Annotated in this window: 106 protein-coding genes and 1 pseudogene (2 of these 107 running past the window's edge); 64 read left to right on the top strand and 43 right to left on the bottom strand. The window is 37.1% G+C overall.

All coding sequences use genetic code 11. The features are described from left to right. From BW964_RS06800 to BW964_RS06780, 5 genes are all read left to right on the top strand, one after another. Nucleotides 1-759, top strand: the 3' portion of a protein-coding gene (locus BW964_RS06800; protein WP_076505931.1) for an undecaprenyl-diphosphate phosphatase. Its footprint begins 60 nt before the window's first position; only the last 759 of its 819 coding nucleotides appear in the window; the start codon falls outside the window, past its left edge; the stop codon is at nucleotides 757-759. Between the two features lie 5 nt (nucleotides 760-764). Continuing rightward, a complete protein-coding gene (locus tag BW964_RS06795; protein ID WP_123911944.1) occupies nucleotides 765-1,214 on the top strand; it encodes a hypothetical protein in 450 nt (149 codons plus the stop codon). After that, nucleotides 1,214-1,915, top strand: a complete 702-nt coding sequence (gene truB, locus BW964_RS06790; protein ID WP_076505927.1) for a tRNA pseudouridine(55) synthase TruB — start codon at nucleotides 1,214-1,216, stop codon at nucleotides 1,913-1,915. The genes BW964_RS06795 and truB overlap by 1 nt, the downstream gene beginning before the upstream one ends. 60 nt (nucleotides 1,916-1,975) lie before the next feature. After that, nucleotides 1,976-2,698, top strand: coding sequence for a 23S rRNA pseudouridine(2604) synthase RluF (gene rluF / locus BW964_RS06785; RefSeq protein ID WP_076505925.1), 723 nt, complete (start codon nucleotides 1,976-1,978; stop codon nucleotides 2,696-2,698). Nucleotides 2,699-2,934: 236 nt separating this feature from the next. Then, nucleotides 2,935-4,155 carry a YncE family protein gene (locus BW964_RS06780; protein WP_076505924.1) on the top strand — a complete coding sequence of 407 codons (1,221 nt, stop codon included), beginning with the start codon at nucleotides 2,935-2,937 and terminating at the stop codon, nucleotides 4,153-4,155. A 250-nt stretch (nucleotides 4,156-4,405) separates the two neighbouring features. Here the strand turns inward: BW964_RS06780 and BW964_RS06775 are convergent, their stop codons facing one another. Beyond that, nucleotides 4,406-5,671: a helix-hairpin-helix domain-containing protein gene (locus tag BW964_RS06775; RefSeq protein ID WP_076505922.1), complete on the bottom strand. Its 1,266-nt coding sequence runs from the start codon at nucleotides 5,669-5,671 to the stop codon at nucleotides 4,406-4,408. 204 nt (nucleotides 5,672-5,875) lie between these two features. Beyond that, nucleotides 5,876-6,220, bottom strand: a complete 345-nt coding sequence (locus BW964_RS06770; protein WP_073335058.1) for a MerR family transcriptional regulator — start codon at nucleotides 6,218-6,220, stop codon at nucleotides 5,876-5,878. Nucleotides 6,221-6,368: 148 nt separating this feature from the next. Here BW964_RS06770 and BW964_RS06765 point away from each other — a divergent pair, with 148 nt between their 5' ends. After that, nucleotides 6,369-7,250: an AraC family transcriptional regulator gene (locus BW964_RS06765; protein WP_076505920.1), complete on the top strand. Its 882-nt coding sequence runs from the start codon at nucleotides 6,369-6,371 to the stop codon at nucleotides 7,248-7,250. An 87-nt stretch (nucleotides 7,251-7,337) separates the two neighbouring features. Here the strand turns inward: BW964_RS06765 and ccoG are convergent, their stop codons facing one another. After that, nucleotides 7,338-8,780 (bottom strand): cytochrome c oxidase accessory protein CcoG, encoded by a 1,443-nt coding sequence (gene ccoG, locus BW964_RS06760; RefSeq protein ID WP_076505918.1) that lies wholly within the window; start codon nucleotides 8,778-8,780, stop codon nucleotides 7,338-7,340. Between the two features lie 268 nt (nucleotides 8,781-9,048). Between ccoG and BW964_RS06755 the strand changes: the two genes are divergently transcribed. Continuing rightward, nucleotides 9,049-9,942 carry an SMP-30/gluconolactonase/LRE family protein gene (locus BW964_RS06755; RefSeq protein WP_076505916.1) on the top strand — a complete coding sequence of 298 codons (894 nt, stop codon included), beginning with the start codon at nucleotides 9,049-9,051 and terminating at the stop codon, nucleotides 9,940-9,942. Nucleotides 9,943-10,095: 153 nt separating this feature from the next. Here BW964_RS06755 and BW964_RS06750 read toward each other — a convergent pair whose 3' ends face one another. Beyond that, entirely contained in the window at nucleotides 10,096-11,403 is a 1,308-nt protein-coding gene (locus BW964_RS06750; protein WP_076505914.1) for a DEAD/DEAH box helicase, read from the bottom strand. Between the two features lie 130 nt (nucleotides 11,404-11,533). Here BW964_RS06750 and BW964_RS06745 point away from each other — a divergent pair, with 130 nt between their 5' ends. The 4 genes from BW964_RS06745 (at nucleotide 11,534) to BW964_RS06730 (ending at nucleotide 18,522) form a co-directional block, all read left to right on the top strand. Further along, entirely contained in the window at nucleotides 11,534-13,531 is a 1,998-nt protein-coding gene (locus BW964_RS06745; RefSeq protein ID WP_076505912.1) for a DNA methyltransferase, read from the top strand. 3 nt (nucleotides 13,532-13,534) lie between these two features. After that, nucleotides 13,535-16,108 (top strand): DEAD/DEAH box helicase family protein, encoded by a 2,574-nt coding sequence (locus tag BW964_RS06740; RefSeq protein ID WP_076505910.1) that lies wholly within the window; start codon nucleotides 13,535-13,537, stop codon nucleotides 16,106-16,108. Between the two features lie 159 nt (nucleotides 16,109-16,267). Further along, complete coding sequence (rpsA, locus tag BW964_RS06735; protein ID WP_076505908.1) at nucleotides 16,268-18,058, top strand: 30S ribosomal protein S1; 1,791 nt, start codon at nucleotides 16,268-16,270, stop codon at nucleotides 18,056-18,058. Nucleotides 18,059-18,324: 266 nt separating this feature from the next. Then, nucleotides 18,325-18,522: a hypothetical protein gene (locus tag BW964_RS06730; protein WP_076505906.1), complete on the top strand. Its 198-nt coding sequence runs from the start codon at nucleotides 18,325-18,327 to the stop codon at nucleotides 18,520-18,522. Here the strand turns inward: BW964_RS06730 and BW964_RS06725 are convergent. Beyond that, nucleotides 18,519-18,812 (bottom strand): hypothetical protein, encoded by a 294-nt coding sequence (locus BW964_RS06725; RefSeq protein ID WP_076505904.1) that lies wholly within the window; start codon nucleotides 18,810-18,812, stop codon nucleotides 18,519-18,521. The two genes, BW964_RS06730 and BW964_RS06725, sit on opposite strands and share 4 nt — an antisense overlap. Nucleotides 18,813-19,129: 317 nt before the next feature. Between BW964_RS06725 and BW964_RS06720 the strand changes: the two genes are divergently transcribed. From BW964_RS06720 to BW964_RS06680, 10 genes are all read left to right on the top strand, one after another. Continuing rightward, complete coding sequence (locus BW964_RS06720; RefSeq protein WP_076505902.1) at nucleotides 19,130-19,567, top strand: hypothetical protein; 438 nt, start codon at nucleotides 19,130-19,132, stop codon at nucleotides 19,565-19,567. Nucleotides 19,568-19,645: 78 nt separating this feature from the next. Continuing rightward, nucleotides 19,646-20,572: an IS1595 family transposase gene (locus BW964_RS06715; protein ID WP_076505900.1), complete on the top strand. Its 927-nt coding sequence runs from the start codon at nucleotides 19,646-19,648 to the stop codon at nucleotides 20,570-20,572. Next, nucleotides 20,563-20,808, top strand: coding sequence for a hypothetical protein (locus BW964_RS06710; RefSeq protein ID WP_076505898.1), 246 nt, complete (start codon nucleotides 20,563-20,565; stop codon nucleotides 20,806-20,808). The genes BW964_RS06715 and BW964_RS06710 overlap by 10 nt, the downstream gene beginning before the upstream one ends. A gap of 63 nt (nucleotides 20,809-20,871) precedes the next feature. Continuing rightward, nucleotides 20,872-21,045 (top strand): hypothetical protein, encoded by a 174-nt coding sequence (locus BW964_RS22485; RefSeq protein ID WP_162149621.1) that lies wholly within the window; start codon nucleotides 20,872-20,874, stop codon nucleotides 21,043-21,045. After that, nucleotides 21,020-21,499, top strand: coding sequence for a DUF6169 family protein (locus tag BW964_RS06705; RefSeq protein WP_076505896.1), 480 nt, complete (start codon nucleotides 21,020-21,022; stop codon nucleotides 21,497-21,499). The genes BW964_RS22485 and BW964_RS06705 overlap by 26 nt, the downstream gene beginning before the upstream one ends. Before the next feature lie 68 nt (nucleotides 21,500-21,567). Then, nucleotides 21,568-22,992, top strand: coding sequence for a T9SS type A sorting domain-containing protein (locus BW964_RS06700; RefSeq protein WP_076505883.1), 1,425 nt, complete (start codon nucleotides 21,568-21,570; stop codon nucleotides 22,990-22,992). 183 nt (nucleotides 22,993-23,175) lie between these two features. Continuing rightward, nucleotides 23,176-25,773, top strand: a complete 2,598-nt coding sequence (locus BW964_RS06695) for a T9SS-dependent M36 family metallopeptidase (RefSeq protein ID WP_076505881.1) — start codon at nucleotides 23,176-23,178, stop codon at nucleotides 25,771-25,773. 126 nt (nucleotides 25,774-25,899) lie between these two features. Next, nucleotides 25,900-26,880 carry an EamA family transporter gene (locus BW964_RS06690; protein ID WP_076505879.1) on the top strand — a complete coding sequence of 327 codons (981 nt, stop codon included), beginning with the start codon at nucleotides 25,900-25,902 and terminating at the stop codon, nucleotides 26,878-26,880. Nucleotides 26,881-26,961: 81 nt separating this feature from the next. After that, a complete protein-coding gene (locus BW964_RS06685; protein ID WP_076505877.1) occupies nucleotides 26,962-27,951 on the top strand; it encodes an alpha/beta fold hydrolase in 990 nt (329 codons plus the stop codon). Nucleotides 27,952-28,081: 130 nt separating this feature from the next. Further along, the gene (locus BW964_RS06680) at nucleotides 28,082-28,396 is read left to right on the top strand and encodes a hypothetical protein (protein ID WP_076505875.1); all 315 of its coding nucleotides are present in this window, start codon (nucleotides 28,082-28,084) and stop codon (nucleotides 28,394-28,396) included. Between the two features lie 32 nt (nucleotides 28,397-28,428). On the opposite strand, the gene rplS is transcribed toward BW964_RS06680, so the two are convergent. Next, complete coding sequence (rplS, locus tag BW964_RS06675) at nucleotides 28,429-28,785, bottom strand: 50S ribosomal protein L19 (RefSeq protein ID WP_076505873.1); 357 nt, start codon at nucleotides 28,783-28,785, stop codon at nucleotides 28,429-28,431. Nucleotides 28,786-29,074: 289 nt separating this feature from the next. Between rplS and BW964_RS06670 the strand changes: the two genes are divergently transcribed. Then, complete coding sequence (locus BW964_RS06670; RefSeq protein ID WP_076505871.1) at nucleotides 29,075-31,813, top strand: fibronectin type III domain-containing protein; 2,739 nt, start codon at nucleotides 29,075-29,077, stop codon at nucleotides 31,811-31,813. Nucleotides 31,814-31,922: 109 nt separating this feature from the next. Here the strand turns inward: BW964_RS06670 and BW964_RS06665 are convergent, their stop codons facing one another. Both BW964_RS06665 and BW964_RS06660 read right to left on the bottom strand, forming a co-directional pair. After that, on the bottom strand, nucleotides 31,923-32,609 hold the full coding sequence (locus tag BW964_RS06665; RefSeq protein ID WP_076505869.1) for a DUF3667 domain-containing protein: 687 nt from the start codon (nucleotides 32,607-32,609) through the stop codon (nucleotides 31,923-31,925). 341 nt (nucleotides 32,610-32,950) lie between these two features. After that, a complete protein-coding gene (locus BW964_RS06660) occupies nucleotides 32,951-34,474 on the bottom strand; it encodes a toxin-antitoxin system YwqK family antitoxin (RefSeq protein WP_076505867.1) in 1,524 nt (507 codons plus the stop codon). 274 nt (nucleotides 34,475-34,748) lie between these two features. Here BW964_RS06660 and BW964_RS06655 point away from each other — a divergent pair, with 274 nt between their 5' ends. Beyond that, nucleotides 34,749-35,450 (top strand): CoA transferase subunit A, encoded by a 702-nt coding sequence (locus BW964_RS06655; RefSeq protein WP_076505865.1) that lies wholly within the window; start codon nucleotides 34,749-34,751, stop codon nucleotides 35,448-35,450. A gap of 78 nt (nucleotides 35,451-35,528) precedes the next feature. Here the strand turns inward: BW964_RS06655 and BW964_RS06650 are convergent, their stop codons facing one another. Then, entirely contained in the window at nucleotides 35,529-37,334 is a 1,806-nt protein-coding gene (locus BW964_RS06650; protein ID WP_076505863.1) for an ABC transporter ATP-binding protein, read from the bottom strand. Between the two features lie 354 nt (nucleotides 37,335-37,688). On the opposite strand from BW964_RS06650, the gene BW964_RS06645 reads away from it, so the two are divergent. After that, nucleotides 37,689-38,342, top strand: a complete 654-nt coding sequence (locus BW964_RS06645; RefSeq protein WP_076505861.1) for a CoA transferase subunit B — start codon at nucleotides 37,689-37,691, stop codon at nucleotides 38,340-38,342. Between the two features lie 258 nt (nucleotides 38,343-38,600). Here the strand turns inward: BW964_RS06645 and BW964_RS06640 are convergent, their stop codons facing one another. Further along, on the bottom strand, nucleotides 38,601-39,416 hold the full coding sequence (locus BW964_RS06640) for a DUF4197 domain-containing protein (RefSeq protein WP_076505860.1): 816 nt from the start codon (nucleotides 39,414-39,416) through the stop codon (nucleotides 38,601-38,603). Between the two features lie 103 nt (nucleotides 39,417-39,519). Between BW964_RS06640 and BW964_RS06635 the strand changes: the two genes are divergently transcribed. The 7 genes from BW964_RS06635 (at nucleotide 39,520) to BW964_RS06605 (ending at nucleotide 48,356) form a co-directional block, all read left to right on the top strand. After that, entirely contained in the window at nucleotides 39,520-41,772 is a 2,253-nt protein-coding gene (locus BW964_RS06635; RefSeq protein WP_076505858.1) for a glycoside hydrolase family 20 protein, read from the top strand. Between the two features lie 22 nt (nucleotides 41,773-41,794). After that, nucleotides 41,795-42,418: a Crp/Fnr family transcriptional regulator gene (locus BW964_RS06630; protein WP_076505856.1), complete on the top strand. Its 624-nt coding sequence runs from the start codon at nucleotides 41,795-41,797 to the stop codon at nucleotides 42,416-42,418. A 433-nt stretch (nucleotides 42,419-42,851) separates the two neighbouring features. Beyond that, the gene (locus BW964_RS06625; protein ID WP_076505854.1) at nucleotides 42,852-43,415 is read left to right on the top strand and encodes a YeeE/YedE family protein; all 564 of its coding nucleotides are present in this window, start codon (nucleotides 42,852-42,854) and stop codon (nucleotides 43,413-43,415) included. 25 nt (nucleotides 43,416-43,440) lie between these two features. After that, complete coding sequence (locus BW964_RS06620) at nucleotides 43,441-43,929, top strand: DUF6691 family protein (RefSeq protein ID WP_076505852.1); 489 nt, start codon at nucleotides 43,441-43,443, stop codon at nucleotides 43,927-43,929. A 100-nt stretch (nucleotides 43,930-44,029) separates the two neighbouring features. Next, on the top strand, nucleotides 44,030-45,022 hold the full coding sequence (locus BW964_RS06615) for an isoaspartyl peptidase/L-asparaginase family protein (RefSeq protein WP_076505850.1): 993 nt from the start codon (nucleotides 44,030-44,032) through the stop codon (nucleotides 45,020-45,022). Between the two features lie 33 nt (nucleotides 45,023-45,055). Further along, a complete protein-coding gene (locus tag BW964_RS06610) occupies nucleotides 45,056-45,718 on the top strand; it encodes a copper homeostasis protein CutC (protein WP_076505848.1) in 663 nt (220 codons plus the stop codon). 193 nt (nucleotides 45,719-45,911) lie between these two features. Further along, nucleotides 45,912-48,356 carry a beta-mannosidase gene (locus BW964_RS06605; protein WP_228431990.1) on the top strand — a complete coding sequence of 815 codons (2,445 nt, stop codon included), beginning with the start codon at nucleotides 45,912-45,914 and terminating at the stop codon, nucleotides 48,354-48,356. 73 nt (nucleotides 48,357-48,429) lie between these two features. Here the strand turns inward: BW964_RS06605 and BW964_RS06600 are convergent, their stop codons facing one another. Continuing rightward, nucleotides 48,430-49,305: a C1 family peptidase gene (locus BW964_RS06600; RefSeq protein ID WP_076505844.1), complete on the bottom strand. Its 876-nt coding sequence runs from the start codon at nucleotides 49,303-49,305 to the stop codon at nucleotides 48,430-48,432. Nucleotides 49,306-49,560: 255 nt separating this feature from the next. Here BW964_RS06600 and BW964_RS06595 point away from each other — a divergent pair, with 255 nt between their 5' ends. From BW964_RS06595 to BW964_RS06570, 6 genes are all read left to right on the top strand, one after another. Then, nucleotides 49,561-50,469 (top strand): AEC family transporter, encoded by a 909-nt coding sequence (locus BW964_RS06595; RefSeq protein ID WP_076505842.1) that lies wholly within the window; start codon nucleotides 49,561-49,563, stop codon nucleotides 50,467-50,469. A gap of 502 nt (nucleotides 50,470-50,971) precedes the next feature. After that, nucleotides 50,972-53,419: a replication restart helicase PriA gene (gene priA / locus BW964_RS06590; RefSeq protein ID WP_076505840.1), complete on the top strand. Its 2,448-nt coding sequence runs from the start codon at nucleotides 50,972-50,974 to the stop codon at nucleotides 53,417-53,419. A 161-nt stretch (nucleotides 53,420-53,580) separates the two neighbouring features. After that, entirely contained in the window at nucleotides 53,581-55,050 is a 1,470-nt protein-coding gene (gene dacB, locus BW964_RS06585; RefSeq protein ID WP_084175671.1) for a D-alanyl-D-alanine carboxypeptidase/D-alanyl-D-alanine endopeptidase, read from the top strand. Nucleotides 55,051-55,136: 86 nt separating this feature from the next. Then, entirely contained in the window at nucleotides 55,137-57,059 is a 1,923-nt protein-coding gene (locus BW964_RS06580; protein ID WP_104669437.1) for a M1 family metallopeptidase, read from the top strand. 252 nt (nucleotides 57,060-57,311) lie between these two features. Then, nucleotides 57,312-59,243, top strand: a complete 1,932-nt coding sequence (locus BW964_RS06575; protein ID WP_076505838.1) for a M1 family metallopeptidase — start codon at nucleotides 57,312-57,314, stop codon at nucleotides 59,241-59,243. 235 nt (nucleotides 59,244-59,478) lie between these two features. After that, complete coding sequence (locus BW964_RS06570) at nucleotides 59,479-60,396, top strand: T9SS-dependent choice-of-anchor J family protein (RefSeq protein ID WP_076505836.1); 918 nt, start codon at nucleotides 59,479-59,481, stop codon at nucleotides 60,394-60,396. Nucleotides 60,397-60,566: 170 nt separating this feature from the next. On the opposite strand, the gene BW964_RS06565 is transcribed toward BW964_RS06570, so the two are convergent. Continuing rightward, the gene (locus BW964_RS06565; protein ID WP_076505834.1) at nucleotides 60,567-61,445 is read right to left on the bottom strand and encodes a cupin-like domain-containing protein; all 879 of its coding nucleotides are present in this window, start codon (nucleotides 61,443-61,445) and stop codon (nucleotides 60,567-60,569) included. A 161-nt stretch (nucleotides 61,446-61,606) separates the two neighbouring features. Here BW964_RS06565 and kbl point away from each other — a divergent pair, with 161 nt between their 5' ends. The 5 genes from kbl to gldG all read left to right on the top strand — a co-directional run bounded on the left by kbl (nucleotide 61,607) and on the right by gldG (nucleotide 66,409). Then, complete coding sequence (gene kbl / locus BW964_RS06560) at nucleotides 61,607-62,803, top strand: glycine C-acetyltransferase (RefSeq protein WP_076505833.1); 1,197 nt, start codon at nucleotides 61,607-61,609, stop codon at nucleotides 62,801-62,803. Between the two features lie 31 nt (nucleotides 62,804-62,834). Then, nucleotides 62,835-63,356: a hypothetical protein gene (locus BW964_RS06555; RefSeq protein ID WP_076505832.1), complete on the top strand. Its 522-nt coding sequence runs from the start codon at nucleotides 62,835-62,837 to the stop codon at nucleotides 63,354-63,356. A 15-nt stretch (nucleotides 63,357-63,371) separates the two neighbouring features. Continuing rightward, entirely contained in the window at nucleotides 63,372-63,920 is a 549-nt protein-coding gene (locus BW964_RS06550) for a CopD family protein (protein WP_076505831.1), read from the top strand. Nucleotides 63,921-64,005: 85 nt separating this feature from the next. Further along, entirely contained in the window at nucleotides 64,006-64,734 is a 729-nt protein-coding gene (locus tag BW964_RS06545) for an ABC transporter permease subunit (RefSeq protein ID WP_076505830.1), read from the top strand. A 4-nt stretch (nucleotides 64,735-64,738) separates the two neighbouring features. After that, complete coding sequence (gene gldG, locus BW964_RS06540; protein WP_076505828.1) at nucleotides 64,739-66,409, top strand: gliding motility-associated ABC transporter substrate-binding protein GldG; 1,671 nt, start codon at nucleotides 64,739-64,741, stop codon at nucleotides 66,407-66,409. 78 nt (nucleotides 66,410-66,487) lie between these two features. Here the strand turns inward: gldG and BW964_RS06535 are convergent, their stop codons facing one another. The 6 genes and pseudogenes from BW964_RS06535 to BW964_RS06505 form a co-directional block, all read right to left on the bottom strand. After that, nucleotides 66,488-66,931, bottom strand: a complete 444-nt coding sequence (locus BW964_RS06535) for a hypothetical protein (protein ID WP_076505827.1) — start codon at nucleotides 66,929-66,931, stop codon at nucleotides 66,488-66,490. 102 nt (nucleotides 66,932-67,033) lie between these two features. Further along, nucleotides 67,034-67,234, bottom strand: coding sequence for a bacteriocin-like protein (locus tag BW964_RS06530; RefSeq protein WP_073335020.1), 201 nt, complete (start codon nucleotides 67,232-67,234; stop codon nucleotides 67,034-67,036). Between the two features lie 474 nt (nucleotides 67,235-67,708). Beyond that, nucleotides 67,709-67,843 (bottom strand): annotated as a pseudogene (locus BW964_RS06525) (helix-turn-helix domain-containing protein); the annotation flags it as partial. A 92-nt stretch (nucleotides 67,844-67,935) separates the two neighbouring features. Then, on the bottom strand, nucleotides 67,936-68,754 hold the full coding sequence (locus BW964_RS06520; RefSeq protein WP_076505825.1) for a DUF2314 domain-containing protein: 819 nt from the start codon (nucleotides 68,752-68,754) through the stop codon (nucleotides 67,936-67,938). 156 nt (nucleotides 68,755-68,910) lie between these two features. Then, nucleotides 68,911-69,549 carry a hypothetical protein gene (locus BW964_RS06515; protein WP_076505824.1) on the bottom strand — a complete coding sequence of 213 codons (639 nt, stop codon included), beginning with the start codon at nucleotides 69,547-69,549 and terminating at the stop codon, nucleotides 68,911-68,913. A gap of 853 nt (nucleotides 69,550-70,402) precedes the next feature. Further along, complete coding sequence (locus tag BW964_RS06505; protein WP_076505820.1) at nucleotides 70,403-70,831, bottom strand: DUF4268 domain-containing protein; 429 nt, start codon at nucleotides 70,829-70,831, stop codon at nucleotides 70,403-70,405. 142 nt (nucleotides 70,832-70,973) lie between these two features. Here BW964_RS06505 and BW964_RS06500 point away from each other — a divergent pair, with 142 nt between their 5' ends. The 3 genes from BW964_RS06500 to BW964_RS06490 all read left to right on the top strand — a co-directional run bounded on the left by BW964_RS06500 (nucleotide 70,974) and on the right by BW964_RS06490 (nucleotide 72,850). After that, complete coding sequence (locus BW964_RS06500; protein ID WP_076505819.1) at nucleotides 70,974-71,381, top strand: RrF2 family transcriptional regulator; 408 nt, start codon at nucleotides 70,974-70,976, stop codon at nucleotides 71,379-71,381. A 202-nt stretch (nucleotides 71,382-71,583) separates the two neighbouring features. Then, the gene (locus BW964_RS06495; RefSeq protein WP_076505817.1) at nucleotides 71,584-72,471 is read left to right on the top strand and encodes a sulfite exporter TauE/SafE family protein; all 888 of its coding nucleotides are present in this window, start codon (nucleotides 71,584-71,586) and stop codon (nucleotides 72,469-72,471) included. An 88-nt stretch (nucleotides 72,472-72,559) separates the two neighbouring features. Then, nucleotides 72,560-72,850 carry a putative quinol monooxygenase gene (locus BW964_RS06490; RefSeq protein ID WP_076505812.1) on the top strand — a complete coding sequence of 97 codons (291 nt, stop codon included), beginning with the start codon at nucleotides 72,560-72,562 and terminating at the stop codon, nucleotides 72,848-72,850. A 186-nt stretch (nucleotides 72,851-73,036) separates the two neighbouring features. Here the strand turns inward: BW964_RS06490 and BW964_RS06485 are convergent, their stop codons facing one another. Both BW964_RS06485 and BW964_RS06480 read right to left on the bottom strand, forming a co-directional pair. Further along, nucleotides 73,037-74,326 (bottom strand): T9SS type A sorting domain-containing protein, encoded by a 1,290-nt coding sequence (locus tag BW964_RS06485; protein ID WP_076505811.1) that lies wholly within the window; start codon nucleotides 74,324-74,326, stop codon nucleotides 73,037-73,039. 195 nt (nucleotides 74,327-74,521) lie between these two features. Next, complete coding sequence (locus BW964_RS06480; RefSeq protein ID WP_076505809.1) at nucleotides 74,522-75,340, bottom strand: T9SS-dependent choice-of-anchor J family protein; 819 nt, start codon at nucleotides 75,338-75,340, stop codon at nucleotides 74,522-74,524. A 93-nt stretch (nucleotides 75,341-75,433) separates the two neighbouring features. On the opposite strand from BW964_RS06480, the gene BW964_RS06475 reads away from it, so the two are divergent. The 9 genes from BW964_RS06475 (at nucleotide 75,434) to BW964_RS06435 (ending at nucleotide 85,082) form a co-directional block, all read left to right on the top strand. Beyond that, nucleotides 75,434-77,548: a TonB-dependent receptor plug domain-containing protein gene (locus BW964_RS06475; RefSeq protein ID WP_076505807.1), complete on the top strand. Its 2,115-nt coding sequence runs from the start codon at nucleotides 75,434-75,436 to the stop codon at nucleotides 77,546-77,548. Nucleotides 77,549-77,564: 16 nt separating this feature from the next. Next, nucleotides 77,565-78,671 (top strand): HmuY family protein, encoded by a 1,107-nt coding sequence (locus tag BW964_RS06470; RefSeq protein ID WP_165789179.1) that lies wholly within the window; start codon nucleotides 77,565-77,567, stop codon nucleotides 78,669-78,671. Nucleotides 78,672-78,692: 21 nt separating this feature from the next. Continuing rightward, nucleotides 78,693-79,571 carry a heme/hemin ABC transporter substrate-binding protein gene (locus tag BW964_RS06465; protein WP_076505804.1) on the top strand — a complete coding sequence of 293 codons (879 nt, stop codon included), beginning with the start codon at nucleotides 78,693-78,695 and terminating at the stop codon, nucleotides 79,569-79,571. Next, on the top strand, nucleotides 79,555-80,595 hold the full coding sequence (locus BW964_RS06460; RefSeq protein WP_076505802.1) for a FecCD family ABC transporter permease: 1,041 nt from the start codon (nucleotides 79,555-79,557) through the stop codon (nucleotides 80,593-80,595). Before BW964_RS06465 ends, BW964_RS06460 begins: the two co-directional genes overlap by 17 nt. Then, nucleotides 80,595-81,368 (top strand): heme ABC transporter ATP-binding protein, encoded by a 774-nt coding sequence (locus BW964_RS06455; RefSeq protein WP_076505801.1) that lies wholly within the window; start codon nucleotides 80,595-80,597, stop codon nucleotides 81,366-81,368. Before BW964_RS06460 ends, BW964_RS06455 begins: the two co-directional genes overlap by 1 nt. Before the next feature lie 2 nt (nucleotides 81,369-81,370). Then, nucleotides 81,371-82,021 carry a class I SAM-dependent methyltransferase gene (locus tag BW964_RS06450; RefSeq protein WP_076505799.1) on the top strand — a complete coding sequence of 217 codons (651 nt, stop codon included), beginning with the start codon at nucleotides 81,371-81,373 and terminating at the stop codon, nucleotides 82,019-82,021. Between the two features lie 4 nt (nucleotides 82,022-82,025). After that, nucleotides 82,026-83,054: a hemin-degrading factor gene (locus BW964_RS06445; RefSeq protein ID WP_076505798.1), complete on the top strand. Its 1,029-nt coding sequence runs from the start codon at nucleotides 82,026-82,028 to the stop codon at nucleotides 83,052-83,054. A gap of 400 nt (nucleotides 83,055-83,454) precedes the next feature. Next, a complete protein-coding gene (locus BW964_RS06440; protein WP_076505796.1) occupies nucleotides 83,455-84,327 on the top strand; it encodes a ChaN family lipoprotein in 873 nt (290 codons plus the stop codon). Between the two features lie 125 nt (nucleotides 84,328-84,452). Next, nucleotides 84,453-85,082: a peptide deformylase gene (locus BW964_RS06435; protein WP_076505795.1), complete on the top strand. Its 630-nt coding sequence runs from the start codon at nucleotides 84,453-84,455 to the stop codon at nucleotides 85,080-85,082. 18 nt (nucleotides 85,083-85,100) lie between these two features. Here the strand turns inward: BW964_RS06435 and BW964_RS06430 are convergent, their stop codons facing one another. From BW964_RS06430 to BW964_RS06335, 20 genes are all read right to left on the bottom strand, one after another. Continuing rightward, nucleotides 85,101-85,661: a YdcF family protein gene (locus BW964_RS06430; RefSeq protein ID WP_076505793.1), complete on the bottom strand. Its 561-nt coding sequence runs from the start codon at nucleotides 85,659-85,661 to the stop codon at nucleotides 85,101-85,103. 437 nt (nucleotides 85,662-86,098) lie between these two features. Continuing rightward, nucleotides 86,099-86,830 (bottom strand): NERD domain-containing protein, encoded by a 732-nt coding sequence (locus BW964_RS06425; RefSeq protein ID WP_228431988.1) that lies wholly within the window; start codon nucleotides 86,828-86,830, stop codon nucleotides 86,099-86,101. A gap of 92 nt (nucleotides 86,831-86,922) precedes the next feature. Beyond that, a complete protein-coding gene (locus tag BW964_RS06420; protein ID WP_076505791.1) occupies nucleotides 86,923-87,345 on the bottom strand; it encodes an organic hydroperoxide resistance protein in 423 nt (140 codons plus the stop codon). Continuing rightward, nucleotides 87,346-87,780: a MarR family winged helix-turn-helix transcriptional regulator gene (locus BW964_RS06415; RefSeq protein WP_076505790.1), complete on the bottom strand. Its 435-nt coding sequence runs from the start codon at nucleotides 87,778-87,780 to the stop codon at nucleotides 87,346-87,348. A gap of 32 nt (nucleotides 87,781-87,812) precedes the next feature. Further along, a complete protein-coding gene (locus BW964_RS06410; protein WP_076505788.1) occupies nucleotides 87,813-88,445 on the bottom strand; it encodes an NAD(P)H-dependent oxidoreductase in 633 nt (210 codons plus the stop codon). Between the two features lie 315 nt (nucleotides 88,446-88,760). After that, the gene (locus BW964_RS06405) at nucleotides 88,761-89,045 is read right to left on the bottom strand and encodes a hypothetical protein (RefSeq protein ID WP_123911943.1); all 285 of its coding nucleotides are present in this window, start codon (nucleotides 89,043-89,045) and stop codon (nucleotides 88,761-88,763) included. Between the two features lie 107 nt (nucleotides 89,046-89,152). Continuing rightward, nucleotides 89,153-90,106, bottom strand: a complete 954-nt coding sequence (locus BW964_RS06400) for a protein-glutamine glutaminase (protein WP_123911942.1) — start codon at nucleotides 90,104-90,106, stop codon at nucleotides 89,153-89,155. Between the two features lie 302 nt (nucleotides 90,107-90,408). Then, nucleotides 90,409-91,458 carry a serine hydrolase domain-containing protein gene (locus BW964_RS06395; protein WP_076505783.1) on the bottom strand — a complete coding sequence of 350 codons (1,050 nt, stop codon included), beginning with the start codon at nucleotides 91,456-91,458 and terminating at the stop codon, nucleotides 90,409-90,411. Nucleotides 91,459-91,627: 169 nt separating this feature from the next. Continuing rightward, nucleotides 91,628-92,356 (bottom strand): lipoyl(octanoyl) transferase LipB, encoded by a 729-nt coding sequence (lipB, locus tag BW964_RS06390; protein ID WP_076505781.1) that lies wholly within the window; start codon nucleotides 92,354-92,356, stop codon nucleotides 91,628-91,630. Nucleotides 92,357-92,435: 79 nt separating this feature from the next. Next, nucleotides 92,436-93,170 (bottom strand): tryptophan synthase subunit alpha, encoded by a 735-nt coding sequence (gene trpA / locus BW964_RS06385; RefSeq protein WP_076505779.1) that lies wholly within the window; start codon nucleotides 93,168-93,170, stop codon nucleotides 92,436-92,438. Between the two features lie 92 nt (nucleotides 93,171-93,262). Next, nucleotides 93,263-94,441: a tryptophan synthase subunit beta gene (gene trpB, locus BW964_RS06380; protein WP_076505778.1), complete on the bottom strand. Its 1,179-nt coding sequence runs from the start codon at nucleotides 94,439-94,441 to the stop codon at nucleotides 93,263-93,265. A 4-nt stretch (nucleotides 94,442-94,445) separates the two neighbouring features. Then, nucleotides 94,446-94,991, bottom strand: a complete 546-nt coding sequence (locus BW964_RS06375) for an N-acetyltransferase (RefSeq protein ID WP_076505776.1) — start codon at nucleotides 94,989-94,991, stop codon at nucleotides 94,446-94,448. Continuing rightward, on the bottom strand, nucleotides 94,975-95,499 hold the full coding sequence (locus BW964_RS06370) for a hypothetical protein (protein WP_076505775.1): 525 nt from the start codon (nucleotides 95,497-95,499) through the stop codon (nucleotides 94,975-94,977). The genes BW964_RS06375 and BW964_RS06370 overlap by 17 nt, the downstream gene beginning before the upstream one ends. Nucleotides 95,500-95,583: 84 nt before the next feature. Further along, nucleotides 95,584-96,036 carry an IS200/IS605 family transposase gene (gene tnpA, locus BW964_RS06365; protein WP_076505773.1) on the bottom strand — a complete coding sequence of 151 codons (453 nt, stop codon included), beginning with the start codon at nucleotides 96,034-96,036 and terminating at the stop codon, nucleotides 95,584-95,586. A gap of 45 nt (nucleotides 96,037-96,081) precedes the next feature. Next, entirely contained in the window at nucleotides 96,082-96,768 is a 687-nt protein-coding gene (locus BW964_RS06360) for a phosphoribosylanthranilate isomerase (protein WP_104669436.1), read from the bottom strand. Between the two features lie 72 nt (nucleotides 96,769-96,840). Beyond that, nucleotides 96,841-97,620, bottom strand: coding sequence for an indole-3-glycerol phosphate synthase TrpC (trpC, locus tag BW964_RS06355; protein WP_076505771.1), 780 nt, complete (start codon nucleotides 97,618-97,620; stop codon nucleotides 96,841-96,843). Between the two features lie 58 nt (nucleotides 97,621-97,678). Then, complete coding sequence (gene trpD / locus BW964_RS06350; protein ID WP_076506687.1) at nucleotides 97,679-98,668, bottom strand: anthranilate phosphoribosyltransferase; 990 nt, start codon at nucleotides 98,666-98,668, stop codon at nucleotides 97,679-97,681. Nucleotides 98,669-98,802: 134 nt separating this feature from the next. Beyond that, complete coding sequence (locus BW964_RS06345) at nucleotides 98,803-99,411, bottom strand: anthranilate synthase component II (RefSeq protein WP_076505769.1); 609 nt, start codon at nucleotides 99,409-99,411, stop codon at nucleotides 98,803-98,805. Between the two features lie 105 nt (nucleotides 99,412-99,516). Beyond that, nucleotides 99,517-100,941: an anthranilate synthase component I family protein gene (locus BW964_RS06340; RefSeq protein WP_076505768.1), complete on the bottom strand. Its 1,425-nt coding sequence runs from the start codon at nucleotides 100,939-100,941 to the stop codon at nucleotides 99,517-99,519. 253 nt (nucleotides 100,942-101,194) lie between these two features. Continuing rightward, nucleotides 101,195-101,839: a hypothetical protein gene (locus BW964_RS06335; protein ID WP_076505766.1), complete on the bottom strand. Its 645-nt coding sequence runs from the start codon at nucleotides 101,837-101,839 to the stop codon at nucleotides 101,195-101,197. 139 nt (nucleotides 101,840-101,978) lie between these two features. Between BW964_RS06335 and BW964_RS06330 the strand changes: the two genes are divergently transcribed. The 5 genes from BW964_RS06330 (at nucleotide 101,979) to BW964_RS06310 (ending at nucleotide 106,959) form a co-directional block, all read left to right on the top strand. Further along, nucleotides 101,979-102,203 (top strand): hypothetical protein, encoded by a 225-nt coding sequence (locus tag BW964_RS06330; protein ID WP_076505764.1) that lies wholly within the window; start codon nucleotides 101,979-101,981, stop codon nucleotides 102,201-102,203. Beyond that, nucleotides 102,203-102,577 carry a c-type cytochrome gene (locus tag BW964_RS06325; RefSeq protein ID WP_076505762.1) on the top strand — a complete coding sequence of 125 codons (375 nt, stop codon included), beginning with the start codon at nucleotides 102,203-102,205 and terminating at the stop codon, nucleotides 102,575-102,577. Before BW964_RS06330 ends, BW964_RS06325 begins: the two co-directional genes overlap by 1 nt. A gap of 2 nt (nucleotides 102,578-102,579) precedes the next feature. Beyond that, nucleotides 102,580-103,506: a 23S rRNA (adenine(1618)-N(6))-methyltransferase RlmF gene (gene rlmF, locus BW964_RS06320; RefSeq protein WP_076505760.1), complete on the top strand. Its 927-nt coding sequence runs from the start codon at nucleotides 102,580-102,582 to the stop codon at nucleotides 103,504-103,506. A gap of 318 nt (nucleotides 103,507-103,824) precedes the next feature. After that, the gene (gene lysS, locus BW964_RS06315) at nucleotides 103,825-105,525 is read left to right on the top strand and encodes a lysine--tRNA ligase (RefSeq protein ID WP_076505758.1); all 1,701 of its coding nucleotides are present in this window, start codon (nucleotides 103,825-103,827) and stop codon (nucleotides 105,523-105,525) included. 198 nt (nucleotides 105,526-105,723) lie between these two features. Continuing rightward, nucleotides 105,724-106,959 carry a T9SS type A sorting domain-containing protein gene (locus BW964_RS06310; RefSeq protein WP_076505756.1) on the top strand — a complete coding sequence of 412 codons (1,236 nt, stop codon included), beginning with the start codon at nucleotides 105,724-105,726 and terminating at the stop codon, nucleotides 106,957-106,959. Between the two features lie 136 nt (nucleotides 106,960-107,095). Here the strand turns inward: BW964_RS06310 and BW964_RS06305 are convergent, their stop codons facing one another. From BW964_RS06305 to BW964_RS06295, 3 genes are read right to left on the bottom strand one after another with little or no spacing between them, the layout of a single operon-like run. Next, nucleotides 107,096-107,611 carry a ClbS/DfsB family four-helix bundle protein gene (locus BW964_RS06305; protein WP_076505754.1) on the bottom strand — a complete coding sequence of 172 codons (516 nt, stop codon included), beginning with the start codon at nucleotides 107,609-107,611 and terminating at the stop codon, nucleotides 107,096-107,098. Between the two features lie 3 nt (nucleotides 107,612-107,614). Continuing rightward, on the bottom strand, nucleotides 107,615-108,619 hold the full coding sequence (locus tag BW964_RS06300) for a cytochrome d ubiquinol oxidase subunit II (protein WP_076505752.1): 1,005 nt from the start codon (nucleotides 108,617-108,619) through the stop codon (nucleotides 107,615-107,617). After that, on the bottom strand, nucleotides 108,616-109,959 hold the full coding sequence (locus tag BW964_RS06295; RefSeq protein ID WP_076505750.1) for a cytochrome ubiquinol oxidase subunit I: 1,344 nt from the start codon (nucleotides 109,957-109,959) through the stop codon (nucleotides 108,616-108,618). The genes BW964_RS06300 and BW964_RS06295 overlap by 4 nt, the downstream gene beginning before the upstream one ends. A gap of 258 nt (nucleotides 109,960-110,217) precedes the next feature. Between BW964_RS06295 and BW964_RS06290 the strand changes: the two genes are divergently transcribed. The 5 genes from BW964_RS06290 to BW964_RS06270 all read left to right on the top strand — a co-directional run. After that, complete coding sequence (locus BW964_RS06290) at nucleotides 110,218-110,649, top strand: helix-turn-helix transcriptional regulator (RefSeq protein WP_076505748.1); 432 nt, start codon at nucleotides 110,218-110,220, stop codon at nucleotides 110,647-110,649. A gap of 207 nt (nucleotides 110,650-110,856) precedes the next feature. Then, a complete protein-coding gene (gene gyrB / locus BW964_RS06285) occupies nucleotides 110,857-112,791 on the top strand; it encodes a DNA topoisomerase (ATP-hydrolyzing) subunit B (RefSeq protein WP_076505745.1) in 1,935 nt (644 codons plus the stop codon). Nucleotides 112,792-112,875: 84 nt separating this feature from the next. Beyond that, a complete protein-coding gene (locus BW964_RS06280) occupies nucleotides 112,876-113,301 on the top strand; it encodes a DUF5684 domain-containing protein (protein ID WP_076505736.1) in 426 nt (141 codons plus the stop codon). 266 nt (nucleotides 113,302-113,567) lie between these two features. Then, the gene (locus BW964_RS06275; protein ID WP_076505735.1) at nucleotides 113,568-114,440 is read left to right on the top strand and encodes a DUF3857 domain-containing protein; all 873 of its coding nucleotides are present in this window, start codon (nucleotides 113,568-113,570) and stop codon (nucleotides 114,438-114,440) included. Between the two features lie 78 nt (nucleotides 114,441-114,518). Further along, on the top strand, nucleotides 114,519-115,343 hold the 5' portion of the coding sequence (locus BW964_RS06270; RefSeq protein ID WP_076506685.1) for an RsiV family protein. The gene runs 3 nt beyond the window's last position; 825 of the gene's 828 nt are visible here — the first part of the coding sequence; its start codon is at nucleotides 114,519-114,521; its stop codon lies off the right edge, out of view.

Genomic DNA, 115,343 nt, shown 5'->3' with positions numbered 1-115,343 from the left:
ATTTCTTCCACGGCACACATGGGGTTTGCCGCCAATCTTATGGGACTTCAGGAGGATGAATTTCTAAAAATGTTTCAGGTATCTATCCAGTTCGGTGCTATTTTATCCGTTGTGGTGGCTTATTGGAAAAAGTTCTTTGACCTCAAAAATATCCGGTTTTATTATAAACTTGCTTTTGCGGTAATTCCTGCCTTGGTTTTAGGGTATCTCTTTGATGATAAAATTGAAGCTATTCTCGGAAACCAGATTGCGATCTCTTCTGTATTGGTACTGGGAGGTGTGGTACTGCTTTTCGCAGACCAATGGTTTAAAAATCCGAGAATCGATGATGAAAAAGGAGTTTCTATAAAAAGCGCTGTTACCATAGGCTTCTGGCAATGTCTGGCGATGATGCCGGGAACCAGCCGTAGTGCTGCCTCTATTATCGGAGGAATGTCACAGGGCCTTACCAGAAAAGCTGCTGCAGAGTTTTCATTCTTTTTAGCTGTTCCTACCATGCTGGCAGTGACGGTCTATTCTGTTTTCCTTAAAACATGGGGAAAAGAAACCGGAAATCCTCAGAAAGGATATGAAATGATCATGGCATCCAATGATCACATTATGATCTTTATCATCGGGAATGTGGTCGCATTTATTGTAGCCCTAATTGCCATTAAGGCATTCATCGGTGTTTTGAATAAGTATGGTTTCAGACCTTGGGGATGGTACCGTATTTTTGTGGGGATTGCCCTTTTGATTTATTTCTATTTCTTTAAGTAAGAATGATGAAGAATAATATTTTAAAGATACTGGCTTTTGCAGGCTCCATTGTTTCCTGTGCACCGGCTCATACATTGTTTGTGAAAAATAATACTGAAGAAAGAATAGAGTTTTTCGTGGAGCTTAAAGAAAAAAATCTGGCAAAAGATTTATTAATTTGTAAAGAACTTGTACCGGACGAAAAACTGGATCATAAACCTTTTATGGAGTATGCCAAAGAAGGAAAATGCTACAGTCAGAAAATTACAGCAATTAATAAGATGAGTTATAAGTTTAATTTACCGGAAAATTATACCGTAAATATTGCCCCGAATAATTCTGTATATCCATTTCGAAATATCTATTACTTCATCGGAGATAAAAAATGTTTTGTCAATGTTGAAAATGGCCCTGAATGCAAGCAAAAGGTCAATAAATTGCCCAGCTTCGTAAGTATCACCGAAATTTTAAAATAATGACAGCTGAAGAACTGCAATCAGGATACGTATTTTTGTTGGACAAACCTTTGGACTGGACTTCTTTTCAGGCTGTCAATAAAATGAAATATAAGCTTAAAAGAGAGTTTGATCTTCCAAAAAAATTTAAAATTGGACACGCCGGAACCTTAGATCCGAGAGCAACAGGTCTTCTTATTGTTTGCTGTGGAAAGTTTACTAAAAAAATTCCTGAAATTCAGGATGCTCCTAAAGAATACTGGACAGAGATTAAAATAGGAGTGCAGACGGAATCCTATGATACGGAAAAACCGGAAATTCTTCAGCAGGAGATTATTCACATCACAGAAGAGCAGATCAATGAAGTGCTGGAGAAATTTGTTGGAGAAATAGAGCAGACCCCTCCCGTGTATTCTGCAATAAAAATAGATGGGCAGAGAGCATATAATCTGGCCAGAGCAGGAGAAGAAGTAGAAATGAAATCCAGAAAAACAACGATTCTCTATATTAAAGGTATTAAAATTGATCTTCCTCTGGTAAGCTTTACAGTAGGATGTTCGAAAGGAACTTATATCAGAAGTCTGGCTCATGATATCGGGCAGAACCTTGGAGTAGGTGCTTATCTGACTCAGCTGAGACGTACAAAAATAGGGGATTATACCATCGAAAATGCTACGACTGACTTTCTGGAAAATGAATACAGGTTTGAAAATTTACAATAAAGAAACGTATTTTTACTCACAACAGGCAACAAAAAATTATACAGGTTACGGAGAAGACTAATGGAAAAAACGCGTATTAATAAATATTTATCAGAAGTAGGATACTGTTCAAGAAGAGCAGCCGATAAACTTTTGGAAGAAGGAAGGATCACAATTAATGGGAAGATCCCTGAAATGGGGACTAAAGTTTCAGACGAAGATGTTGTAGAGGTGGATGGGAAACCTATCCGTGAGCCACAGGATAAGCCTGTTTATATCGCTTTTAATAAACCTATGGGGATTGTCTGCACTACAGACACCAAACGCGAAAAAAACAATATCGTTGACTATATCAATTATCCGAAAAGAATCTTTCCGATCGGAAGGCTTGACAAACCGAGCGAAGGTTTAATCCTGCTAACCAGTGACGGCGATATTGTCAACAAAATTCTCCGCGCCAGAAACAACCACGAAAAAGAATATATCGTCCGTGTAGACAAGCCTCTTTCACCCAGATTTCTTGAAAAAATGAGGAATGGGGTTCCTATTCTGGATACAGTCACCAAAAAATGTGAAGTAGAAAGAATTGATGATATGACCTTCCGTATTGTCCTTACCCAGGGACTGAACAGGCAGATCCGTAGAATGTGTGAATATTTGGGCTATGAAGTGAAAAAACTGAAACGTATCCGTATCATGAACATTAAGCTGGATCTTCCGGTAGGAAAATGGCGTGACCTTACAGAAGCGGAACTTAGTTCGCTTAACAACCTTCTTTCTGATTCTATCAAAACAATCGATTAAGATTTTATCATAAATAATAAGATGGTAAGCAGGGATATTTCCCTGCTTACTTTTTTTTCTCTTTTCGGTCAGGAAAATTAGAGTTTCTGTCTTCCGGTAATTTATCTGAAGAAGAACAATGAAAAAGGTATTTAATGTGTGTTTTTAAATAAAATTCACATATTGGTGTAATATTTTCAATTTGTTGGTGGATATGTGTTATATTTATAACAGTAACTACTAAAAACCTGAAAACCATGAAATTAAAGTTTAATCCACTTTCCCTTGTTATTTTATTAGCATTTTCAAATTGCCAGAATGATAACCATAATTCGGATCTTCCACACGACTCTTCATTTTATATTGATTATAGAAGCTTGAAAGGATTACCAGACGGAGTGGCTGTCATTGAGCTCGATCCGGAAGCTCCCAATTTTGGAAATATTAGCAACAAACTTGAATTAGGCGTGGGTGTCCTGCCTCATCATCTTTATTATAATCAGAGTGCGAACAAACTATTCACTACTGCATTAGGAGGAAGCTATCTTTACGAGATAAAAACGGAAAAAGACAAAAATGGGCAGCCAAAATTAGTGAATGCAACCCCTATTAACACAGGGGAGAATACAGTAGGAGAAAATTTGTTTTTTACTAATGACGGACGATATTTTATGACTTTTATGGGAGGGGCAGGAGGAGCAAAGGATGGGAGTATAGGTGTTTTTAATGCCAATAATAACCAGCTTATCAAAACGATTAAAGCTCCGATTCAAAACAATCCCAATCAATTTATCATGTACCCGCATGGCATTTCTGTTAATGAGGAAAAAGGAATAATGATGGTCACCTCAACCATTCACCCGGACCTTACGACGGGAATGGGAAACACCTGTACTTTATTAGATCTGAATACCTATGAGTTAAAAGAAACCTATCTGATAGCAGACTCACCAACGGATATGTCCAGTCCTGTCGAGGTTTTATTACTACGGGGGAAATTTCCGCAATATGCCCTTGCCACCACAATGCTAGGCGGTGATATCTGGATTGCTCCATACAATGCTGTAACCAAGAAATATGATGCTTTTACCAAATTGTTTGATGGAAGCACACTAGGATTAGGCTGGGCACTTGAAATGTACATCGATGATAACAGCAAGCTCTATGTAAGTTTTGCAGATCCTGGAAAAGTTTTGGTCTTTGATATAAGTAATCTTCCTCAGCTCAAGCTTGTAAAAACACTTACCGCAGATAAAGGAGCCCATCATATGGTTTTCTTTAAAACCAAAAAAGGAAAAGAAGTGGTAGCAGTACAAAATAACCTGCTGGATATTCCGAACTTAAATTCCGGCACCATAAGTATCATTGAAATCGCGACGGGGAAAACATTAGGAACAGTCGATTTACGAAACAAATATGGAATATTACCTGAATCGATTGAAGGAACCAATGGCCCCGGCAGCTACATGCATCACTAAAATATAAAATAAGCTGAGGTTCGGCATAACAATTTTTTTAGACATCAGGCATCAAACTTTCAACTGGGAGAAAAAATGTCAATGGTAAATTTTGCTTCGCAAGTGAATTGTAAATGCTCGAATCAAGATTTTAGACGATAATTTACCAGCTTAATTACCAGCATTACCAACAGCAACTACCAACCAAAACTCACCCTAAAACTCACCATCATAATTCAAAACTCATCACTCTCTAAAACCTTCTCCCAGATTATTTTAAATATAATTTCATTCTTTCCTCATATTCGGGCTTTAATTTTAAAAGCTTCAGAATTTTTTTATCCTCATGGTAGGTGGTCCGGTAGAATATGATTTTGTCAGCAGAATATTTGAAGTACGGATGATCTTTCAGCCATTCTTCAGGAGCTTCTGTTAAAGTATATTTGGGAACATTTGAAACATCCAGCGGAGCAATAGAAATTAATTTTTGAACCAAATCTTTATCAATATTATAGGTATCTAAAATTTGCTGTTTATTGACAAAACCTCTCAGTTTTTTTCTAAAGCCAATCATCGATCCAGCACTTTTTTCATCCAAACCAAATTCCAGCAACTGCTTAAAGGTAATCATGTTTAAATCAATTTTTGAAAAATCAGTTTCCTGTTTTTTATCCACCGTTGGGGTGAATTTAATATAGGGTTTTAATTCCTGGAATTTCTCAGGAGAGATCACAAAACATTTCTGCAGATCTTCCAGTGTTTTAAAGGTTCCCTGGAGATTTCTATCACGGTAGTTAACAATCGTTTGAGCCTGTCTTTCTGAAAATCCTAAAAACTTCCAGTCTTCCAAGCCTGCCATATTCGGATCAAAACTTCGGTATTTGATTTTTGATTTTACAGCATAATTTATCGTTGAATTCTTAAAATTGTCCGGTGTTTTTGCAGGGAGCAGTAGATAAGGTTCCAGTTTGCTGTAATTGTCCGAAGCAATGATAAAACACTCTTTGAATTTTTCCTTGCTCACAAAGCTTCCTCCCAAATAGTTTTTATACTTTAAAATAGCTTCAGCTTGTTTTTCACTGAAACCCATTTTCATCCAGTCAGCAATAGAAAGCCCATCCGGATTGAACTTTCGGGAAACAGTGATCTCTGTCTTTTTGTATCCTTTAAACTTCCCGGAAGAAGGGTCTTTGCCCGTTTCAGGAAGCAACAGATAAGATTCCAGCTCTGCGAATTTTTCAGGGGAAACGGCATAGCATTTTTTTAACTGTTCTTTGGAAATAAACCGGCCTCCTACCATTTTTTTATAGTTGAGAATAGTAGAAATCTGTTTTTCAGAGAAGCCTAAATGCTCCCATTGCTTTGCATCCAGGTCATTGGGATCAAAATCTGTGAGATTCAAAGGAAGGGAATTTTCTGTAATAAATCTAACCTCAGGAAATGTCACTTTTTCCCTGCCGGTGTAGTTCTGAAAGGCAAGAAGGACGATCATCAGCATCCCCATCAATGCCAGTTTTTGGTAATGTTTTTTTCTCATCATGAAGTAAACTTATCAATAAAAACAAATCGAAGCAATGATGAAAAGCCAAAGGAATTGTTTTGTGCAACAAATTCTTTCAAATGATTTTTAAATTACATTTGAATACTTTTTTTATAGAATGATTTGAAGAAATAGAGATGAAAATTTCAGGCAAAAGAGAAAAGCACCTTTAAAAGATGCTTTTTTATCGTATAATAAATTTTATTCTGAATCTTTATCAGCCAGAGAAGCTTTCAGTTTTTGGAGTTCCGCTTTGATAAATTCAAGGCGGTCGATGATGGTAACGGTTTCAGAAATTTTACTGTTGGTGGTCAAAGCAATCCTTGCTCCATCAAGGGTATATCCTTTTTCTTTTACCAGATGGTAGATCATCTGCAGGTTCTTGATGTCTTCAGGCGTAAAGTAACGATTACCCTTTTTGTTTTTTTTAGGCTTAATGATGGGGAACTCCTGCTCCCAGTAACGTATTAATGAGGTGTTTACATCAAAAGCTTTGGCAACTTCTCCTATTGAATAATACAGTTTGTCAGCTAAGTTTATCTTCATTCTATAAATCCTAAAAGCCAAAGATAAAAATTTTTTAACCCTTGTTACATATACGTAACATAAAATGTTTGTTTTTCTTGAATAAATCATGGGTAAAGTCATTTATGACCTTCCGTTTTTTCTTTACTTTTGAGGTAAATAAAAAAGGATGAATTCTATCTCAGTCTTACATATCGATCTTTTTCAGTCTGGGAAGAATACCTCAGATTTTTATTTCAATAATATGAAAGAACATCTGGTGGTAGGACACCGTCATATTGAAAAGCCACATCGGCATGATTTCTATGCAGCGGTTCTTTTTACAAAAGGAATGGGAACCCATGAAATAGACTTTCAGAAATATGATGTTTCAGAGGGGAGTCTTTTCTTTCTATCTCCCGGACAGATTCATAGCTGGGAACTTTCTGAGGATATTGACGGATATATTTTTTTCTGCTCACAGGAGTTTTACGAGATGCATTATGTGAGCCAGAAACTGCGGAATTTTCCTTTTTTCGGTTCAGTCTCTTTTCCCAGGAAATTGCAGCTTGATGCTGATGAGCTGGAAAAAAACAACAGTATATTTCAGGAACTGGGAAAAGAACATCAGTCTCAGAATATGATGAAAGAAGGATTAATACTTTCTTTCATGTCTCAGATTTTCATTAATGCTACCAGACTGTTTTCAAAAGATATTGATTTGCGTTCTTCTTCTGCGAGTCTCTCTTATTTTAAACATTATCAGGAGTTTGAAAATCTGATAGAACAATATTTTACAGATCAGAAATCCATTTCTCATTACGCATCTTTACTCGGTATTACTCCAAAGCATCTGAACAGAATTGCCCGGACAGTCGTTCAAAAGACAGCGACAGATGTCATGACCGAGAGAGTCGTATTAGAAGCCAAAAGAATGCTGATGTATCTGGACGAAAGTCTCGTGGAAATTGCTTTCAGACTTGGATACGAAGAATATTCCTACTTTGTAAGAGTATTCCGGAAAAGTTCCGGAATGACTCCTACTCAGTTTATGAGAAAATACAAGGTTTAAAGTTATTACATATGGAAGAGGAAGATGGATGTTACCGAAGTCTCTTATCTCATGTCTCCAATCTGACATCTCAAATCTTATCTCTACCTACAACATCAATTTAAACGGTCCCTCAAATGTGGTATCAAATGAGTCCAGCATTTCACCCTTCTCATCAAAAACGCCAATCACCATATTTTGCTTGGAAAACTTAATATCTTCTTCAGGGAAACTGATATTGATGTTTCCTTTCAGAATTTCATCCCCTTTTAATATGATTTTTTCTGAACCAAAATAAGTGATTTCTGCATTGGTTGGGGTCATTACTTTAATCGTCAATATCTTTTTCTCGTTGGATTTGTTTAAAAGGGTATAGATAAAGGTATTCGTTATTTTACCATCTTTAATAAAGAAGGTAGAGCCTGCCGGTTTGATGAATTTGGCTTCCATCGATCCGCGGTCATACATTAAGAATCCTAAAAACCCGATCAGCAGAGCAAGAAATACAGTGGTAGCTTTCATTCTGGAGGTAAATTTGAAAGTTTCCTGATTTTCAATTTCTGCTTCCGTAGCATAGCGCACCAATCCTTTTGGAAGTCCCACTTTTTCCATTACCTCGTCACAGGCATCGATACAGGCTGTACAGTTGACACATTCCAGCTGCTGTCCGTTTCTGATATCAATACCGGTAGGGCAGACTACAACACACTGATGACAGTCGATGCAGTCTCCTTTTCCTGCTGCTTTACGGTCTTCATTATTTCTCCATTTCGAACGGCCTTCTCCTCTTTTGAAATCATAATATACATTAATAGTCTGTTTATCGATCAATACCCCCTGAAGTCTTCCATAGGGACATACCAATGTGCAGACCTGTTCGCGGAGCCATGCGAAAACAAAGTAGAAGGTCATTGTGAAAAAGAGCATCACTAAAAATTTCATGGAGTGATTTTGTGGACCTTCACTCATGATCCGGAATACTTCCTGATAACCTACAATGTACATGAACATGAAGTGGGCGATAGTGAATGAAACGAGTGCAAAAACAGACCATTTTAACAGCCTTTTTCTGATTTTTTCAGCATCCCATTGCTGCTTGTCCAGTTTCATCTGTTTGTTTCGGTCACCTTCAATCCAGTATTCGATTTTCCGGAATACCATTTCCATAAAAAGAGTCTGCGGACAAAGCCATCCACAGAATATTCTTCCGAAAACCACTGTGAACAGCATCACAAAGATTACAGACGTTACTGCTCCCAGCGCCAGGATAAAGAAATCCTGAAGATAAAAAGGTTGTCCAAGAATAAAAAATCTCCTGTCGATCACATTGATCAGAAGAAAAGGATTGCCGTTGATTTTTACAAAAGGCAGCCCGAAAAATATAGCAAGCATAAGATAACTCGCATAATTTCTGTAGTTGGTGTATTTTCCTTTAGGTTTTCGCGGAAAGACCCATTTTCTTTTCCCCGTTTCATCCATGGTTCCCACTGAATTCCTAAACGTATCATTTTCTATTTCTACAAATTGGCTGTTGCCTGATTCTGCACTCATTGCGGTACTTTTGTTAAGTTAAAAAAGTATTAAGGTGATATCTGAGGCTGGATCAAACTGTTTTTTCAGTCAGTTTTAATAAGGAAAAAGACGTATTGATCTTACCATGGCAAAGGTCAGGATAAAACTGTTTTTTAACTAATACCATCTGCTTCAAAAATAGGACAATTGAGACATTGGTTCTATTCGTTTTTAATAGATCAAAATGAGTAAATATATTTGATTCTTAAAAGTGATGTCGTAACTTGCCATCATTAAAAGGGGAGTAATGAAAAATATATGCAGAATAAGCATGGTTGGTTTGGTTTTCGCATTGCTTAACTGTCAATCAGTAAATTACAACACAATGTTTTATGAAGATGCACAGCCGAAGAAGATTTCGGACCAATTCACTTTTACAGAAGGACCGTCTTCGGATAAGCAGGGGAATGTTTATTTTACTGACCAGCCTAACGATAAGATCTATTACTGGGATTGGAAAACCAATAAGGTCATAGAGTTTTTAGGAAAAACAGGCAGGGCAAACGGTACCCACTTCGATAAAGATGGAAATCTGATTACGTGTTCCGATGATCAGGGCGAGATCTGGAAAATTTCGAAAGATAAAAAAGTAGAAGTTATTCTGAAAGGTTTTGAAGGGAAAAGACTCAACGGACCCAATGATGTATGGAATGATTCATCCGGCGGAATGTATTTTACAGATCCTTTGTACAAAAGAGATTATTGGGTAGATTTTAAACAGGAAATTGCCCATAAAAGCCTTTATTACAGAACCAAAGAAGGGAAGACCGTTAAACTGGAAACCTTTACACAGCCGAACGGGATTGTAGGAAGCGAAATATTTAAGAAACTCTATATTTCAGATATTGATGCGGGAAAAACCTACGTTTATGATATTCTTGGTGATGGTAAACTTTCTGAAAGAAGACTGTTTTGTGAAATGGGTTCAGACGGGATGACACTGGATAAACACGGAAATCTTTATTTAACAGGTAAGGGGGTGCATATTTTCAATCGTAAAGGAAAAAAAATGTATCATATTCCGATAGAGGAAGAATGGACATCCAATGTAACTTTCGGAGGTGAAAATAATGATGTATTGTTTATTACAGCCTCAAAATCTGTTTATACTTTAAGGACCAAAGTAAGAGGCGTGAAATGAGGTTATTGAAAGCATTGTTGGCTTGAAGCAACATTTATCATGGATTTGTTTTCAATAATTTAATAGATTGCTTCACTCGCGGTTGTGAGTAATTTGAGATAAAAAAATAAGCCCAAACCGGGCTTATTTGTATTTTTAACGGGTTGTTTATGATTAATAGGCAACTTCCATTTTTACTTTTTTACCTTTCAGTTTTTCAGTGCTTAATTTCTTCAAAACAAAACTCACTTTATTTCTGGAAACCGCAACGTAAGAAGTCGTGTCTTTCACCTCAATAATTCCGATATCTTCTTTCTGTAGTTCTCCTTTCTTGATAAGATAGCCTACAATATCCACTTTATTCACTTTGTCCTTTTTCCCTGCACTGATATAAATAGTCTGGAAAGGGGTTTTCTCAGGAACTGTATTAAAGTCGACAACGCTTTCTTCAGGTGTATTGCTTTTAATGAACGGGAAATTTTCGTCCTCAGTCATGATCAGGTAAGCAAAACCTTTAGCGTTCATTCTTGCTGTACGGCCATTTCTGTGAATGAAGGCATCTTCTTTTGAAGGAAGTTGATAATGGACGATAGATTCCACTTCAGGAACGTCAAGCCCACGTGAAGCTAAATCGGTAGTAATCAAAATTCTTGCAGAGTCATTTCTGAATTTCAGTAATGCGCGCTCTCTTTCATCCTGTTCCATTCCGCCGTGGAAAGTTTCTCTGTCGATTCCTTTGTCAGCCAGAAGGTCGGAAATACGGTCTACCGCTTCACGGTGGTTACAGAAAATCAGGGTTCTTTTATTTCCTATTTTACAGATCAAATGAAACAAAGTATCTAATTTTTCCTCAGAAATCGTCATTACTTTTCGCAATTGAATATCTGGTTTTGCGTCTCCTAACTTTAAGAAATCAATGATCTTCTCATTTTTCAATCCTGTGAACTTTGGAATTTCGTCCATAGCAGTTGCAGAAGTCAGGATTCTTTGGGAAAGGCCTCTTAACGAACCGGTTATGAATTCCATGTCTTCATGAAAACCTAATTCCAATGCCTTGTCAAATTCATCCAAAATCAGCGTCTTAATTGTTTTGGGATCAAAATTGTCATTTCTTAAATGATAGGCAACTCTTCCGGGAGTTCCGATAAGAACCGCCGGAGCCTCAATTAAATTATTGACTTCAATTTTTTTATCGTGTCCGCCATAACAAACAGAAACTTTAAAATCTGTCCCCATAGATTTGAAAACCTGCTCAATCTGTAATGCCAACTCTCTTGCAGGAACTAAAATAAGTGCCTGAATCCCTGAACTCTCTTTTTTCAGATTTCTAAGAACCGGAAATAAAAAAGCAAGGGTCTTCCCAGAACCCGTAGGAGACAGCAAAACAACATCGGTATTGTTCTCCGTAGTTTTATATGTAGATTTCTGCATCTGATTCATGTCCTGAATCTGCAGTTTTTGGTATATTGATTCTAATTCCATGGTGCAAAGGTAAGAGATTTTGTTTTTTATTAAAATTTCAATCGATAATTATTTAAACTACGGTTTCCCATAATTTTTCATTACTGATTGATACTATTTTTGAAGCATAATTTTTTTAAAATATTATGCCATGAAGCTATATCAAACACTTGAAAATCAAATAAAAAAAGAGCCCAATTATGTTTCCGATAATGGAGAAGTTAAAAAATGGGTGGTACTCAACAAAGCACAAAATTTTGATGAAGAATTGATTGGATTGTTACTAGACGATTCAGATTTGAAAGAAAAATTTTTCATTAAGGTAAAAGATGTTTTAGTATTTAAGCAAAATCTTTTCATCCAGTTTCTTGAACAGAAAAATTATCTCAACGACAGCTATACACAGTTTAAGAATAAAGTTGGGTTATCGATTGATGGTCAATATCTGAAACAGCGCAACGAAGTAGCGTTGGTTTGGCCATTTAAAGATTGTGTTCTGGAAGGGGGGCAAAGCCGTGAAGAGGATAAAAGAGAAGAAATTTTTTTTAATGAAACTTTAGCGCAGGACGAGATTACCGAATTACTTGATCCGAAAGTTTTTACCAATGCCAAGGTATTTGATAAAGATGGCGAAAAGAGTTTTGATCAATTGAATAGAAATGAAAAAGGAACCATTACGGATAACCTTATTATCAAAGGAAATAATCTTTTGGCATTACATTCTCTAAAGAAAGAATTTGCAGGAAAAGTGAAGCTTATTTATATTGATCCGCCTTATAATACAGATGGAGATTCTTTCCAATATAATGACAGTTTTAATCATTCAACTTGGTTGACATTTATGAAAAACCGTTTAATTGTTGCTAAAGAATTATTACACAAATCAGGCTGTTTATTCATTCATATTGACTACATAGAGTTTGCATATTTGAAAGTGCTATGTGATGAAGTGTTTGGAGTTGAAAACTTTGTGCAAATTATCAGTGTAAAAACTGCAACCCCAGCAGGATTTAAAGTTGTAAATCCAGGTCCTGTAAATGTGACAGAATTTATTTTGATGTATACAAAGAATAAAAAGGACTACAAATTTAAAAAGGGATACGTCGAAGCACCTTATCAAAAGGATTATAAATATTACATAGTTAATCGAGAAGATGAATATTCAAGTTGGATAATTTCAGATGTAAAGTCTAAAGCACTGGAATTATTAAATGTTGAAAATGAAAAGAAACTAAAAGACGAATACGGAAATGAGATTGCTTCAATTATATTAGAGAAAAAAATTGAACAGTTTGTAATGGATAATCCCTCAATTGTTTTTGCAACTTATGGACCTCACAAACCTGCAGGAATTCTTAAAGAATTAATACAAGAATCTAAATCTCGTCCAGATGATATTATTTATCATGAAAGAGAAGGTGCTTCTCCCTTTATCCTTAAAGCAGGAAGACTGTTGGCTTTCTATGATAAGAAATTGCAAGAAATAGATGGGAAATTAGTTTCAACACAGTTACTTACTGATTTTTGGAGTGACCTTTCGTGGGATACTCTTTCATTTGAAGGTGGTGTTGATTTTAAAAATGGGAAAAAACCAGAAAAATTCTTAAAAAGAATTATTGAAGTGTATTCAAATGAAGGCGATCTAATTTTAGATTATCATTTAGGCAGTGGTTCTACTTGTGCAGTTGCACATAAGTTAGGAAGAAAATATATTGGTATAGAACAACTTGATTATGGTAAAAACGATAGTGTTGTCAGACTTAAAAACGTTGTAAATGGCGAACAAGGCGGCATTTCCAAATCCATCAACTGGCAAGGCGGTGGCTCATTTGTTTACCTTGAGCTCAAAAAATACAACCAGATCTTTGTCGAGAAAATAGAAGACGCCCAGGATGCTGAAAGTCTCTTGAAAATTTGGGAAGAAATGAAAACCAAATCCTTCCTGAATTACAATATTGATATCAAAAAACAAGAGCAATACCTCGAAGATTTTAAAGCATTACATCTGAAAGAGCAAAAACAGCATCTTTGCGAGCTGCTCAATAAAAACCAACTGTATGTCAATCTCTCTTCACTTAATGATGGAAATTTTGAGTGTACACCGGAAGAAAAGAAAGTAACAAAAGATTTTTACCAAATAAAACACTAGCAAATGGCATTTCTATACGATACACTTTTACAGGAATTCGGAAAAAGAGCCATATCTCAGGTGACTGTTCCAACGCACCTTTCAGATAACTTGAAATTTGGCCAAAGACCTTATCAGCAAGAAGCATTTCAACGTTTTATTCTCTGTCATTCAGAAAATTTTGCTGGAAAACCCAATAAACCGCTTCATTTACTGTACAATATGGCAACAGGAAGCGGAAAAACTTTGGTAATGGCAGGTTTGATGCTCCAGTTGTATGAAAAAGGATACCGGAATTTTTTGTTTTTTGTGAACAGCAACAATATCATTCAAAAAACGAAAGATAATTTTCTCAATCCTCAAACCTCTAAATATCTGTTTAATGATAAAGTTGTCATCAATGGGAAAGAAGTCTTTCTGAAACAGATTGATAATTTTGATGAAGCCGATTATGAGAATATCAACATCAAATTTACGACCATCCAACAGTTGCATATTGATTTGAACAATACCAAAGAAAACAGCATTACTTACGAAGATTTTACAGATAAAAAAATAGTAATGATTGCCGATGAGGCACATCATTTAAGCAGTGGTACAAAAGCTGGAAATCTTTTTGGAAGCTGGGAAGAAACCGTTTTAAAAATCCTTCATCAGAATTTTGATAATATTCTGTTGGAGTTTACGGCAACGCTTGATTATGAAAGTCGGGAAATCATTAATAAGTATAAAGATAAAGTAATTTATAAATACGATCTTTCGCAGTTCAGAACAGACAAATTTTCTAAAGAAATCAATCTTGTCCGATCCTTGTATGACGAAAAGGAACGCATCATTCAGGCATTGATTCTTAATTTATACCGTCAGGAATTGGCAACGACTAATAATATTAATTTAAAACCCGTTATTCTTTTTAAAGCGAAGAAAACGATTAAAGAATCGGAACAAAATAAAGATAATTTCCACAAACTGATTGATGATTTATCGGAGCAGATGATCGAAAAGATAAGGAAAACTTCTACGGTTCCCATTGTACATAAGGCTTTTCAGTTTTTTGAAACTAAAAATATTTCATTGAATGAGGTAGCACAACGAATTCATATCAATTTTCGGGAAGAAAATTGCCTGAGTGCGAATAACGATTCTGAGGCAGAGAAAAATCAGATTTTACTCAATACTTTAGAAGATGAAAATAACCCGATTCGTGCTGTATTTGCGGTCCAAAAACTGAATGAAGGCTGGGATGTTCTTAATTTATTTGATATTGTAAGGTTATATGAAGACCGTGACGGAAAGGATGGGAATCCAGGCAAAACAACGCTTTCGGAAGCTCAATTGATTGGTCGTGGAGCCAGATATTTTCCTTTTGCACTGGAACAAGGCGACGATAAGTTTGTCAGGAAATATGATGATGATGTTTCAAACGATTTGAAAATTTTAGAAGAATTATATTACCATACCAAAGAAGACAGCCGTTATATTTCAGAATTAAAAAAAGCATTGGTAGAAACAGGAATTTATGAAGACGATGTCAATCTTGAAACCAAGAAACTTACCCTAAAGCCAATATTTAAAAATTCTGAATTATATAAAAAAGGGTATGTTTTTTCTAATAAAAAGCTACCTAAAAATTTTGATAAAGTAAAATCGTTTATGGATTTGGGAGTTACCAAAACCAATTATCGGCATCAGCTCTCTTCTGGAGGCGGAAGAGTTTCAAATGCGTTTTTTGAATTAGAAAGTCCCGTTTCTTTTGATGAAGTAATAAAGCCTCAGGATATTCAACTTAAAGATATTCCAAAACATGTTATCGGATACGCATTAAGCAGGAATCCGTTTTATTATTTCGATAACCTTTCTCGGTACTTTCCTAATATCCGGTCCCATTCAGATTTTATTGAGGATAAAAATTATTTGGGTAACTTGGAAATTACATTTCTCGGAAGTTATAACCGTCTTCGGGAGATTTCGCATTTTGATTACCTTCAGGCATTGAATGGACTTCTGCAAAGTATAGAAGTTGAAATTAAAAATAACTCTACGGATTATGAAGGTTCAGAATATTATCCGCAACCTATTCATCAGGTTTTCAGGGATAAGGAAATCAGGGTAAATAAATATAGCGAAAGAGCAAAAAGTCAATCAGAAACTAGCGATAGGTTTAGAGTCAATTTAGATAAAGAAGATTGGTTTTCTTTCAACGATAATTTTGGAACGATTGAAGAAAAAGCTTTTGTTTCATTATTTTCAAGACGTTTTGAAGGTTTCAGCCATAAGTTTGAAAATATTCATCTCATTCGCAATGAAAGAGAAATTAAAATTTTTGATAAATACGGCCGTGCATTTGAACCGGATTTTTTACTGTTTTGTAGTGAGCGAGCCAACACACAGCTCACTTTTCAAGTATTTATAGAACCAAAAGGAGCTCACCTGATAGGATATGACAAATGGAAAGAAGATTTTTTGAAGGTCATAGGAAACGAGCAGAAATCGATCAAAATGTATACAGATACCTACAAAATTACCGCCGTTCCTTTCTATAATTACGGTAATGAAAATGAATTTAAGAAGGTTTTAGAAAGTACATTTGAAAAATAAATTTATTACACTTATTGTAAATAAATTTCATATCTTTGCACCCACTTTTGTGTGAAAGGTTTGATAAGGTAAATTATTAAAAATTAATTACTTCCGTATTTTTTAGATCCACATTCATTCAAGCCATTAAAAAAGAAGGAATACAAATTTTATTAGAAAATGTCAAAAGAGACAAATTCAGCAGAGGTTTTATTAAACCAAAACGTAGCACCAGAACAATTTGATTGGGATTCTTTCGAATCAGGTCTTGATGCAGACGCAAGAAAAGAAAAAAGCGATTTAGAAGAAATCTACAACGGATCTCTTAGCAGTTTAAATGATAACGACGTTATCACTGGTAAAGTTGTAAGATTAACGGATAAAGAAGCTATCGTTGACATCGACTTCAAGTCAGAAGGTGTTATTTCTCTTAACGAATTCCGTTACAACCCAGGCCTTAAAGTAGGTGACGATGTGGAAGTAATGGTAGACAGAAGAGAAGACAAAACCGGACAATTACAGTTATCTCACAGAAAAGCTAGAACGCTTAAAGCTTGGGATAGAGTAAACGAACTTCACGAAACTGGAGAAATCGTTAACGGTTTTGTTAAGTCTAGAACTAAAGGAGGTATGATCGTTGACGTTCACGGAATCGAAGCATTCTTACCAGGTTCTCAAATTGACGTTAAGCCAATTAAAGATTACGATCAGTTCGTAGGTAAAACTATGGAATTCAAAGTTGTGAAAATCAACCCTGAGTTCAAAAACGTAGTAGTATCTCACAAAGCATTGATCGAAGCAGATATCGAAGGTCAGAAAAAAGAAATCATCGCTCAGCTTGAAAAAGGTCAGGTTCTTGAAGGGACTGTTAAGAATATTACTTCTTACGGTGTATTCATTGACTTAGGAGGTGTTGATGGATTGATCCACATTACAGACCTTTCTTGGTCTAGAGTGAACCACCCATCTGAAATCCTTGAAGACGGACAGACTGTAAAAGTTGTTATCCTTGATTTTGATGACGAGAAAACAAGAATCCAGTTAGGTATGAAGCAATTAGAAGCTCATCCTTGGGATGCTCTTTCTGCTGACATGAAAGTTGGAGATAAAGTAAAAGGAAAAGTGGTAGTTCTTGCTGACTATGGTGCATTTGTAGAAATCGCTCCAGGGGTAGAAGGATTAATCCACGTTTCTGAAATGTCTTGGTCTACTCACTTAAGATCTGCAGGTGATTTCGTAAAAGTAGGTGATGAAGTTGAAGCTGAAGTACTTACTTTAGACAGAGAAGACAGAAAAATCTCTTTAGGTATGAAACAATTATCTAAAGATCCATGGGAAAATATTGAAACGAAGTATCCGGTAGGATCTCAGCATGTAGGAACGGTAAGAAACTTCACTAACTTTGGTGTATTCGTAGAGTTAGAAGAAGGTATCGACGGTCTGATCTACATCTCTGACCTTTCTTGGACTAAGAAAATCAAGCACCCATCTGAATTCTGTGCAGTAGGTGATAAATTAGATGTTGTTGTACTTGAATTAGATATTCAGGCTAGAAGATTATCTTTAGGTCACAAGCAGTTAACTGAAAACCCTTGGGATAAATTCGAAACTAAATATGCTGAAGGTACAATCCACGCTGGTAAAGCTGTAGAAGTTCACGATAAAGGAGCTTCTGTACAGTTTGAAGACGTTGAAGTGGAAGCTTTCTGCCCATCAAGATTATTAGAGAAAGAAGATGGATCTAAAATCAAGAAAGGGGAAGATGCTCAGTTCAAAGTAATCGAATTCAACAAAGAGTTCAAAAGAGTAGTAGTTTCTCATACTGGAATCTTCAGAGACGAAGAGAAGAAAAATATGAAAGACTCTTCTTCTAGAAACGTATCTTCTTCTTCAAACAACGAAGAAAGATCAACTCTTGGAGATATCGATGCATTAGCAGAATTGAAAAGAAAAATGGAAGAAGGTAAATAATCTTCAACCCATTTGAATATAGGAAGCCGCTCGTAAGAGCGGCTTTTTTTGTGGTTTGTCATTTAGAGTTTTTAATTAGTAAATAGGAATTTATGTTAATTATTCACGGATTAATGAAAATTATACTATTTTTAGCCTAACTAATGAATAAATTTTAGGTAATTATACGCCTGTTAACACCAAAGGTATAAATTGAAAACAAAACAACAAAGACCAACTATTAAATTAGTAGGTCTTTTTTTATTAACAAATTTAAATTTCACATTATGAAAAATAAAAAAATTACAAACAAAGAATTGCTTGAAGAATTAAGAAATAGAGGATTCTTTATTATTCCAACTGATCTCCATGAAAGAGAAGAAATAGACTCAATTACAGTTTCTGTTGAAGAACCTAAAAAAGATGTTTATACAACCTGGCAAAAAGATTGGGATAAGAAAAAAAGAGGTAATGGTAAAAATTAAATGATTATTTTTTCTAGCTCAACCCAAGCAGATCCATCATCTCCAGTTACTACAATTTGATAATTTTGACTAATCTGTTGGACAGTATCTCTTACTAAATTCAACATTATTTCTTTATCTTGAATTATACCAACATAGTGATATTGTGATCGAGGTAGTTTAAACCACTCTCCAGTAAAAAGATCTTGAATGCTACGAGGAGCATTAATATTAGCCATAGCTTTGTGAAGGGATTGGTAATCTTCAAAGGTTGCGTATTGTAACTCAATACAAATCATATATCTACCCATAAGTTAAAAGTTTTGCCATAAATATAAGCAATAAAAGGTACAATTTTTGTATTTTTGTAGGAATATTTATCGAACAAGAAAGCGTTAAGCTATTTTAATCTGGGTTCTGAAATCTGACAGTTTCTACACTTTGCCCCTAACGATTAAAGTAACTGATGCTCACTCCATATGGTGTGGGTTATATGTTGCTATTTATCATTGGGGCAGGTTTTGTCAGAACCTCAGAACAGGATTAGTAGTCTACAAAACCCACACTTTCTATTTTAAACAACAAAATATTTCTACTTTGGGTTTTGAGTGGATTAGCAAATTCACTTATGAAAAAGACTTTATTAACATTGGCTTTTACATCTTTATTATTTATTGGATGTAGTAACAACAACGATGATGAAAGTACAAATGCACCAGGACAAACAAATCCTGAAAATGCTCAATACTTTCATCCTCCTGCATGGATTAAAGGAACATGGGCAAGTACAAGTTCTGATCCAATAAAGTACAAATTTACAGACAATGATTTTATTCAAATAAATTCAGGTTCTGAAATGAGTAATGTAGCATATCTAAAACAGATTAAAAGTTTAGGAGGTACAGTTTCAGTAGATGAAACAGGAAATGAAAATCAGTATTACTTTACAATGAAAATGAATGGTAGTAATATGACCTATCAATTCAAAAAAGTTACTGCTACTAAATTGTTGTGGGTTAATCATCCGTCAAGTGGTGTAATAGATATATATCTATATAAGCAATAGTAAACTTTAAAACGGTGGGACGGTATGGTGTCGTTTCGACTTTCCGACCGTCCATTTTTATAATTAAAATTACGAATTATGTTTAACACCAACATTAAATCAGTTTTTGAGCTTACCCAAACCTTTTCAACAGAACAGGATTGCATTGATTATTTGGAGATGTTGAAATGGAACAAACTGCCTATAAGTCCTTTTGATGAAAATTCAAAAGTGTATAAATGTAAGAACAACCTTTATCGTTGTAAAAGTACAGGCAAATATTTTAACGTTAAGACAGGAACAATGTTTGAGAATTCTAAAGTTAGTCTTCGTAAATGGTTCCTATCGATTTGGCTTGTCACTTCCCACAAAAAAGGGATTAGTTCTATACAGTTAGGAAAAGATATTGGAGTAAGACAGGCAACAGCCTGGTTTATCTTACAAAGAATTAGAGCATGTTTTGGTATTGAAAATAATAATGAGCTTGAAGGTATTGTCGAATATGATGAAACTTTTATTGGTGGTAAAAACAAAAACCGTCACAAAGATAAGAAGGTTCCACACTCACAAGGACGAAGTTTTAAAGACAAAGTTCCTGTAATGGGTATGCTACAAAGAGATGGTAAGATGAATGCTTTTGTTGTACCTGATACGAAGAGAAAAAGTATTCAACCTCTGATTTGTAGATATGTAAATCCTGAGAAAACAATATTAATTAGTGATGAATGGTGGGCTTATAAAGGCTTAGATAAATATTATACTCATAATGTAATAGACCATTCTAAAAAAGAGTATGTAAGTTTGCAGGACAATAATATACACACAAATAACATAGAAGGAAGTTGGAACATACTGAAAAGAAGTGTTTCAGGAATGTACAATCACGTTTCAAAAAAGCATCTTCAAAAATATGTTGATGAATTTGTGTATAGATTTAACTTGAGAAAGGTCTCAGACCAAGAAAAATTCAGATATTTGTTGTTAAATTCAAATGTCAGAACTAAGTATAAAGAATTATGTCATTAGGTGAAGCACTTAAAGAAAAAAATGTGAGATACATTACAAAAGATGGTGTAGATTATTTTTATGTTGAAGATATAAAGAAAAATTATGAATACTTTGCATTCGATGGAACTGAAATAATTTACATAGACGATATTCCTTTAGTTGATGGTAAACATGTGCTTAAATTAGTGGAATTCGATTTGAATATGAAAAAGGTTTTAAACTTTAAACCTAAAAAGAAAGATAAAGAATCTTAATTTAAAAATCAAGGTTTTTGGTAATATAAAAGAATGGTTCTATATTTGTATTTAATTGTAAATATGAAATATAAGGATAAAAAAGTCCTTGAATGGACTATAATAGATGGAATAAAATACCCTAAAAAAGTAGTGTATTTGGTTGATAAATTACCTAATAGAGATAAAGGTAATGGTAAAATGATAGATACTGTTTTTCAAAATAAAGCAAATGTACGATTGGATAGAAAAAGGTAACTATGTATTTGAATTTTTCACGGATAACCATGATGTTTATTATCTCTACCTAAAACCAAAAGAAGATCATTTTGCTGATTTTTGCTCGGAATGTAAAGATATTTATGAGGTAGATTTAAAATGTGTTTCTGGAAAACCTTCACCTGATGAAAGAGTCAAAGAAACTGTCATTGCTATTTTAAAACAAGTTTTAACTGAACGATGCCAGAGCTTAGTGTTTTTTTGTGATAACGAAGGAGGAAAAGCGGAATGTAGGGAAATACTTTTTAATAGATGGTATGAAGCAGAAGATGAGGCTGACGAGAAAGTACAAAGATTTGTAAGGAGTCATTGTGAAGATTTTGAAGGAAGTGATTGTTTCAATATGTATTTTATAGCAGATAAGGATTGTTATAATTTTAAGGACAATGTTGATGATTTCTTTTCATGTGACCATATAGAACAAGAGGACTAATTAATTTTAGTCCTCTTTTATTTTTAACAAGTTAGTGTAAACTGGCGTATAATTACCAAATTTTAACCATGAAAAAAACATTTTTATTTTTTCTTATGACATTTCTGTTGTCATGGAGTACTTCAAAAGCACAAGTTGGCGGTAATGATTATATTATCATGCTGGACAATGGAGCTTCTACTACGGATCAGGGTTTCATTGATATGAAACGTGGCGCTGTAAAATTGATAGAACAGCTGATTGCATGCAATCGAAGAAACAGAGTAGCTGTTGTGCATTATGGTGCCGGAAAATATAATGATACCAGTGGAATATATACTCCCATAATTTATATTGAATCAGATTTTATCGGTGATCAGTTTATCGCACAAAATTTTGACAGACGTTTGGATTTTGGAGACCATCTTAATGAGGCTTTGGGATTGGTTTCAAATGCTTTGGATGGTACATGGAATGGTGATATTATCAGTACCCAAACAACATTAAGCAATTCTCAGCCGTTAAAAGTAGTGGTATTTACGGATGCTGAAAGAAATACCGGAGCTCTTGACGGGTCTTATCTTGTCAATTATTTAAATACTACACTGAATGCACCTGCGGCATTTAAAAATGTACTGGCTTTTAAAATCGACAGGCAGGCACAATTCACGATGATTCATGCCAATACAAACACTTCTGCAGTACAGGCTGCTGCATCTATTGCAAGTTCCGGAGGTTCCTACATGGGATCTTTGGAAACAAATGTGGATGATCCTGATTATGGAATTTGGCCGAGACAGTATTATAACAGACCTATTGGATTTGGAATGCTGTCTTCCGAAATGGAATATTGGAAAGATATGGCAGGAACGATATGCAATTCTTCAGGCTGGGGAACTGTGAATTTCAGATATGAACCCGGAGAATGTATTTCACACGCCTCGGGAATTGGGGGTACTTACAATCTTCCGCCAGGGGCTACTTTAGTCCATTTAAGATTGGAAATAGGAAATATTGCAACAGGTGATATTCATCCGATCCCATTTAATCCGACAATTGTGGGTAATAGTTTTAATACTGGTTTGCAACCTTCGGATTTTGATTATGCTGTGAATGCAGGAGCAACAGGGAAATATAAATTTAGGATAATTATGGTGTATAATTATGGAGGGGTTACTTATAATACATATAGCTGGAATAATTATCCTTATTTTGATTATGATATTGATATGGACTGTACCTTGAAAACGGCTCCCAAAGAAATAACAAAAGAAACCATTGTAAAACTTACACCCAATCCTACAGAAGGCGTATTTAAGGTGATGCTGGATAGTGAAATTCAATCTGGTCAAATGGAAATAAAAGATTTGAATGGCAATACTGTATTTTCAAAAGCAATAAGAAAGACAAAAGAGATTGAGGCAGATATCATCAGGCAGCTTCAAGGGGTATATCTGATCAGGATAACATCTGGAAATAATGAAATATACTCGGGGAAAATAATAAAAAAATAAAAAATTTAAGCTGTCTTTCGAGGCAGCTTTTTTTTGTATGCCCCACTATCGCTTAATTGTAGAATTAATAAAATTCCCAAGGGTGAGATTATTTTTATTAAAACATTTTATTTTTTAAAATAATTTATTAAAAAATGGCTTTAATTGTGAATTATTTGTAAATTAGCGCCTTTATTAGTAAAAATGAAAAAGATAACTCTACCTCTTTTATTTGCTGCATTCGCAGTATTTCCTTCTACTTTATTTTCACAAGATAATGAGAAGCTAGTTAAAGATTATATTTCTCAAAACAAGATCAGGGAATATAAAAAGAATGATCTTACCAATTTCGTCATTGAAAATGTTGATGTATCAAAGTCAATGAACGGAAATGTTGTAAAGTTCCAGCAAACCTACAACGGAATACCTGTTTACGGTTCTGCAGGAACGGTGTTAGTTAAGGATAATAAAGTCGTTTATTATTCAGATAACTTTCTGAAAGATTATAAGGTATCTACTTCTGCTGCCGCTACGATCACAAAAGAAGCTGCGTTACAGAAAATAGCTGCCGATTTAGGGGCTGAGAATGTTTCTGATCTGCCGATTATGGCTTTATTCGAAAAAGGAGCTAATAAACTTACAGCAGCGAAACAGAGACTGGTTTATACAACAGATGAGAGCCAGAACCTCAGACTTGCGTATGAATACATTTTACATGAGCCAAAAACGACAAACCACTGGAATATTCTAGTTGATGCCAATACAGGAAAAATTTTAAGCAAGCTTAATTTAAACCTTTCATGTAATTTTCATGACGGAGCCTATGCTCATGATGAAAATACGATGGCATCATTACCACAGGTTGAGAGCGCTTATCGCTTCAATACCGGTAACCTGGTTACTTTGGCGCCGGACAATGCTTCTTATAACGTTTTTCCTTTGCCTGTAGAATCACCTACTTTCGGATCCAGAGCCATAGTAAACAATCCATGGATTCTTTCTTCTTCGCCAGAGGGTTGGCATTCCAATGTGACAACCCATTATACTACCACAAGAGGGAATAATGTATATGCATACGATGATAAAGATGCCAATGAACAGACTTTTGGGGTCTCTCCGGACGGAGGAGCAACCAGAAATTTCAATTTTCCTTATGATGCGAATGCTTTAACCTACATGAACTTATCTGCAGCTACGACGAACTTATTTTATATAAGTAATAGGGTGCACGATATTTTTTATAAATTTGGATTTACTGAATCTGCCAGAAACTTCCAGAGTAATAATTTTGGAAACGGAGGTCTGGATGATGATGAGGTTTTTGCACAGTCACAAGACGGAGGAGGCTTTAATAATGCCAATTTTGCCTCTTATATGGACAATTACAACCCGGTGATGCAGATGTATCTGTGGTTGGTTTCAAACCGTAAATTATTCTACAAAGCACCATCTGATGCAGTCAACCGTGTTGTGAATGCGGGAGTCGCTCAGTTCGGTCCTGCCATAAATGATATTGGAATCACCGGAGATGTTAAACTTGCCAGTGTTATTGATGGCTGTACAGCGTTGCCTGCCGGAGAACTGGCTGGAAAAATTGGTCTGGTTGAAAGAGGTGGAACATGCGGTTTTTCTGTAAAGACGAAAAATGCACAGAACGCAGGAGCTATAGGAACAATTATCTATAACAATGCAGCCAATGGCTCCACTTTAGGCAATATGGCCGGTAGTGATCCTACCATTACAACACCAACCATATTAATAACGAATGCTGAAGGAGAGTTTATTAAAACAAAATTAGCTGCAAGCATTCCTGTAAATGTTGATTTAAGAGCAGATACAAAATACGATGGAAGTTTCGATAATGGAATCGTTGCCCATGAATATGGTCACGGAATTTCCAACAGAATGACCGGAACAGGATATAACTGTTTAAATTCAAATGCTGATAAAGAGCAGATGGGAGAAGGATGGTCAGATTTCTTTGCATTAATGATTACAAATAAACCTGGAGATAACGCTTCAGTAGCAAGAGGAATGGGAACGTATCCTATCGGGCAGGCAACTACAGGTTTAGGAATCAGACCTGCTAAATATTCACCGGATTTTGCTGTGAATAACTACACGTATGGCAGAACCAACGGAATGGAATACAATAACGGATCAGCTATTGTTCCGGATGTTCACTCTATCGGATTTGTCTGGGCAACCATGCTTTGGGATCTTAACTGGAAATACGTTGAGAAATACGGATATGCATCTGATGTAACGGCTAATGCTACCAGCGGAAGCGCCAGAGTACTTCAGTTGGTTACGGACGCATTGAAACTTCAGGCATGTAATCCAACTTTTATTGATGGAAGAAATGCAATACTTCAGGCAGAATTGGCAACCACAGGAGGGGTAGATAAATGTATGATCTGGAGGGTTTTTGCTAAAAGAGGTTTAGGATCAGCTGCTACAGCAGGATCTATGACAAACATCAATGACCAGACAGAAAGCTTTACTCTTCCGGAAGGATGTTCTGCATTGTCTACAGAAGAAATAAAAACGGCTAAAAACAGTCTCTCTATTTATCCAAATCCGGCTAAAGATGAGTTTTATATCAACTTCCCAAGCAATACCATCGGAAAAGTAAGCCTTGAGATTTATGATATGTCCGGAAAGCTTGTTTCTTCAGAAGACAAAATATCTCCGGATGCGAAAAAAGCTGTTTCTACGAATAATCTAATCAACGGAACCTATATGGTGAAAATAAAAGGCCTTGGTTTTGAGGCTTCATCGAAAGTAATCGTTAAGAAATAATTTTTATATAAACAATTTTGAGAATCGCCGCAAGCTTGCTTGCGGCGATTTTATTTATCTATACATAAGGGCGTTTACGGGTATTTCAATTATTATATTGTAAATTTGCAGGCTGTAAAAAAAATTATGAAGAAGAAAAATATACTCAAGGGAGTGTTATTCGTAGGGATTGGAGCTAGTATCTATGGGATGCTGGCTACATTTGTAAAAATGGCTTATCATGATGGTTATACCACTTCTGAAGTCACTACTTCTCAGTTTTTGCTGGGAATCATAGGACTTTTGATTCTCAATTTCATTCAGACCATCACATCCAAACAAAAACTTTCATCACCGAGTTCCAAAGAAGTAAAGATGTTGATGATCGCCGGAACATCTTTAGGTTGTACCAGTCTGTTCTATTATATTGCAGTTCAGTATATCAATGTTTCGATAGCAATTGTTCTTTTGATGCAGTCTGTATGGTTTAGCGTTGTCGTAGAAAGTTTTATCGCAAAGAAATTGCCCAATGCCAGAAAAGTGGTTTCCGTCATCATTGTGCTGGCGGGTACTATACTGGCCACCAATCTGATCAATATGGATATAGAATTAGACTGGCACGGGATCTTTTGGGGTTTGATGGCTGCTGCTTCGTATACCATGACGATGTTTACCTCCAATACGCTGGCTACTCATCTGCCGGTATTCAGGAAAAGTATTGTTATGCTTTGCGGGGGATCAGTGGTCGTCTTTGCATTTTTATTCTTTGCTCAGATCGGGCCTATATATTCTGACGGTTTAAAATCACTATACCTTAACTTCACCGAAAATACAGAACACATTCATTCCTTTAATTACTCTATATTCTGGACCTACGGATTTATATTGGCTTTGTTTGGAACTATTGTTCCTCCGATCTTATTCAATATCGGTTTCCCGAATGCAGGGTTAGGTTTGGGAAGTATTGTTTCATCATTGGAACTTCCGGTTTCAGTAACGATGGCTTTCGTGTTACTAGGGGAAAAAGTACTGCTTATACAATGGGGAGGGATTATTCTCATCCTTTTTGCTATTGTTCTGATGAATCTGCCTTCAAAAAAAGAGTTGAAAATAGCAGAAGCTGTTTAAAAAATAATCCATAAAATAATAGTAAAAACCGTTCCCTTTGGATCGGTTTTTTTAATTTTAATCTTTAAAATAAAGTTCTACATGAAATATTTCAGAAAAGCAGTGATCATACTGTCGATGGCGCCAACCTTATTATTTGCTCAAATAAAATCACTGGATGCAACACTGTCCGAGTATCAGTACCCGTTCGAAGTTCACTATATCGATCTTAAGTCTCAAAATAATGCCCTGAAAATGGCTTACATGGATGTGCATCCTCAGCAGGCAAATGGAAAAACCATCATGCTTCTCCATGGGAAAAATTTTAATGGAGCCTATTGGGAAAAAACAGCAAAAGACCTTTCACAGAAGGGGTTCAGAGTGATCATTCCAGACCAGATCGGATTTGGGAAATCGTCAAAACCTCAGAGTTATCAGTTTTCTTTTTCACAGCTGGCTGAAAATACAAAAGCTATCCTGGATCAATTGCAAATTGATAAAGTAATAGTACTGGGACATTCTATGGGAGGAATGGTAGCTACGAGATTTACGCTTCTTTATCCTGAGAAAGTTCAGAAACTGATTCTTGAAAATCCTATTGGACTGGAAGATTATAAGACCTTTGCTGCTTATCAGACTATAGATCAGGCCTACCAGTCGGAGCTCAAAAATACAGCTGAAACTTACAAAAACTATCAGATGAAATTCTATTATGATAACAAATGGAAAGATGAATATCAGCCCTGGCTTGATCTTATTGCCGGATGGACATTGCATAAAGAGTATCCGCAGGTAGCCTGGGATGCTGCTCTGACTTCAGATATGATCTATAACCAGCCTGTATGCTATGAATTTAAAAATATAAAAACACCCACACTGCTTATTATAGGAACAAGAGACAGGACAGCAATAGGAAAAGACAGGGCACCAAAAGAGGTACAGTTTAAAATGGGACAGTATCAGGAATTAGGAAAAAAGACACAGCGGGAAATCGCCGGATCAAAATTAGTAGAGCTCGAAAATGTCGGCCATCTTCCACATATAGAGGTTTATCCGAAGTTTTTTAGTGCTTTGTATGAGTTTATTAAGTAAGGTTGAGGTAAAAAAGAATAAGGCTAAGATTAAGGTAGTTAAGAGACGATCTAAAGGTTTTTTAAGCTCTTAAAATCCATAAAATCATAAAAACAGCTAAGAAAAGTCAGCCACAACGTGGCGATATAGGATGCAGTCCTATCAAATTCTGCCCAATCATTATCTCATAATCCAGGAAATCATTAAAACAGCCGGAAAACACCAGCCACAACGTGGCGATTTAGCCGAAGATAGGATGCAGTCCTATCAAACTCTGCCTGATCATTATTTCAAAATCCCAGAAATCATAAAAAGTGCTGAGAAAAACCAGCCACAACGTGGCGATTTAGCCGAAGATAGGATGCAGTCCTATCAAGTTCTGCCCATCATTATCTCAACTCACTCTAAAAGCAAGCTTTCGCAGCCCCGCAATGATATCAAAATAAAAAGAGACTACCTGAATTAGATAGTCTCTTTTTGTATGTATTGTTGTCTGAATTACTTTTTCTTGTAAGCAGCATCCTTGATTCTAGCTTTTTTACCTCTAAGGTCTCTGAAGTAATAAATTCTAGATCTTCTAACTCTACCTTTTCTGTCAACTTCAATTTTTTGAAGTGCAGGCATGTTGATAGGGAATACTCTTTCTACACCTACATCACCACTCATTTTTCTGATAGTAAATGTTTTGGTAGCTCCAGTACCTCTCAATTGAATAACGGTACCTTTGAAGAACTGAGTTCTTGTCTTTTGTCCTTCTTTAATTTCGTAATACACAGTGATTGTGTCTCCTGCTTTGAATTCAGGGAAATCTTTTTTAGTAATGTACTGGTCTTGTACGTACTTTAATAAATCCATTTTTAATATAATAAAATGTTAAAGCTAAGCAACTTACACGTTCTTCGTCAGAGGTTGAATAACAGGTCGCAAAGATACAAAATAGTTTTTGATTTTACCAAATAATTACTGTACTAAAAACTATAATTTTTTTACCCCGAATCAGGCTTAAAATTAACGGTTCCTTTAAATTCCCGGCAGGCACAGTTTATATACGAAGTCTACTTTTGCCCGAAATTAAAAAATCAGGCTATTTATTTTAATGGCCTGATTGGCCAATCGAAATAAATCTATACAAAAGTAAACTATTATGAAACATTATTTCTTCTTTTTCTGTTTTGCCGTCCAGATGGCATTCGGGCAGGCTCTGTTTCCCTACCTGCAGAATCCCACACCAAACTCGATGATTGTCAATTGGAAAACTGCGCCCGACAATGAAACAACAGTAATTTACGGAACATCTCCCACCAATCTGAATGTCACCGTTACCGGAACAACCAACATTTTTTCCGATACAGGCTACAACAATAATTATTATTATCATACTGCAAAGGTTGCAGGCCTGCAGCCCAACACCAAATATTATTATAAGATAAAGACCGGAACCACAGAGTCTGCGGTTTATAATTTCAGAACCCTTCCTCTTCCCGGACAGCCTGCTACTGCCGATGGGAAGATCCGTTTCCTGATCATGGGAGACAACCAGATCAAAGCGGAACCAAGATATGATACATTAACTCTGAATGCGTTTAAAAAACTAAAACAGAAATTTGGAGCCAACACAGATCCTTCGGATAATATTGCCCTTACTTTTATGGTGGGAGACCAGGTAGACGTAGGAACATTGGATCATTATGAGAATGTCCATTTTAAAAAGAATATCAAATTGTCCCCTTATCTTCCTATTCAGACAACGGTAGGAAACCACGAAACGTACGGAACGCTTGGAATGAATTCTTACTATGCCCATTTTTATATAGACGAAATTAAGTATAAAAACATCTCATCAGGAAATGAAAACTATTATGCACAGCAGGCCGGAAACGTTTTGTTTGTAAGTTTAAGTTCTGAACATACGGGTACTGCACAACAAACCTGGCTTTCTCAGATCCTTAACGAAGCAAACGGCGATCCTACAGTAGACTGGATCATCTCTTTGAGTCACAGACCTTATCAGGCAGAGCAGTATGTAGGAGATATTTCTACATGGGTGAGAAACAATGCAGTGCCGTTGCTGACGACTTCCAATAAATATTTAATGCACGTGGGAGCTCACCACCATTTATACCACAGAGGTCAGTTGAAAGAAACCCCGAATTATCAGATTATTTCCGGAGGTACTGCCTGGGACCAGTATTGGGGAATGTCTAACGAACAGGATTTTGATGATGTACAGAAAACTCTTACAGACTGGACCTATCAGATTGTGGAAGTAGATGTACAGACCGGAAAAGTAGATATAGAATGCTACTCAATTGGTGGTGTCTATAATAAGAAACAAAACGAATTGGTAGATACTTTCCACAGGTATAAAAATCAGCCAAAACCTTCCAAACCTACTATTGCCAATACTTTTTCAACAACAGTAACATTGCCTTTGACGCTAGACGGAAGTGCTTTTGCATCATCCAACGGAGAACTTCTGAACACCACACAGTTCCAGATCAGTAAAGCTGCGAATTTTTCTGTCATTGAAAAAGAATTTTACCGTGATTTTGAAAACTGGTTCGGAAAAGACGGAAACGGAACACCGGATAAAACAAAAAACTTAAATGCAGGCGTTGACATTACAAAGGCGACTATTGCCGCAAACTCTATTTCAAACGGAAATTATTATGTAAGAGTACGTTATAGAGATAGAAACCTTGAGTGGAGCGAGTGGAGCGATGTGAAACAATTTCAGGTGACCGGGAGTGTGGTTTCCAATCCTACATTCACATTAGATAAAACCGAATATACACAAGCTGAACCTATTACCGCCACTTACACCGGAGGTCCCGGAAATCAGCAGGATTGGGTGGGGATCTATAAAAAAGGACAAACCCCAGCTACAACAACTTCTCAAGGTTTCCTTTACACCAACGGGCAGACCGCAGGAACTGCAGTGTTCACGAATGGCCTTGCGAATAAAGGTCAATACTTTGCAGGTTTCTTTGCCAATGGTGGTTATACCGAAATTACAGGCAGAAAAAATTTCTATGTAGGCCCGAAAGTAGTAGTACAGGCTACAGCAGATACGTATCCGGTAGGAGGAACGGTTGTCATCAATTACAGCAACGGCCCAAATCTGGTGAAAGACTGGATCGGAATTTATAAAATGGGACAGACACCGGGAACCAATACGGCTACCAAATGGAGCTATGTAACAACTCCTTCAGGAACATTGAATTTTACGGGTCTTCCAAAAGGATATTATTATGCCCAGTATCTGCTTGAAGACGGATATACAGGAATAGGAGACAAAGTATTCTTTAAAGTGGGGGATATTGTAACGGAACTATGGATCAACAAACCGGTCTATACGTTGGGTGAAAATATTACCGCTTCATGGACGGATTCTCCCGGAATTATCAAAGACTGGTTGGGTATTTATCCTCAGAATATTCAGACTCCTGATGATAACTTTGTTTCTTATACTTATTTCGATGGCGTTACGCAGGGAACAAAAACCATTCAGGGAACAGCACTTCCTACCACTCCTGGAAACTACTATATGGTGATGTTTACCAATGACTCTTACACTGAAGTTTCAAACAGAAAACAATTCCAGGTAACTTCAGGATCACTGGGAACGGATGAAGTGAAAAGTACAGAAAAAAATGTAGTTTTATATCCGAATCCTACAAAACCAGGAGAACCTACATTCATCAAGAGTGATTACCCTATTGAGAAAATAGAACTGGTTTCAGCATCAGGACAGCTGTTGTATGAATCCAAAAACATCAACAACCAGCGTTTTTCTCTGGTGAATGAAAATCTTCCGAAAGGTGTATACTTCGTGAAAGTGCACACAAGAAAATTATTTACTTTAAAACTGGTGATCCAGTAATATTCTCACAACATATTGAAAGAAAGCAGGAAAATTATTTCCTGCTTTTTCTATTTAATATGAACAGGAACAGTAAAATACAAATAACAATGATCATCTCTTTTACTTTTTAATGGGAAATTAAGTTCATTAAAGCTCCTAAAATCATGATCGAAACACCGAAAGTAATCATTCCCAATACATAGGAAACAAGGGCTTTAAAATAACTGGCTACTTTACCCTTATCAAAAAACTGACCTACAGCCCAGGAAAAATAGACAAACACGATCGCTGCAGCAACTGGCATCAGATGATATTTTGTGAATCCTTCAACAATGGCAAAAAAAGAGAACATCAGCATTTCCATTCCAAGAATAAAGCATAGAAGGATCAGTATTTCAAAAAAATTGTAATCGTATTTTCTGAAAAATATTTTTAGCCAAAAAGCGATAAACGCACCCATAATAATATTGGAATATCCATAATGACTTTGAACCCAATTATTAATGGCATTGAGCTTCGAATCTCCTGCACCATCAATTTTTATATAGCTGTCTTCGATATGAAAAAAGTGATTGATAAGTGTATAGATTAGCGATGTGACAATAATAAATATCACGGGTTTCACAAGCCGGCTTCTGTTTTCACGGATAAAATTTCTGATGTTTTCGCCGGGCCTTATGAATAACTCTCGTATGGTATACAAAATACCTCTGTCAAAATGTAAAACGTGTTCTATTTCATGGAGGATATAATGTCCGTCGATTCTTTTAGGTTTTATATTTTGCTTACAGTTTGAGCAAAGTTCTTCATTCATAGTCGCTTAAGTTTTAAATGCAAAAAAAGATAAATAGTTTTACATACCCTTTACACTTTAGTTTAGTTTTTGAAAATTTTTATGTACTTAAACACTTCGCTTCATCCAATCGCGTGGTTAAAAAAAGTTCCCGCAGATTCCGCGGATTTCGCATATTTTTTCATGCAGTCAGACATTTCGCTTCATCAAATCAACGAAGTTGATTCCTCTTTACAACCCTTAAATTTTCAGTACAATTAATCATCCTTTGCGTCAAAAAAACAGATACAAAGGTTTAAATTTTCCACAAAAAAAATCGGCCATTACAAACAGCCGATTTTATATTAAACTTAATAATATTTTTAAAACTCATACAGAAGATCATCCTCCTGTAAAGCCGTACTCAAAGCACCATAAGGGTCCTGTGGTTCAGCATCTGCAAGAATTTTTGAGTCCTGAACGAGTTTTCCTTCCATCGTATACACTTTTAGCAGAATCCATTTTCCGCTGAGTTCCATTTCCTTTATTCCGGATTCAGTTTTGTATCTGATTTTTCCGCTTTGAAGAATTCCGCCCTTTACAACGGCTTTGTTTGCCGGTTTGCCTTTCACATACTGTACAATTTGAGCAGTGAAACCTTCTCCTTCTTCAAAAGGCTGAGCATAGGTATAGGCAATTCCTCCTTTTTCATCATACACGGTAGAATCATATCCGGTCTGTTTGGCATTCAGTTTTTTCTCCGACTTTAATTTTTCATCTTCTCTGAAAGATTTTGAAACAACTAAAACACCATCTTTATACTGCTGTTCGTTAAGTTCTTCAAACAAAGTCCCATTGTAAGGCATATCATCTTTATAAGTTAAAGTCCCTTTCAGTCTTCCGTCCGGATGATAATATCTGATTTCCTGTAGGGCGTCATCTTTTAATACTTTTTCCGAAGATAGTTTTCCATTGTCATCAAAATATTTATTCAGTACAACCGATCCATTTTTGTACACATCCATTGCAGTGTAGCCGGAAAGATCATAATTAAACTGATAATCTTCGCCATCCTGAGGTTTGTAATAATTGGATTCCTTATCATAAACGTAGGTGAGATTTCCTATTTTCTTACCCGTTTCATCATAGGTTATCTTATAGCCGTCTTTTTTATTTTTCTTGTCTTCCTGGAGAATTTTTCCGGTTTTTGAATAGATGACGCTTTCTTTTATCGTTCCGTCACTTTTCTGTTTTTCAATTTTGGATACCCTCATCGGATTATAATAATACTCGACTAGCAGATTGTCATCAGAACTGTTTGCATTGCTGGTACCAATATGTTTTCCCTTATCACCGTAATATTTAGTTTCATACTTTCCCTTACTGTCCGTCGTGATCTCATATCGTATTCCTTTGATATCCTCATCATAGGCTATCGTTTTGAAAGTGTCGGAATTTTCGTAAATCGTAACGCTGTTGTAGAAAGAAGAAAGTTCCGGGTCCTTATAGGTGTACATTTTTCCCTTAAAAGTTCCATCTGCTTTATAAATGAGATCCTCCACAGGTCTTCCTTTTTCATCAAAAGTCTGAGCCGGTCCTACCTGCTTTCCACCCGAAAATGTTCCTGTACTTAAAATTTTACCCTCAGGATTGTACCAGATTACTTTGCCTTCGTAGATCTCACTGCCAGGTGTCGCATTGGATACCAGCCCTTCCATCTGAAGTTTTCCGTTTTTATAAAAATCTTTAATCAAAGTAAGCTTACCTTTATTCTCTGTTTCACGGTAAAATTCCATTTTATCCGGGGTGGTTTGTTCCCAGTTTTCGTCAAAATAGACTTTTTCCTGGGCACCGACACCAATGCTGAGAATCAGGGCAAGAACTGCTGATGTAAATAATTTTTTCATGTTTTATTAAAATTTAAATGATTCAGTAATTAAAAATATAAAGTAGGATTGAAAATAGTGAAACGAGCTTGGAATCCAGTCGGATTTTTCACGGTCAAATATAAATCAATTTGCTGAGAAATAAGAAGGATTTAAAGCTGATTAGCTCCGTAAAAACCCGGAATTTTTCCCTTATTTATTTTGTTCATTGTTTTCATGAAAACATCATTCATTCCTGGCTTAGGATATTGGATAAAATTTATTAAATTTAACGGACAGAAAAATCTAATATTTCATGATAGATAAAAGAGTAAAAAATGCAAAGGAAGCCATCGAAGGTATTCAGGATGGAATGACTTTAATGCTGGGCGGATTTGGTCTGTGCGGTATCCCGGAAAACTCAATTAATGCTTTGGTAGACAGTGATGTAAAAGACGTGACATGTATTTCAAACAATGCAGGAGTTGATGATTTTGGATTGGGACTGTTGCTTCAGAAAAGACAGATCAAAAAAATGATCTCTTCCTATGTAGGCGAAAACGCAGAATTCGAAAGACAAATGCTGTCCGGAGAACTTGAAGTAGAGCTTACCCCACAGGGAACTTTAGCGGAAAAATGCAGAGCGGCACAGGCTGGAATTCCTGCGTTCTATACTCCTGCAGGCTACGGAACTGAAATTGCCGAAGGAAAAGAAGTAAAAGATTTTGACGGAAAGCCTCATATTCTGGAACATGCCTACAAAGCTGATTTTTCCATTGTAAAAGCCTGGAAAGGAGATCACGTAGGAAATCTGATCTTTAAAGGTTCGGCAAGAAATTTCAATCATCCGATGGCTGGTGCAGCCGCAATCACCATTGCTGAAGTAGAAGAACTGGTAGAGCCGGGAGAATTGGATCCTAATGAGATTCATATTCCGGGTATTATGGTTCAAAGAATTTTCCAGGGTGAAAATTTTGAGAAAAGAATTGAGCAGAGAACGGTGAGAACAAAAGAATAAAATTCTTTGTTGGGTATCGTTTTCAAGGACTAGACAATATATCTGAAAAAAGCGCTGAAATAGAGTTCAGCGCTTTTTTTATGCTTCCGGTGAAATGAGCATTTTTCTTTCCCCGATCTGTTGTCGCCACATGGCATAGTACAGGCCTTTTTCGGCAATCAGATTATCGTGTGATCCCATTTCTATCACTTGTCCGCGTTCAAGTACATAAATCCGGTCTGCGTGCATGATCGTACTTAAACGATGCGCGATCAGAACCGTGATCTGTTCCTTTTCTTTAGAAATATTCTTAATCGTAGAGGTAATTTCTTCCTCCGTAATACTGTCCAAAGCAGAAGTAGCTTCATCAAAAATCAATAAATGAGGTTTTCTTAAAAGAGCTCTGGCGATGGCGATTCTTTGTTTTTCCCCACCACTTAGTTTCAGTCCGCCTTCACCAATAACAGTTTCAATCCCTTTTTCGGCTCTTTCCAGCAGCGCAGTACAGCTTGATTTCTGTAAGGCAATTTCCAGATCGGATTCTGTAGCATTAGGATTCACAAAAAGAAGATTTTCCTTTATGGTTCCTGCAAAAAGTTGGGTGTCCTGAGTAACAAAACCAATTTGATTTCTCAGTTCATCAAAATCAAACTCTTTTCCATTCACCATATTATAAAAAATATTGCCTTCCTGAGGTCTGTACAAACCAACCAGCAATTTTACCAAAGTACTCTTTCCTGATCCGCTTGGCCCTACAAAAGCAATGGTTTCTCCGTTTTTAACGTCAAAAGAAATATTATTCAAAGCTTTATATTGAGCAGACTGATGTTTAAAAGAAACATGTTTAAACTCTAATTCCTCGATCGCGCCAATTTGTTTCGGATGAAGTGGTTTTTCCTCCACTTCTTTTTTCATTAGCCGATCAAAATTTTGAAGAGAAGCTTCAGCCTCGCGATAAGAAATAATAATGTTCCCGATTTCCTGCATAGGTCCGAAAATAAAGAAACCATAAAACATCAGAGACAGATACTGTCCCGGAGTAACAATATTTTTAAAAATCAGGAGTAACAACGTCATGGTAATAATCTGTTGAAGAAAATTAACCATCGTACCCTGAATAAAGCTTAATGAACGGATACTTTTGACTTTTCTCAGCTCAAGACCCAGAATTTTGTACGTATTATTGTTTAAACGGATCACTTCCTGATTCGTTAGCCCCAAACTTTTGACAATTTCTATATTTCTTAAACTTTCTGTAGTACTTCCCGCTAAAGCCGTCGTTTCTGAAACAATGTTTTTCTGAATGCTTTTTATTCTTTTACTCAATAAATTGGTAATGAATGCGATGAGAAAAATTCCGCAGATATACACCGGCATGATCGACCAATGCAGGCGAATAGCATAGATAGAAACGAAAATAATACTGACCAGGATTCCGAAGAAAATATTAATGAAACTGGTAATGAATTTTACAGTATCTTCTCTTACCTTCGTTAAAATCGATAACGTTTCACCACTTCTCTGGTCCTCAAATTCCTGATAAGGCAGCGCCATTGAATGTTTTAACCCATCTGTGAAAATTTTTGCCCCAAACTTTTGGGTGATCACACTTACCGCATAATCCTGGAAAGCTTTGGCAATTCTGCTCACCATTGCTGTTCCGATAAGTAATCCCAGAAAGTAAAAAACACCGTGATAAATTCCGTTTCCGTATAAATATTGATTCAGATTTCTGGGTAAGAGTTTTTCCTTATCAAAAAAATTAGGATGTGTAACCAGCTTATCCAGGATATTCCCTGTAATAGCAGGAGCAAATAAAGAAAAAACCTGATTAATGGTTGCCAGTAACAAAGACAGGGCAATGAGCCATTGGTAAGGTTTAAGGTATCTTAAAAGTATTTTCATTCTAATAAATAATGATGCAAAATTAGAGATATTATTTTGACTTACAGTATTAACCTGAGTTCGGATTAAGAAAATTAATATGATGCTGATAAAAGCTGTACGTTATAGGGTACGGGTACGGGTATGGGTTGGAGGGTAGTAAAGTAGGAGTGTTTTGGAAAGTTATGAGTTATACATGATGAGTTGTGTAAAGCGGATCTTGGCGTTGGAAAGTCTTCACAATTCTCTTGCGAAGCACAATTCACTAGAGACCTTTCTGGCTTCAGTATTTATCTTTACCTTTATCTCAACCTTAATAACAAAGGCCTTTTGTATTCAAGTGAAAAGAATTAAATTGCAGTTTAAGTTTTTATTATGCTTACAAAAGAACAAATTGCTAAAAGGATTTCAAAAGAACTGAAAGACCGTTATTATGTAAACCTGGGAATCGGAATCCCAACTTTGGTCGCGAACTACGTTCCAGAGGGCATTTCCGTAGAATTCCAGAGTGAAAACGGAGTTCTCGGGATGGGACCTTTCCCTTTCGAAGGGGAGGAAGATGCCGACATCATCAATGCCGGAAAACAGACCATTACCATTCTGCCTGGAGGGTCATTTTTCGACTCAGCCTTCAGTTTCGGGATGATCCGTGGCCAGAAAGTAGATCTTACCATCCTTGGAGCGATGGAAGTTTCAGAGAACGGAGATATTGCCAACTGGAAAATTCCCGGAAAAATGGTCAAAGGAATGGGGGGAGCGATGGACCTTGTAGCTTCTGCTGAAAATATTATCGTAGCAATGATGCACGTAAACAAAGCCGGAGAAAGCAAAATACTGAAAAAATGCAGCCTTCCGCTTACAGGGGTTAACTGCGTGAAAAGAGTAGTGACTGAACTGGCAGTATTAGATGTAACTCCTGAAGGATTCAAACTCATAGAAAGAGCACCGGGGGTTTCAGTAGAACATATTGTAAAATCAACTGAAGCCGATCTTATCATCGAAGGTGAAATTCCTGAAATGCAATTTTAATGTAATTGAACACGATTCGTAAACTTCATACATAAACCCTCAATCTATAATCAGAAATATACTGCTAAAAATTGACTGTTAACGTTTAAAGATCGTATCGGAGATATCATGCTGAGAATAGTCGAAGCATATAAAAATAATTTTTGTTTCAGAGCAAAAGAAAAATGCTGTTTCAATTTCTGAAACAGCATTTTTTTATATTTTAAGGTCTAATCAATTGTAAACCTCCAATGAGATCTAACATCTCATATCTGACCTCTATTTTGCATCCTGTGCTCCAAAAACCTTCTGTAAAATAGAAGTTGTTCTCATAGCCGGAGTATTTCTGATTCCGCTTTCTTTGTCCGCTACCATTTTGAAAACACCATTGATGGTTTCTGTCGTCACATACTCATTAAGATCCGTTGTTACAGACTGTCCTGTAAACGTATTGTACTTGGAGATTAAGTTTTTCCAGACGGTATCAGCGCCTACTTTTCCTAACGAAGCTTTCACTTTAGGCTGGAAAGCGGTAAACAACTGGCTTTGCGTTTTGGTCTGTAAATAATTCGTAGCCGCATTGTCGTTGCTTAATAAAATATTTTTAGCATCGGTGATGGTCATGGAGGTGATCGCTTTCGTGAAAATAGGAGCAGCCTCTGTTACCGCATCCTCAGCAGCTCTGTTCAATAACTTTACCCCTTCATCCGCAAGACTTCCCATTCCCAGAGAACGCAAAGTGGTATCAATCTTTCTTAATTTTTCAGGCATTAAAATTTTAACCGCTTCATTTTTTAAGAATCCATCCGTTAATGCCAGCTTTTTTACTCCATCCGTTACTCCCAGGCTCAGAGCTTCCTTTAATCCTGATGAAATCTGAGTTGAGGTAAGACTCCCGAGATTGATAGGAGAAGTTTTGGCTGGAGTGGTAACCGTGGTTGAAGTTGTACTGGTTGTAGAACTTTTGGTTTGCACCGGTTTATCAAGATCAACCCCTGTTTTAGTTTTAACAGTAGATTTGATGATATCTAACAGCTGTGCCTGCGTAGAAATTGAAAATAATAATCCTGCGGCCAGTAAAATGCTTTTTCTCATTGTATTTTTTTACAAATTTAGATGTTTTATTATTTAATAAGTTAAAATGGATACAAGAGTTTTGGAAAATAATTATATTAGCTAAAACCTTAATCATACTTAGATGCGACGTTTTCTTTATCTATTTTCTATTCTTTTTTCCAGTATTTTTTGCGCTCAGACAAAACTAAATCTAATCCCTTATCCCCAAAGTGTTGAGTTCTCAAGAGGAGAATTTGTTGTAAGTAAGACAACAGCTGTAAAGGGGGATGAAAAATCTTTTGAGTACCAGTTTTTTTTGAAATCTTTAAATAAAACGAATCATCTTGATTTATCAAAAAATGAAAGAACACACGGAACAAATGTAATTTTTATATCGGTAGACAAAGACAAAAAGAAAGATTATGATTATGAGATTAATGTAACAGAAGACTTTATATCTGTAACTGGAAAGGATGATGCAGGGCTTTTTCACGGTATTCAAACACTGCTCCAGCTTATTCAGAATGCTGAAAACGGGAAAATTCCTGCTGTAAAGATCAAAGATTATCCAAAATTTGCCTGGCGTGGAATGCATCTTGATGTTTGCCGACATTTCTTCAATGTAGACGAAGTGAAGCAGTATATCGATTATCTGTCGATGTACAAGCTGAATACTTTTCACTGGCACCTTACAGACGATCAGGGCTGGAGAATTGAAATCAAAAAATATCCAAAACTTACAGAGATCGGTTCAAAACGTAAAGAATCTATGGTGGGTGCCTATGTTGACAATACTTTTGACGGAAAACCTTACGGACCTTATTTTTACACCCAGGAGCAGATCAGGGATGTCGTTACCTATGCTCAGCAAAGACATATCACGGTCGTTCCGGAAATTGAAATGCCGGGACATGCCTTAGCCGCTTTATCAGCGTATCCGGAATTGGCCTGTACAAAAGGCCCATTTGAATCCGCTACAAAATGGGGTGTTTTTGACGATGTTTTTTGTCCGAAAGAACAAACATTCACCTTCCTCGAAAATGTTCTCGATGAGGTTATGAAACTTTTCCCTTCCCAGTACATCCACATCGGCGGCGATGAATGTCCGAAAACAAGATGGAAAGAATGCCCCCACTGTCAGGAACTGATTAAGAAAAATAATCTGAAAGACGAACATGGCTTGCAAAGCTATTTCATTCACAGAATTGAAAAATATGTAAACAGTAAAGGCAAAAAGATCATCGGCTGGGACGAAATCCTTGAGGGAGGTCTCGCTCCAAACGCCGCTGTCATGAGCTGGACGGGCGTAAATGGAGGCATAGAAGCCGCAAAATCCGGACATTTCGCAGTGATGACGCCCGGTGCGTATTGCTATTTTGATCATTATCAGGGAGATCCGCAGTCGGAACCTAATGCTTTCGGAGGCTTTACCCCTTTGGATAAAGTCTATTCATATAATCCCGTTCCCTCAGAACTGAATCCTGAACAGGCAAAATATATCCTGGGTGTCCAGGCCAATTTGTGGACGGAATACATCACAGATTTTAAGCAGGTACAGTATATGATATTCCCAAGACTGATGGCGCTTTCCGAAGTAGGATGGGGAACAGCAGATCCTGAAAATTACAAAGAATTTGAAAGCAGGGTCATTGGCCAGTTCAAAGTTTTGGATAGAATGAAGGTCAATTATGCAAAAAGCATTTACAATATCTCCGGAAAAGTAGTTCCTGCCAATGAAGGTGTTGCTTATGAGCTCACCGTATCACAGGATCCGGCAGGAATAAGATATACCACCGACGGAACAGAGCCTTCACTGAATTCACAGATCTATCAGAAACCTGTCGCTGTTACAAAATCGATGTCGGTGAAATCCGCCTATTTTGAGGATGGAAAACTGAAAAGCGCAGTTTCTTCACAGGAATTTACGGTTTCCAAAACTACAGGGAAAACAATCACATTAGAACAGCAACCGAGTGAAAACTATTCTTTTGGTGGTGCTTTTACCTTAGTAGACGGAATTATTGGCAATACAAGACAGCTGGGTAAAACATGGCTGGGCTTTCAGGGTAAAGATGTAGTCGCAACTATTGATCTTGGCCAAAAAACATCCTTTTCGGAAGTTTATTTTAATACCCTGGAAAATAAAGGAAGCTGGATTCATCTGGCAAAATCTGCAAAGATTTTTGGGTCCGATGATGGTAAGAATTTTAAAATGATTCAGGAGATCGGAAGACAGGAAATTCAGAATTCAAAAGGAAAAATAAAACTGAACGTAGGAAACCAGACCTCACAATACATTAAGCTGATCATTGAAAATGCAGGCATTATTCCTGCCGGAAATCCCGGAGCCGACTCAAAAGCCTGGCTTTTTGTAGATGAAATTGGTGTAAATTAGACTTTAATAGAGACCAGACATTATGCAGAACGATATCCTCTCCTCAGAATTTGCCAATTCACCCGAACTTGTTGAAAAGCTCTACCAATATGGCACAGCCAAAATCTACCGTGAAGGAGATCATATTCTGAATGAAAACACTTCAATACGCTCGATCCCGATCATTATGAAAGGAATGATCAAAGTCATCAGAACCGATGAGGCCGGACGGGAGATCTTGCTGTATTACATTAAAGCCGGAGAAAGCTGTATCATGTCATTTTTAGGCGGAATGCACAATGAAAAAAGCATCGTAAAAGCAGAAGTGGAAGAAGATACGGAAATCCTTTTCCTTCCTGTAGACAAAGCTTCATTATTGATCACACAATATCCGGAATGGCTGGATTACATCTTTAAACTCTATCATAAACGTTTCGAAGAATTACTTGACATCATTAATGCCATTGCTTTTAAAAAAGTAGACGAAAGACTTTTGGATCTTCTGAATAAAAAGTCTGAACTTACCGATTCTTCAATTATTGTCATCACCCACGAACAGCTAGCCAACGAACTCGGTACTGTAAGAGTCGTAGTATCCAGACTGCTCAAACAATTGGAGAAATCCGGAAAACTAAAACTTAGCAGAAACAGGATTGCCTTTCTATAACTAAATTAATAACTTTTCGTCCTCCGAAATATCATCCACGAACAAGTAATTAGAAATTATAGGATTTGTAATATCAAGTCTCCTTAAACAATGGGAGAAATCCGGAAAACTAAAATTCAGCAGAAACAAAATTGCTCTTCTACAAGACACCACCACAATTCTAATTCCGACTGCAATCATTCCCCTCCCATGGAGGGGTGGCAAAAATTCAAAGAATTTTTGACGGGGTGGTTCAAAAGAAAATAATCTTTAAAACTCAAACACAATCATCAGAAAATCTCTGATTTTCAAAAACCTTAACAGCCCTTCTTCCCAAGATTATTTTTCGTTTAAATTTTTTTTTTAACACCAAAACGACCTTATGTAACAAAAGTAGCTGTCAGTCTCCCCAGTTATTCCCATTTTTACGCAGTAATAAATTAAGACAAAATAAATGCTCGATAGTATAAAAGAACCATGGCCATGGTATATAGCCGGACCATTAATAGGACTTACCGTTCCTGCTTTGTTGATTCTGGGGAATAAATCCTTCGGAATCAGTTCTTCATTAAGACATATCTGTGCGGCATGTATTCCTGCAGGGATCAGCTTTTTCAAATATGACTGGAAAAAAGAAGCCTGGAATCTGTTTTTTGTACTGGGAATTTTCTTAGGCGGAATGATGGCCTCCCGTTTTCTGATCAATACTGCTGAAATTACCGTTAATCCTCAACTTAAAACCGAATTGGCAGGCTATGGAATCACAGATTATACCAATCTGGTTCCTGTACAGTTGATGAATTTTGAAAGTCTGCTGACCTTACGAGGATTTATCATGATGATCGTGGGAGGATTTTTAGTAGGCTTTGGAACAAGATACGCAGGCGGATGTACGAGTGGCCATGCTATTATGGGACTTTCCAATCTGCAATGGCCGTCATTGGTGGCAACAATATGTTTTATGATGGGCGGTTTTATAATGGCAAATCTTATTTTGCCTATCATTCTTTCCCTCTAGTTCAACTTTTAAGCAGAAATTAATTATGACAGACCTTAAAGAAAACGATATTCGGCATCAGGATACAGCCTGTACCAATGAAAGCAACCTGAATCATCCATGGTACCACCATCTGAAATACCTGGTGACCGGAATTATATTCGGAATTATTTTCGTGAAAGCTGAGGTCATCAGCTGGTTCAGAATCCAGGAAATGTTTAGACTGCAGTCTTTCCATATGTACGGAATCATTGGGAGTGCCATTTTCGTTGGAATGATTTCAGTAGGGATCATTAAAAAATTCAGGATTAAAACAATAGATGGGGAATCGATCCGTATACCCTCTAAAAAATTTAGCAAAGGCCAGATTTACGGTGGACTGATCTTTGGTTTCGGTTGGGCAATGACAGGAGCATGTCCCGGACCACTTTTCGCACAGATCGGAACTGGTGCATTGGCGGTGACTATAACCCTTCTCAGTGCCATTGCAGGAACGTGGGTATATGGTTATGTAAGAGATAAGCTCCCTCATTGATGATTAGAAAATAAGAAAAAGACCACAGACTACTTACCGTGGTCTTTTTTCTTTTCTGCTAGCGGGAAATTTGCTAATTTGGGACACAAATACATCTTACATGCAAAGTAGACGAAACTTCATCAAAAAAACGGCCGCTGCTTCTCTGGCACTTGCCGTAAATCCACTGGATCTCATCGCGAAAGATCTGCCTGATAATCATAGTAGAGTAGGTAAGCCCATCGTTCTTTCCACCTGGAATTTCGGACTGAAAGCCAACGAAGAAGCCTGGACTATTCTGGGGAAAGGCGGAAAAGCTCTTGATGCAGTAGAAAAAGGAGTTCGTCTTGTAGAGCTGGACCCTGCTGAAAGAAGTGTAGGGTACGGCGGGCGTCCTGACAGAGACGGAAGGGTTACCCTGGATGCCTGTATTATGGATGACAACTATAATATTGGTTCAGTAGCGTGCTTAGAGCATATTAAAAATCCTATTTCCGTAGCAAGATCTGTGATGGAAAAAACGCCGCATGTGATGCTGGTGGGAGATGGAGCGCTTCAGTTTGCTTTATCACAGGGATTCAAAAAAGAAAATCTTCTTACCCCGGAATCAGAGAAAGAATGGAAAGAATGGTTAAAAACCAGTGAATATAAACCCGTTGCTAATATTGAAAATCATGACACCATTGGGATGATCGCTCTGGACGCCCAGGGAAACCTTTCCGGAGCCTGTACCACCAGTGGAATGGCTTTTAAGATGCATGGGAGAGTAGGAGATTCTCCGATCATTGGTGCCGGTTTATTTGTTGACAATGAAGTAGGAGCGGCCACAGCAACCGGACATGGCGAAGAAGTCATCCGTACAGTAGGAACCCATCTTGTGGTTGAATTGATGAGACAGGGCAGAAATCCTCAACAGGCCTGCAAAGAAGCCGTAGAAAGAATTGTCAATATTGCTAAAAGAAGAAATAAGAACCTGAAAGATATCCAGGTTGGTTTTATTGCTTTGAATAAAAAAGGGGAATACGGTTCTTATTGTATTCAGGACGGATTTAATTTTGCCGTTCATGATCAGAAGGGAAACCGTCTTGAAAAACCGGAATTTGCCTTGAAATAAAAATATTTTTCTTACCCATTCAATAAACAATAAATGTCAAAAATAGAAATAGCGTGTTTCAATCCTGAATCTGCAATCATAGCTTTTAAAAACGGAGCAGACCGAATAGAATTATGTGACGGATTAAGCGAAGGCGGAACAACTCCGGATTTTGAAACAGTAAAAGAGCTCAGAGCAGAAATTAACATCCCAATTTTTGTAATGATCAGACCCAGAGGAGGTGATTTTACTTATTCAGACCCAGAGTTTGAACAAATGAAAACGGATTTGACTTATTTGAAATCTTTAGGAGTTGACGGTTTTGTTTTTGGTATTCTGGACGTAAATGATGAGGTAAACTTTGTGCAGAATAAAACATTAGTAGAATTGGCAAATCCTCTTCCATGTACCTTTCATCGTGCTTTTGACCGAGCTCAGGATCTTGAAAATTCCCTCGAAAAGGTAATCGGATGCGGTTTTAAAACCATTCTTACTTCAGGTCAGAAACCCAACGTTTCAGAAGGTAAAGAAAATCTGAAAAAACTCGTTGAACTTGCCGGGAGAAGGATCGAAATTCTGATGGGAGGCGGACTTCGTTCAACCAATATTGCAGAGATCCGCGAATTCACCAAAGCGGGCTATTTTCATTCTTCAGCGATTACAGATGGCGGCGCTTTTGCAAGCGCGGATGAAGTGGTTGCCTTGAAAAATAGTTAAATTTTCCATGTGATATAATAGCGTTTGTCATTCTGAACGAAACAAAGTGGAGTGAAAGAATCTCAATACATCATAGAGATTCCTTCGTTCCTCGGAATGACAAAGTAAGTATTTTAAGCTAAGCTTATAAAATTTCTAAACTAATTTCTTAATGAATAAATCGATCCTGCTAGCTTTTCTCTTTGTCCAAACCATGATAATTGCACAAATGACAGAGCGAAGTTTGTCTTCAGAGAAATGGCAGTTCAAAAATACAAAAGAACAGAAATGGTTGCCTGCGAAAATTCCGGGGACCGTTCATCTTGATCTGATGGACAATAAAATCATTCCCGATCCTTTTAAAGATGAAAACGAAAAAAAAGTACAGTGGATAGAAAATGAAGACTGGGAATATCAAACCACCTTTAAAGTTTCAGCAAATGAACTTAAAAATGATCGTATTGATTTGATTTTTAATGGCCTCGATACCTTTTCGGAGATCTATCTGAACGGAAAACTATTGAAAAAAACAGACAATATGTTCAGAAAATGGAATATTCCTGTAAAAGAATTCCTGAAACAAGGGGACAATGACTTGCAGATCAAATTCAAATCGGCAGTGAAAGAAGGAAAGGAATTGGCAAAAAAAGTTCCGTTTGCTATGCCGGAATCACCCCGCAGCTTTGTAAGAAAGGCCCAATATCAGTTTGGTTGGGATTGGGGTCCGAGGCTGGTAACCGCAGGAATCTGGAAAGATATACAGTTGGAATACTGGAATTTTGCGAAAATTGAAAACGTCAAATACCATCAGAACTTTTCCCCGGAAGTGCTGGATTTCAATTTTGAAGTAGAGATTAATGCAAGGGAGGCGGGAAATTATAGTTTGAAAATTAATCAATTGAACAAGACCATTTCTCTCAAAAAAGGCATCAATACAATTCGTGTTCCTTATGATGTGAGCGGTTTAAAACTCTGGCAACCCAATGGATGGGGAGAAGCCAATCTTCATGATTTTAATATTGAACTTTTAAAAAACAGTAAAACTTTAAACCAAAAGAATATAAAAGTAGGTCTTAGAACGGTAGAACTCGTTCAGGAAAAGGATGCCGCTGGAAAATCCTTCTACTTTAAAGTTAATGGCCAGCCGTTATACGCCAAAGGAACCAACTGGATTCCTGCTGATAGTTTTTCACCCAGAATAACCAAAGAAAAATACCGGAAGCTGATCAAAGATGCCAAAGATGCCCATATGAATATGATCCGTATCTGGGGCGGCGGAATCTATGAAGATGATGAATTCTATAAAGCATGCGACGAAAACGGCATTTTAGTCTGGCAGGATTTCATGTTTGCAGGAAGCTTTTATCCGGCTGATGAAGCATTCTTAAACAACATAAAAGAAGAAGTAAAAGATCAGGTTAACCGACTGCAGAATCATCCCTCGATTGCTTTGTGGTGTGGAAATAATGAAATTGATGAAGCGATTGTCAATTGGGGATATCAGAAGCAGTTCAAATACTCAAAAGATGACTCCCTTCAAGTTTGGAAAGACTATAAAAAAATATTCCATGAAGTGATTCCTAATGCATTGAAGGAGAATCTTACACCTGATAAAAATAGATACTGGCCAAGTTCGCCATCGATCGGATGGGGGCATAAAGAAAGCCTTACAGAAGGAGATTCCCATTATTGGGGTGTTTGGTGGGGAGAACAGCCATTTGAGATCTATAACGAAAAGGTGGGCCGCTTCATGTCTGAATATGGTTTTCAGGGAATGCCAGGTCTGGAAGCTGTGAAATCAATGTTTTCTGGAACTCCGGATCTGAATCTTCAAAACCCAACGATCAAAGCCCATGAAAAGCATAGCCGAGGCTGGGAGATCATCAATGAATATATCAAAAGAGATTATCCGCTTCCCATAGATTTTGTAAAATACAATTACATTTCCCAATTGCTTCAGGCAAGAGGAATGAGAATCGCTGTAGAAGCCCATCGCCGTGCAAAACCTTACAATATGGGAACTTTATACTGGCAGCTGAACGACTGCTGGCCGGTTGTTTCCTGGTCTTCCATTGATTATTCAGGAAACTGGAAGGCGCTTCAATATCAGATGAAGAGAAGTTTTGAACAGCAGGTTATTCTGACGGAAGAAAAAGAAGGAATGTTAAACTTTTATGCGATTAATGATGCACTGAATGAAGTCAATGGGGTCAGTTTGGAAATCAAAGTTTTGAATTTTGAGGGAAAAGTTTTAAAAGAAACCAGAGGCATTTCAAAAGAGAAAACATTAGTAAGTATTCTGAAATTCGATCCGGTTGAAATTAAGAATTTACTGAATGAATCCGATAAAAATAGAATATTTTTACAACTTACCCTGAAAGATAAAGGTGGAAAAGTCATTGCGGCCAATCAGCATTTTTTTTCCAGGCCTAAAGATTTACAACTGTCCAAACCTGATCTTAAGATAAAAAGAGTGGGAGCGGATGAGATTGAAATTTCTACAGATGTTTTGGCAAAAGAGGTCTGTCTGATGGGAGATACACATTATAGTGACAATTTCTTCGACCTCCTTCCCAATACGTCAAAAAAAATCAAACTGTCAAAACCTGTACAAAACATCGAAGTCATGACTCTTTGGGATATGATGCAGGATCAATAATGTGACTAAAAAGAAAAGCCTTCCACTACTGCGGAAGGCTTTCTTTTATATAAAATAATGTGGTGCTGTATGATTATTGAACATAGGCTACATAACTCTCATTAATTGCTCCGTTAGAGGTTTTTGCAAAGAATGAATAGTCGATCCAGAAATGTCCGCTGCTTCCCCATGACGGGCCCCATGAATTCTGTACCTTAAACGCCTGCTTGCTGTCATCATACCCGACAACACAAATGGCATGTCCACCATAATTCTGTCCCGAATGGGCTTTCCAGATCCATCCCGTACTTCCCATATTGTAGAAACTGTCATCCACACTTACTGCAATAATGACAGGAAGATTCATGCTTAGTAAATTTTTCACCCCTGTGATATCCGTTTTATTGACGGTTCCCCAACTGGTAAACTTATGCGTACTTGCTGCAGCTTTCTGTGTTGCATTAGGTTGTGTGGAACATCCGGCATCCGTATAAGGCATTTCATTCCAGCTGCAGACTCCCTGATTTTTGATCAGATTAAGACCCGCGGTAACATAGGCCCCCTGAGCGCATGTGCCCACTTTGATCTGGTTGTAAACATACTCTGGACTTCTGCTTTGCGTGATCCCCTTAAAGTTGCGCTCAAGTGAACTTGCCGCCGCATAAGCCGTAGCCCACGCAACGCACGAGCCTTCGGAGCCCTGATTTCCCACTGCTGAACTGGGAATCGTATAGCTGCTTGGAAGGGCAACTTTAGCAGCATCCAGACTTTTTCCTTTAAATTTCAGTGTCAGTGCCTCTACATCTGCTTTTTGATAAGAGTTAAACGTTTCCTCATCGACAAGTTTTGCTCCCAATGCATATTGATTTTGGGGAGTGGACTCAGGATGGGAAGTGGTGATATCCTCATTGGAATTGCAGGAGGATAAGAGTAGCACACTAAGTGCTAAAAATATTAATCTACTTTTCATATTGAATATTTTTTGTGGTTAGTAAATGTAATAATTTATTCAATATTTTGTGATTTATTTAGTAAAAAATATTAAAATTTAACATAATTCGTTTGGTATATTCTGCAATTAAAGATGAATAGAGTAGTATTAAAGTATGATGTTTATTGAATTATAAGGATGATATTCTCTCTGAAATTATTTTAAATAAAAATTATTTTTTTGAGTCTATAAATAAAAAATCAACCGTAACTTCGTATTATATTTTAAAATAGTATGGTCAATTTTGTTCTGATTGCAGTGTGCATTATAGCTGGAATGGTATTCAAAGCAACAAAATCGATCCATCCCGATGCTCATAAAGGCATCAATACCTGGATTCTCTATCTTGCGCTGCCCGCAGTGTCTTTTAAATACCTGCCTAAAGTAAAGTGGACCACAGAAATGCTGTTTCCGATTGCAGCTACCTTCCTGATTTCCGTTTTCTGTTTCTTCTTTATGATGTTTTACAGTAAAAGCAAAGGCTATTCAAGGCGTTCCAGAAGTACATTGGAATTAACGAGTGGTTACAGTAATACTTCCTTTATAGGATTTCCGCTGATCAGTGCTTTCTATGGAGAAAGCCTTCTAAGTATTGCGATTATTTGTGATCAGACCATGTTTTTTGCCCTTTCTACCTTAGGAATCATTGCCGCAGTAAAAGGCGGAAGCAGATCCGGAAAAGTAAGTGCCCTGTTTATTCTCAAAAGACTGATCACCTTTCCGCCTCTGGTTGGCTGTATCGCAGCATTGACATTATCTCAGTTTATTGATTTTACAGCAGCTGAACCCTTTTTTGATAAACTGGCTGCCACCGTAAGTCCATTGGCGTTATTCTCTGTAGGACTCCAGTTGAAATTCAACGGATGGAAAAAACTGATTCCGCAGATGTCTGCTTCAATGTTGTATAAATTGATCTTAGCCCCGGCAATCGTTTTAGGACTGGCCCTGCTTCTCAATATAAAAGGTGATGTAGCGAAAATTACCGTGTTTGAAGCTGCCATGCCTACCGTGGTCACCTCAAGCATTATTGCAGAACAGTTCAGACTCAATACCAAGCTCACCAATATCATTATTGGTTTCAGCATTATTGTGGGATTTCTTACGTCAGCGGGTTGGTATCATATCACCGAATGGCTTTTCTAAAATTAACATTGAGCCAGATACTTATCATTCAGAGCAAAGCGAAAGAACTGCAAAACGAAAATTACTTTTTTGATGTCAGGATTAATTTTAAGACCTTGTTTTTCGTTAAACAAAGAGTCGAATTAATGAGTCTTGATTTGATTAAGCCAACGTTTTATCAATAAAGCTTCATCAACAGTGCAGCCGGACGCATTGCTTTCCTTAAAATTAAAAGCTTTCAACATCAGACTTTGCATTTGAAAAAATACATCGTATTACATTTTGAAATAATCTCCCGCAGATGGCAAAGATCTTGCAGAAGGGTCATTATTTTTAATCTGCTTCATGGGTTCAATCTGCGAGAAACAGAAAGCCTTCTGGTCCCGTTTAAAATACGAGAAAGAGATCTTTCACTTTATTTAGGTTAACCTCATTACAACTCCTCACAATGACAGAATACAATCTCAATAAAAAATTGCAGTTCTCTAAAGAAAAATCTAATTTTACACTTTAAAAATTTCCCTTGCAGTACGCTCAAATCGTTTTACCACTTAATTTAAAAGGATCTTTCACTTATAAAGTTCCGGAAGAGCTAATATCTGATATTCAGCCGGGAATGCGCGTATTGGTGCCGTTTGGAGGGAAGAAAATCTATACTGGAATTGTTTTTGAACTTCACGACCATGCGCCTGAGAATTTTGTGGCCAAAGAAGTCATCAGCATTTTGGATGATCAACCGATCGTTCCGGAAGAACAAATCAATTTCTGGAACTGGCTTTCAGATTATTATCTGTGTAAATTGGGCGAGATCTACCGTTTTGCCTTTCCTTCCTCTTTAAAGCTGGAAAGCGAAACCTATCTTAAGTTAAAACCTGGGGTTACGGTTGATTTTGAGAATCTCGATGTCAATGAAATGTACCTGATTCAGGCATTGGAAGTACGCCAGTTGATCAACCTTACCGATATTGAAGCCTTTGTTCCCAAAAAAGATATTATTAAAACGATCAATTCACTGATCGATCTTCAGTATATTGAAATTGATGAAAAAATTGCTGAAAAATATAAAGCAAAAGAAGTAGCTTACGTCAAAATCAAAGATGAGGTTTTAGGCAATCAGAACCTTACCGATATTCTTCTGAAACTGAATAAGGCACCCAAGCAGAAAGACCTTTTTCTGGCGATTTTGGAAAAGCAGACGGAACATCCCGATATTCCTATAAAAAAAGCTGAACTGTTTGAAGATGGATATTTCGGCAGCTCCCATTTTAAACCGCTTGCCGATAAAAATCTTGTTGAGGAATATTATATGCAGAAAGACAGGATCGAAAGTTATGAAGGCGAAATTGAGGCGCTGGAAGAACTTTCCGACCAACAGAAGGAGGCCAAAGTTGAAATTGATGAAGCCTTTGAAGAAGGTAAAAATGTATTGTTGCATGGCGTGACTTCCTCTGGAAAAACCCATATTTATTTAGAAAAAATAGAAGAATGTATTGAAGAAGGGAAAAATGTTCTCTTTCTGCTTCCTGAAATTTCTCTTACCAAACAGATTACCCAAAGATTAGAAAAGAAATATGGCAGACAGCTTGGTTTCTATCATCAGAAACTTACCGATTTTGAACGCGTAGAAGTCTGGAGGAGAATGAAGCAGAATGATATCAAAATCCTGATCGGAACACGGAATGCCTTGTTTCTGCCTTATCACAATCTGGGATTGATCGTAGTGGATGAAGAACACGATTCCGCTTATAGACCCAGAGAAGCTTCCCCCAATTTTAGCGCCAAAGATGCAGCCCTGGTTTTGGGAAATCTTTACGGTGCCGGAGTCATTCTGGGATCAGCCACTCCCTCTGTAGAAAGCTATTATAACGCCAGAAAAGACAAAATAAAATATATTTTCCTGAATGAGAGATTCGGGAATGTAGATTTACCTGAATATGAACTCATCAATTTTAAAGAAGCCCATGAATCTAAAAAAGTTTCCGGTAATTTTTCTTTACAACTTATTGATGAGATCAAAAAAACGCTTGATGAAAAAAATCAGGCCATCGTGCTTCATAACCGTCGTGGCTATGCTAATGTAATTGAGTGTGAAAGCTGCGGCTACGTCAATTACTGTTCGAATTGTGATGTGGTAATGACCTACCATAAGGCGGCCAATGAAATGAAATGCCACTACTGCGGGCAGAGAGCCTCCAAGCCTAAAAGCTGTCCGAAATGTCAGTCTGAAAAGCTGAATGAAAGAGGAGTAGGCGTAGAACAGATTCACGAAGAAGTCTCCAAACTGTTTCCGGACCATGAAGTAGACCGGATGGATGTAGATTCCATGCGCAAGAAATTTGCCTATGAAAAGCTCTACGAAAAGATAGAAGACGGCGAAACAGATATTATCGTGGGAACACAGATGATTTCTAAAGGCCTTGATTTTGACCATATTGAACTGGTTACTATTCCCAAAGCTGATTCCTTACTGTATGTACAGGATTTCAGGGCTGAGGAAAGAGCGTACCAACTGATCACTCAGGTTTCAGGAAGAGCGGGAAGGGTTTCGGGAAAAGGAAAAATTTTAATTCAGACCTATAATCCTGAGCATTCTGTTTTTCAGCTGATCAAGATGAATAATCCTGCCAAAATCTATAAATATATTCTTACGGAGCGCCAGAAATTTCATTATCCGCCATTCACAAAACTTATCATGATTGAGCTTAAGCACAGAAAAGAGGATAAGGTGAACCGGGCCTCCCAGTTTTTGGGATCTATTTTAAGAAAATATCTGCCGGAAGAATGTGTTTTAGGACCGGAAAGAGCACAGATTGCAAGGCTTAACAACCTGTATCAATTCCAGATTATGCTCAAGCTTCCGCGGGGGAAAAACTATGATCCGTTTAAAAAAATGGTTTTGTTAAGTTTGAATGAATTTGATGAAATCACTGCCTATCAAAGTATTAAAAAAGATGTAATTGTAGATTTTTAACAATTTTTAACAAACTTTACGGTCTTTTATAAGACTTCTGTACCCCTTTATATGACAATAATTTCTACTTTTGGTCGTAGATTAAGTGTTTGGCTCTTTAATTGGATGATTTAACTTATCATTTTTTATGGTGTCAAACTATTGAAACAAAAAAAAGATAGATGGTAAATTACAGAAAATATATTTCAAGTGTAGCGGTATTGGCTTCTGGTTTTTTCCTTGCTCAATCTACCGTTTCTACAGTTCTTTACTCACAGGCCTACGACAATCAGAGAAGTACTTTGAATTTGCCTTCTCCCGTTACTTCGGTAGCAGAGAAAACATTTTTGTCGGCCAAAGAGCTTGTAGACATTAATGTAAACACAATGATGACGGATCCTGTGCTGAAAAATGCAACCTGGGGATTCGTAGTGTATGATCCCAAAACGAAGAAGGTCATCTCTTCGTACAACGAAAATACTCCTTTAGTTCCGGCTTCTACCACCAAATTATTAACTACGGAAACAGCGATGAACCTTTTAGGGGAAAACTACCGTTGGATGACGCAGCTGGAATATTCAGGGACTATTGATGAAAATGGAGTTTTAAATGGAAATTTGTATCTGATCGGCAGTGGAGATCCCTCTTTAGGAACCAATAAAGCCGGAGCATGGTCTTACAGAGACATTATTTCAGACTTCATAGGCGGACTTTCCCGCGAAGGTATCAAAAAGGTAAATGGTGATATTATCATTCAGACAGCGCTTTTCAAAGGCAATATTGCAATGCTTCCGGAAAATGTTGTATGGCTTGAAAACAATAATTACTATCTGCCGGTAGGAACTACCCGCGAGATCAATCCAGCCAACGAAAAGCTGATCGTTAAAAAATCAGGCTTTACTTCTGATAAAAAATATTTCTATGTGTCTCCTTATGTAAAGCAGATGGTATATGCTGAAAAGTATGAAGGGAACGGAACTTTAACCACCAAGCTTCCTGAAGCTCCGGCATATCTTGCCAATACTTTAAGAACAACACTGGTGAAGAGCGGAATTGGAGTGACAGGAAAAGTAACCCCTAAAATGACAGATGCCACTCCTGAAACCAGAAAGCTTGTTTCAGCGTATAAATCTCCAACATTGGGTGATATTATATTTTATACCAACCAGCACAGTGATAACTCTTTGGCAGAAGCTCTCCTGAAAACAGTCGGTTTCCAGAAAATGGGAGACCAAACCTCAGAATCAGGAAGAGTAGTGGTAACAGAGCATCTTAAGAATGAAAGTTTCGACATGATCGGGCTGAATTATATGGATGGTAGCGGACTTTCAAGAAGCAATAATGTAACCCCGATTTCTCAGGTGAAGTTTTTGACCTCATTAATGGATGAGAAATATTATAAAACGTATTTAACTTCACTTCCTGTAGGAGGTCAGTCAGGAACCCTGAAAAGAATGTTCATCGGAACCGGAAACGGACAGGTTTTTGCTAAAACAGGAACTTTAAATAAAGTAAAAACATTAGCAGGATATCTGAAAACCAATTCAGGAAAGACACTGGTGTTTTCTTTAATGGTCAACAACTACGCAGGATCTGTAGACATGGTAAAGAAAAGAATGGAAAAAATTCTTGAGCCGGCTCTGGATCTTTAAAAAATAATAATTTCAATAGTATAAAAACCTTTTAATCCATGATTAGAAGGTTTTTTTTATCTTTGATTAAATCTAATATCCTGAGTATGAGAAAATTTTATCTTTTAGTTGTGGGACTTTTCCTTTCCCAGCAGTTCTACGGCCAGATACAGGAAAATATTGAAATGAAAGGACTCATGGCGAAAGAAATGAATACTTTTTCGAAGAAAATGATTGCTTACAATATCAATCCCAACACCTTAAACTATGATCTCCAGTATCAGAGAATGAATCTGAATCTTGATCCTGCAGTATATTATGTGTCGGGTTCAGTGACCTCTCATTTTAAACCCAATCAGACTATGAGCAGCATTTACTTTGATCTGTCCAATATTCTGGTGGTTTCACAGGTGCAGTATCATGGAACTGATCTGACATTTCAACAGCTTGCAACTAAAGAAATCAAAATAGATTTTCCTGCCTCGATTCCTGCCAATACACTGGATTCATTAACGATTCATTACTCAGGAGCTCCTGTAACAGGGAATGGTTTCAATACAACTACCCAAAGCGGAATTCCTATCCTCTGTACTTTGAATGAACCTTACTGGGCACAGGACTGGTTTCCTACCAAACAGAGTATGAATGACAAAATTGAAAGATTTGATTTTAAAATCACTACTCCTTCCCAGTATAATGTCGCTGCCAACGGAAAGTTAATGTCTGAAACGGCTCTTCCCGGCAGTCAGAAACTTACATTCTGGAGAACAGCATATCCTACAGCAGCTTACCTGATCGCCCTTTCCATTACCAACTTTGTTAAACTGAATGACACCGTAGGAAATCCGCCATTTCCCTTTGTCAATTACGTGTATCCCTCCACGAATGCCAATGCAACAAGTATGGCGAATATTGAATGGACGAAACAGGTGATGAATACTTTCGAGACTTATTTTGGTCCGTATCCTTTCCGTAATGAAAAATACGGACATATGGAATTCAAATTCGGAGGCGGTATGGAGCATCAGACCATGTCGTCCATGGGAAGCTGGAGCAAAGGTCTTATTGCTCATGAGCTGGCCCATCAGTGGTTCGGCGATAAAGTGACCTGCGGAGCATGGAATGATATCTGGCTGAATGAGGGGTTTGCCACGTTCGGAGCTGCTCTCGCCAATGAAAAATTACTCATGACCAGTGCTGAATTTAAAAATTTTCTGCTGGGAGAGATCAACAATATCACTTCCGCTCCGGATGGACCTACGTACGTTCCGGATGCTGAGCTTTCCAATGTAAGCAGGATATTCAGCAACAGACTGACGTATGCTAAAGGGGCTTATATTTTAAGGATGATCAAGTGGATTCTTGGTGATGCGGTTTTTTATCAGGCTTTAAAAGACTACCATGGCAGACCTGCTTTAGCCTATAATTATGTAAGAACTGCAGATTTCAATGCGTCATTGCTGCAGTCTACAGGAAAAGATTTCACCGGATTTTTTAATGATTGGCTGTATGGTGAAGGGTATCCGACTTATACAACAAGATGGAGACAGACGGGAAATCAGATTCTTTTTAAAGTTTCACAGACGCAGAGCAGTCCTTCCGTAAGCTTTTTTGAAATGCCATTACCGGTCAAGGTTAACGGAACAGGAGGGCAGACCTCCTATTTTGTGCTGAATCATACAACGAATAACCAGAGTTTCCTGGAAACGGTTTCTTTCCCGGTTGCCAATGTTGAATTTAATGATGAATACCAGATCCTGGAGAAAAATTCTACGGTGGTTCAGGATAATACATTAAGTGTGTCGTCTCTGGAAAAAGAAGACTTTGCTTTGTATCCAAATCCTGCCAAAAATGAACTGTATCTGAAGGGAGTTTTGAAATCTGCCGGGTATTCAATTCATGCTCTGGATGGTAAATTAATAAGGAAGAATATTTATCAGCCTGGCAAAACCATAAGCATTTCAGAACTTGTTCCGGGAACTTATATTTTTAGCATTCGGGAGCAGCAGATTAAATTCATTAAATATTAAAAAAATACTTTAATATCTATATTATATTTAATATTACCTTATTTAACGTTACTATTTGTTAACTGAAATGAAAAATTTTGGTGATTTATTATTTGAGAAATTATATATTATTGAAAATATGATGAAATAAATATCATTATCATTACAAATTATCATTGTTTTTTATATAAATATCTATATTTGCGGAAAATTAACCTTTTAATCATTGATTGGAAGGTTTTTATCTATATTTAGCGCATAATTTTATAGGATATGAAAACACTTTATCTTTTGATTCTGAGCCTCTTGCTTCCGCAGGTATTCTACAGCCAGAATGAACATGATCACAATATTGAAAAAAAAGGATTGGTTACCAGGGAAATGAAATCTTTTTCTCAAAAAATGACGACCTATAATATAAGTCCCAATACTGTAAATTATGATCTTCAGTATCAGAGAATGGATATTGTTCTGGATCCGGCAGTGTATAATATTTCGGGTTCTGTCACTTCCCACTTTAAGCCCAATCAGAATATGAGCAGCATCTATTTTGATCTTTCAGATGCTCTTACCGTTTCTCAGGTGAAATACCACGGGAGTAATTTAACGTTTCAGCAGCTTCCGACAGATGAAGTGAAAATAGATTTTCCAGCTTCCCTTCCTGCCAATACGCTAGATTCCCTGACGATCAACTATTCAGGAGCTCCCTCCAGTGCATATGGTGCTTTTTTCAATGGTACTCAGAGCGGAACCGCAGTTCTTTCTACATTAAGTGAACCTTATGGAGCACAAGACTGGTTTCCTACGAAACAAAGCCTTAACGATAAAATTGAAAGATTCGATTTTAAAATCACAACACCTTCACAATATAATGTTGCAGCCAATGGTAAACTGATGTCTGAAACAATACTTCCGGGTTCAAAAAAACTTACATTCTGGAGAACAGCATATCCTACAGCAGCGTATCTGATTGCACTTTCTATTACCAATTTTACTAAAATCACCAGTACCATCGGAAATCCTCCTTTCCCTTTTGTGAATTATGTATTCCCGTCCACCAATTCCAATACAACGAGAATAGCTAATATAGAATGGACGAAGCAAATCATGAATACTTTTGAAACCTATTTTGGACCCTATCCTTTCCGTAACGAAAAATATGGGCACATGGAATTTCAGTGGGGCGGCGGCATGGAACACCAGACGATGTCTTCTATGGGAAGCTGGAGTAAGGATATCATTGCTCACGAGCTTGCTCATCAGTGGTTTGGCGACAAAGTTACCTGTGCCACGTGGAATGATATCTGGCTGAATGAAGGTTTTGCGACTTTCGGGGAACATGTAGCCAATGAAAAACTTCTGATGACGAATGCTGACTTTATGAACTATCTAGTAGGTCAGAAAAACTTAATTACCAGCAGTACCGGAGGTAGTACCTATGTTTCAGATGCTGAACTTTCCAATTCCAACCGTATTTTCAGCAGCAGACTTTCCTACGCAAAAGGAGGGTATGTTGTAAGAATGATCAAATGGATATTGGGAGATGATGTTTTCTACCAGGCCGTGAAAGACTACCAGACAAGACCGAATTTAGCGTACGGCTATGCCAGTACAGCAGATTTTAAAGCTTCATTTCTTCAGTCCACCGGAAAAGATTTTACCGAATTTTTTAATGACTGGTTGTATGGTCAGGGATATCCGACGTATTCAATTAAATGGAGACAAACTGGAAATCAGATTTTATTCAAAGCAGGTCAGATCCAAAGTAATGCTTCTGTAAGCTTTTTTGAAATGCCGTTGCCGATCAAAGTAAACGGAACAGGAGGGCAGACTGCTTATTTTGTTTTAAATCATACTTCTAATAATCAGGGATTCGTGGAAACAGTACCGTTCCCGGTTGCCAGTGTTCAGTTTAATTACGAAAATCAGATTCTGGATAAAAACTCTACTGTGGTTCAGGATAATACATTGAGTGTTTCTTCCGTAGAAAAAGAAGACTTTGCACTGTACCCAAATCCTGCCAAAAATGAGCTGTATCTTAAAGGACTTGATAAGCCGGCTGACTATTCTATTCACTCCATTGATGGAAAGCTGATCCGAACGGAGGTATATCATCCTGGAAAGTCAATTGGGATTTCAGAGCTTGTTCCCGGCACTTACATCTTTACCGTGCAGGAAAAAAATATTAAGTTTTTAAAATACTAATGAAAAAAATAGGATAAAAAAAGATAGGAGTAGTTAGAATTTATTAAGACCTTAAATAAAATAAGAAAGTATTTTAGTTGATAAAACTAGAATACTTTTTTTAATGGACCTGTAGGTTTTGGTAATCGACTTCCTTTTAAATAAATATACTCTCGTGGAATGAATTTTTTGTTAAAAATAGTTTAATTTTTAATTTGTTTTTGTAAATTTATTGTAACAAATAAATGAAAATGTTATGAGAAAAATTTTACTATTGCTGTCAATGGCTTCTAGTGTTGCAGCTTTTTCACAGGTTATTTTTAGCGAAGGATTTACTACTTTCACTTCTCTGGCAGGCGCCGGATGGACATCTACTAATCAAAGCAGCCCGTTGGGGGCCAGTACATGGGCACAAGGAGGCGGAACCGCTTTTTCAACCGGTGGACAAGCCGGAGGAACTACCTCTTTTACGTTGTGTAACTATAATAGTACAACAGGGTCGGGAACGATCAGTAACTGGCTTATCACGCCTCCTATTACCGTGAAAAACGGAGATGTAATCTCTTTTTATACAAGGAAAGGAGGTACCAGTGGAAGCTTCGCAGATCGATTGGAATTCCGTCTTAGTGATCAGGGAGCGGCATCAACTAATCCTTCGGGAGCTACAGGAGTGGGTTCTTATACAAATCTGGCTGTATCCGTAAATCCCGGTCTTACCACCAATACTACAGCGGTGAATGGCTATCCGTTGACCTGGACCCAGTATTCTTATACTGTTGCAGGATTACCTGCAGATACGAGCATGAGAATGGCATTCCGCTATTATGTTACAGATGGAGGTCCTGACGGAATCAATTCAAACATTGTAGGAGTGGATACTTTTGCCGTAACAAGAACAGCTTTATCAACCAGTGAAGTGAAGATTAAGAAAGAAGAACTTTCCGTATATCCTTCCATGGCGGATAGAGTATTGAATGTAAGTTTAAAAAATAATCAGCAGATCACCGGAATCTCCATTTATGATATTTCCGGAAAAGCGGTCTCCTCAGTAAAAGCTGATGTCATTGATAAGAGCAATTCAATAGTCGATGTATCCAGCCTGAGCAGCGGTAATTATATCATCCATATTTTGACTAAGGATTCACAATATACAAGCAAATTCATAAAAAAATAATTTTATAACGATCCGGAAAACCTCTATTATTCAAGGTTTTCCGGTTTTTTTTAGAGAAAATAGAAAATACCGGATAAAGAATATAGAGAGAACACTCAGAAGATGATGTTACAGTTGTTCTTTTCATCTCTAAATAATGGACAGATAAAATACAGAGCAAGGAAGCCTTATCAGATGATAAAGCTTTTTTGTTTTTTAGTCGCCCGGACAGCTCTTTTTCTGGCGGTTTTTACTTTGTATCTGAACCATTTTTCCTTAAATAGTTTACGCATGATATTGTCAAAATTCCTTGTTACCACCATATTTTTGAAACCACGCCATTTCTCCAGAAGACTGGACGGAAGTGCTCTTACAGAGACTGAATACCCTTCGGTTTCATATTGAATGTAATGCCACCATCCGGAAGGAATATAAAGCGTTTCGCCTGGATTCAGGACCGTTTCATAGCCGTCTAAATAGAGCAGGGCAGGAAATTCTCTGTAGTCGGGATCTTTGATGTTGGGTAAACTGTGGAAATTGTAAGGAAGTTTGTACATGAGATCCGACTGTTCCCAGGGAAAAAGCCAGATTCTTTTAATGCCGTGAAACTGGGTAATGAAAACATGGGACATATCGATATCAATATGATTTCTGGTAATCGAACCTTCGCCACCGAAGAACATGAAAGGCAGCCATTTTATGAGTTTCCCGTTGGTGACATCATGATAATGAAGATCATCCTTAAGTTCAGGTCGGATATTGAGGAGATTAAATAAAAAGAGTCTGTGCTCTGTAGGGGTAGTACTGATGAGGTCAAGATATTCTGAAAAAGTCGTCTGTCCGATAGGGCTGCTGGCCACTCTGTCTATGGACTCCAGTTCACTTCCATAGATATTGACCTTGTGATCGCCAGCTATTTTCTTGAAATATTGATAACTCCACTTTTTGAAAGCAGGACTTTCCGGATCGATAAAATCTTCCATGACTACAGGTAAACGCGGCTTCATGTGCTGGGTGATAAATTTTCTCGTACTTATTTTGCTTAGTTTTTCTATCGGAGTCAGTCTCATATTCCTGAAATTTAAGCAACAAATATAAATATTATCCTACAAAATCAGTAGACTAATAGTGTTAAAACTGAATTTGAATTCTATTTTTAGAATAAAACTCATAAAAGCTGATATTTTACCGCCTTTTTATTAAATTAGCGCATCTAAAAAATTACTAAAAAATGATCTCTGAAAAATATCTTCAACATTTACAGAACGAACTGCAAAACATTGAAAATGACGGTCTTTATAAAAGAGAAAGAATCATCACTTCCCAGCAGAGTGCGGAAATAGAGGCTAACGGAAAAAAGCTTTTGAACTTTTGTGCCAATAATTATCTGGGTCTGTCCAACAATCCGGAGGTGATGAAAGCCTCTCAGGACATGATAGAATCTCACGGTTACGGAATGTCATCTGTACGTTTCATCTGCGGAACACAGGATATCCACAAGCAACTGGAGAAAAAGATCGCTGATTTCTTAGGTCTTGAAGACACCATTTTATATGCTGCATGTTTTGATGCGAACGGAGGAGTTTTTGAACCTTTGTTTACCGAAGAAGATGCGATTATTTCAGATGAACTGAATCACGCTTCAATCATTGATGGAGTTCGTCTTTGCAAATCAGCGAGATACCGATATAAAAACAACAATATGGCTGATCTGGAAGCACAGTTGATCGCTGCTTCTGAAAAAGATCACCGTTTCAAAATCATCGTTACAGACGGCGTTTTCTCTATGGACGGGATTGTAGCTGACCTGAAAGGAGTATGTGACCTTGCAGATAAGTACAATGCTTTGGTGATGGTAGATGATTCTCATGCTACAGGTTTCATCGGAAAAACTGGCCGTGGAACCCATGAAGCCAATGATGTAATGGGTAGAGTAGACATCATTACTTCTACCTTAGGGAAAGCTTTAGGAGGTGCTCTTGGAGGATTTACTTCCGGTAAAAAAGAAATTATCGACATGCTGAGACAGCGTTCACGTCCCTATTTATTCTCCAATTCACTGGCGCCTGGTATCGTAGGAGCTGCCCTGAAAGTTTTGGACATGATCTCCGATGATACTTCACTTCGTGACCAGGTAATGGAAAATGCAGAATATTTCAGAACAGAGATGGTAGCTAAGGGATTTGATATTCCTGAAGGTGATGCCGCGATCGTTCCTGTGATGTTATATGACGCTCCTCTTGCTCAGAAAATGGCTGAAAAGCTTATGGATGAAGGGATTTATGTAATCGGATTCTTCTATCCTGTAGTACCGAAAGGGAAAGCGAGAATCAGAGTACAGCTTTCTGCAGCCCATACAAGAGCACACCTTGACAAAGCGATTGTTGCTTTTGAAAAAGTAGGAAAAGAACTTGGTGTTATTTCTTAATTAAAATAGTTAATCATTTAAAACAGGTTTTATGAAAAAATTACTCTTGATCATCGGTTTTGTATGTTTTCAGAGTTTCTCTGCACAGAGCATTATGGATTTCGATCTTAAAAATGTGGAATTGCAGGGGATGAAACCTGCGACAATAGATAAAGAAATGAAAGATATCGGGATTACAAAGATTCCTTTTGTGACGAATGATCCCGATATTATTTCAAAAATAGAAGGCCCGGAAACGGCCGCTACCATCAAAAACTTCTATACTTTCACCTATAATAATCCCAAAGGAGATGACGGTGGTGTGATGGTGTATGAATTTAAAACAAAACCCGATCTGGAAGTCTTTCTGGCCAAAAATTTTGAACAGTCCAACGCCCGGATTTTAGTGAAAGGTCTGTTTTGCATTAACATCTGGAGCGACTACAGCCTTTATGTAAAAGGAAAGGAAAGCAGTGAAGATCATCTGAATAAACTGGAGAAATACTACGTCAATCTGGGGGCGAAAAAAGTACAACTACAGGAAATGCAGCCTATCGACGCTACAGATCAATAATTTTTATATTTACTGATGCTTTATACAATAATCAAAGCACTGCATATCATCTTCATGGTAAGCTATTTTGCTGGAATTTTTTATCTGGTAAGAATTTTCGTATACTATAAGGATACGGATGAGTTTGCAGAAGAAAAAAAGAAAATCCTGAGAGAACAGTATACTTTTATGGCCAGAAGGTTGTGGAATATCATTACAGTTCCTGCCGGGATTATTATGGCGGTCTGCGGAATTGTCATGATTTTTCTGAATATCGGTCTGATGAAAATGCCATGGTTTCATTTGAAGCTGACTTTTCTGCTTGGTCTGGCTGCTTATCACTACTGGTGCTGGAAAAAAGTACTTCAACTGAAGGAACTGAACGGAGCAACGATCGAAACGCCCAACATCAAGCTGAGACAGGCCAACGAAATCGCTACTTTCATTCTGTTTCTGGTGGTTTTCACCGTGATCCTGAAATCTTCCGTGATTGAATACTGGTGGCAATTAATTACCGGATTTTTCGTTCTTGTATTTCTGATCATGATGACGGTGAAACTTGTTAATAAAAAAAAGAAGGACTAATAAAGTTATAAGTTAAGAGTTATGAATGATGAGTTTGTTTGCTACCAGCTACTTGCAATCTAAACTCTAACCCCTAAATAAAACTATGATTGCAATTTTAAAGAAGGAACTTTGGAGTTACTTTGGAAACTGGAGCGCGTGGGTCATTATCGGCGCATTCAGTTTGATAACGGCTCTTTTCCTGTTTTTTTTCGAGAATGATTCTAATATTTTCGATATCGGGATGGCATCGCTGCAAAGCTATTTCGTACTCGTTCCATGGCTGCTGATGTTTATCATTCCAGCACTATCGATGAAAACTTTTGCGGAAGAGCAGCAGACGGGAACGCTGAACTGGCTTTTTTCACAGCCTTTAAAGGTTTCAGATCTGGTAGCGGGGAAATTTCTTTCCGTGTGGATCGTTGGGGTTTTATGCCTTATTCCATCATTGATTTATCTTTATACAGTCTATGTTCTGGGGGTTCCGGCCGGAAATATCGACCTTGGAATGACCTTTGGAAGTTATATTGGTCTGATTGTTTTAATCGCTGCTTTCTCAGGAGTCGGTATTTTGGCTTCTTCAATTTCGCAGAATCAGATCATGGCTTACCTTCTAGGCGTTTTTATGTGTTTTATCATGTACTTCGGAATAGAGCAGCTGGCGAGCTACAAACTGTTGGGAGGGGCAGATTTTATTCTTCAGAATATAGGGTTTTATCAGCATTTTCTGGGCTTTACCAGAGGTCTTATTGATCTTAAGGATGTAGCTTATTTTATTCTGATTATCGGTGCTACGCTCTTATTGTCCAACCATTTTATCACTAAAAAGAAGTAGCATTATGAAGAAGTTCAATATCAAATCTCCATTAGGAATTTTCCTTATTGCAGTGGTTCCTTTGGTTATTCTGCTTGCCTATTCGGGAATCCGATTAGACTTAACAAAAGAAAAAAGATACACGCTTTCGGAAAGTACAGTAAAAGTACTGGAATCGGTGAAAAAGCCACTTACCGTAGATGTTTATCTTGAAGGTGACTTTCCGGCAAGCTTTAAACAGCTTCAGAGCGAAACCAGATTTATGCTGGAAGAGTTCAGGAAGATTAATCCGAAGATCGATTTTAAATTCATCGATCCGATAAAAACAAAAATGTCTCAGGATACACTGATGGCGATGGGCATGCAGCCTTCTGTTCTTCCGGATATTAAGGACGGAAAGATTTCTCAGATCACCCTTTTCCCTTATGCTGTTATAAAATATGACAAAAGAGGTGTTTCTATTCCGTTGGTCGTACAGCAGGCGGGAATAGATGCAGATCAGCAGCTGACAAGATCTATAGAAGGTCTGGAGTACAGTCTGGTTTCCAATATCAAAAATATTGCAGCGGATAAAAGAAAGAAAGTAGGAATCCTGGTGAATCAGGATGAGCTTGGTCCTGAAGAGTTCCATGGTTTTATGCAATTGGCAATGGAAAATTATGATGCAGGTCCTGTGGTCCCAAAAAATCAGACAGAACTTACACTGGAGGATCTTCCTTTGCTAAAACAGATGAGCGCTTTGGTCATTGCGAAACCCAGAAAAGCATTCACAGATAATGAAAAGGTCATTCTTGACCAGTTTATTATGAATGGCGGAAAAACGCTTTGGATGATCGATGCTGTGAACGCTGAAATGGATACGCTGACAAGGTCTCAAAAGGTAATGCCTTTCCCGGTAGATATCAATATGACGGATTTCTTTTTCAATTACGGAATCAGGATCAATCCGGCTTTGGTGAAAGATGTAAAGAAATTTGCACTATTGAAACTGGTCACGGGCGAAGTAGGAGGGAACCCTCAGTATACGAGCCTTCCATGGCCGTATTTCCCACTGGGAATTGCTGAGAATGATAATCCGATTACCAAAAACATCAATCCTGTAAAATTTGAATTCCCAACTTCTATTGATACTTTGGGAGGCAGAAAAAATATTAAAACAAAGGTTCTTTTTGAATCCAGTGAACGAACGCTTCTTAAACAGGTTCCCAATTATGTAGACCTGAAAGAAATTGCAAGCGTAGACAGCCTTGGCCAGATGGAAAAACCAAGTACTCCTAAAATTTTCGCTGTTGCACTGGAAGGAAAATTTACTTCTGCCTATGCATCAAGAATTGAAAGAAAAGGATATCCGGGCTTCAAAAGCCAGAGCCCTGAAAATAGAATGATCGTGATCGCTGACGGAGATGTCGGAAGAAATAAAATGCACAAAGGTGAGCCACTTCCGATGGGAATTGACCGTCTGACGAATCAGGAGTTCGGAAACGAGCAGTTCCTGAGAAATGCTTTAGATTATCTTCTGGATGACAGTAATCTGATGGCGCTCCGAAACAGAAACATTGAAGAAAGACTTCTGGACAGAAACCGCATCACGGAAGAAAAAGCAAACTGGCAATGGCTGAATTTATTGCTGCCTTTAGTGGTAATTGGTCTGCTGGGAGGATTGTTCTTCTGGATGAGGAAGAGAAAGTTTGGATAAAAATAAAAAAGAGAAGCCTTGAGGTTTCTCTTTTTTTATCGGGGATATCAAATAAGGGTTGTATTTGATACGGATGTTTTACGTATTTGGATATTGAAATGGGAGATGGACGATATCAATTACTTTTTCACCGCGGTTATTTTTCCCGGCTTCCCATTTTATATTGTAAGTGGCTTTTTCAGCTGCTTTTTTAACTTCCGTATTGAATGTTTCATTCCCTCCGTAGGTGGAAACATTCACTACATTGCCTTCTGAATTCACTTTCAGGATGATTTTTGTTTTAAGATCCTTACCGAGGGGTTTTAGAGCATTGGCATCTAAATTCTTTTTGACATTTTCAATAAATGCCTTGTTACCTTTAGGATATTGAGCGGGAAAAGCGACCATTGGAGGCGGAGGAACAGATAGATCCTGAGGCTGCCGCGATTCAAATTTATCTTTTACCTTTTCTTCTTTTTTTACTTTTTGCGCCGATGCTATTCCGAAGATCAGCATCAGGATGAGTAAGATAATTTTTTTCATAATAATTGTGATTGTTTTGGAAATAACAGAAATCAATACGCTATTAAAAATAAGAGAAGAATGAATAATCTTTTGAAAAACTATTCATTCTCATGCTTTTAATTAGCACCAAAATCCACCCCCGCAGGCGTAATTATGGCAACTTGTTCCTCCTGTTGACGCAGGACACATTCCCCAGCCATAACTTCCGTCATCGTTGGCATGGCATAATTTCCATCCGTCACAAGGGGCTTCGATTGCTGCTGCTACTGCCCCGGATAATGATCTCATTTGGTCTCTTGAAAGTTTTTTTAAGTTTTTCATGGTATTTAGTTTTTTGGTTTTCCTACTCTTTTAAAGCTTTTCGGATTCCGCTTATCTAAATCCTAAGGTAGTGAATTTATGATTTCCCTTTTATTTTTTTTACAAGATTTATTAAATAAATTGCGGTGTAAGGTGTTGTTGTGTAGTGTTTTATCGTGTTGATGGTGCTTGAAGGCAGGTAGAGCTGATTTGAAAAAAATAAATGAGGCAGCTGAATTTGCTGCTGGTTTTCGTAATGATTTTTTGGCAGGAAAAGGTGCCGTTTTTATTGAGGAACAGGGGTTTTGCAGAACCTGTAAAAAGAAAAAACCGCTGTGAGAAGCGGTAGTTTATGATGTCTTATTGTTATGATTTGGATGTTTGTAGTTTCTTTATAATAATATTTTATCTGTGTTTTGTAAAAATATAAATAAAATGAAACAAAATTTTTAAGGTTAGGAAATAGCAAATTTAGCTTAGCAGCGAATGTTTTTTTCAATTAAATAGCTTCCTGAATTCCAGCAGCGAATGATTAGTCTTTTGCTTGAACAACTTACTAAAGGATTGCGGATGCTCAAAACCCAGTTCATAAGCAATTTCACTTACCGAGAGGTGAGTGGTGCTGAGGCGTTATTTGGCTCTTCAGATCGCGGGATTGGGCATGAAAAAAGAGAAACCGAAGTTTCTCTTTATATACTGTCACGCTCCCAATTAAAGAATGGCTAACCTTCTAAAACGGGAATAATATGTTCCCAATTCAGCTGTTTTGCATAGTCTAAAGCCGTTTTTCCTTTTCCAGATTGTATACTTCTATCAGCTCCGGCCTTCAGAATAATCTTCACAGAGGTCAGGTTTCCGGCGATGGTTTCTTTATGAAGTAAGGTAAGGCCTTTTTCATCTGCATTGGAAAGTTCATCCGGATATTCCTTCAGGAATTTAACAAATTCTCCTTCCATGTTTTTACTCATCGGATGTTCCACCAGATTTTCAGGTTTCTCCAGTTGATCATTCACTAAAAGTATTTCATTGAAGTCCCCGAAATCAAGTTGCCATGCATCATCATGCTCTTTTCTCTCGTCCTCTGGCATGTCAGCACGCATCTTGTGAATGGTAAATCCGCCGTAGGCTTTTGGGATCACCTGTTCAGGGGATGAAAACAGTTTGGAAAGTCCTTTTGGTTTTTTTGCAGCAGGGGTGATGGCAAAAAGCCAGTCGCTGATTTCGTTCAGCGGAATTTCAAAATAATCCCCGGGCTGTATATTGGTGAGGTTGTTCGGTTCATTCATCAGGAATCCGCTCACTGTATCACCATCGAAATCAATTTCATTGATCCACATGTGTTCTACCGTATTCTCTCCTGTTTCAGGGTCTTCCTGACTGAATGAAGCTTTTACACAGGCAAGGTCTAAGCCTGGTATGATTCTTCTGTTTTCCCAGGATTGCTCCCGCCAGAAGTATTTAAACGTTTCTCTTGCTTTTTCATACGCTTCGATCATTTTAGGGTCTTTCCCATCAGTAAATATAAACGAATTCTCTTCCATTGTGATCAGGGTTTAATAAAGTTAAAATTTGATGTTGATAATAATGCCGGGCTTAAAAGTGTTGTGTAACGCTTTAAACCCGGCATTTTTACTTTGACTAAAATACGAAAAAATATAAACGGATGTTTGGTTTTTTCGAAAAATTTTCAATGTTTTTTATTCTTTGTCCACCGTTTTTGGGAGTAGTGCCGCCGTTTTATAGTAGCTTATATCGGTGTCTATATGGCTCTGAAGATCCTTAAAAGTAGAGTATTCATAATGTTCCCATTCCATATCATCATTGGGGTTGGGTGTTTTATCTATGGCGAGTTCAAGCTTTCCGTCTTCTTGGTAGCTGAACTCAATGGCTGCATACTTTTCGCCATTTTCATCAAGCGTATACCAGCATTTGGTGGTTCTTTCCGGTATAGGCTTTAAGGTTTTATTATCAAGGATTTGCGAACAGATAAAATTTTCCGGATCATCATGATAGAAAACGGTCTTTGAAATCAAAGGCTGGTCATCTACTGATAAAGAATACATTTTGTTGGTGGCGATCGTGAAACCTCCGGCAGATTCTCTTTGTTCAATATCGAAAAGATCAGATTTTTCTTTCAGATAATTCACAATCTGTTCCTCATCTTCATCCTGATTCATAAAATAATTAATGCTGTATATCTGGTCTTCGGTAAGAAATTCGATCTCTTTAAGTACCTCAGAATCTTTTTCGTAATAATATAAATGATAGTCGTCCAATTTCTCAGCTTTTGCTTTTGAAATCACTTCTCCAAAAATGTTTTTATATACTTTTTTCATGTTAGTCGTTTAATGTAAAGTTGTGTTATCCCTGTATTGGTGCCAATGGAAACTTGGAATTATTGTACACCTCTTGAATTCCGCAGTCTTTTAGATAGAATTATCCTGCTTTGGTTAAGTTGACTTTAGAAATTCTGTGCAATTTCATACAGGTTTTTTCAGGACTATTTTTCCTGAAGTTTAAAGCCGTTGATATGTACAGTTGTGAGAGAAATCTGTTGATAGTGGATACAATACCTCTATCTTTAGCGGAATCTTCATCCGCTGCAGGTGCGATTAACGTTTTATTCTGGTAGTCTGTATAACATACCATTTGTACTTTTTCCCATAAGTATGGATGCTGTCCATCAGTTTAAAATTCTTACCTCTGTAATCAGTTTTCATGGGTTTGTTTTTTTGTGAGTTCAAATATATTTAAAATCAGAGAATTAAGGAATTATATCTGAATTTTTATAATAAGGATTTTTTGCTAAGAAACCGGGATAAAGCAAATCCATCTCAGAAGCATAAATATAGGGAATCTCCGGGTTGCGATTTTCAATAGCGCAAAATTAGATTCCTTCACAATATTCTGGATCATAGAAACCTTCTGAAATAATAAAATCCATCTGTGTAATGATTTCATCGATAGCCTCTTTATCAGCGAAACAGTTCAGGAAATATCCCGGAAAATCATGATCAATACGGTGTATCGCTGTTTTTTATTAACCGTTTTATCACCGGGAAAAGTGAACGGGCGGTTGACAAAGAAAAGCTTATATTGCTCTAAAACATTTACATATTGAGTGGCCATACCTTAAAAACATTTGAAATACCTTCTAATTTTCAGTGATCATGCAAAGGTAAAAATGAATTAAACGTCCTTGATAAAATCTTCATATTCATAATAGAAACGCTCAAAACCATCCATTTTCTCCCAGAAAAATTCAAAAATATCCTGCCAGGAATTTTTATTGAATAGAGAAACATCATGTTTTTCAATCCAGATTTTACTGATCACTTTTCCATTGTCCAGCGTAAAATATTCATCTTTATGAAAATCTCCGATGAATTCCTGTAGAATATCTTCCAGAGACCAGATCTTTTCATAATAAGCATTCCGGAAAATCTCATCCTTCATTTCTATATCCAATGACACTTCCGCCTTTTTATTATCGGCATTAAATTTAAATGAAAAATCCTTGATCTTGGTATCATACAGGAGCCATTTTCTTGGAAAAGACTTTCCAAATGCCGTCCAAAACTCCTTTTTTAACTGCTGTGCTTCTTGTTTACTGAACATGTGAACAAACTTAAGGATTTAATAGGAAAAGGACAAAAAGGCAGGTACCATACCTGTGAATTTTATTGTTTATATTTCTTTACTTTCTTTGCCGTTAAAACTACATTGATCTAATTCAAAGTATTTTCTTATTTTTGCTATAATGCTTTCAAAAAAATCTCAATATGCTTTTAAAGCGCTTTCGTACCTTGTAGAGAAAAGGAATGATGGCCCGGTCCTTATTTCCGAAATTGCGGAACATAAGAAAATCCCTTTAAAGTTTTTAGAAAATATTCTGCTGGAATTAAAAAAAGCGGATATCCTTGACAGTAAAAAAGGAAAGGGAGGAGGATACTTCCTGAGGGGAAATCCTGAAAATGTGAAACTTGCAAAAATTATCCGTTTGGTGAACGGACCCATTGCCATGCTTCCATGCGTCAGTTTAAACTTCTATGAAAAATGCGATGACTGCAATGAAGACCATTGCGGGCTGCATGATGTACTGATAGAAGTCCGGGATGCATCGCTGAATATTCTGGAGAGTAAAACTTTAATGGATCTGGTCGACTGACCCGATCCTTTTTTTTGAATAATTAGTCTACTCATTTGGTAGGATAATATTTTTATCAGATATTTGCATTGCACCCAATGAAACAATCACATGAAAAGCTCTTCTCCTGAAGGTTTTTTTAAAGGTTCTGACCAAGAGATAAAGGAAAATATTTTATCGATGAACCGGAATTGTAGCGAAAGGACTGTAATGATATTGTAATATGATAATTTCAAGAAAAATCCAGATAAGACTCAATGTATTCTTTATTACAGCCGCAATAGTGCTGATTGCAGTGGTATCCATGTACGAACTGGGCTATATAGACGAGCTTCTGAATATTTTAGCCAAAGACCATTACATTTTTTACTGGATGCTCCTGGTCGGTGTATTTGCAGAAATCGTAGCCGGATCCATGGGAATGGGATATGGTGTGATTTGTACGACCACTCTTTTATTTCTGAATATTCCGCCTCATATCGTCAGTGCCAGTATCCATTCTGCAGAGAGTTTTACAACGGCTGCCGGAAGTCTGAGTCATATTAAATTAAAAAATGTAAGTAAAAGTCTGGTTAAGAAACTGGCCATTCCTGCCGTGATCGGAGCAGTCATTGGAGCGCTAAGCCTTACCTATCTGGGCGAGTATTATTCGAAGATCACGAAAACACTGATTGCTTTCTATACCCTTTATCTGGGAATTCAAATCCTTTCCAACGCATTCAAAAAGAAACAAAACAGGGCCATGAAAGGAAAGACCAATCTTACTAGGCTGGGTTTAATTGGTGGATTCATAGATTCATTTGCCGGAGGAGGCTGGGGGCCACTGGTTACCGGAACCCTTATTAAAAATGCATTTACCCCAAGATTTGCAGTCGGCAGTTCTACCGTAGCCAAATTCATACTGACCATAACAGCCGCAGTTACTTTCTTTCTTACGTTGGGAATCCAGCATTGGAATATTATTCTTGGTCTTTTGATTGGGGGGATCATCACCGCTCCGTTTTCGGCTATGCTTACGGCAAAACTTCCTGTAAAAAAAATGTTTCTCGTTATTGGGATTCTGGTTATTGTCATGAGTTCTATAACTATTTATAAATCAGTTTTTAATTAAAATAGATGGTATTTGTGAAAAAATAAAAGCTTCAAAAACATTTTTAGCTTCGAAAATATTTTACATTTACACCACTAAATAATAGAAAATGAATTTACATGTAATCGCGCTTTTTAAGTTTAATGAAAACTATCTGATGGACGCTGTAGAATTATTTCAGAGTCTTGTCAAAGAAACGAGAAAAGAAGAAGGATGCCTTCAGTACGACCTGATCGAAGATAAAGACAATAAAGGAACTTTTTTCATGGTTGAACTTTGGGAAAGTGTTGACCACCACAACAGACATAACGGACAAGATCATCTACTGGATTTCCGCAAAGATGCAGCTAAAATGCTGGAAAGTTCCGTAGAGGTGTATAAAGGGTTTAAAATTTACTAATGTTAAGGATTTAAAGATTTAAGCATTTAAAAATTTAAAGATGCAGTAGTTACAAAAATTGTCCTCTTTTCATTCTTTAATCGTTCAATCGTTGAATTAAAAAATATCATATAAAATAAAAGGCGGTTTCAGAATTCTGAAACCGCCTTTTGATTAGAAAAAATAGAAAGTATTAAAATTTTGAGTTTATTTTACGATAAGTTTCTTGGTTTCCGTACTGCCGCCAAAAGTGATTTTTACCAGATAATTTCCGGCCGTAAGGTGGGATAAGTTAAGATCCTGCTTGTAGAAACCAGCCTGATTGGTCAGTTCTGCAGTGTAAACTTTTTTTCCTGTAAGATCATAGACTTCTATACTTCCTTTGTTATTGGCTTTTTCTTTAACATCAAAAAGAACAGTTACCTTTTTGTCCGCTGTTGTTGGGTTAGGATAGATCCCGAAAGAAGCTTTTTTGCTTACTTCTGTAATTCCCAAAGTGGCAGTGATCTTTTTGTATTTGAAATACATATCTCCTGTAGTAGCGCCTCCGTTGGTTGTGAAGTACATTCTGTAATAGTCATTCCCTTTTTTAACGTAATACACGACATTGTTGTAAACATTTCCAATCCCTTTCCACGAATGACCGATAGTGGTAAGATTTGATGAGAAATTGGTGTCGGCAGGAGTGGTAAAAGTGGCTGTTTCCTGTGTTTCAGGCTGTACTTTTGCTACTTTTACACTGGGTCCCTGAATAGCCCCGGTAAGAGGATACATCATCATGTTATTATAGAAAGTATAATACTTGGTAAACATAAGATCCCAGCCACTTTTAGAAGGTTCCATAGCAGGAACTTTTGCGCCTGTAGTAAAAGAGAAGTAGTTAAAGTACGCATCATCCGAACCGTTGGCAAGCGTTCTGGTTTCAGTAGGGCCCCATGCTGTTCCGTTCCATTTTGAATATTTAAAAGTATATCCGGCAAAAGCATCTTCAATAGCAAATTTTACATAGGTATTGGAGGTGGTATATTTCAAAACAAAAATCGCTTTCCCTTCAATGTGGTGATTCAAGCTGTTGTAGACTCCCCAACCCGTTGAAGGAAGCGTAGGATGGGTGACAGGCCCTTGCTCAAAAGCTCCCTGGCTAATATCTGTCGCCTGGTCCGGGTTATAGAGCGGCTCGCCCCAGCTTCCTATGTTACTGATGTTGATATTATCCCAATCTGCCATGTTGGTGGAAGCAGTATATACTTCAATACTCATCGCATCATTCACTCTTGAACCAAATGCAAAGTTGGAATTTCTGTAAAAAGCAACATCCCATGTATTGGCTGGCTGAGAAACCATATTACCGTTGGCCAGGTTAAAAAACACACGATTCTGGTAGGAAGGTCCCATCGTCATATTTGCCTGCGTGTATCCTAATGCATCAGTTTGTGCTAAAACAGTCTGTTGAACAGAAAGAGCAAGAACTGAAGCCAATAATAGTTTTGTTTTCATAACTGATTTTTTTAAATTCTTATTTAGAATGATTCTACAAAAGTATATAATTATTTTTAATCAGTCTAAATAAAAACATGACATTTGTCTTGTTTTTCTATTATTGATGGCAAAAATAAACGTGTCCAGATACAAAAAAAGCCGGCTGGAATATCTCCAGCCGGCTTTTTTAAGGGGTGTACAATCTAATATCCCTTATTTTTTGATGAATTTGGATTTTACTGCTGATCCTTCAGCGGTTTCCACAAGTATATAGTAAACTCCTGTCTGAAGAGTGCTGATGTCAAATTTCTGTCCTTTTAATTTTCCTTCAGCTACTTTTTGTCCTGCTGCAGAATAAACCTCAATGTTTTTAGGTTCTGTTCTTGTGATAAATTCTAAAGCAGTATTGTCAGAATTTACAGCAAATTTAAAGTTCTCTTTTACGGCAGAAGTATCATTGACTGCCAATGAGGTACTTGGCTTATAGACTACGTCATCAATTTGGATAGCGACGTGTGTAGCAGTTGGCGTGAATTTAAATACAATATAAGAACCTGTAGTCGAAGGAATAGTAACACTTAAGTTCTGAATAACTCCAATTGTCGTTACATTGATAGGAGTTCCTACCCCCACAAAAGTCGACATATCGGTAGGGCTTGTTGCTAATCCTATTTGAATCGTTCCAGGTCCTGGAGATGGAGATACCAAGGTAGCGGTAAATGTCAAAACTTTGTTTCCTGTCAGATTCTCAATCAGAGGAGTAACAAGATAAGACGGAGTGGTCGCGTTATTACACGCATAAGACTGGATAAATCTCTGCGTATTATCATTTTCAAGAGCAGCTACAATCATTCTTGGTGGTGCCGGTGGAAATGCGCCCGTAATAGGAGCTACCACTGCAGACCATCCTCCCTGAGGAAAAGTAGTGGTTCCGGTAGTAAAGTTGTTGAAATTTTCATTAAGCGTCGCTACTTGTGCATTCGCTGTAAAAGCCGTAAACATCAAAGTTCCTAAAAGTAGTTTTAATTTCATAACGTTATTTTTATTTAGAATTGTTCTACAAAAATAAGTATTTATTTTTAACTATTCTAAATAAAGCATTATATTTGCCAAAATTTTTACTCTATGAAGAAGAAGGTGCTTTCCGTTCTATCATTATCCATTGCCTTTTGGATGAACGCACAAGAAAAAGATTCTCTTAATAAAAATAAAATAGAGGAAGTTGTCATTACCGGACAGTATACACAGCAGTCCATCAACAAATCAATATATAAAGTTGACGTCATCGATGCTCAACAGATCAAAAATATGGCGGCTACCAATGTCGCAGATGTTCTCAATCAAAGTCTTAATATCCAGATTACGCCAGACACCCGTTCGGGTAATTCTACGGCTAACATTATGGGGCTTGATGGAAATTATGTGAAAATATTAATCGATAATATTCCGGTAGTAGGAGATACAGGATTGGGAAGTAATATTGACCTTACCAAACTCTCTCTGAACAATGTAGAAAGGATTGAGATTGTTAAGGGAAGCATGGGTGTGGAATACGGAAATGGAGCAGTGGCCGGAGTCATCAATATTATTACAAGAAAAACCAGTGCAAAAAAGATTGCCGTAAAAGCATCTCTTCAGGAAGAAACCGTAAGAAATAACTACGACCTTAAGAAAAAGGGAAACGGAAGACATATTCAGAACCTTCATGTAGATTATAATATAGACAGCAACTGGTTTGCGAATATCAGTTTCAACCATAATCAATTTATGGGCTATGAAGGCGATAGCAGAGGATACAAATATTTCGGAACAGATCCTGAAATAAAAAGAGGCTACGAGTGGAATCCGAAGGATCAGTATGATGCTTCAGCATTGGTACGATATACGAAAAACAAAACTTCATTCTACTATAAGCTTTCTTATCTGAATGAGAAATTTAATTTTTACAATCCGGAAATGAGCAGAATTCCTCTGAACGACGGCTTGGGAGGGGTTGTGTATCAGAGCAGGGATAGAGAATATAATACCAACAGGTGGATTCATCAGTTCAATATCCAGGCAAATTTAGGGGATATCCGCTATATGGGAGACTTTTCTTATCAGACCCAGGATAGAAAATACTTTGATTACAACTACGATATTCCTAACAGGTCCGTTACAAGTAAGGATGAAAAAAGATCCTATTACCAGACCGATATCGTCTATTCAAGAGGAATGTTCAGTAATTTTCTGAACAATAAAACTTTTGATTTTCAGCTTGGTTATGAATTAGATTATACCAACGGCCAGGCAGCCCTTATTGCAGGACAGTTTTTTGGCGATTCTGTGAAAAGAAATATTTTTACTTACTCCACTTTCATTTCAGGAGAATGGAATATTTCAGATCAATTCTCATTAAGACCGGGAGCCAGACTTTCGGTAAGTGACAGGTTTGATAATCAGTTTAATTATTCTCTTTCTGCAAGACTTAAAACCTCTGAGAACTCAAATCTGAGAGCTGTTGTCGGTACGGCCAACCGTTTTCCTACCTATGACGAGCTGTTTACCTACTTTGTGAATATTAATCATGACCTTCAGGGAAATCCTGATCTGAATCCGGAAAAAGGTTTTTCAGCGGGTCTTTTCTGGGATCAGAATTTTTCGGCTGGTAACGACTGGAAAATAGCGTATGGCGTTAATGCACTCTATCTTGACGTACAGGACAGAATAGAAATGGTGATGGTGAAAAAACCTTCGACCTATAAATATATGAACCTCAATACTTATAGAAACATGCTTTTATCTGCTAATGTAGATTTTAGAAAAGATCAGTTCGCATTTTCTTTAAGAGGTTCGGTCAATGGCACTTCAGTATCATTGAATGAATTGGATCACACTTCTCCTACAGATTTCCAATATCTTGTCCAGGCCGGAGCATCAGCCAATTATAAACTGAAAAATCCGGGGACTGGCTTTTCATTGTATTATAAATATACAGGACCTGGAAGAAACTATGTACTGGAGAATGATACGGAAGGCTTCAGACTGGGTAGAACAGATGGTTTTCATATGATGGACTTCATTGTCAGCCAACCTTTCTGGAAAGATCATATGGAAGTTTCACTTGGGGTTAAAAATATCTTCGATGTTACCAGCTTGAACTCTACTGCAAGCGCGGGATCCGCTCACACTGCGGGCGCAGACCGTATTAATTTATATTACGGAAGAAGCTATTTTGCAAGATTAATCTATCAATTTTAAAACATAAGCTATCATTATGAAATATTTAAAAATACTATCCCTTCTATCTATTGTTGCTTTGCAGTCATGCCTTGCAGCTGATGAAGACCCGGTGCCGGTGGCTCCCCTTACAGGATCAATAGTAGATGTTGCCGTAGGAGGACCTACAGAACCTAATCAGGTGTGGATTGATTTAAGTGATTACCAGAATGCTGCCACCAATACCAGAACCAGCTGGGATCTTGGTTTTTATACAGGCGATGCATTCCGTGTAGTGATCAATGGATCTATAGCGATGACCGTTGCCAAAATTCCGAATATTACAGATATCAATCTCGTTAAGGAATCGGATGTTGCCACGCTTAAAACAGAAGCTCAGGTTGGAACATTCAGTGTGGCCAATATGCAGTATGTAGACAACCCAATTGGAAATTTCCTCACCCAGACCACAGGAATTGATGCCATCAAAGAAAACGATGCAGAAAATCCAATCTATCTGGTCAACTTAGGAAGAGATATTCCGCCTTCAACCAGTATTGGAGCGGGATCTGTCAGTTTATCCGGATCAGCAAGAGGCTGGAAGAAAATTCAGATTCTACGTGCCCTGAACGGTTATAAAATACGGTATGCTGATGTAGCAGCAACGACTTATCAGGAATATATGATTCCAAAAGATACCGAGTATAATTTTACCTATTTCAACCTTAAAACAGGAACCCCTGCTAAGGTACAGCCGAAAAAGAAAAAATGGGATCTGGCATTTACAACGTTTACGAACGAAGTATTCTCGACCCCGACTACGAGTGCAGGAAGCTATTTCTACGCTGATTTTATTATCACCAATACTTTAGACGGCGTTGGAGTATATCAGATCAATGCCGGAGGTAATCTTGAACAGGCTTATAATGCATTCAAATTAAGCGATGTAGATCCGTCTAAATTTATTTTTAATGACCAGCGTGCGCTTGGAGATAAATGGAGAACCACTACCGGAACGCCTGATATACCACAACCTTTTGTGTACTCAGACCGTTTCTTTGTGTTAAAAGATGCAGAAGGATTTTATTTTAAACTGAGATTCAATGCCATGAAAGACAAAAATGGAAACAGAGGGGCTTCCAATTTCGAATTCGACCCTTTATAATCAATCTAATAATAGTATATCATGAAAAAAATTATCCTTGCAGCTTCCATTCTGATGGCAGTCTATTCATGCAAAAAAGAAGAAGGTGCTAAAAAAGAAAATACAACAGAAACCTCTGCTGAAGCTCCCAAAAGCAACAACAAGATCGTTACATTGAGCGGTGGAGTTACAGAAATTGTAAGTGCACTGGGCCACGAAAAAGAAATCGTTGGAACAGATGTTACCAGTACGTATCCTGAAACGTTAAAAGCTACAGCCAAAGATCTTGGTCATGTAAGATCGATGACGATCGAGCCGATTATGGCGGTAAGTCCCACTTTAATTTTAGCTTCAGAGAAAGATATCAATCCTGAATTAATGGCTAAAATCAAGTCTTCAGGAATTAAAACCGAGGTTTTCAAGCAGGAATTTACCGTAGAAGGAACTAAAAAGCTTATTGCCGATGTAGCCAAAGCAGTAGGAAATACAGATTATCAGAAATTGAACGATAAAATCGATGCGGATTTGAAACAGGTTCAGCCCATTGCTAAAAAACCAAAAGTATTGTTCATCTACGCAAGAGGAAATATGCTGATGGTTTCAGGCACAAAAACTCCAATGGATGCTCTCATCACTCTTGCCGGTGGACAAAATGCTGTAACCGATTTTGAAGATTTCAAACCTTTGACACCGGAAGCAGTAATAAAAGCTAATCCTGATGTTTTATTCTTCTTCTCAACAGGACTTCAGGGTGCCGGCGGAAACGAAGGTGCTCTTAAAATGCCGGGGGTAGCTCAGACTAACGCAGGTAAAAATAATAAGATCATCGCAATGGACGGAGGATTGGTTTCAGGTTTCGGACCTAGACTAGGAGAAGCAGCAGTAGGATTAAACAAACTTTTAATTGAGAACACAAAGTAAATTATACTTTTATCTAACTATAGGTGCCGTACTGCTTGCGATCATAGCAGTACTGGCACTTAATACAGGAGTCTACGACTTTGGAGGAACATCACCCTTCAAAGTTTTATGGCAGTATATAAAAGGTGACCCGGGCTTATCTTTAAGCGATCAATATGTAATTTGGGAGGTAAGAGCATCCAGAATTGTCATGGCCATTCTGATAGGAAGCATGCTGGCAGTTTCAGGGACGAGTTTGCAGGGATTATTTAAAAACCCTTTAGCAACCGGTGAAGCGATAGGTTTAACGTCCGGAGCAACATTACTTGCGGCAATTGCCATTGTTTTAGGAGGACATTTCAAACAATATCTTCCTGAAGTGGTACAGTTTTCACTCGTAGGTATTTCTGCTTTTTTAGGAGCGTTACTCGCCATGATGCTGGTGTACAGGATTTCTACAAGTGCAGGGAAAACCAATGTGGTCATGATGCTGTTAAGCGGTGTGGCCATCACATCCATCGGCTTTTCGATTACAGGCTTTTTGATTTATATTTCAAAAGATGAACAGTTAAGAGACCTTACGTTCTGGAATATGGGAAGTCTTGCAGCAGCTACCTGGACAAAAAATATAATTTTGGCGGTAGTGATTGTTATTTCTTATGCGATCTTACTTCCGAAAGGAAAGGCGCTGAATGCGATGATGTTAGGGGAAAGAGATGCACAGCATTTAGGAATAAACGTTGAGAAACTGAAAAGGCAGATTGTGATTATTACCTCTTTGATGGTAGGAACCTGTGTCGCATTTTCAGGAACGATTGGCTTTGTAGGCCTTATTGTCCCTTATATTTTAAGACTTTTATTTAAATCGAATTATGTTTTCATTTTACCGTTGTCCGCAGTTTTAGGAAGTATTTTACTTTTGATTGCCGATACCTTCAGCCGAAGTATTGTGGCACCATCAGAATTGCCGATCGGTATTTTGACTTCGTTGATTGGAGGCCCTGTTTTTATTGCTATTTTAATTAAATTTAAAAAATCACTCTAATGATAAAAGCACATCAGATCAATTATCTTCACAAGGATTTCCATATTCTTGAGGGCGTTGATGTCTCTTTAGGATATGGTGAATTTTTAGCGATTGTTGGACCCAACGGAGCCGGGAAGTCAAGTCTATTGAGTGTTTTGGCCAATGAAATAAAGCAGGGAAAACACGAAATTTTATTCAAAGACCAATCGATTGCAGAATGGGATGTGAAAGAATTATCTCAGCATAAATCTAAATTTTCACAGCATAATTCCAACGAAATTCCTCTGGATGTAAAAGACGTAGTCATGATGGGGCGCTATCCATATTTTGATTCCCAGCCCCGTAAAGAAGATTTTGAGGCGATGAATAAAATGATGTACGAAACAGATATTGAGCATCTGAAAGACAGAGAATACAATACATTGTCCGGAGGTGAAAAGCAACGGGTTCATCTTTCAAGAGTAATGGCCCAGCTGGAAAATGAGATCGCCCATAAACTGGTATTTCTGGATGAACCTCTGAATAATTTAGATGTAAAACATCAGTACAAGGCTTTGGAGATTATTAAAAACTTCACCAGGAAAGCCAACAGTGCAATCGTGGTGCTTCACGATCTAAATCTTGCAGCGCAGTTTGCAGATAAAATTTTATTAATGAAATCAGGAAAGGTTGCCGCTTACGGAACACCGCAGGAAGTATTTACCGCTGAAACGATCAGTGAGGCTTATAATTTTCCTTGCACCATCTGCGGACACCCTATTACCAATAACCCGATGATCATTTTTGGATAACCATGGAAAAAGATGAATTAAAAATCCTCGCGCAGAATCTCGCCAATCCACAGGGAGAAAAAGGAATAGAGATCGGTGAGATGATGAATGCTACCAATATCAGCATGACCTTGGAAAGCATCAAAACGCTTCTGATAGAAGATGATGAACACCTCCTTGAAATAGGCCACGGAAATGCCGGACATCTTGGAAATATTTTAAAAAGAGCCCAAAATCTGAAATATACTGGCGTTGATATTTCTGAAACCATGTACAATGAAGCCAAAAAGCTGAACAAAGACTTTGAAAGCCAGGCCGATTTTGTACTGTATGAAGGAAAAAAACTTCCCTTTGAAGACCAGACTTTTGACAAAATATTTACGGTCAACACAGTCTATTTCTGGGAAAATCCGGTTGATTTTCTCAATGAAATCTACAGAGTTTTGAAAAAAGAGGGAACTTTCGTTCTTACCTTCGGACAGAGAAAATTCATGGAAACACTACCGTTCACGGAATACGATTTTACCATGTACAGCAACTCCGAAATGGAAGAGCTGGTTTCTGAAAGCCACTTTAAAAGAATGAAAATTTCCGAGAAAGAAGAAGATATACAAAGCAAGTCAGGAAACGAAACCATCCATAGAATTTATACAGTTTTAACCATAAAAAAATAAAATAATGAGCACGTTAGTGAATGATCTAAAGGAAAAATGGGAGGCTCTGAAGGCAGAAAATCCACATATCAGAATAAGAAATGCTGCGGTACAGCTAGGCGTAAGCGAAGCTGAATTATTGGCAACCAGCATAGGAGAAGGCGTAACCGTTTTAAACCCTGAATTTCCGGCTATCCTTACCGAGGCCGAGAAACTAGGAAAGGTGATGGCGCTTACCCGTAATGACGAATGCGTGCACGAAAGAAAAGGAATGTATCAGAATGGAGACTTCAGCAGTCCTCATGCACAGCTATTTGTAGGGGAAGATATTGACCTGAGAATATTCCTGAACCACTGGAAATCTGCATTCGCAGTAGTGGAAGGAGACAAAAAAAGCCTTCAGTTTTTCGGAAAAGACGGTCTGGCGCTTCATAAGATCTATCTGACAAAAAATAGTGATGAAGCAGCTTTCGATGCCATTACAGAACAATTCAAAGCAGAAAATCAAAACGATGCTCTAACTTTTGAATCGGTAGCTCCAAAAGCACCGGAAAAAGCAGACTCTGAAATCGATGCTGAAGGATTCAAAAAAGCATGGACAGAATTAAAAGATACCCACGACTTCTTTATGATGACAAGAAAATTCGGGGTGAGCAGAACTCAGGCTTTAAGATTAGCGCCGGAAGGATTTGCTCAAAAGATCGACAATGCTAAAGTGGTGAATGTTCTTGAAGATGCGTCAGAAAAGAATATTCCGGTCATGGTATTTGTTGGAAACAGAGGAATTATCCAGATCCACACAGGAAACGTGAAAAAAACACTTTGGCATCAGCAGTGGTTCAATGTGATGGATCCTGACTTCAACTTACATTTAGATGTTACGAAAATTGCTGAAGCATGGATTGTGAAGAAACCTACTGAAGACGGGGAAGTGACGGCTATTGAAGTTTTCAACAAAGAAGGTGATTTCATCGTTCAGTTCTTTGGAAAGAGAAAACCGGGAATCCCTGAATTGCAGGAGTGGAAAGATCTTGTAGCAGAATTAGAAAAATAATAATTAGATGATTTTGAATGGGCCGTTTTGTTTTTTTTAAAATTCAAGGCGGTCTTTTGCTTTGAAGCAACACTGTAAAAAGGTAGATTTGCTAAAAAGGGAAGAAATTTGATGTACGAATTGGTTTCAACCACAAAAGTCACAAAACCTAATTAAACACTTTAATTATTTTTAAAGGTAATACATTGCGCATACGAAGTACACTTAAGTTCTGTGAAAATCTTTGATTTTCTGCTTATGTGCTCTTATTATTTTCAGGATGGTAAAACTTTTAAAACTAAAGTGTTTTAAAGTGTTCAAATAAAAAACTTTTGTGACTTTTGTGGTTTTAGAATCAACATAAAAATTGGTGATATTTGTAAAGAATCATTTGTATAATTTGTGTTTAAATAAAATAAAAATGAAAAATATTTTCATAGCCATTTTACTGGCTGGTTTCTGTTCCTTAAGCGGACAGGATTTCAAAGCTTACCAGTTTTATGACAAAAAAGGAAAAGAAGTAAAAACAGATAAGCTGATTAAAGAACTGGCGGACTATGATGTCGTTTTTTTTGGCGAAAATCACAACAGCTCTATCAATCACTGGCTTCAGCTGAAAGTGACAGAAGGTTTGTTTCAAAAGAAAAACGGACAGATCATTCTGGGGGCAGAAATGTTTGAGAGAGACAATCAGGCTCAGCTGAATCAATATTTAGAAGGAAAATTGGATGCTAAAACATTCAAAGATTCAGCCCGTTTATGGAACAATTATGCGACAGATTATAAACCATTGGTGGATTTCGCTAAAGACAAAAAGGTGAACTTCATCGCGACCAATATTCCAAGGAGATATGCTTCGCAGACGGCAAAAGAAGGGCTGCAATCTCTGAATACATTGAGCGATAAAGAGAAAGCCTACATTGCTCAGCTTCCTATTAAAGTAACTTTGGACACTCCGGGTTATCAGGAAATGAAAGCGATGATGGGTGACCATGCGGAAGGAACGAAAGTGATGAATTTCATTTCGGCACAGGCTACAAAAGACGCTACCATGGCTGAATCTATCCTGAAGAGTATGCAGGCCGGAAAAACGTTTATCCACTATAACGGAAACTATCACAGCAAAGAATTTGGTGGAATCTATTGGTATATTAAGCAGAAGAATCCGAATCTGAAAATGGCAGTGATCTCTGTTTTTGAATCTGAAGATCCGGAACTGAAAATACCTGCGAAAGACTATATCCCGACAGATTTCAATCTGATCATTCCGGCTGATATGACGAAAACATTTTAAAATTCAATAGAAACGGGCTTTGGTCCGTTTTTTTTTCTAAATATTATGGACAATTGGTACAAAAACTCTATTCCAGTTACCTGTTTAAAGGACATTATCTATCTTTGTATCTCCAAATAATAAAAATGAAAAAAATATCTTTTCTGTTCATCCTTTTTATCGGTTTTATCAATGCGCAGAAACTGACTTCCCATGAAATTTCTCTTATCAACAACGGAGATATCAATACGGCACTTCCTATTTATCAGACTACAGACACCAATCAGCATAAAACATTATTGAGCTTATCTTCGGAGATTAATCCTATTGATCCGAATACCGCGGTTTTAGTAAAAAGAATGAAAGAATCCCTTTTGTCTACAGACGGTGGAGTAGGCATTGCAGCCCCGCAGGTAGGAATCAACCGGAAAATCATCTGGGTACAGCGTTTTGATAAAGAGGGAAATCCCCTGGAATACTTTATCAATCCTGTTATTGTATGGAGATCAGAATTGCAGAATCTGGGGCCTGAAGGAGATTTGTCTATTCCTGAATTCAGAGACCAGTTTTACCGGAGTAAGGTTATTCAGTTGGAATATGTGGATTTGAAAGGGCAGAAATACTCCGAAATTGTAGAAGGTTTTACGGCAGTGATCTTTCAGCACGAGATAGATCATCTTTTCGGAATCTTAATTTCAGATAAAAAGGAAAAAGAGAAAAATGATTCTTATAAAAAAGTGGATGCTTTTAAAAGGAGTGATTCTGCAACGAGATAATTGATCATTTGTAGTATCTTATCCTGTATAATAAGCTACAAATTCTCTCAATAACGAATATATGTCTCTAAATTCAAAATATTGAGGACTTGTACTACTTACATTTTTAAAATGTTGTTTTCTAAATAACATTTTAGTTCTTGTCAGATGAAAATATTGAGAAACAACAATTAAACTTTTAAAATTTAGACTGTCTTTTAATTTAAGTGTGTTGTTCACGGTTGCAAGGGTGTTGTTGCCAAAATTATCGACAATTATAATGCTGTCAGGTACTTTGTTTTTAATTAAATACTCTTTCATTTTATCACCTTCATAAAATCCTTCTTTTCCCAGTCCACCACTGACTAATATTTTTTTAACTCGTCCGTAACGATAAAGATTAAGTCCACATTCCATACGTTTTTCAAGCCTTTCTGAAAGTGTGCCATCTTCATGTACTGTATTGCCTAAAACGACAGCGATATCTGCGTGCATATTTTTGTCTGTCAAACCGTCAATAACTATATAAATCAAATGTCCAAACAGCCATAAAAATAGAATGGTAATAAATATTTTGAATGCTCGTTTACTGTTTTTCATAAAATGACTACTATAATATTTAGTTTAACGCATTACATCAATGCAAATTATTATAATAAAAATAAATAATTTTAGCTTGATAAAACGGCTTTTAATTTTATGCCATTGAAAATAATATCTATTAAAGAAAAATCTTAGTAATTCGTCACCGAAAAATTCACCTCCTTATTATTTCTCGTAGTATTAAAATGTGGACCAACCTGATATGTTTTTCAGTCAAATTATGAGGTTCCTCAATGGAATCTCCGGGAATATTAACGTACAGCTTTGCAGCCAAAACGGAACCTCCGTTTTCAATCTATCCGATGCTGATCTGAACAGTTAATGTAGTTTCGCCCGTTTTTGCCTTTGAAAGGGTGATCACAGATAATGGTTTTATCCTGACTATCACTTCAATCTTTCTTTACGTTTTTTATCCTGCTTTTTGAGTAGATGGGTTACTTTTTATTTCTTGTATACTTACATCTGGGAAAATTTGTACATCCCCAAAAAACACCATACTGACCATTTCTCTCCATAAGATGTCCACCGCAGTTCGGGCATGAAATATTTTTATTCATGTTGGAATTTGCTTGTAGTGCTTTATCTTTATTTCGATGGTTTGTTTTGGCAGCCAGAATTTTTGTGACAATTTCTTGCTTGGTGTGTTCGCTAATGTAATCGTAATCATACTTTTTAATTGTTTTGACTAATTTATTGATATAGACAACATCAGTATAAGTTTTGGTTTTAAGCGTCGCTCTTTTTGTAAAGGTAATGATGGAATAATACCTCAGATATTGATAATTTTTCAATACGTGTTTTAACGCATAAATATGACCTTGATTTTGTAAAATAGGGTTATAAAACTTACGTCTGTATTTATAAATAGCCTGAACCCAGGATTTATCGTTTTCATACCCTAAAATCCAACCTTTGTAATTCTTGGTTTCAATCACAAATATTCCATAATTTGAAACAATAATATGATCGATCTGTGAAGTGGAACCTTTAATCTTCAACTCAATATTATTCAGGACAGTGTATTTTTCATTATTCAGCCTTTTTAGAGCTTTTGAAGCTTTATTCTCGCCAATATATCCTTTTATTTTCGGGGTATAATATTTAATGACTAAGAATAAGATCACTAAAAAACAAATAAGTAAAAAACCGTGATCCATGATATTCATATCCTATTTCTGTTAATGTTTTTTGGTTTTCCATGGGTAAATAAAAAATCTGTCTCCAAAGAAACAGATTTTTTATTAAAAAGCAATTGATCTTAGTTATTCGTTACTGCAAGCTTCACTTCAATATTACCTCTTGTCGCATTAGAGTAAGGACAGATCTGGTGAGCCTGGTCTGTTAATGCCTGAGCTTCTTCAATAGATACGCCCGGAATATTAACGTCCAGTTCTACAGCTAATCCGAAACCTCCGTTGTCAAGTTGTCCGATGCTTACCTGAGCAACGACTGTTGTTTCTCCTGTTTTTGCTTTAGATAAACTGATCACTCTGTTAAGGGCACTGTCAAAACAAGCTGAATATCCTGCTGCAAAAAGCATTTCAGGATTTGCAAAGTCATCATTACCGCCACCAAGGGCTTTAGGCATTCTTACTTCAACATCCAAAACTCCGTTTTCACTTTTTACGTGACCGTTTCTTCCTCCTTGTGCTGTTACTTTTGTTGTGTATAAGGTTTTCATTTATTTTTCGATTTTGTTTAATATTTTTAAGATGGTTTCTTTAAGGTGTAGCAGATCTTCTGTTTCTATCCCTATTTTATTTTGAATTTTTCCCGGAATTTCACAGGCTTTCTGCTGAAGTTCTCTTCCCGCTTCCGTTAAAAAAACTTCCACTACTCTTTCGTCTTCTTTTTTTCTTTTTCTGTCAATAATTCCTTTTACCTCGAGTCTCTTCAAAAGAGGCGTTAAAGTTCCACTGTCCAGAAACAGCTTTTCACCAATATGATTCACGGCAAGCCCGTCATTTTCCCATAACACCATCATCACAAGATATTGCGGATAGGTAATATCAATCTCATCCAGAAATGGACGATACAGTCCGGTAATCTCTTTCGCAATCACATAAAGCGGAAAGCAGATCTGGTTTGATAATTGTAACGATTTTGAATTTTCCATAAGATTGAAGATGAAAGAATAGGGTAAGCGTATTATTTTTTAATGATGAATTCCTCCATAGGAACTCTTACTTTCTTCATGGTAGAAAGCCAGTCATTCGCTGCATCTCTGTAGCCAAGATATAGCAGGCTTACGCTTTTTAATCCCAATTCTTTAAGATTAAGAATATCGTCAACTACTGCATTGCTGAAACCTTCTGCTGGTGTACTGTCGATTTTTAATTCCGCAGCCTGAGCCATTGCTAAACCTAATGCGATATAAGTCTGACGGGCTGTGTGAGCAAAATGCTCTTCAGGAGTCTGAGCGCCGTACATTTCTTTGATCTTATCGGTATAACTGCTGAAACGTCCTCTCGGCAAATCTCTTACATCGGTATGATGGTCATATACTTTATCAATTTTTTCATTAGAATAGCTGTCCCATGCAGCAAATACCAAAACATGTGAACTGTCTCTCATCACTTCAGGATTAAGGGCGCCCTGTACCATTTTTTCTTTTAATTCCTGATTTTCTACAACCACAACTCTGAATGGCTGAAGCCCGGATGAAGTAGGAGCCAGTCTTGCAGCTTCCAAAATAGTGTTAAGATCTTGTTCTGATACTTTTTTTGAAGGATCATATGCTTTTACGGCATGTCTCCATTGTAGGTCTTCTATTAATGACATTTTTTTTATTTTAAATTAAACTTATTTGTGTTTATCATTTCCGAAATTAAGTTCGCTCTAAATGACAATACAAAGGTAAGTTTATTTATATTGTGCACAATTTAATTTTGATAGATTTAATTTATAACAATAGTAGAAATTAACTAAATACTATAAATGTTACTTATCATCAATGTGTTGATTGCTGTTTCTTTTCCTTTAATATAAATAAATTGAAAAATCCCCATTATAAAACATAATGGGGATTTTACCGGGGTTTATCTGATTTTTTTTAATCAGTCTTTTTTAAGTGCTGTATTTTAAGCCAAAAAGGAATTATTTAGTTGAAGGAATTTCATTCATCTGCTTAATAACATTGGTGTTTTTTTCAATACCAATATTGTATGCTTTTCCTTTTTTATGGCTGTGACTTGTTTTTTCAAGAAGAATTTTATAGTCATCTGCCTTTTTAGACAGATAAAAGATCTGAGGACTTATACCAATGGATACCCGCGTGAATTCTTCCGGTTTCTCCGGATCTTCTGCTACATTGGTGATAACTGAATTATTATACCAGGTCAGGTTCTGTGAACTTGAACTGCCGGAACAGGATGTGATCATAAATAAGATTAATAGGAGATAAGTCCAGACTTTCATAGAAAAAATATTTGATAAACAGCTCCTGCAACTTTTTATCATCAAAAAGTTGCAGAAGTTGTATAAGTTAATTAGAATCCGCAGCCTCCAACGTTTGGAGCTGGTGAAGGAGAACATCCTGAAAGTGATGAGAAGATGTTCAGTACACAATTGGTGTTCACTAAATTGTTATCATACAGATAAGAGGCTGTAGGGCTTCTGTAATACACATTTCCTGCTGTATTGGCATAAGAGGATACAGAGGCAGATCCACAGCTTGTATTGATACATGCATTTCTCCATGCAGTATCTGTAACAGGTCCGCTAGGGAAGAGGGACGGATCAATAATTCGTTTTTCAGTAACTCCTGATGCATTTTTGTAGCTTACAAGGATCGCAACATGATAGCTCCATGATACACAACAAGTTCCTGTTGATGCTCTCAGGTTTCCGTAGACAAACTGTTTTTCACAGTCGTAGCCATTGTTGATAAGAATCTGTCTCATTTTGTGAGCTCTTGCATAGCATCCGTCTACAGGATATCTGAAGGTAATGCATGGTGAAGATGCCGTGGAAGTGCCACAAGCCTGATTTTTGATTAGCGCAAACATGCTGTTTAGGGTAGCAATGTTGGGCAGAACACTTGTTAATTTGTTAGTCTCATTTTTAGCTTCTTTCGTAAAAGCAGACTTGAAGTACCGGATATCTTCCTCACTTCCTTTTTCTACTTTTGCAATTTCATGCGTTTTAGGATTGATAAAAACCTGGATAGGAGATTCGTTTTCCAACGCTTCTCTGATCAGGCTGATGTATTTTTCATTTTCTTTGGTCGGGGTTATTGTATAAAACTGGGCAGTAACAATAAATGATACTTTCAGGGTGCCGTTTTCATCCTCTATCCCTACCGGAACTGTTTTCCCGAGATCCGTAAGATTTTTGCTGATGGTTTCATCCTGACTCATTTGCTGTTCCGCGTTAGAGTCATTGCAGGCATTAAATGACAGGGCTGCCACAAATACCATCATTGATAACAGAAATTTTCTCATAATTTTCATAGTTTGGTGGTTAGTAATAAAATATATATAAGTTTGGTGTGTGTTGCATTATTCTCAATGAAATACAGGTTGAAATAGTTCACTTTAATGTGATATTAAAAGTAGACAAAAATAAAATACCAACAAATTATTTTATAATAAAAAAACAAATATTTTCACATTTACTTAAATAAAACCAGTGTTTCAGGGCTTTATACTAAGAGTTCGTTACCGATAGTTTAATAAAATTTAAGTAATGATAAAAAATATCCCGTCATTCATTTTTGACGGGATATTTTTTAGAGTAAAAGCAACTATTGATGAGTCTTTACCCAATCGCTTCTTAAAATAAAATCTTTGATCAGAGTTTCATAATAATAGAATAACTGGCTGTCATCACTCATCTGATTTTCAAGAACAATAACGCTTACATCCGAACCGGGAATGTACATATTCAAAGAAGCAAAACCATCACCCAGCCCAGTGTGTCCCAAATAAGAAATGCCCTGGTCTTTAACGATCCGAATATTGTAACCGTATCCCATCTTATCTTTTCCAAATACATCATGTTGTGACAGACTGGAGGAAGTCGTCATGAGTTGATACATTGCAGAGCTTAAAACTTTTCCTTTATGAAGAAGAGAATTCCATAATGCCATATCTTCGGCGGTAGAAATTACACCGTCAGCCGGCATATTTTCATCATTGATCATTGAGTTTTCTACGGGAGTGAAAAGATGATCTTTATTCATATGGCCGGAAACCAGGTTGCTGCGGTTATTTTTTGAATAGCAGAAGGTATTGTTCAAATGAAGTTCTTTAAACAGATCGGTTGCCAATTGGATATAAGATGTACCTGAAACTTTCTCAATAATTTTCCCTAAAAGGATATTTGACAAATTTCCATACTTAAATTCTGTACCGGGTTTAAAGAGCAATGGTTTTTCTATATCTACAATTCCGTGGCTATGATTGAGTAGCTGGTGCACCGTGACCGAATCTGCCCACGGTTGTTTGAGGTCAGGGAGATATTTTTTGATTGGAGTGTGCAGATCCACTTTTCCTTTCTCAACCTGTTTTAGCAATAATACCGAAGTGATCTGTTTGGTATTGGACATGATTTCAAACTGATCCTTCATTTTTAAAGGAACCTTTGTTCTGCTGTCTTCAAAACCATAGGCTCTGGAATATTTTATTTTTCCGTTTTGGGTGATCAGAACCACTCCGTTGAAAGGTCTTGGAGACGCCGGAGATTCTATTAAACTGTCGATCCGGCTTTTATAATCGTTTTTACTTTGGGCGCAGGATTGAGATGCTGTGAAAAGCATTCCTGCAGTGCAGAGAATTCTGATCAATGGTTTCATTTGGTTTTTTAATTTAAAAAATTACAGAAGGATCAAAAATAAGTTTTAAAATAATATATTGACTGAAAAAATTTGACTTTTAAGCTAACCCCGCAGCTAGTTCGTTATTACAAATAAAAAAGACCGGCTGTAGGATCACGGCTGGTCTTTATTTCTATTGTGGAGTAAATTATTTCTGAATAAGCTCAGCTCCGAAAACATCTGCAAAATGCTTTCTGATATTTGCTTTAAGATCTTCCACTTCCCCGGTGGTCAGTTCTCTTTCAAGCTCTCTTTTTACAGAAGTCACCTGTTTATCTTTGATCCCGCAAGGAATGATGTATTCAAAATATCGCATATCGGTATTCACATTCAAAGCGAAACCATGAAGAGTCACCCATCGTGAAGCTTTTACGCCCATCGCACAGATTTTTCTGGCGTAAGGTTTTCCCACATCCAGCCATACTCCGGTTTCTCCCGGTGAACGTTCCCCTTTAAGGCCAAAATCACCAATCGCTCTGATGATCACTTCTTCCAGATTTCTCATATACAAATGAATATCCGTAAAGAAGTTTTCAAGGTCCAGAATAGGGTAGCCCACAATCTGTCCGAAGCCATGATACGTGATATCACCTCCACGGTTAACTTTCACGAAGGTAGCATCAATCTCTTTCAGTTTGTCGATCCCGGCAAGCATATTTTCTTCGTGACCGCTTTTCCCTAAGGTATAAACATGAGGATGTTCTACCAACAAAAAGTGGTTAGGCGTTGTGATATGCTCTTCTGCAGGTAAATCACGGTTTTTTATTTTAGTATCAATGATATTTTTCATCAGACTCTCCTGATAATCCCAGGCGGGTTGATATTCTTTGATACCCAGATCTTCAAATTCTACCGATTTATTTTGATTTGTATTCATACGTTGCTGTCTGTTTTCTTAATGGACCAATGGAATTGCGATTTCCTGCCATTTTTTGGACATACAAATTTAGTGAATTTTAAGCTTTTATAGAATGGATAAAATCTATGGCAGCATTCTTCCAGTCTTTATGGCTCAGCAGCGTATGAACGAAGGCTGTTCCTATAATTCCGCCGGCTGCTTTTTCGGTAACATTCTCAAAATCTTCTTTTGATTTAATTCCAAAACCGATCATCACAGGATTCTTAAGAGGAAGGGAAGCGAGTCTTGACAGGTAGTTTTCATTTTTCAGAACGGCATTTTCATTTCCTGTGGTGGATGAAGAACTTACCGCGTACAGAAATCCGGAACTTAAGGAATCCAGATACAGAATCCTTTCATCTGAAGTTTCAGGAGTTACCAGAAACGTAAAATTAAGGTTATATCTTTTTAAGATGTGCTGATAATTGTTTTCAAACTCAATAGGAGGAAGATCCGGAAGAATCAGCCCTGAAACTCCGCTTTCCGAACATTCACGGCAAAACTCTTCAAATCCGAAACTCAGCACAGGATTGATATATCCCATCAGAATAACAGGAATCTGTATTTTGTCTTTGACCGTTTTCAACTGGGAAAACAGTTTTTCAATGGTCATCCCGTTTTGTAAAGCCAGTTCATCTGCCTTTTGAATTACAGGACCGTCTGCTACAGGATCTGAGTAAGGCATTCCGATTTCTATCATATCGGCACCGGATTGCTGGATCAGTTGTATAATGTCAGCAGTATCTTCCAGTTGCGGAATTCCTGCTGTGAAATATATGTTTAGTTTTTTCATTTTTTATTATATTAATGTATAAAGTCACAAGTACAAAGTATAATGTACAAAGTAATAAGTAGAGATACATTGTACATTTTGCATCCGACATTTTACAGATTCTTCAAATACGTTTCCATATCCTTATCTCCACGTCCGCTCAGGCAGATGACGACAATGTCATTTTCATTGAATTTCTTTTTATCCAAAACTGCCAGGGCATGAGAGCTTTCCAAAGCTGGAATAATACCTTCCAGTTTCGTCAATTCAAAAGCAGATTGTAAGGCTTCCTCATCATTAATACTGAAAAATTCAGCACGTTTTTCCTTAAACAAATGCGCATGAAACGGCCCGATTCCCGGATAATCGAGTCCTGCCGAAATAGAGTGGGGCTCAATCACCTGTCCGTCTCCGGTTTGCATCACAAGACTTTTGCTTCCATGCAGAACACCTAAAGTCCCAAGGAAGGTTGTAGCTGCGGATTTCCCGGAATCAACCCCCAGTCCACCAGCTTCTGCTGCAATAATTTTTACGTCTTTTTCTTCTACGAAGTGGTAAAAAGTTCCCGCAGCATTACTTCCTCCACCCACACAGGCAATGACATAATCAGGGTTTTCTCTCCCGATTTTCTCTTTTAATTGCTCTCTGATCTCTTTTGAGATGATGCTTTGAAACCTGGCTACCAAATCAGGAAAAGGATGAGGACCCACCACACTTCCTATGACGTAATGCGTCGTTACAGGGTTATTGATCCAGTCTCTAAGCGCTTCGTTTACTGCATCTTTCAACGTTTTGGAACCTGAGGTGGCGGGAATGACTTCTGCTCCCAGCATTTTCATTCTTGCTACATTCGGAGCCTGTCTCTGAATGTCTATTTCACCCATGTAAACAATGCATTCCAGCCCCAGTAATGCACAGGCCGTAGCAGTGGCTACACCGTGTTGTCCGGCTCCTGTTTCTGCAATAATTCTTGTCTTGTCGAGGCGTTTGGCCAAGAGCACCTGTCCCAGAGCGTTATTGATTTTATGGGCTCCGGTATGGTTGAGGTCTTCTCTTTTCAAATAAATCTGAGTATTATACTTCTGACTTAAATTTCTGGCAAAGTAAAGCGGGGTTGCACGTCCTACATAGTTTTTAAGCAGGTCCTGATACTCATTCTGAAACTCTTCAGATTCTATGATCTGAAGATAGTTTTTCTGCAGTTCATCTACATTCGGGTAAAGCATTTCAGGGATGAAAGCACCTCCGAATTCACCATAATATCCGTGTTCATCAGGGTTTTTATAATTCATTATATTATTCTTTAATAATTAAATAAGCATTTTTTTCAGAGCTCAGCTGCCTGAGCAATTCTTTGTTTTTTTCGGAAACATTAAAAATCAAGATATCATCATCTTCCGAGCTGATCCATCCGTTTTCATTATTTTCTTTAATGGTTTTGGCTTTATTTTCTAAAATTTCAATACCGCAACTTTGGTAAAAAGGCCGTAAATCACTAAAACAAAATCCTATAGTCTCCTTATTTCTTAGGGTCATATTTTTTTTAAAATACTGAACCAACTGTGACCCGTATCCTTTTTTCTTCTGAGCAGAAACCAGACCGCCCGCCTCAGCATAGGAATACTTTTTTTCGGATATTTCCAGTCCAAAATCAAAATTAAGCCTTATCACCGCCAAAATTTCATCTTTCGAACCAAAAAGAAAATGAAACTCCGAATCTTTAAATGAATTGCGGAAATCAGAAGGCGTCATTTCATTCCATTCCGGAATATCCCAAAGATTTAAAATATCTTTTATTTCCTGATCCTTCAGTTCATCTGTTTTTTTAATTTGATATCTCATCGGTCAGACTGCTGATAAATTGAATATTATAATTACGTTGCTGTCTCGTGATCAGTTTTTTATGATGCATGAATTCAATTTTACTGATCAGATCAATTAATGTCGCCGTATCTATTTTCGACTCATACATGGTAACAGCAATTTCCAGATTGTCAATTAAAAAATAAGGATCTGAAACTTCATAAAGCAAAAATATCTTAGCATAAATCTTTCCAAGATCATATTTAACATGTTCTCTCACATGACTGTCCAGAAATTTGTCAGAAATAATGACCAGATAATAACTGTTCCACAAGCTGATCCTTTCAAAGAAATACTGAATATCATTTTCATCAAAGCTTTTGATAATTCCAATGAATTCCTTTAACTGTCCGTCCAGAGTCCAGTATTCCGTATCGCTGTCATTTTGAGAAACAAAATTATACAACAACTGGATTTTTTTATTTCCAAACTTGGGCGGAAATAAGGTTTTATAAAATGTTTTTTTTAACAGATGTATGTTCATCATCTTTATATGTGTATTTTTTTTGAGAGAGTCCCGAAGGGACGATTTAACTTTCAGTAAAGAATAAAATCCTTTACTCTTATCAATTCAGTCCCAGATATATTTTTCATGATATTCAACATCATGTTTTTCAAGCAGATCAATCATTTCATCCTTAAACTTCTGCTGTTGATGATGATATCGTTGATTTTTGATATAATTAATAACTCTGTTAACTTCATTTCTACCTACCGAAAATGCCCCATATCCATCCTGCCAAAAGAAATTTTCATATTGAGATCCCTTTGTTTTCATCCATTTTGAAGAATGCGCTTTGATTTCCTGAACCAGTTTCATCAAAGCTATTTTTCTTGAAAGAAGACATAATATATGAATATGATCATCATTTCCACCTATCTGCAATGCCGGACTTTCAAAATCTTTGCATATTGCCGCGATGTAGGGAAATAACTCTTTTTCTATTGGTTCATCAATGAAATCCTGCCGGTACTTTGTACTGAAAACAATGTGGATGTAATTTTTTACTAGGGACTGGGGCATTTTTTGTGTTTTTTTTGTTTTAATTGGACTTCGTTCAATTCTTTGTTAAATCGTTCCTTTGGGACTTTTTGAAATGAATTTTTTTATTTTTTTCAGGTCTTTATTTCCTGGTTCTATCTCAAATTTTGAATTGATGTCGATAGCAAATGGTTTTTGATTTAAAAGATTGATGTTTTCTATGTTTTCTTCTGAAATTCCACCGCTCAGAAAATAGGGAAGTGGGATTTTGAATTCATTCAATAACGTCCAGTCGAACTGTTTTCCTGTTCCTCCAAATGCTTTCCCATCGGTGTCAAAAAGAAAATAATCGACCACTGAAATAAGAGAGTTGATGGTTTCTTTTATTTTTATTTTGGTCTCCTCATTATTGTTTCCGATTCTGATGACCTTTATAATTTTAATGGAAGGTTCTAATTTTTGTCTTAATTCAATTATAAAATCTTCAGATTCGTCACCATGAAGTTGGATCAAATGTAAGCCTGCTTTTTTCGCAATATGCGTAACCGTCTCAATTTTTTCATTCACAAAAACCCCGGTTTTACCCGGATGACTGATCTTCAAAATATCTACGATTTTCATCTGATTAAGAACATATCTTGGAGATTTTTCGTAGAATATAAAGCCAAGAAAATCTGTTTTCATGGAAATCAACTCCTGGATCTGGTCTGGTTTTGTCAAACCGCAGACTTTTAGTTGAGGTGGCAGATTGTAGGTTGAAGGTTGCAGGTTCATGATGATAAGGTTAGTTACTGATTGGCAGTTGCCCGTTTACTATAATTTTGTTTTACAGCTGATAGCTTCATTTCATCTTTGAATTTGTACAGTAAATTCTTCAAACGCTTTCGCGGGATCCTGATTTTTCATGAAATATTCTCCCATCAGAAATCCGTCAAATCCTTTTTCTTTTAAATATTGAAAATCATCGATATGATAAATACCGCTTTCGGCTACGGACAATACATTTTTGGGCAGTTGGTCTTTTAAAAGAACAGAATGGTGAAGATCAACTTTGAAATCTTTTAAATTTCTATTATTAATGCCTACGAGATCAATGTCTGCATTACAATGTTTCAGTTCTTCTTCTGTATGAATTTCCAGCAAAACTTCCAGATCCAAGTTATGTGCCAATTCTGTAAATTCCTGAACCTGAGCTGGCGAAAGACATGCCGCGATCAGTAAAACAACATCAGCTCCCATGCTTTTAGCTTCATAAAATTGATAGTCATCCACCATAAAATCTTTTCTTAGAATGGGAATATGGATATGGTTTCTGACATTCAGAATATCATCAAAACTTCCTCCGAAAAAATCCCGGTCGGTAAGGATTGAAATTCCCGATGCCCCAAAATTTTCGTAGGCAGAAGTTACTTCCAAAGGCTGAACACTATCATTAATAACCCCTTTTGAAGGAGATTGTCTTTTAAACTCGGCAATAATTCCGTTTTTATTTTTTAGAGATTCTTTCAGAGAAAAACTTTTTCTTCCAAAAAACTCAGAATTTTTCAGATTTTCAATTGAAATTTCTGCTTTTGAAATTGCAATCTCTTCTCTTTTTCTTTCAATAATTGTATCGAGTATTGTCATTTTTTTAAACTAGAAGTTAGATTTTAGAAGTGGCTGAAATAGTTTAAAGGTTACCAAATCAACCATTCAACAAGAATTCAAGGCTTCTCAAGGCTTTTCCACTTTCCAGGCTTTCTTTAGCTACTGAAAGACAATTTTCATACGTTCCGAATTTTCGGGTATAGAAAAGAGCCGTTGAAGCATTAGCCAAAACCACAGAATTCTGCTGTAATGAGCCATTTCCTTCCAGAATATTCCTGAAAATTTTGGCAGACTCCTGAGGGTTTTCACCTCCTTTTATACTTTCCGGACTTACAGAGTCAAACCCCAGATCTGCTGCTGAATAAATCTCTTCCCCGCTTTTGGTAATGATCTTGCTGTCTTGGGTAAGGCTTATTTCATCATATCCATCCAGACCGTGCAAAAGGGTAAACTCACGTTCTTCTTTTTGCAGAAGATATTGATAGATTCTTGCAATTTCCATATTATAGACTCCAATCACCGAATATTTTGGTTTTGCAGGATTCACCAGTGGCCCCAGAAGATTAAAAAATGTTCTTAATCCTAAAGCTTTTCTTAAGGCGCCCACAGACTGAAGAGCAGGATGGAAATATGGAGCATGAAGAAAACAGATATTGGCTTTATCAAGTTCTTCATTCAGTTGTTCCGAATTGTTTTTGAACTGATAGCCAAGCTCCTCCATGACATTTGATGACCCTGTTGTAGCAGATGCACCGTAATTTCCGTGTTTGGCCACTTTCTGTCCTGCTCCCGCAACGACAAAGCTTGCCAGTGTTGAGATGTTAATGGTATTTTTTCCATCGCCCCCAGTCCCAACGATATCCAGGGTATCGTCAGTATAAAGCTGTATAGGTACTGCCATTTGCAGTAAGGCTTCTCTAAAACCTTCCAGTTCTTTTAAAGTAATATTCCGCATCAGAAAAACACTGATGAAAGCGGTAACCTCTGCGGTATTAAATTTATTCTGAGCAATCTCAATCATCGTTGCTTTTGCCTCTGATTTAGACAAAGTGTGATGATTAAACAGATATTGTAGTATTTCTTTCATTTGTGGCGTTTTTATGGTTGTCGGGTAATCGTTTTCTATTGGTTTCATAATTCTAAGGGTAGACAAATTACATTAGAGCTTCGGCTGAACTGACATTAATTTTCTTTGCTCATCTTTCGCTTGCCAGCTGTATTTTAATTCAATAAAAAGTTTCTGATAATCACTTCTCCATCAGGGGTTAAAATGCTTTCGGGGTGAAACTGAACTCCGTGTACATCATAAGTTTTGTGCTGCAGGGCCATAATCATTCCGTCCTTATCCACCGCTGTGATTTCAAGCTCCTCCGGAAATCCTACCGGATTGACTGCCCAGCTGTGGTATCTTCCCACTTCCATTCCTGAAACCAGGTTTTTGAAAATTTTAGTGTTTTCTTTAACAAATTCGGCGGAGGTAGCCACACCGTGAAAAATTTCTGAAAGATTGATCAGGTTTCCTCCGAAAGCTTCTGCAATAGCCTGCTGTCCGAGACATACACCCAGAATACTTTTGGTAGGAGCATATTCTTTGATCAGCTCCAGTAATATTCCGGCTTCTTCAGGAATTCCAGGACCTGGAGAAAGGATAATTTTGTCATATTTCCCGATCTCTTCCAATGTGATCTGATCATTTCTTACCACATCCACTTTTTGATCCAGAACTCGTTCAATAATCTGGACAAGATTGTAGGTAAAGCTGTCGTAGTTATCAAAAACCAGAACTTTAAGTTGGCTGGGAGTTGCTGGTGGGTTTATATCGTTGCTCATTTTTTGTTTTTTTAATTATTTGGGGAGTTTTGCTAGTTGCTGGTTGCTGGTTGCTGGTTGTTGGTTATCGGTTATCGGTTATTGTTGACTTATCACTCATCACTTTTAACTCATCACTATTTTACCGGCTTTGTCTACTGCTTTTTTCAGTGCATTTAATTTATTGTTTACTTCCTGCAATTCATTTTCAGGGATAGATTTTGCCACCAGTCCGGCTCCCGCCTGATAGTAAAGCGTATTGTTTCTGCTTAAAAACGTCCGGATCATAATCGCCTGGTTGCAGGTTCCGTTTAATCCGATCATCCCGATACATCCGCCATAATATCCGCGGGAATCTTTTTCATATTGATCGATAAGTTGAAGAGCTTTGTGCTTAGGAGCACCGCTTAGAGTTCCCTGAGGGAAAGTTGCGGAAACCATATCAAGAGGGTTGAGGTTTTCCGGAAGATCAGCCGTCACTTCACTCACCATATGAATAACATGGGAAAAAAGTTGGATTTCTTTAAGTTTAGTAACCGTTACATTTTTACCTAATTTTCCAAGATCATTTCTGGCCAGATCTACCAACATCGTGTGTTCCGCATTTTCTTTTGGATCATTTTTTAATGCTTCTATGGACTCCAGGTCCGTTTCCAGATGCCCGGTTCTCTTAAACGTTCCTGCAATAGGATGGATAATTGCTTTATGATCTTTAATAATTAACTGGCTTTCGGGACTTGATCCAAATAATTTGTAATTTCCATAATCAAAAAAGAAAAGATAAGGGGAAGGATTGATATTTCTAAGTGCCCGGTATACATTGAATTCATCACCTTTAAATTTCTGTTCAAATCTTCTGCTTAACACCAATTGGAAAACATCCCCTCTCATGCAATGTTTCTGAGCTGTTTTTACCAGTTCGATATATTCTTCATCGGTAAGATTGGAAGTTTCGTTATCTATTTTCTCAAAAGGGTAGACCGGAGTATTTTGATTTCTGATCAGATTTTCAAGCAGATAAAGTTCGGACTTTAAACCAGGAATTTGATTTTCAATGATATGCATCTCATCGTTATAATGATTGATCGCAATGACATATTGATATAATCTGTAACGGAGAATAGGAATTTCTACTTCCGGACTCTGTGGTTTTAAGTGGATGTTTTCAAAGAACTGTACAGCTTCAAAACTGGTGTATCCAAAAAGACTCTGAGCCGTCTGTTCAATAGGATCATGGGTAGTTTCACATTCGAAAACACTTTGGAAATCATCAAAAATATCAGCGATATTACGTTCTCCGATCAGCTGTTTCACAGGATCTGAACCCGGAAGCTTGATTTCAAATTCAGTAAGATTTTTAACTTCAATTCCTGCTACAGCATTAACAGCAATAAATGAAAAGTTATTATCAATATTTTTGGCGTCTGAACTTTCCAGAAGGATCGTATCCCGGAATCTGTCTCTGATCTGAAGATAGATATTCATAGGAGTATAAAGGTCTCCCAATGTTTTTTTAGAATCGGTCTTTATTTTAATTTTTTGAATGGACATCTGACTTGTATTTTTTTGTTTTGGATTAAATAAAAAAAAGGCTTCAACGGAATCCGTCAAAGCCTATATATTGTGTATTTTTATTATTCTGCTATATCTTTAGCAACATGACAATACCTCCAGACCCGACGAAGAGTTTGAAAGCCACCACCAAATATTGTTGCTCATATTAAACATGGGACAAATGTAGAAATTTTTTTAATACAAAAACAAGAAAAAGTCTGAAAATTATAAAACTTAAAATAGAAACCCTTTATTTAAGCTGCTTCAACTCTGTTTTTAATTCCTCTATTTTTGCTTTGTACTCTTCACTGTCATAGCTTTTTAGATAATCTTCCAGTGCGGCAATATATTCTTCAATGAATTCTTTATTTGTTTTGTCTGCCTCATATTTGATCTTTGCTGATTGGATCGGCGCTATTTTTTCATACTTCAGCCTATTGCTTCCTTCCTCGGATTGATCATAAAGAATCACGATGTTTTTCTCATATCCCGGAATATATTTTACCGGGAAATATTGGCCCATCGCAGGAATTCTGATGGCATTCTCAATCGGGTAAATGGTTGCACTGGTCGTCGAAAAGAAGGTTGATATGAATTTTCCGTCCTTTTTTTTGACAATGGCTTCGTAATCATGAATATACATGTCATTCAGGGTAGAATTGGTTTCTACATCCGAGGTGATGATGGCTGTACTCTCAACGCCGTATTTATTTAGAAACCATGCATTCAGATACTGTCCGGCAACACCATTCACTATAGCCAGAGGAATAATCGGTGCGAGGAACCAGGCCTTTTTGGTCACAAAAGAAAGCAGACTAAAGAACACCAGAAGGATAATCACGGTATAAAAACCATGATGACTGGTGAAAAACAGGATTTTGGAGATGAAAATCATAGCTTAAATGTAAAACTATCGGTACAAATAATCATTATCTAAACATTAATTTTCCGGAGAAATATAAATAAGATGAACATTTGTCATGAGTTTAAACGCTTATTTTTTATATTTTTGTCTAAATTTTATAGAAAAAATAATGAGAAAAGTATTAGCAATTGCATTTATCGGAAGTTTATTAGTGGTAAACTGCTCTAAAAAGCCAGATCATACATTACAGGACAGCAACACGATGCTTGAAGAGCCTGAAACTACGACAGTAGTAGACTCTACGGCTAAGAAAGCTGCTCCGGCTGCTGCAACAACTCCGGCATCAGCAACTCCTGAAGCTGCTAAAACAGATTCTACTGCAGCGAAAAAATAATGAAAAAATTCCTTTTGGCAGGAGCTGTGGGGTTTTTCCTCCTTTCCTGTTCTAAAAAAGAAAATACGGAGGCACAAGCATTGCCCTCTGAGACATCCGCTGTTTCGGAGCCGGTAAAGGCTAATATTTCAGGTGATCAGATCATTGAAACATTAGACTGTTCAGGATGCCATGCCGTAAATGAGAGAATGATAGGACCTTCTTACAAAGAGATTGCAGAAAAATATTCTGATAAAGATATTGAAATGCTGGCCTCGAAGATTATAGAAGGCGGAAGCGGAGTTTGGGGAGGCGTTCCGATGGCTGCCCATCCACAGGTGTCTAAAGAAGATGCTAAAAAAATGGTAGAATATATTTTGAGTCAGAAAAAATAAATATGACTACTGAAAAATCCAGTCTGCACACAAGAAATCTGCATCGCAATCCCTATGATTTTGATCAGCTTATTTCTTGTGTGCCAGAACTGAAACACTATGTTTTTGTTAATGCTTACGAAACGAAAACCATTAACTTCAGTCTTCCCAAAGCGGTTAAACTTCTTAATCAGGCATTGCTTTTACATTTTTACGATATTAAAAACTGGGATATTCCCGAAACTAATTTATGTCCTCCTATTCCGGGACGGGCAGATTATATCCATTATATTGCTGATCTTTTGGCAGAACAACGTCCCGAAATTCCATCAGGCAGTTCGATATCGGGTCTGGATATTGGCACAGGCGCAAATCTCGTGTACCCTTTACTCGCCCACAGATCTTATGGGTGGACAATGCTGGGAACAGATATCAATCAGGATTCATTAAAAAATGCACAGCGTATTTTAGATCACAATCCGGATTTATCACCAGTTATTCAATTAAAAAAACAACCTGATTCCCATCATATTTTCAAAAATATCATCGGGAGTGGACACCGTTTTACATTCTCTATGTGTAATCCTCCGTTTCATGATTCTGAAGAATCAGCATTAAAAGGAAACCTCAGGAAAACAAAGAATATCAATACATCAAAGTCAAAAAAACCTTTACTTAATTTCGGTGGACAACAGTCTGAATTGTGGTGTGAAGGAGGCGAACTTGCTTTTATCACCAAAATGATTGAGGAAAGTGCTCAGTATTCCTCACAGGTTCTTTGGTTTACCTGTTTAGTGTCTAAAAAAGATAATCTGTATAAGCTGACCACAAGATTAAAAATGGTCAAGGTAATTGATTTCAAAATCATCGATATGGCTCAGGGGCAAAAAGTAAGCAGAATGCTGGCGTGGACCTTTGTTCCTCAGAAAGAGAGGAAAGCCTGGTTTTAAAGTGAATTGTCAATTTTGCTGCGCTAGTCAATATTGAATGATAATCTGGGTGAATAGTTTTAATGGCCGGAGATAGTGTCAATAGCGGATTTTGCTGTACAAGTCAATAGTGAATATTATTGCATACAAAAAATTCACGGCGAAGCCAATTCACAATTCACCATTGACCATTCACATTTAACTGATACTCCTAATCATAATCACCATTAATAAATTCCCTGCAAAGCAAATTCACCAGTGACCATTCACAATTAAAAAAATCATCATTGACAAATCACTAAAAATGCCTAAATTTGTACGCTTTTAGAAAAATAAGAAATGCAATTATCAGAACAAGAAATCATTAGAAGAGAAAAGCTGAACAAGCTTACTGAAATGGGAATAAATGCGTTCCCTGCGGAGGAGTATACGATTACAGATACTACAGAATCTATAAAACAGGATTTTTCTGAGAATAAAAAGGTGAAGATCGCTGGTAGATTGATGTCCCGCAGAATTCAGGGAAAGGCTTCTTTTGCTGAATTGCAGGACTCTAAGGGTAAGATTCAGGTGTATTTCAACAGAGATGAGATCTGTCCGGGTGATGATAAAGAACTGTACAATGAAGTGTATAAGCACCTTTTGGACATCGGAGATATTATCGGTATCGAAGGAACTTTATTCACTACTCAGGTAGGGGAAATGACAATTTTAGTAAAGAACTTTACGCTTCTTACAAAATCTTTGCGCCCATTACCGCAGGCTAAAACTGATGAAAACGGAGTAGTACATGACGGGTTCAATGATCCGGAATTAAGATACAGGCAGCGTTATGTCGACCTGATGGTCAACCCTAATGTAAAGGAGGTTTTCGTTAAAAGAACCAAACTTTACAATGCGATGAGGACATTCTTCAATGAGGCAGGATATTTTGAGGTGGAAACACCCATACTTCAGTCTATTCCAGGAGGAGCAGCTGCGAGACCGTTTATTACTCACCATAATTCTTTAGATATCCCTTTATATTTAAGAATTGCTAACGAATTATATCTGAAAAGATTAATTGTAGGTGGTTTTGACGGGGTGTATGAATTCTCAAAGAACTTCAGAAATGAAGGGATGGATAGAACTCATAATCCTGAGTTTACTGTAATGGAAATCTATGTAGCCTATAAAGACTACAACTGGATGATGGATTTTACCGAAAAATTATTGGAATTCTGCGCGACTCAGGTTAATGGATCTTCGGAAGCAAAATTTGGTGAGCATCAGATCAGCTTCAAAGCTCCTTTTGCAAGAGTATCTATGACAGAGGCTATTATAAAATATACAGGTTTCGATATCACAGGGAAAACGGAGCAGGAATTATTTGATTTTGCAAAGTCTATCGGAATTGATGTGAATGAAACGATGGGGAAAGGAAAATTAATCGATGAGATCTTCGGTGAAAAGTGTGAAGGAAACTTCATTCAGCCTACGTTCATCACAGATTATCCTGTGGAAATGTCTCCATTAACGAAGAAACACAGAAGCATAGAAGGCCTAACGGAGCGTTTTGAACTTATGGTTTGTGGAAAAGAAGTAGCGAATGCTTATTCTGAATTAAATGACCCGATCGACCAGAGAGAACGTTTTGAAGATCAGTTAAAATTATCTGAAAAAGGAGATGATGAAGCAGGCCAGTTTATTGATGAAGATTTCCTGAGAGCATTGGAATACGGAATGCCGCCAACCTCAGGAATGGGAATTGGGATGGACAGACTGATCATGTTCCTGACGAACAATGCATCGATCCAAGAAGTGTTATTCTTCCCTCAGATGAGACCGGAAAAAACGGTTCCTCAGATAGAATTGGGTGAAGATGAAAAAGTAATTCTTGAGATCCTTAATTCTCAGGAAGAGCCATTCACATTAGCAGAAGTAAAAGAAAGAAGCCAATTATCCGGGAAGAAATGGGATAAAGCATCTAAGACTTTAACTAAAAATAATTTGGTGAAAGTGGAGAAGATTGATGAGAATGTTTTGATGAAACTGGTTTAAAAAATTCTATATAAAATAAAAAAGCTGTTTATGATAAAATAAGCAGCTTTTTTATTAAATTAACACAATTAAAAAACATCACAATGAAACTTCTTTATTTTTTTTTTTATCCTTACAATTAGTATTAAGGGGCAATTTTATATAACCAGAGATTCAAATTATGCTGGAGGACCTAGCGGTTGGGAAACATTTCCATATTTGTTTACCCCAAATGGCACTGCTCTAGTATCGAACGCAGGAGAAGGAAAACTGAAAAAAAAATTGCTGGATGGAAGCTATGACCCTAATTTTGGGATTAATGGATCTATTCCGGTTAGTCCTACTTCTGGTAATAAAATGGATTGTGTTGCCAATGATCAGAATATTTATACATTTTGGAGACTTCCGTCTCCAAGTATAGGTTGGACTATAAAAAAATATGATTCAAATGGAGTTTTGGACTCATCTTATGGAGTTAATGGCACACTGACAATAAATTATAACTATTATCAAGTATTTACTGACAATAATTCAAATTTATATTTTGTAGATTTAAATAATAAAATAAAAAAGATTTTAGCTAACGGGCAGGTTGACAATAGTTTTAACTTTAATAATCCTACTTCAATAGTAGGTCTCTCTAATAACTACTTATATATATATAGATCTCTTGGATTAAGTAGACTTGATTTTAATGGTAATCTTGATACAACATTTGGTAATCAAGGTGGATTGTATTTAGAGAAATTTTATTTAAATGAAAATACTGATGAAATTATTACTTTTACCATTAGCAATACTTCTAACTCTACAATGATTATTGAAAAATATACTTCTACCGGAATTATCGATACTAATTTTGGAGTAAACGGAGTAAAGACTATAACAGCATTCACAACACCAATGTTCTATACTGCTGATTTTGATTCAGATGGGAATATAGTTTTTTTTGGAGGATATTCATTAAATAATTGGACAATAGGGAGTTATCCTAATTTGAAAATGATTATGAGGCTGAAGCCTAATGGTATGGAAGATTATACTTTTAATCATAATTCTTTCTACTATATGGGGAACACTGACAATGACGGATATATAATTGATGCTAAAATAGTAAACGGAAATAAATACCTGGTGATAAACAAGTATCGATATACAATGGGATCATTTAAAACGTACTTATCACAGATAATCAGAACGGCAGTATTAAGTACATCGGAAATAGATAAAGAAGGAAAACTATCTGTTTATCCTAATCCGGTTCAGGATGAATTCAATATAGTATTACAGAATAATGAAAAGTTGGAGTCAGTAGAAATTTTTGATATGGCAGGAAGGTCAATACTAAAAACATTGGTTTTAAAAAATAACGTTGCTGATCTTACAAAAGGAACTTATCTGTTGTTAATAAAGACAAACAAAAAAAGTTATCAGACAAAATTCATTAAAAATTAATCTGTTTGAATTGGGCACTATAGAATAAGAGATATATCTTCAAATCAAGGGTCCTGTCCTGACAAATATTTATGTGAATATTCCTGATATTATTTGAAAAAATATAAGAAGAACGTTTAAAAAAACCGGTACAGAATCACTCTGTACCGGTTTCTTTTTTCCATTTTCGCAAAGGTGTCCTGAAATTCTTAAACGGCGCCACCGTATTGATATGGATCCATTTCCAGACGGGCCACTGGGCGGGGGTAGTAGCCCATTTTCTCTGTTCCGGAATAAATAAAGTTTCGTGATCAAGGCTTTCAATCCATTTTATAATTTCATTCACCTGATTCTTCAGCATTTCTCTTTGCTGATCAAGGCTGTAAGTTCCATACTTATGATAAAAAGATTCATAAAGTCCGCCTAAATTATTCCATTTATATCCAGATGCTGGAGTGTGTACATCGATTCCCTTCTTCTCGTCTGATTCCCATTGAAGTAGAAGACTGGTCCAGCCAAGTTGATAAGACAGATTCTGTGAAGGACTTTTGTCAACTCCCGGTTTCAGAAAATCCTTGTTATCTTCAGATATATTATCAAATTCCTGGTCATAAAGCAGATGATTCTTCTTTATAGCTTCAATAAGTTCTGTTTTGTCTTTATACCGGACCATATATTACTTTCTCAGTCTGCTGAATGAAGCCATCAGATAAAACAAAAACGGCAGAATAAACAGAGAACCAAGCATCAATGCCCATCCTAAAGCATCAATAGTTTTTGGGGGCGCCATATGAGCCAATAAAGAAAGATGCTGTCCATTTCCCAATAAAATGATATCGGGATTATGCTGATAGGTAGCTGCAACAAGGATCATTACCATCTGAAATCCTGCTAATGCCCTTACGGGAAGCAATTTCCGGTTATGTAAAGCTTTAAGAATCAGTCCTAACGCTATTGTAGCAAATGAAATTGCCATAATACCCAATGGTTTTGAGAAAACCCATGTGACCAAAGGAATATCAGATAAATATGCTGCTAAAAATACCAGTGCTCCTGTTAAGACTACAAAGATCATAGTCTGTTTAGATTTTTTGATCATCAATGTCAGATCCATCTTATCGCGGGTTTCTCTTAATGAAAAAATAGCAGCCAGATAAGCGCAGAGGGCAACCGTAAATAATCCTACAGCAACACCGAACCAGTTCAGCCAGCTGAAAATATAAAGATCTAAAAAAGTATTAGCGTCAGGATTAATAGACTGCGAAACAGTAGCTGCAGCAATAAGTCCTAAGAAAAATGGGGTCAACAGACTTGCATAATAAAAGATCTGCGTATACAGAACCTGCCAGTTGTCCTTCACGGCATCATAATGTCTGAAAGTAAACGCCGTTCCCCTGGCAATAATTCCCAAAAGCATCAGCACCAGAGGGATATGGAGATAGGTCGACATCGTGGTGTAAATTTCAGGAAATCCTACAAAGAGGATAACGATCGCAATAATCAGCCACATATGATTAGCTTCCCATACAGGTGCTATCGATTCATACATAAGCTCCTGGGTTTTGGGACGTGCTTTTTTATGCGTAAAAAGTTCCACTATTCCGGCTCCGAAATCAGCGCCACCCAGAATGATATACAGGCAGATAGAAAGCCACAGAAAACCTATAACAACGTAGATCATGATTTTTTGTTTTTATCGTTAAACTGAGCGTCTGTAGGGTCGTAAAGTTTTGGTACCATCTGAATCTGTCTTCTCAGAAGAAAAATAATAATCAGTGATAAAGAAACAAAAATAGCGGTGAAAAAGTAAAAAGAGTACTGAATTCCCGGCATGGGCGTCACCGCATCAATTGTTCTCATGACTCCATAGATGATCCATGGCTGTCTTCCCACCTCAGTCACTGTCCATCCTGCTTCCAGGGCAATATATCCGAAAGGAGTCGCGATCAGAAAGGTTTTTAAAAGCCAGTTTTTATTCAGCCATTCCTTTCTGAAAAAGAAAGCGTAAAGATAGATACTTCCGATACAGATCATCACAACGCCGAAGAAGATCATGATCTGGAAAGCATAGTGTACAACCGCTACCGGAGGCCATTCGTCTCTTGGAAAATCATTTAATCCCTTAACTTCATGATTGAAATCGTTGCTTACTAAAAAGCTTAATACTTTTGGAATTTTAATGGCATATTTTACTTCACCCTTTTCCTGATCAGGAATCCCTCCGATAATGAAAGGCGCTCCTTTCTCCGTTTCAAAGTGAGCTTCCATTGCGGCAAGTTTAATAGGTTGTCTCTCAGCAACAGATTTTGCAGCCACATCACCGCTTAAAGGTGCTCCAAACGCCCCGATTAAGGCAAATCCGGCGGCAATCCTGAACGCTTTCGTATGGAATTCCACATTCTTTTTCTTCATAATTAAAAAAGCGTGAACCCCTGCAACGACAAATCCTGTAGCACAGAATGCCGCCACCGTCATATGAAGCGCCTGAGGAAACCAGGCATCGTTCAACATGGCTTTAATAGGATCTATATTGACATATTGTCCGTTGATATAATCAAATCCTGTAGGTGAATTCATCCAGGCATTAGCGGCTACCACAAGAATACCCGAAGCCAGCCCGCTCAATCCCACAAGGAATCCGCAGAACCAATGGAACCATTTATTAAATTTATCCCAGCCATATAAAAAGAAACCGATGGCAATGGCTTCAATAAAAAATGCAGTTCCCTCAAGAGAAAACGGCATTCCGAAAATCGGTCCGGCATGTTTCATGAATCCCGGCCACAGAAGTCCAAGCTCAAAAGAAAGCATGGTTCCTGAAACGGCACCGGTAGCAAAGAGGATCGCTACGCCCTTACTCCATGCTTTGGTAAGGCCTTTATATACTTCATTATTGGTTTTGAGGTATTTCCAGTGGGCAAAGGCCATTAAGAAGGGCATTACCATTCCCACACAGGCGAAAATGATATGAAAGCCCAGCGACAGGGCCATCTGCGCGCGGGCTGCAATAAAATCATCCATATTATCAACTTTTGAGTAAATAAATTTAAGCATAAAATACGGATGTATAATATGATTTAATACAGTTGACGTTTAAGAAATAGATCATAACTTTAAGCTTTTTTGTGCGTTGAAAGTTCTTTAGTTCTACTCCGAAATCGATTCTTTTTAATGTCTTGCTGAGAAGGATATTTTACTTAAAATAAAGGATGTTTTAGAATATAATTTATTTTGAAGAGGAGTTTTATTTTTCTGTCCTAAAACTTTATATTTGTTATTATGATTGACACAGATATGCAGAATAAAAAAATACACCAGGGACGAAATATCAAGCGTTTTAGAGAAATGCTCGGCATTAAGCAGGAAGCACTGGCTTTTGAGCTGGGTGAGGACTGGAATCAGAAGAACATTTCTCTTCTTGAGCAGAAGGAAACTGTAGAATCCGATATTTTAGCAAAAGTTGCGAATATTCTTAAAGTTCCTGCGGAAGCTATTGAGAATTTTGATGAAAAGCAAGCAATCAGTATAATTTCAAATACAGCTTCTTTTGATAATTGTCAGCAACCAGCTTTTTTTAATTTTCAACCTACATTCAATCCGCTTGATAAAATTGTGGAATTATATGATGAAAAAATAGCCCTGTACGAAAGAATGCTGAAAGAGAAGGATGATATGTTCGTGAGGCTTGAAAAATTGATCGAAAAGAAGTAAAGGTCACGATTATCATTTAATATGATAAAAAATTGATTCTGAAAAACATAAAGTTCGTTGGTACAAGAACCATCAAAAATAGAGCAGGCCAAGGTCTGCTTTTTTATATTGAAAACAATCCTTTTTTGACATATTTTAACTTTCATAAGTCGAAAAAAATCACGATATTTGTAGGTCTTTGCATTAGGCAAAATTTATTAATTTTATATGAGTCAAAAACAATATACAGCTAGTAGTATCCAAGCCTTAGAAGGGATGGAACACGTTCGACTAAGACCATCAATGTACATTGGAGATGTAGGAGTAAGAGGTCTTCATCATTTGGTTTATGAAGTAGTAGATAACTCTATTGATGAGGCTTTGGCAGGGTATTGCGATACCATTCTGGTAACCATCCACGAAGGAGAGAGTATCTCTGTAAAAGATAACGGTAGAGGGATTCCTGTAGATTTTCACGAAAAAGAACAAAAATCCGCTCTGGAGGTTGTCATGACTAAAATTGGAGCAGGAGGAAAATTTGATAAAGATTCTTACAAAGTATCCGGAGGTCTTCACGGAGTGGGGGTATCGTGTGTGAACGCACTTTCCACTTTATTGGTGGCTACGGTAAGCCTTAACGGTAAATTATATCAACAAAAATATTCAGAAGGTAAAGCCCTTGCAGACGTTGCTGAAATTGGAACTACTGATGAAAGAGGAACAGAAGTTTTCTTTCAGCCGGATGCTACCATCTTTCAGGAAACGGTGTATAACTATGATACGCTTGCCACAAGATTACGTGAACTGGCTTTCCTTAACAAAGGAATCACCATTACGCTGATTGACGAGAGAACGCCTAACGATGACGGATCATTCCCGACGGAAATTTTCCATTCAGAAGGTGGTTTGAAAGAGTTTGTTGAATTTATCGACGGAAACAGAGAATCAATCATGGAGAATGTAATCTTCATGGAAGCAGAAAGAGATGATATTCCGGTAGAAGTTGCGATGCGCTACAACACGTCATTCAGCGAGAACCTTCACTCTTATGTAAACAATATCAACACGCATGAAGGAGGAACTCACCTTGCAGGTTTCAGACGTGCTTTGACAAGAACATTGAAGAAGTATGCTGATGATTTAGGAATTCCGCAAAAAGAAAAAGTAGAAATTACAGGAGATGACTTCCGTGAAGGATTAACAGCTGTGATTTCTGTAAAAGTAATGGAGCCTCAGTTTGAAGGGCAGACCAAGACGAAATTAGGAAACTCTGAAGTTTCCGGGGCTGTAGATAAAATTGTAGGGGAAATGCTTTCCAATTTTCTTGAAGAAAACCCGAATGAAGCAAAAATTATTGTTCAAAAAGTAGTTTTAGCAGCAAAAGCAAGACAGGCAGCGAAGAAAGCCCGTGAAATGGTTCAGAGAAAATCTCCAATGGGAGGTTCAGGACTTCCCGGGAAACTATCAGACTGTTCATCCAAAGATCCGGCAGAATCCGAACTGTTCTTAGTGGAGGGAGATTCCGCAGGTGGTACGGCTAAGCAAGGTAGAGACAGACATTTCCAGGCTATTTTGCCTTTAAGAGGTAAAATTCTGAACGTTGAAAAATCAATGCTTCATAAAGTATATGACAACGAGGAAATTAAAAACATCTATACTGCTCTTGGAGTTTCTGTAGGAACGGAAGAAGACAGTAAGGCCTTGAATATGGCTAAATTACGATATCATAAAGTAGTGATCATGACCGATGCCGATATTGACGGATCTCACATTTCTACTCTGATTCTTACCTTCTTCTTCAGATTTATGAAAGAACTTATTGAGAATGGATATATCTATATTGCTCAACCTCCTTTATATTTATTAAAGAAAGGAAACAAGAAGGTATATGCTTATAATGAGAAAGAGCGTGAAGAATTTACTCTAGAAATGGCTCCAGATGGAAAAGGAGTAGAGGTTCAGCGTTATAAAGGTCTTGGGGAAATGAATCCTGAACAGCTTTGGGAAACAACGCTTAACCCTCAACACAGGATCTTAAAGCAAGTAACGATTGACAATGCAGTAGAAGCAGACAGTATATTCTCAATGCTGATGGGAGATGAGGTTCCGCCAAGAAGAGAGTTTATCGAGAAAAATGCAAAATATGCCAAGATTGATGCATAATTGTTATTAAAAATATATTGAAAAAAGCTTCTATTTATTAGAAGCTTTTTTTATATTTGATGCAAACCAATAAAAAATAATAATATGTTAACTCTTTTACAAACAGACCCTTATGAAGGGGTTGATGCAATGTCTGGTGCTGCCGCTGCGGGGCTGGGAATGGGCTCTATGATCTTTGGATTGCTGATTTATTTATTTTATGGATACTCTATGTATAAAATATTTCAGAAAGCGGGAAGAGAAGATGCATGGGCAGCTTTTGTTCCGATCTACAACATCATTGTGCTGCTGGATATTGTTAAAAAACCAATCTGGTGGTTCATCTTATTCCTAATTCCTTTCGTTAACCTTTACGCTTCATGGGTAGTGAATGACCGATTAGCAAAAGCCTTTGGAAAAGAAACTCCGGTTTATACCATTCTTTTGTTTTTCTTCGGCTTTATTTTCGTGCCGGTTCTTGCTTTCAGTAATGATAAATACGATAGTAGCAGAATCCCAAATGATCAGTAATTAATAAAAAATAGTAAAAGACTTCAGCAATGGAGTCTTTTTTTTGTGTTTTACTCTGTAGTGGAAGATAATTAATATCGTAATTCTGAGAAATAAATTTTGTGAAAAAATTACAAAAAATCCTTATTTAGAGAGATGTGGTAGTAAAAATATATTTTAAAAATATTGTATTGGTGAAACTTTTTCTGTGTCATAAGTATTTATATTAAAAATAAAAAAATTAACATTTATTAAGATTTTATTATTTTTGCCCAATTTTAATAACCATGATGAAAATTTTAGTTATAGGTGCTCTATCTACTGCCTCTATATATTTCGCACAAACCTATCCGGTTTCGGCCATTCCTGAAAACTTAAAGAAAAATGCTGATGTGGTCATCAGAAAGGACTTTACAACAGTCCTGATCAATAAAATCGACGAAATCAAATACCAATATAATACAGTAACTACGGTTTTAAATAAAGATGGTGATTCTAAAGCTTTAATTTATATCCCTTACAAAAAAGGAGATAATATTTCTGATGTTAAAGTCACTGTTTATGATGAATCCGGGAAAAAAATAAAAAGCTTTTCAAAATCAGATTTTGGAGACTTTGCCAATAATACCCAGGGAGTATTTTATTCAGACAGCAGGATCCTAGCATTGTCTTATACCTCCGCTTATTATCCTTATACAGTTGATTTCTCTTATCAAAGAACAGATGAGAATACCATTTTCATTCCTGATTTTGTGCCTTTTTCTTCTCCAAACGAATCTCTGGAAGAATCCCAGTTTAAAATAATCATCAATCCTATGCTTTTTTTAAGCAAAAGTTCCAACGAATTCGATCAGGCAGATGAAAGAAAATATCCCATCGATTTTATTTCTTCATTTACTAAAGTGAAAAAAGTAATTTTGGAAATACCGGAAGGCTATGTGATCGAAACGATGCCGAAAAATAAAAAGATTGTTACAGATGATAAAGAAATTGAATACAGTTATGTTGCTGAACAGAAAGGTAACAAACTTGAAGTGATCTCCACCATAAAGACGGCCAGTCCGGATTATCCTAAAGAGTATTACCCTGCATTCAAACAGATTTGGGGAACCGCCTCAAAAAGTGAAAATCAGGTCATAAGTCTGGTCAGAAAATCATAAAAATCATTTAGAAAAAGAAAATTTGCAAAACCATTCAAAAAATGAATGGTTTTTGCATTACTATCAGAAATTAATATTATGAAAAATACGATTGCCGTTCTGGCAGTTTCTTCTCTTCTTGCTTTTTCAGCATGTAAAAAAGGTGAAAATACCACTGCTGCTTCTGATAAAACCGAAGTTGCTCAGCCTGAAAAACTTGTGGTAGATTCCGTTAAAGTCAATGACTCAGTAAAAATAGCAGATTCTCTCACTGTACGTTTCACTTCCAAAATGCTCGTTTTTCCAACCCTGAAAGATAAGACCCTGCTCGACAGTATTTATTTTCATCATCAGGGAATCAAAGATTTTTCCAAAAAAGGAATCGAAGCTTATCTTGATCAGGATAAAAACCAATATTTCAAGTCCGTTAAAGCAGATAGTAAAGATTGGCTTTCAGATATTTCATATGCACAGAGCTGGTATGCGAATTCGCAGATGAATCTGGTCTCTGCGGATCATGATTTTATGCATATAGAATATGTGTCCAGTGCCTATCAAGGTGGGGCACACGATAATTTTGGTTTTTCAGAAAGGGTTTTTGACCTTAAAAATAATAGAAAACTGGAACTCAAAGACATCACTTCAATGCCAAAAGACAAACTGGAAGCTTTGCTGATGAAGAATCTCAATAAGGAAAATAGCGGAACAACAGACAGTGACGGAGATGTAAACAATTCTGAAATGCTGTTGGTAGACGTAATCCCGGCCACAAATAATTTTTATTTTGACCAGAAAAACCTGTATTTCCATTACAGCCCTTATGAAATCGCTGCTTTTGCCGCCGGAGACATCGTTATCCCTGTTTCGTGGGAGGAACTGAAGGGCACACTGAAAGAAGAATTTAAAGAAAGAATGAAAATAAAG

The organism is Chryseobacterium shigense (assembly GCF_900156575.1).
In the GTDB taxonomy this organism is placed as follows: Bacteria; Bacteroidota; Bacteroidia; order Flavobacteriales; family Weeksellaceae; genus Chryseobacterium; species Chryseobacterium shigense.
This window is presented reverse-complemented; position numbering and strand designations above follow the sequence as displayed.

Coding starts and splice junctions, on each gene's coding strand:
- BW964_RS06740 (WP_076505910.1), top strand. CDS start 13,535: ATGGCATTTCTATACGATACACTTTTACAGGAATTCGGAAAAAGAGCC.
- BW964_RS06600 (WP_076505844.1), bottom strand. CDS start 49,305: ATGAAAAGTAGATTAATATTTTTAGCACTTAGTGTGCTACTCTTATCC.
- trpA (WP_076505779.1), bottom strand. CDS start 93,170: ATGAAAAAACTAAACATATATTTCACAGCAGGAATTCCGCAACTGGAA.
- BW964_RS22485 (WP_162149621.1), top strand. CDS start 20,872: ATGAAATATAAGGATAAAAAAGTCCTTGAATGGACTATAATAGATGGA.
- BW964_RS06465 (WP_076505804.1), top strand. CDS start 78,693: ATGAAAAAAATTATCCTTGCAGCTTCCATTCTGATGGCAGTCTATTCA.
- ccoG (WP_076505918.1), bottom strand. CDS start 8,780: ATGAGTGCAGAATCAGGCAACAGCCAATTTGTAGAAATAGAAAATGAT.
- BW964_RS06520 (WP_076505825.1), bottom strand. CDS start 68,754: ATGGAAGAGAATTCGTTTATATTTACTGATGGGAAAGACCCTAAAATG.
- BW964_RS06625 (WP_076505854.1), top strand. CDS start 42,852: ATGCTCGATAGTATAAAAGAACCATGGCCATGGTATATAGCCGGACCA.
- BW964_RS06650 (WP_076505863.1), bottom strand. CDS start 37,334: ATGAAAATACTTTTAAGATACCTTAAACCTTACCAATGGCTCATTGCC.
- rpsA (WP_076505908.1), top strand. CDS start 16,268: ATGTCAAAAGAGACAAATTCAGCAGAGGTTTTATTAAACCAAAACGTA.
- BW964_RS06420 (WP_076505791.1), bottom strand. CDS start 87,345: ATGAAAACCTTATACACAACAAAAGTAACAGCACAAGGAGGAAGAAAC.
- BW964_RS06440 (WP_076505796.1), top strand. CDS start 83,455: ATGAAAAATATTTTCATAGCCATTTTACTGGCTGGTTTCTGTTCCTTA.
- BW964_RS06375 (WP_076505776.1), bottom strand. CDS start 94,991: ATGAGATATCAAATTAAAAAAACAGATGAACTGAAGGATCAGGAAATA.
- BW964_RS06545 (WP_076505830.1), top strand. CDS start 64,006: ATGATTGCAATTTTAAAGAAGGAACTTTGGAGTTACTTTGGAAACTGG.
- BW964_RS06645 (WP_076505861.1), top strand. CDS start 37,689: ATGCTTACAAAAGAACAAATTGCTAAAAGGATTTCAAAAGAACTGAAA.
- BW964_RS06640 (WP_076505860.1), bottom strand. CDS start 39,416: ATGAGAAAAAGCATTTTACTGGCCGCAGGATTATTATTTTCAATTTCT.
- BW964_RS06280 (WP_076505736.1), top strand. CDS start 112,876: ATGTTAACTCTTTTACAAACAGACCCTTATGAAGGGGTTGATGCAATG.
- BW964_RS06695 (WP_076505881.1), top strand. CDS start 23,176: ATGAAAAAGATAACTCTACCTCTTTTATTTGCTGCATTCGCAGTATTT.
- BW964_RS06635 (WP_076505858.1), top strand. CDS start 39,520: ATGCGACGTTTTCTTTATCTATTTTCTATTCTTTTTTCCAGTATTTTT.
- BW964_RS06710 (WP_076505898.1), top strand. CDS start 20,563: ATGTCATTAGGTGAAGCACTTAAAGAAAAAAATGTGAGATACATTACA.
- BW964_RS06595 (WP_076505842.1), top strand. CDS start 49,561: ATGGTCAATTTTGTTCTGATTGCAGTGTGCATTATAGCTGGAATGGTA.
- BW964_RS06425 (WP_228431988.1), bottom strand. CDS start 86,830: ATGAATATCATGGATCACGGTTTTTTACTTATTTGTTTTTTAGTGATC.
- BW964_RS06300 (WP_076505752.1), bottom strand. CDS start 108,619: ATGATCTACGTTGTTATAGGTTTTCTGTGGCTTTCTATCTGCCTGTAT.
- BW964_RS06405 (WP_123911943.1), bottom strand. CDS start 89,045: ATGATCACATCCTGTTCCGGCAGTTCAAGTTCACAGAACCTGACCTGG.
- BW964_RS06730 (WP_076505906.1), top strand. CDS start 18,325: ATGAAAAATAAAAAAATTACAAACAAAGAATTGCTTGAAGAATTAAGA.
- BW964_RS06615 (WP_076505850.1), top strand. CDS start 44,030: ATGCAAAGTAGACGAAACTTCATCAAAAAAACGGCCGCTGCTTCTCTG.
- BW964_RS06275 (WP_076505735.1), top strand. CDS start 113,568: ATGATGAAAATTTTAGTTATAGGTGCTCTATCTACTGCCTCTATATAT.
- trpC (WP_076505771.1), bottom strand. CDS start 97,620: ATGACAATACTCGATACAATTATTGAAAGAAAAAGAGAAGAGATTGCA.
- BW964_RS06435 (WP_076505795.1), top strand. CDS start 84,453: ATGAAAAAAATATCTTTTCTGTTCATCCTTTTTATCGGTTTTATCAAT.
- BW964_RS06665 (WP_076505869.1), bottom strand. CDS start 32,609: ATGAATGAAGAACTTTGCTCAAACTGTAAGCAAAATATAAAACCTAAA.
- BW964_RS06450 (WP_076505799.1), top strand. CDS start 81,371: ATGGAAAAAGATGAATTAAAAATCCTCGCGCAGAATCTCGCCAATCCA.
- BW964_RS06700 (WP_076505883.1), top strand. CDS start 21,568: ATGAAAAAAACATTTTTATTTTTTCTTATGACATTTCTGTTGTCATGG.
- lysS (WP_076505758.1), top strand. CDS start 103,825: ATGCAATTATCAGAACAAGAAATCATTAGAAGAGAAAAGCTGAACAAG.
- BW964_RS06330 (WP_076505764.1), top strand. CDS start 101,979: ATGAGAAAAGTATTAGCAATTGCATTTATCGGAAGTTTATTAGTGGTA.
- dacB (WP_084175671.1), top strand. CDS start 53,581: ATGGTAAATTACAGAAAATATATTTCAAGTGTAGCGGTATTGGCTTCT.
- BW964_RS06305 (WP_076505754.1), bottom strand. CDS start 107,611: ATGGTCCGGTATAAAGACAAAACAGAACTTATTGAAGCTATAAAGAAG.
- BW964_RS06445 (WP_076505798.1), top strand. CDS start 82,026: ATGAGCACGTTAGTGAATGATCTAAAGGAAAAATGGGAGGCTCTGAAG.
- BW964_RS06610 (WP_076505848.1), top strand. CDS start 45,056: ATGTCAAAAATAGAAATAGCGTGTTTCAATCCTGAATCTGCAATCATA.
- BW964_RS06680 (WP_076505875.1), top strand. CDS start 28,082: ATGCAGTCCTATCAAATTCTGCCCAATCATTATCTCATAATCCAGGAA.
- BW964_RS06755 (WP_076505916.1), top strand. CDS start 9,049: ATGAAAAATATATGCAGAATAAGCATGGTTGGTTTGGTTTTCGCATTG.
- trpB (WP_076505778.1), bottom strand. CDS start 94,441: ATGAATTATAAAAACCCTGATGAACACGGATATTATGGTGAATTCGGA.
- BW964_RS06515 (WP_076505824.1), bottom strand. CDS start 69,549: ATGAAAAAAGTATATAAAAACATTTTTGGAGAAGTGATTTCAAAAGCA.
- BW964_RS06335 (WP_076505766.1), bottom strand. CDS start 101,839: ATGATTTTCATCTCCAAAATCCTGTTTTTCACCAGTCATCATGGTTTT.
- BW964_RS06290 (WP_076505748.1), top strand. CDS start 110,218: ATGATTGACACAGATATGCAGAATAAAAAAATACACCAGGGACGAAAT.
- BW964_RS06720 (WP_076505902.1), top strand. CDS start 19,130: ATGAAAAAGACTTTATTAACATTGGCTTTTACATCTTTATTATTTATT.
- BW964_RS06690 (WP_076505879.1), top strand. CDS start 25,900: ATGAAGAAGAAAAATATACTCAAGGGAGTGTTATTCGTAGGGATTGGA.
- BW964_RS06705 (WP_076505896.1), top strand. CDS start 21,020: ATGTACGATTGGATAGAAAAAGGTAACTATGTATTTGAATTTTTCACG.
- BW964_RS06775 (WP_076505922.1), bottom strand. CDS start 5,671: ATGAGAAAAAAACATTACCAAAAACTGGCATTGATGGGGATGCTGATG.
- rlmF (WP_076505760.1), top strand. CDS start 102,580: ATGACTACTGAAAAATCCAGTCTGCACACAAGAAATCTGCATCGCAAT.
- BW964_RS06410 (WP_076505788.1), bottom strand. CDS start 88,445: ATGTCATTAATAGAAGACCTACAATGGAGACATGCCGTAAAAGCATAT.
- BW964_RS06530 (WP_073335020.1), bottom strand. CDS start 67,234: ATGAAAAACTTAAAAAAACTTTCAAGAGACCAAATGAGATCATTATCC.
- BW964_RS06345 (WP_076505769.1), bottom strand. CDS start 99,411: ATGAGCAACGATATAAACCCACCAGCAACTCCCAGCCAACTTAAAGTT.
- BW964_RS06485 (WP_076505811.1), bottom strand. CDS start 74,326: ATGAAAACAAAACTATTATTGGCTTCAGTTCTTGCTCTTTCTGTTCAA.
- rplS (WP_076505873.1), bottom strand. CDS start 28,785: ATGGATTTATTAAAGTACGTACAAGACCAGTACATTACTAAAAAAGAT.
- rluF (WP_076505925.1), top strand. CDS start 1,976: ATGGAAAAAACGCGTATTAATAAATATTTATCAGAAGTAGGATACTGT.
- trpD (WP_076506687.1), bottom strand. CDS start 98,668: ATGAAAGAAATACTACAATATCTGTTTAATCATCACACTTTGTCTAAA.
- BW964_RS06685 (WP_076505877.1), top strand. CDS start 26,962: ATGAAATATTTCAGAAAAGCAGTGATCATACTGTCGATGGCGCCAACC.
- BW964_RS06765 (WP_076505920.1), top strand. CDS start 6,369: ATGAATTCTATCTCAGTCTTACATATCGATCTTTTTCAGTCTGGGAAG.
- BW964_RS06630 (WP_076505856.1), top strand. CDS start 41,795: ATGCAGAACGATATCCTCTCCTCAGAATTTGCCAATTCACCCGAACTT.
- BW964_RS06565 (WP_076505834.1), bottom strand. CDS start 61,445: ATGAGACTGACTCCGATAGAAAAACTAAGCAAAATAAGTACGAGAAAA.
- BW964_RS06470 (WP_165789179.1), top strand. CDS start 77,565: ATGAAATATTTAAAAATACTATCCCTTCTATCTATTGTTGCTTTGCAG.
- BW964_RS06325 (WP_076505762.1), top strand. CDS start 102,203: ATGAAAAAATTCCTTTTGGCAGGAGCTGTGGGGTTTTTCCTCCTTTCC.
- BW964_RS06570 (WP_076505836.1), top strand. CDS start 59,479: ATGAGAAAAATTTTACTATTGCTGTCAATGGCTTCTAGTGTTGCAGCT.
- BW964_RS06495 (WP_076505817.1), top strand. CDS start 71,584: ATGATAATTTCAAGAAAAATCCAGATAAGACTCAATGTATTCTTTATT.
- BW964_RS06605 (WP_228431990.1), top strand. CDS start 45,912: ATGATAATTGCACAAATGACAGAGCGAAGTTTGTCTTCAGAGAAATGG.
- BW964_RS06480 (WP_076505809.1), bottom strand. CDS start 75,340: ATGAAATTAAAACTACTTTTAGGAACTTTGATGTTTACGGCTTTTACA.
- BW964_RS06670 (WP_076505871.1), top strand. CDS start 29,075: ATGAAACATTATTTCTTCTTTTTCTGTTTTGCCGTCCAGATGGCATTC.
- BW964_RS06490 (WP_076505812.1), top strand. CDS start 72,560: ATGAATTTACATGTAATCGCGCTTTTTAAGTTTAATGAAAACTATCTG.
- gyrB (WP_076505745.1), top strand. CDS start 110,857: ATGAGTCAAAAACAATATACAGCTAGTAGTATCCAAGCCTTAGAAGGG.
- BW964_RS06780 (WP_076505924.1), top strand. CDS start 2,935: ATGAAATTAAAGTTTAATCCACTTTCCCTTGTTATTTTATTAGCATTT.
- tnpA (WP_076505773.1), bottom strand. CDS start 96,036: ATGCCCCAGTCCCTAGTAAAAAATTACATCCACATTGTTTTCAGTACA.
- BW964_RS06655 (WP_076505865.1), top strand. CDS start 34,749: ATGATAGATAAAAGAGTAAAAAATGCAAAGGAAGCCATCGAAGGTATT.
- BW964_RS06455 (WP_076505801.1), top strand. CDS start 80,595: ATGATAAAAGCACATCAGATCAATTATCTTCACAAGGATTTCCATATT.
- BW964_RS06505 (WP_076505820.1), bottom strand. CDS start 70,831: ATGTTCAGTAAACAAGAAGCACAGCAGTTAAAAAAGGAGTTTTGGACG.
- BW964_RS06770 (WP_073335058.1), bottom strand. CDS start 6,220: ATGAAGATAAACTTAGCTGACAAACTGTATTATTCAATAGGAGAAGTT.
- BW964_RS06715 (WP_076505900.1), top strand. CDS start 19,646: ATGTTTAACACCAACATTAAATCAGTTTTTGAGCTTACCCAAACCTTT.
- gldG (WP_076505828.1), top strand. CDS start 64,739: ATGAAGAAGTTCAATATCAAATCTCCATTAGGAATTTTCCTTATTGCA.
- truB (WP_076505927.1), top strand. CDS start 1,214: ATGACAGCTGAAGAACTGCAATCAGGATACGTATTTTTGTTGGACAAA.
- BW964_RS06360 (WP_104669436.1), bottom strand. CDS start 96,768: ATGAACCTGCAACCTTCAACCTACAATCTGCCACCTCAACTAAAAGTC.
- BW964_RS06620 (WP_076505852.1), top strand. CDS start 43,441: ATGACAGACCTTAAAGAAAACGATATTCGGCATCAGGATACAGCCTGT.
- BW964_RS06725 (WP_076505904.1), bottom strand. CDS start 18,812: ATGGGTAGATATATGATTTGTATTGAGTTACAATACGCAACCTTTGAA.
- BW964_RS06500 (WP_076505819.1), top strand. CDS start 70,974: ATGCTTTCAAAAAAATCTCAATATGCTTTTAAAGCGCTTTCGTACCTT.
- BW964_RS06415 (WP_076505790.1), bottom strand. CDS start 87,780: ATGGAAAATTCAAAATCGTTACAATTATCAAACCAGATCTGCTTTCCG.
- BW964_RS06340 (WP_076505768.1), bottom strand. CDS start 100,941: ATGTCCATTCAAAAAATTAAAATAAAGACCGATTCTAAAAAAACATTG.
- BW964_RS06535 (WP_076505827.1), bottom strand. CDS start 66,931: ATGAAAAAAATTATCTTACTCATCCTGATGCTGATCTTCGGAATAGCA.
- BW964_RS06555 (WP_076505832.1), top strand. CDS start 62,835: ATGAAAAAATTACTCTTGATCATCGGTTTTGTATGTTTTCAGAGTTTC.
- kbl (WP_076505833.1), top strand. CDS start 61,607: ATGATCTCTGAAAAATATCTTCAACATTTACAGAACGAACTGCAAAAC.
- BW964_RS06430 (WP_076505793.1), bottom strand. CDS start 85,661: ATGAAAAACAGTAAACGAGCATTCAAAATATTTATTACCATTCTATTT.
- BW964_RS06795 (WP_123911944.1), top strand. CDS start 765: ATGAAGAATAATATTTTAAAGATACTGGCTTTTGCAGGCTCCATTGTT.
- BW964_RS06395 (WP_076505783.1), bottom strand. CDS start 91,458: ATGAAACCATTGATCAGAATTCTCTGCACTGCAGGAATGCTTTTCACA.
- BW964_RS06575 (WP_076505838.1), top strand. CDS start 57,312: ATGAAAACACTTTATCTTTTGATTCTGAGCCTCTTGCTTCCGCAGGTA.
- BW964_RS06750 (WP_076505914.1), bottom strand. CDS start 11,403: ATGGAATTAGAATCAATATACCAAAAACTGCAGATTCAGGACATGAAT.
- lipB (WP_076505781.1), bottom strand. CDS start 92,356: ATGAATACAAATCAAAATAAATCGGTAGAATTTGAAGATCTGGGTATC.
- BW964_RS06550 (WP_076505831.1), top strand. CDS start 63,372: ATGCTTTATACAATAATCAAAGCACTGCATATCATCTTCATGGTAAGC.
- BW964_RS06745 (WP_076505912.1), top strand. CDS start 11,534: ATGAAGCTATATCAAACACTTGAAAATCAAATAAAAAAAGAGCCCAAT.
- BW964_RS06370 (WP_076505775.1), bottom strand. CDS start 95,499: ATGATGAACATACATCTGTTAAAAAAAACATTTTATAAAACCTTATTT.
- BW964_RS06660 (WP_076505867.1), bottom strand. CDS start 34,474: ATGAAAAAATTATTTACATCAGCAGTTCTTGCCCTGATTCTCAGCATT.
- BW964_RS06475 (WP_076505807.1), top strand. CDS start 75,434: ATGAAGAAGAAGGTGCTTTCCGTTCTATCATTATCCATTGCCTTTTGG.
- BW964_RS06400 (WP_123911942.1), bottom strand. CDS start 90,106: ATGAGAAAATTTCTGTTATCAATGATGGTATTTGTGGCAGCCCTGTCA.
- BW964_RS06580 (WP_104669437.1), top strand. CDS start 55,137: ATGAGAAAATTTTATCTTTTAGTTGTGGGACTTTTCCTTTCCCAGCAG.
- BW964_RS06295 (WP_076505750.1), bottom strand. CDS start 109,959: ATGGATGATTTTATTGCAGCCCGCGCGCAGATGGCCCTGTCGCTGGGC.